General features: G+C 54.2%; 115 protein-coding genes and 1 other RNA gene (1 of these 116 only partly in view). 81 read left to right on the forward strand and 35 right to left on the reverse strand.

Going from position 1 to position 112,206, the window contains the following annotated elements; all coding sequences use genetic code 11:
• Positions 1-659 precede the first annotated feature (659 nt).
• Positions 660-1,406 (forward strand): KilA-N domain-containing protein, encoded by a 747-nt coding sequence (locus tag DFK18_RS11710; RefSeq protein ID WP_218563952.1) that lies wholly within the window; start codon positions 660-662, stop codon positions 1,404-1,406.
• 372 nt (positions 1,407-1,778) lie between these two features.
• On the opposite strand, the gene groL is transcribed toward DFK18_RS11710, so the two are convergent.
• The 3 genes from groL to DFK18_RS11725 form a co-directional block, all read right to left on the reverse strand.
• Positions 1,779-3,428: a chaperonin GroEL gene (gene groL, locus DFK18_RS11715; protein ID WP_114418454.1), complete on the reverse strand. Its 1,650-nt coding sequence runs from the start codon at positions 3,426-3,428 to the stop codon at positions 1,779-1,781.
• 73 nt (positions 3,429-3,501) lie between these two features.
• The gene (locus tag DFK18_RS11720; RefSeq protein WP_114418455.1) at positions 3,502-3,789 is read right to left on the reverse strand and encodes a co-chaperone GroES; all 288 of its coding nucleotides are present in this window, start codon (positions 3,787-3,789) and stop codon (positions 3,502-3,504) included.
• A gap of 107 nt (positions 3,790-3,896) precedes the next feature.
• The gene (locus DFK18_RS11725; protein WP_114418456.1) at positions 3,897-4,376 is read right to left on the reverse strand and encodes an FxsA family protein; all 480 of its coding nucleotides are present in this window, start codon (positions 4,374-4,376) and stop codon (positions 3,897-3,899) included.
• A 293-nt stretch (positions 4,377-4,669) separates the two neighbouring features.
• On the opposite strand from DFK18_RS11725, the gene DFK18_RS11730 reads away from it, so the two are divergent.
• The gene (locus DFK18_RS11730; RefSeq protein ID WP_114418457.1) at positions 4,670-5,431 is read left to right on the forward strand and encodes an SDR family oxidoreductase; all 762 of its coding nucleotides are present in this window, start codon (positions 4,670-4,672) and stop codon (positions 5,429-5,431) included.
• A 64-nt stretch (positions 5,432-5,495) separates the two neighbouring features.
• Here DFK18_RS11730 and DFK18_RS11735 read toward each other — a convergent pair whose 3' ends face one another.
• On the reverse strand, positions 5,496-5,807 hold the full coding sequence (locus DFK18_RS11735; RefSeq protein WP_114418458.1) for a ComEA family DNA-binding protein: 312 nt from the start codon (positions 5,805-5,807) through the stop codon (positions 5,496-5,498).
• A 177-nt stretch (positions 5,808-5,984) separates the two neighbouring features.
• Here DFK18_RS11735 and pyrF point away from each other — a divergent pair, with 177 nt between their 5' ends.
• Entirely contained in the window at positions 5,985-6,683 is a 699-nt protein-coding gene (gene pyrF / locus DFK18_RS11740; RefSeq protein ID WP_114418459.1) for an orotidine-5'-phosphate decarboxylase, read from the forward strand.
• On the opposite strand, the gene lapB is transcribed toward pyrF, so the two are convergent.
• The 3 genes from lapB to ihfB form a co-directional block, all read right to left on the reverse strand.
• Positions 6,652-7,833 (reverse strand): lipopolysaccharide assembly protein LapB, encoded by a 1,182-nt coding sequence (lapB, locus tag DFK18_RS11745; RefSeq protein WP_342769765.1) that lies wholly within the window; start codon positions 7,831-7,833, stop codon positions 6,652-6,654. The genes pyrF and lapB overlap by 32 nt on opposite strands.
• A gap of 25 nt (positions 7,834-7,858) precedes the next feature.
• Entirely contained in the window at positions 7,859-8,164 is a 306-nt protein-coding gene (locus DFK18_RS11750) for a lipopolysaccharide assembly protein LapA domain-containing protein (RefSeq protein WP_114418460.1), read from the reverse strand.
• A gap of 62 nt (positions 8,165-8,226) precedes the next feature.
• A complete protein-coding gene (gene ihfB, locus DFK18_RS11755) occupies positions 8,227-8,517 on the reverse strand; it encodes an integration host factor subunit beta (protein WP_114418461.1) in 291 nt (96 codons plus the stop codon).
• 211 nt (positions 8,518-8,728) lie between these two features.
• On the opposite strand from ihfB, the gene DFK18_RS11760 reads away from it, so the two are divergent.
• Both DFK18_RS11760 and DFK18_RS11765 read left to right on the forward strand, forming a co-directional pair.
• Positions 8,729-9,040 (forward strand): FAD assembly factor SdhE, encoded by a 312-nt coding sequence (locus DFK18_RS11760; protein ID WP_114418462.1) that lies wholly within the window; start codon positions 8,729-8,731, stop codon positions 9,038-9,040.
• Positions 9,000-9,401, forward strand: coding sequence for a hypothetical protein (locus DFK18_RS11765; RefSeq protein WP_162299773.1), 402 nt, complete (start codon positions 9,000-9,002; stop codon positions 9,399-9,401). The genes DFK18_RS11760 and DFK18_RS11765 overlap by 41 nt, the downstream gene beginning before the upstream one ends.
• Positions 9,402-9,412: 11 nt before the next feature.
• Here DFK18_RS11765 and nadB read toward each other — a convergent pair whose 3' ends face one another.
• Positions 9,413-11,008: an L-aspartate oxidase gene (gene nadB / locus DFK18_RS11770; protein WP_114418464.1), complete on the reverse strand. Its 1,596-nt coding sequence runs from the start codon at positions 11,006-11,008 to the stop codon at positions 9,413-9,415.
• 182 nt (positions 11,009-11,190) lie between these two features.
• On the opposite strand from nadB, the gene rpoE reads away from it, so the two are divergent.
• The 13 genes from rpoE (at position 11,191) to DFK18_RS11835 (ending at position 24,866) form a co-directional block, all read left to right on the forward strand.
• Positions 11,191-11,769, forward strand: coding sequence for an RNA polymerase sigma factor RpoE (gene rpoE / locus DFK18_RS11775; protein WP_114418465.1), 579 nt, complete (start codon positions 11,191-11,193; stop codon positions 11,767-11,769).
• Positions 11,770-11,946: 177 nt separating this feature from the next.
• The gene (locus DFK18_RS11780; RefSeq protein ID WP_114418466.1) at positions 11,947-12,675 is read left to right on the forward strand and encodes a sigma-E factor negative regulatory protein; all 729 of its coding nucleotides are present in this window, start codon (positions 11,947-11,949) and stop codon (positions 12,673-12,675) included.
• A 14-nt stretch (positions 12,676-12,689) separates the two neighbouring features.
• Positions 12,690-13,151 (forward strand): SoxR reducing system RseC family protein, encoded by a 462-nt coding sequence (locus tag DFK18_RS11785; RefSeq protein ID WP_114418467.1) that lies wholly within the window; start codon positions 12,690-12,692, stop codon positions 13,149-13,151.
• Between the two features lie 34 nt (positions 13,152-13,185).
• Positions 13,186-14,613, forward strand: a complete 1,428-nt coding sequence (locus DFK18_RS11790; protein WP_114418468.1) for a DegQ family serine endoprotease — start codon at positions 13,186-13,188, stop codon at positions 14,611-14,613.
• Between the two features lie 223 nt (positions 14,614-14,836).
• Positions 14,837-16,678, forward strand: a complete 1,842-nt coding sequence (gene lepA, locus DFK18_RS11795; protein WP_218563953.1) for a translation elongation factor 4 — start codon at positions 14,837-14,839, stop codon at positions 16,676-16,678.
• Positions 16,679-16,696: 18 nt separating this feature from the next.
• A complete protein-coding gene (lepB, locus tag DFK18_RS11800; protein ID WP_114418573.1) occupies positions 16,697-17,533 on the forward strand; it encodes a signal peptidase I in 837 nt (278 codons plus the stop codon).
• A gap of 19 nt (positions 17,534-17,552) precedes the next feature.
• A complete protein-coding gene (gene rnc / locus DFK18_RS11805) occupies positions 17,553-18,230 on the forward strand; it encodes a ribonuclease III (protein ID WP_114418469.1) in 678 nt (225 codons plus the stop codon).
• Positions 18,227-19,144 carry a GTPase Era gene (gene era / locus DFK18_RS11810; protein ID WP_114418470.1) on the forward strand — a complete coding sequence of 306 codons (918 nt, stop codon included), beginning with the start codon at positions 18,227-18,229 and terminating at the stop codon, positions 19,142-19,144. The genes rnc and era overlap by 4 nt, the downstream gene beginning before the upstream one ends.
• Positions 19,145-19,162: 18 nt before the next feature.
• Positions 19,163-19,891, forward strand: a complete 729-nt coding sequence (gene recO / locus DFK18_RS11815) for a DNA repair protein RecO (protein WP_114418471.1) — start codon at positions 19,163-19,165, stop codon at positions 19,889-19,891.
• A 3-nt stretch (positions 19,892-19,894) separates the two neighbouring features.
• Positions 19,895-20,635: a pyridoxine 5'-phosphate synthase gene (gene pdxJ, locus DFK18_RS11820; RefSeq protein WP_114418472.1), complete on the forward strand. Its 741-nt coding sequence runs from the start codon at positions 19,895-19,897 to the stop codon at positions 20,633-20,635.
• A complete protein-coding gene (locus tag DFK18_RS11825; RefSeq protein WP_114418473.1) occupies positions 20,635-22,050 on the forward strand; it encodes an AmpG family muropeptide MFS transporter in 1,416 nt (471 codons plus the stop codon). The genes pdxJ and DFK18_RS11825 overlap by 1 nt, the downstream gene beginning before the upstream one ends.
• Positions 22,047-23,945: a hypothetical protein gene (locus DFK18_RS11830; RefSeq protein ID WP_114418474.1), complete on the forward strand. Its 1,899-nt coding sequence runs from the start codon at positions 22,047-22,049 to the stop codon at positions 23,943-23,945. Before DFK18_RS11825 ends, DFK18_RS11830 begins: the two co-directional genes overlap by 4 nt.
• A gap of 3 nt (positions 23,946-23,948) precedes the next feature.
• The gene (locus DFK18_RS11835; protein ID WP_114418475.1) at positions 23,949-24,866 is read left to right on the forward strand and encodes a ketopantoate reductase family protein; all 918 of its coding nucleotides are present in this window, start codon (positions 23,949-23,951) and stop codon (positions 24,864-24,866) included.
• A 13-nt stretch (positions 24,867-24,879) separates the two neighbouring features.
• On the opposite strand, the gene rfaH is transcribed toward DFK18_RS11835, so the two are convergent.
• Positions 24,880-25,371, reverse strand: a complete 492-nt coding sequence (rfaH, locus tag DFK18_RS11840; RefSeq protein ID WP_114418476.1) for a transcription/translation regulatory transformer protein RfaH — start codon at positions 25,369-25,371, stop codon at positions 24,880-24,882.
• 224 nt (positions 25,372-25,595) lie between these two features.
• Here rfaH and DFK18_RS11845 point away from each other — a divergent pair, with 224 nt between their 5' ends.
• Positions 25,596-26,081: a YajQ family cyclic di-GMP-binding protein gene (locus DFK18_RS11845; RefSeq protein WP_114418477.1), complete on the forward strand. Its 486-nt coding sequence runs from the start codon at positions 25,596-25,598 to the stop codon at positions 26,079-26,081.
• Entirely contained in the window at positions 26,081-26,461 is a 381-nt protein-coding gene (gene acpS, locus DFK18_RS11850) for a holo-ACP synthase (RefSeq protein WP_178006188.1), read from the forward strand. Before DFK18_RS11845 ends, acpS begins: the two co-directional genes overlap by 1 nt.
• Here acpS and DFK18_RS11855 read toward each other — a convergent pair whose 3' ends face one another.
• Both DFK18_RS11855 and DFK18_RS11860 read right to left on the reverse strand, forming a co-directional pair.
• Positions 26,462-26,902 (reverse strand): VOC family protein, encoded by a 441-nt coding sequence (locus DFK18_RS11855; RefSeq protein WP_114418479.1) that lies wholly within the window; start codon positions 26,900-26,902, stop codon positions 26,462-26,464. It lies immediately after the preceding gene.
• 113 nt (positions 26,903-27,015) lie between these two features.
• Entirely contained in the window at positions 27,016-28,275 is a 1,260-nt protein-coding gene (locus DFK18_RS11860; RefSeq protein WP_114418480.1) for a 6-phosphofructokinase, read from the reverse strand.
• Positions 28,276-28,457: 182 nt separating this feature from the next.
• Here DFK18_RS11860 and mpl point away from each other — a divergent pair, with 182 nt between their 5' ends.
• Together mpl and DFK18_RS11870 are read left to right on the forward strand one after the other, a co-directional pair.
• Positions 28,458-29,822 carry a UDP-N-acetylmuramate:L-alanyl-gamma-D-glutamyl-meso-diaminopimelate ligase gene (gene mpl / locus DFK18_RS11865; protein WP_114418481.1) on the forward strand — a complete coding sequence of 455 codons (1,365 nt, stop codon included), beginning with the start codon at positions 28,458-28,460 and terminating at the stop codon, positions 29,820-29,822.
• The gene (locus tag DFK18_RS11870; RefSeq protein ID WP_114418482.1) at positions 29,819-30,451 is read left to right on the forward strand and encodes a flavin prenyltransferase UbiX; all 633 of its coding nucleotides are present in this window, start codon (positions 29,819-29,821) and stop codon (positions 30,449-30,451) included. The genes mpl and DFK18_RS11870 overlap by 4 nt, the downstream gene beginning before the upstream one ends.
• Here DFK18_RS11870 and DFK18_RS11875 read toward each other — a convergent pair.
• The gene (locus DFK18_RS11875; protein ID WP_114418483.1) at positions 30,415-31,419 is read right to left on the reverse strand and encodes a GGDEF domain-containing protein; all 1,005 of its coding nucleotides are present in this window, start codon (positions 31,417-31,419) and stop codon (positions 30,415-30,417) included. The two genes, DFK18_RS11870 and DFK18_RS11875, sit on opposite strands and share 37 nt — an antisense overlap.
• Positions 31,416-32,255, reverse strand: coding sequence for a GGDEF domain-containing protein (locus tag DFK18_RS11880; protein ID WP_114418484.1), 840 nt, complete (start codon positions 32,253-32,255; stop codon positions 31,416-31,418). The genes DFK18_RS11875 and DFK18_RS11880 overlap by 4 nt, the downstream gene beginning before the upstream one ends.
• A gap of 322 nt (positions 32,256-32,577) precedes the next feature.
• Here DFK18_RS11880 and DFK18_RS11885 point away from each other — a divergent pair, with 322 nt between their 5' ends.
• The 12 genes from DFK18_RS11885 to lipA are packed head-to-tail and all read left to right on the forward strand — an operon-like array spanning position 32,578 to position 43,469.
• Positions 32,578-33,834, forward strand: coding sequence for a glutamate-5-semialdehyde dehydrogenase (locus DFK18_RS11885; RefSeq protein ID WP_114418485.1), 1,257 nt, complete (start codon positions 32,578-32,580; stop codon positions 33,832-33,834).
• 4 nt (positions 33,835-33,838) lie between these two features.
• On the forward strand, positions 33,839-34,537 hold the full coding sequence (gene nadD / locus DFK18_RS11890) for a nicotinate-nucleotide adenylyltransferase (protein WP_114418486.1): 699 nt from the start codon (positions 33,839-33,841) through the stop codon (positions 34,535-34,537).
• Complete coding sequence (gene rsfS / locus DFK18_RS11895; protein WP_114418487.1) at positions 34,519-34,863, forward strand: ribosome silencing factor; 345 nt, start codon at positions 34,519-34,521, stop codon at positions 34,861-34,863. Before nadD ends, rsfS begins: the two co-directional genes overlap by 19 nt.
• 2 nt (positions 34,864-34,865) lie before the next feature.
• Positions 34,866-35,333 carry a 23S rRNA (pseudouridine(1915)-N(3))-methyltransferase RlmH gene (gene rlmH / locus DFK18_RS11900; protein ID WP_114418488.1) on the forward strand — a complete coding sequence of 156 codons (468 nt, stop codon included), beginning with the start codon at positions 34,866-34,868 and terminating at the stop codon, positions 35,331-35,333.
• A gap of 6 nt (positions 35,334-35,339) precedes the next feature.
• A complete protein-coding gene (mrdA, locus tag DFK18_RS11905; RefSeq protein ID WP_114418489.1) occupies positions 35,340-37,220 on the forward strand; it encodes a penicillin-binding protein 2 in 1,881 nt (626 codons plus the stop codon).
• A complete protein-coding gene (gene rodA / locus DFK18_RS11910; RefSeq protein WP_114418490.1) occupies positions 37,210-38,349 on the forward strand; it encodes a rod shape-determining protein RodA in 1,140 nt (379 codons plus the stop codon). Before mrdA ends, rodA begins: the two co-directional genes overlap by 11 nt.
• Positions 38,350-38,369: 20 nt before the next feature.
• A complete protein-coding gene (mltB, locus tag DFK18_RS11915; RefSeq protein WP_218563954.1) occupies positions 38,370-39,383 on the forward strand; it encodes a lytic murein transglycosylase B in 1,014 nt (337 codons plus the stop codon).
• 22 nt (positions 39,384-39,405) lie between these two features.
• On the forward strand, positions 39,406-40,263 hold the full coding sequence (locus tag DFK18_RS11920) for a septal ring lytic transglycosylase RlpA family protein (protein ID WP_114418491.1): 858 nt from the start codon (positions 39,406-39,408) through the stop codon (positions 40,261-40,263).
• A gap of 59 nt (positions 40,264-40,322) precedes the next feature.
• Complete coding sequence (locus tag DFK18_RS11925; RefSeq protein ID WP_114418575.1) at positions 40,323-41,510, forward strand: D-alanyl-D-alanine carboxypeptidase family protein; 1,188 nt, start codon at positions 40,323-40,325, stop codon at positions 41,508-41,510.
• A 50-nt stretch (positions 41,511-41,560) separates the two neighbouring features.
• Positions 41,561-41,848: an HP0495 family protein gene (locus tag DFK18_RS11930; RefSeq protein WP_114418492.1), complete on the forward strand. Its 288-nt coding sequence runs from the start codon at positions 41,561-41,563 to the stop codon at positions 41,846-41,848.
• Positions 41,848-42,507 carry a lipoyl(octanoyl) transferase LipB gene (gene lipB / locus DFK18_RS11935; protein ID WP_114418493.1) on the forward strand — a complete coding sequence of 220 codons (660 nt, stop codon included), beginning with the start codon at positions 41,848-41,850 and terminating at the stop codon, positions 42,505-42,507. The genes DFK18_RS11930 and lipB overlap by 1 nt, the downstream gene beginning before the upstream one ends.
• Positions 42,504-43,469 carry a lipoyl synthase gene (lipA, locus tag DFK18_RS11940; RefSeq protein WP_114418494.1) on the forward strand — a complete coding sequence of 322 codons (966 nt, stop codon included), beginning with the start codon at positions 42,504-42,506 and terminating at the stop codon, positions 43,467-43,469. The genes lipB and lipA overlap by 4 nt, the downstream gene beginning before the upstream one ends.
• On the opposite strand, the gene ispE is transcribed toward lipA, so the two are convergent.
• The 3 genes from ispE to DFK18_RS11955 are packed head-to-tail and all read right to left on the reverse strand — an operon-like array spanning position 43,466 to position 46,736.
• Positions 43,466-44,332 (reverse strand): 4-(cytidine 5'-diphospho)-2-C-methyl-D-erythritol kinase, encoded by an 867-nt coding sequence (gene ispE, locus DFK18_RS11945; protein WP_114418495.1) that lies wholly within the window; start codon positions 44,330-44,332, stop codon positions 43,466-43,468. The two genes, lipA and ispE, sit on opposite strands and share 4 nt — an antisense overlap.
• Positions 44,329-44,931, reverse strand: a complete 603-nt coding sequence (gene lolB, locus DFK18_RS11950; protein WP_114418496.1) for a lipoprotein insertase outer membrane protein LolB — start codon at positions 44,929-44,931, stop codon at positions 44,329-44,331. The genes ispE and lolB overlap by 4 nt, the downstream gene beginning before the upstream one ends.
• A complete protein-coding gene (locus DFK18_RS11955; protein WP_162299774.1) occupies positions 44,931-46,736 on the reverse strand; it encodes a tetratricopeptide repeat protein in 1,806 nt (601 codons plus the stop codon). The genes lolB and DFK18_RS11955 overlap by 1 nt, the downstream gene beginning before the upstream one ends.
• A gap of 168 nt (positions 46,737-46,904) precedes the next feature.
• On the opposite strand from DFK18_RS11955, the gene hemA reads away from it, so the two are divergent.
• The 9 genes from hemA to DFK18_RS12000 all read left to right on the forward strand — a co-directional run bounded on the left by hemA (position 46,905) and on the right by DFK18_RS12000 (position 58,417).
• A complete protein-coding gene (gene hemA / locus DFK18_RS11960; protein ID WP_114418498.1) occupies positions 46,905-48,197 on the forward strand; it encodes a glutamyl-tRNA reductase in 1,293 nt (430 codons plus the stop codon).
• A gap of 60 nt (positions 48,198-48,257) precedes the next feature.
• Positions 48,258-49,340, forward strand: coding sequence for a peptide chain release factor 1 (prfA, locus tag DFK18_RS11965; RefSeq protein WP_114418499.1), 1,083 nt, complete (start codon positions 48,258-48,260; stop codon positions 49,338-49,340).
• A gap of 5 nt (positions 49,341-49,345) precedes the next feature.
• Positions 49,346-50,185, forward strand: coding sequence for a peptide chain release factor N(5)-glutamine methyltransferase (gene prmC / locus DFK18_RS11970; RefSeq protein WP_218563955.1), 840 nt, complete (start codon positions 49,346-49,348; stop codon positions 50,183-50,185).
• 312 nt (positions 50,186-50,497) lie between these two features.
• The gene (gene lrp / locus DFK18_RS11975) at positions 50,498-51,010 is read left to right on the forward strand and encodes a leucine-responsive transcriptional regulator Lrp (RefSeq protein WP_114418500.1); all 513 of its coding nucleotides are present in this window, start codon (positions 50,498-50,500) and stop codon (positions 51,008-51,010) included.
• The gene (locus tag DFK18_RS11980) at positions 51,007-51,771 is read left to right on the forward strand and encodes a HesA/MoeB/ThiF family protein (protein WP_114418501.1); all 765 of its coding nucleotides are present in this window, start codon (positions 51,007-51,009) and stop codon (positions 51,769-51,771) included. The genes lrp and DFK18_RS11980 overlap by 4 nt, the downstream gene beginning before the upstream one ends.
• A 76-nt stretch (positions 51,772-51,847) precedes the next feature.
• Positions 51,848-52,759, forward strand: a complete 912-nt coding sequence (locus tag DFK18_RS11985; RefSeq protein WP_114418502.1) for a DMT family transporter — start codon at positions 51,848-51,850, stop codon at positions 52,757-52,759.
• 122 nt (positions 52,760-52,881) lie between these two features.
• Complete coding sequence (locus DFK18_RS11990; protein WP_114418503.1) at positions 52,882-56,562, forward strand: ATP-binding protein; 3,681 nt, start codon at positions 52,882-52,884, stop codon at positions 56,560-56,562.
• Positions 56,559-57,182 carry a condensin complex protein MksE gene (locus DFK18_RS11995; RefSeq protein ID WP_114418504.1) on the forward strand — a complete coding sequence of 208 codons (624 nt, stop codon included), beginning with the start codon at positions 56,559-56,561 and terminating at the stop codon, positions 57,180-57,182. Before DFK18_RS11990 ends, DFK18_RS11995 begins: the two co-directional genes overlap by 4 nt.
• Entirely contained in the window at positions 57,182-58,417 is a 1,236-nt protein-coding gene (locus DFK18_RS12000) for a hypothetical protein (RefSeq protein WP_114418505.1), read from the forward strand. The genes DFK18_RS11995 and DFK18_RS12000 overlap by 1 nt, the downstream gene beginning before the upstream one ends.
• A gap of 54 nt (positions 58,418-58,471) precedes the next feature.
• On the opposite strand, the gene gatB is transcribed toward DFK18_RS12000, so the two are convergent.
• The 3 genes from gatB to gatC form a co-directional block, all read right to left on the reverse strand.
• Complete coding sequence (gene gatB / locus DFK18_RS12005; protein WP_114418506.1) at positions 58,472-59,923, reverse strand: Asp-tRNA(Asn)/Glu-tRNA(Gln) amidotransferase subunit GatB; 1,452 nt, start codon at positions 59,921-59,923, stop codon at positions 58,472-58,474.
• A 132-nt stretch (positions 59,924-60,055) separates the two neighbouring features.
• Entirely contained in the window at positions 60,056-61,510 is a 1,455-nt protein-coding gene (gatA, locus tag DFK18_RS12010; RefSeq protein WP_114418507.1) for an Asp-tRNA(Asn)/Glu-tRNA(Gln) amidotransferase subunit GatA, read from the reverse strand.
• Positions 61,511-61,543: 33 nt separating this feature from the next.
• Positions 61,544-61,831 (reverse strand): Asp-tRNA(Asn)/Glu-tRNA(Gln) amidotransferase subunit GatC, encoded by a 288-nt coding sequence (gatC, locus tag DFK18_RS12015; protein WP_114418508.1) that lies wholly within the window; start codon positions 61,829-61,831, stop codon positions 61,544-61,546.
• A gap of 171 nt (positions 61,832-62,002) precedes the next feature.
• Here gatC and DFK18_RS12020 point away from each other — a divergent pair, with 171 nt between their 5' ends.
• From DFK18_RS12020 to DFK18_RS12040, 5 genes are all read left to right on the forward strand, one after another.
• The gene (locus DFK18_RS12020) at positions 62,003-63,040 is read left to right on the forward strand and encodes a rod shape-determining protein (RefSeq protein WP_114418509.1); all 1,038 of its coding nucleotides are present in this window, start codon (positions 62,003-62,005) and stop codon (positions 63,038-63,040) included.
• 100 nt (positions 63,041-63,140) lie between these two features.
• Complete coding sequence (mreC, locus tag DFK18_RS12025; protein WP_114418510.1) at positions 63,141-64,028, forward strand: rod shape-determining protein MreC; 888 nt, start codon at positions 63,141-63,143, stop codon at positions 64,026-64,028.
• On the forward strand, positions 64,021-64,509 hold the full coding sequence (mreD, locus tag DFK18_RS12030; RefSeq protein WP_114418511.1) for a rod shape-determining protein MreD: 489 nt from the start codon (positions 64,021-64,023) through the stop codon (positions 64,507-64,509). Before mreC ends, mreD begins: the two co-directional genes overlap by 8 nt.
• A gap of 27 nt (positions 64,510-64,536) precedes the next feature.
• Positions 64,537-65,997: a ribonuclease G gene (gene rng / locus DFK18_RS12035; protein ID WP_114418512.1), complete on the forward strand. Its 1,461-nt coding sequence runs from the start codon at positions 64,537-64,539 to the stop codon at positions 65,995-65,997.
• 3 nt (positions 65,998-66,000) lie between these two features.
• Positions 66,001-69,909 (forward strand): YhdP family phospholipid transporter, encoded by a 3,909-nt coding sequence (locus DFK18_RS12040; protein WP_114418513.1) that lies wholly within the window; start codon positions 66,001-66,003, stop codon positions 69,907-69,909.
• A gap of 36 nt (positions 69,910-69,945) precedes the next feature.
• Here DFK18_RS12040 and yjgA read toward each other — a convergent pair whose 3' ends face one another.
• The 11 genes from yjgA to DFK18_RS12095 form a co-directional block, all read right to left on the reverse strand.
• The gene (gene yjgA, locus DFK18_RS12045; protein WP_114418514.1) at positions 69,946-70,467 is read right to left on the reverse strand and encodes a ribosome biogenesis factor YjgA; all 522 of its coding nucleotides are present in this window, start codon (positions 70,465-70,467) and stop codon (positions 69,946-69,948) included.
• Entirely contained in the window at positions 70,460-70,729 is a 270-nt protein-coding gene (locus DFK18_RS12050; RefSeq protein ID WP_114418515.1) for an HPr family phosphocarrier protein, read from the reverse strand. The genes yjgA and DFK18_RS12050 overlap by 8 nt, the downstream gene beginning before the upstream one ends.
• Before the next feature lie 3 nt (positions 70,730-70,732).
• A complete protein-coding gene (gene rapZ, locus DFK18_RS12055) occupies positions 70,733-71,605 on the reverse strand; it encodes an RNase adapter RapZ (RefSeq protein ID WP_114418516.1) in 873 nt (290 codons plus the stop codon).
• Positions 71,606-71,646: 41 nt separating this feature from the next.
• On the reverse strand, positions 71,647-72,102 hold the full coding sequence (gene ptsN / locus DFK18_RS12060; RefSeq protein WP_114418517.1) for a PTS IIA-like nitrogen regulatory protein PtsN: 456 nt from the start codon (positions 72,100-72,102) through the stop codon (positions 71,647-71,649).
• A 27-nt stretch (positions 72,103-72,129) separates the two neighbouring features.
• Positions 72,130-72,435: a ribosome hibernation promoting factor gene (gene hpf / locus DFK18_RS12065; protein WP_114418518.1), complete on the reverse strand. Its 306-nt coding sequence runs from the start codon at positions 72,433-72,435 to the stop codon at positions 72,130-72,132.
• Positions 72,436-72,546: 111 nt separating this feature from the next.
• The gene (locus DFK18_RS12070; protein ID WP_114418519.1) at positions 72,547-74,040 is read right to left on the reverse strand and encodes an RNA polymerase factor sigma-54; all 1,494 of its coding nucleotides are present in this window, start codon (positions 74,038-74,040) and stop codon (positions 72,547-72,549) included.
• A gap of 94 nt (positions 74,041-74,134) precedes the next feature.
• Positions 74,135-74,863, reverse strand: coding sequence for an LPS export ABC transporter ATP-binding protein (gene lptB, locus DFK18_RS12075; protein ID WP_114418520.1), 729 nt, complete (start codon positions 74,861-74,863; stop codon positions 74,135-74,137).
• A 2-nt stretch (positions 74,864-74,865) separates the two neighbouring features.
• Entirely contained in the window at positions 74,866-75,408 is a 543-nt protein-coding gene (lptA, locus tag DFK18_RS12080) for a lipopolysaccharide transport periplasmic protein LptA (protein WP_114418521.1), read from the reverse strand.
• Positions 75,405-76,040, reverse strand: a complete 636-nt coding sequence (gene lptC / locus DFK18_RS12085; RefSeq protein WP_114418522.1) for an LPS export ABC transporter periplasmic protein LptC — start codon at positions 76,038-76,040, stop codon at positions 75,405-75,407. Before lptC ends, lptA begins: the two co-directional genes overlap by 4 nt.
• Before the next feature lie 5 nt (positions 76,041-76,045).
• Entirely contained in the window at positions 76,046-76,585 is a 540-nt protein-coding gene (locus tag DFK18_RS12090) for a KdsC family phosphatase (protein WP_114418523.1), read from the reverse strand.
• A gap of 22 nt (positions 76,586-76,607) precedes the next feature.
• Positions 76,608-77,579 carry a KpsF/GutQ family sugar-phosphate isomerase gene (locus DFK18_RS12095; protein ID WP_114418524.1) on the reverse strand — a complete coding sequence of 324 codons (972 nt, stop codon included), beginning with the start codon at positions 77,577-77,579 and terminating at the stop codon, positions 76,608-76,610.
• 121 nt (positions 77,580-77,700) lie between these two features.
• Here DFK18_RS12095 and DFK18_RS12100 point away from each other — a divergent pair, with 121 nt between their 5' ends.
• From DFK18_RS12100 to hisD, 9 genes are all read left to right on the forward strand, one after another.
• Positions 77,701-78,507 carry an ABC transporter ATP-binding protein gene (locus DFK18_RS12100; protein ID WP_114418525.1) on the forward strand — a complete coding sequence of 269 codons (807 nt, stop codon included), beginning with the start codon at positions 77,701-77,703 and terminating at the stop codon, positions 78,505-78,507.
• Positions 78,500-79,282 carry a lipid asymmetry maintenance ABC transporter permease subunit MlaE gene (gene mlaE / locus DFK18_RS12105; protein ID WP_114418526.1) on the forward strand — a complete coding sequence of 261 codons (783 nt, stop codon included), beginning with the start codon at positions 78,500-78,502 and terminating at the stop codon, positions 79,280-79,282. Before DFK18_RS12100 ends, mlaE begins: the two co-directional genes overlap by 8 nt.
• Before the next feature lie 15 nt (positions 79,283-79,297).
• Entirely contained in the window at positions 79,298-79,762 is a 465-nt protein-coding gene (mlaD, locus tag DFK18_RS12110; RefSeq protein WP_114418527.1) for an outer membrane lipid asymmetry maintenance protein MlaD, read from the forward strand.
• Between the two features lie 2 nt (positions 79,763-79,764).
• Positions 79,765-80,403, forward strand: a complete 639-nt coding sequence (locus tag DFK18_RS12115; RefSeq protein WP_114418528.1) for an MlaC/ttg2D family ABC transporter substrate-binding protein — start codon at positions 79,765-79,767, stop codon at positions 80,401-80,403.
• Complete coding sequence (locus DFK18_RS12120) at positions 80,400-80,690, forward strand: STAS domain-containing protein (protein ID WP_114418529.1); 291 nt, start codon at positions 80,400-80,402, stop codon at positions 80,688-80,690. The genes DFK18_RS12115 and DFK18_RS12120 overlap by 4 nt, the downstream gene beginning before the upstream one ends.
• Positions 80,691-80,800: 110 nt before the next feature.
• Positions 80,801-81,061, forward strand: coding sequence for a BolA family protein (locus tag DFK18_RS12125; RefSeq protein ID WP_114418530.1), 261 nt, complete (start codon positions 80,801-80,803; stop codon positions 81,059-81,061).
• 8 nt (positions 81,062-81,069) lie between these two features.
• Entirely contained in the window at positions 81,070-82,332 is a 1,263-nt protein-coding gene (gene murA, locus DFK18_RS12130) for a UDP-N-acetylglucosamine 1-carboxyvinyltransferase (protein ID WP_114418531.1), read from the forward strand.
• A gap of 22 nt (positions 82,333-82,354) precedes the next feature.
• Complete coding sequence (gene hisG / locus DFK18_RS12135) at positions 82,355-82,999, forward strand: ATP phosphoribosyltransferase (protein WP_114418532.1); 645 nt, start codon at positions 82,355-82,357, stop codon at positions 82,997-82,999.
• 2 nt (positions 83,000-83,001) lie between these two features.
• On the forward strand, positions 83,002-84,309 hold the full coding sequence (gene hisD, locus DFK18_RS12140) for a histidinol dehydrogenase (protein ID WP_114418533.1): 1,308 nt from the start codon (positions 83,002-83,004) through the stop codon (positions 84,307-84,309).
• 90 nt (positions 84,310-84,399) lie between these two features.
• Here hisD and DFK18_RS12145 read toward each other — a convergent pair whose 3' ends face one another.
• On the reverse strand, positions 84,400-85,569 hold the full coding sequence (locus DFK18_RS12145) for a trypsin-like peptidase domain-containing protein (RefSeq protein WP_114418534.1): 1,170 nt from the start codon (positions 85,567-85,569) through the stop codon (positions 84,400-84,402).
• 108 nt (positions 85,570-85,677) lie between these two features.
• On the opposite strand from DFK18_RS12145, the gene DFK18_RS12150 reads away from it, so the two are divergent.
• Positions 85,678-86,436, forward strand: a complete 759-nt coding sequence (locus DFK18_RS12150; protein WP_114418535.1) for a Nif3-like dinuclear metal center hexameric protein — start codon at positions 85,678-85,680, stop codon at positions 86,434-86,436.
• Positions 86,437-86,462: 26 nt separating this feature from the next.
• On the opposite strand, the gene DFK18_RS12155 is transcribed toward DFK18_RS12150, so the two are convergent.
• Positions 86,463-86,936, reverse strand: coding sequence for a Z-ring associated ZapG family protein (locus tag DFK18_RS12155; protein ID WP_162299775.1), 474 nt, complete (start codon positions 86,934-86,936; stop codon positions 86,463-86,465).
• A 195-nt stretch (positions 86,937-87,131) separates the two neighbouring features.
• On the opposite strand from DFK18_RS12155, the gene zapE reads away from it, so the two are divergent.
• The 8 genes from zapE (at position 87,132) to DFK18_RS12195 (ending at position 93,328) form a co-directional block, all read left to right on the forward strand.
• Positions 87,132-88,220, forward strand: coding sequence for a cell division protein ZapE (gene zapE, locus DFK18_RS12160; RefSeq protein WP_114418537.1), 1,089 nt, complete (start codon positions 87,132-87,134; stop codon positions 88,218-88,220).
• A 226-nt stretch (positions 88,221-88,446) separates the two neighbouring features.
• On the forward strand, positions 88,447-88,875 hold the full coding sequence (gene rplM / locus DFK18_RS12165) for a 50S ribosomal protein L13 (RefSeq protein WP_114418538.1): 429 nt from the start codon (positions 88,447-88,449) through the stop codon (positions 88,873-88,875).
• 13 nt (positions 88,876-88,888) lie between these two features.
• A complete protein-coding gene (rpsI, locus tag DFK18_RS12170) occupies positions 88,889-89,281 on the forward strand; it encodes a 30S ribosomal protein S9 (RefSeq protein ID WP_114418539.1) in 393 nt (130 codons plus the stop codon).
• Positions 89,282-89,503: 222 nt separating this feature from the next.
• A complete protein-coding gene (gene petA, locus DFK18_RS12175) occupies positions 89,504-90,106 on the forward strand; it encodes a ubiquinol-cytochrome c reductase iron-sulfur subunit (RefSeq protein ID WP_114418540.1) in 603 nt (200 codons plus the stop codon).
• The gene (locus tag DFK18_RS12180) at positions 90,106-91,365 is read left to right on the forward strand and encodes a cytochrome b (RefSeq protein WP_114418541.1); all 1,260 of its coding nucleotides are present in this window, start codon (positions 90,106-90,108) and stop codon (positions 91,363-91,365) included. Before petA ends, DFK18_RS12180 begins: the two co-directional genes overlap by 1 nt.
• Entirely contained in the window at positions 91,365-92,135 is a 771-nt protein-coding gene (locus DFK18_RS12185; protein WP_114418542.1) for a cytochrome c1, read from the forward strand. The genes DFK18_RS12180 and DFK18_RS12185 overlap by 1 nt, the downstream gene beginning before the upstream one ends.
• A gap of 131 nt (positions 92,136-92,266) precedes the next feature.
• Positions 92,267-92,893 (forward strand): glutathione S-transferase N-terminal domain-containing protein, encoded by a 627-nt coding sequence (locus tag DFK18_RS12190; RefSeq protein ID WP_114418543.1) that lies wholly within the window; start codon positions 92,267-92,269, stop codon positions 92,891-92,893.
• A gap of 12 nt (positions 92,894-92,905) precedes the next feature.
• Complete coding sequence (locus DFK18_RS12195) at positions 92,906-93,328, forward strand: ClpXP protease specificity-enhancing factor (protein WP_178006189.1); 423 nt, start codon at positions 92,906-92,908, stop codon at positions 93,326-93,328.
• Here the strand turns inward: DFK18_RS12195 and DFK18_RS12200 are convergent, their stop codons facing one another.
• From DFK18_RS12200 to DFK18_RS12210, 3 genes are read right to left on the reverse strand one after another with little or no spacing between them, the layout of a single operon-like run.
• A complete protein-coding gene (locus tag DFK18_RS12200) occupies positions 93,329-93,919 on the reverse strand; it encodes a phosphoheptose isomerase (protein WP_114418545.1) in 591 nt (196 codons plus the stop codon).
• A gap of 15 nt (positions 93,920-93,934) precedes the next feature.
• Positions 93,935-94,300 carry a YraN family protein gene (locus DFK18_RS12205; protein ID WP_114418546.1) on the reverse strand — a complete coding sequence of 122 codons (366 nt, stop codon included), beginning with the start codon at positions 94,298-94,300 and terminating at the stop codon, positions 93,935-93,937.
• A 1-nt stretch (position 94,301) separates the two neighbouring features.
• A complete protein-coding gene (locus tag DFK18_RS12210; RefSeq protein ID WP_114418547.1) occupies positions 94,302-95,990 on the reverse strand; it encodes a penicillin-binding protein activator in 1,689 nt (562 codons plus the stop codon).
• 205 nt (positions 95,991-96,195) lie between these two features.
• Here DFK18_RS12210 and rsmI point away from each other — a divergent pair, with 205 nt between their 5' ends.
• The 15 genes from rsmI to ftsA all read left to right on the forward strand — a co-directional run.
• Entirely contained in the window at positions 96,196-97,110 is a 915-nt protein-coding gene (gene rsmI, locus DFK18_RS12215; RefSeq protein ID WP_114418548.1) for a 16S rRNA (cytidine(1402)-2'-O)-methyltransferase, read from the forward strand.
• A 34-nt stretch (positions 97,111-97,144) separates the two neighbouring features.
• Positions 97,145-97,497: RNase P RNA component class A (gene rnpB, locus DFK18_RS12220), an RNA gene on the forward strand.
• A gap of 25 nt (positions 97,498-97,522) precedes the next feature.
• Positions 97,523-98,503, forward strand: coding sequence for a 16S rRNA (cytosine(1402)-N(4))-methyltransferase RsmH (rsmH, locus tag DFK18_RS12225; protein WP_114418549.1), 981 nt, complete (start codon positions 97,523-97,525; stop codon positions 98,501-98,503).
• Between the two features lies 1 nt (position 98,504).
• Positions 98,505-98,837 (forward strand): cell division protein FtsL, encoded by a 333-nt coding sequence (gene ftsL / locus DFK18_RS12230; protein WP_162299776.1) that lies wholly within the window; start codon positions 98,505-98,507, stop codon positions 98,835-98,837.
• Positions 98,838-98,842: 5 nt separating this feature from the next.
• Positions 98,843-100,519, forward strand: a complete 1,677-nt coding sequence (locus DFK18_RS12235; protein WP_114418577.1) for a peptidoglycan D,D-transpeptidase FtsI family protein — start codon at positions 98,843-98,845, stop codon at positions 100,517-100,519.
• Between the two features lie 20 nt (positions 100,520-100,539).
• Positions 100,540-102,045 (forward strand): UDP-N-acetylmuramoyl-L-alanyl-D-glutamate--2,6-diaminopimelate ligase, encoded by a 1,506-nt coding sequence (locus DFK18_RS12240; protein WP_114418551.1) that lies wholly within the window; start codon positions 100,540-100,542, stop codon positions 102,043-102,045.
• A gap of 2 nt (positions 102,046-102,047) precedes the next feature.
• Positions 102,048-103,412 (forward strand): UDP-N-acetylmuramoyl-tripeptide--D-alanyl-D-alanine ligase, encoded by a 1,365-nt coding sequence (locus tag DFK18_RS12245; protein WP_114418552.1) that lies wholly within the window; start codon positions 102,048-102,050, stop codon positions 103,410-103,412.
• A 68-nt stretch (positions 103,413-103,480) separates the two neighbouring features.
• Positions 103,481-104,563, forward strand: a complete 1,083-nt coding sequence (gene mraY, locus DFK18_RS12250; protein WP_114418553.1) for a phospho-N-acetylmuramoyl-pentapeptide-transferase — start codon at positions 103,481-103,483, stop codon at positions 104,561-104,563.
• Positions 104,564-104,584: 21 nt separating this feature from the next.
• Positions 104,585-105,940: a UDP-N-acetylmuramoyl-L-alanine--D-glutamate ligase gene (murD, locus tag DFK18_RS12255; RefSeq protein ID WP_114418554.1), complete on the forward strand. Its 1,356-nt coding sequence runs from the start codon at positions 104,585-104,587 to the stop codon at positions 105,938-105,940.
• On the forward strand, positions 105,916-107,136 hold the full coding sequence (ftsW, locus tag DFK18_RS12260; protein WP_245944382.1) for a putative lipid II flippase FtsW: 1,221 nt from the start codon (positions 105,916-105,918) through the stop codon (positions 107,134-107,136). Before murD ends, ftsW begins: the two co-directional genes overlap by 25 nt.
• Positions 107,117-108,211: an undecaprenyldiphospho-muramoylpentapeptide beta-N-acetylglucosaminyltransferase gene (gene murG, locus DFK18_RS12265; RefSeq protein WP_114418555.1), complete on the forward strand. Its 1,095-nt coding sequence runs from the start codon at positions 107,117-107,119 to the stop codon at positions 108,209-108,211. Before ftsW ends, murG begins: the two co-directional genes overlap by 20 nt.
• A complete protein-coding gene (gene murC / locus DFK18_RS12270) occupies positions 108,212-109,648 on the forward strand; it encodes a UDP-N-acetylmuramate--L-alanine ligase (protein WP_114418556.1) in 1,437 nt (478 codons plus the stop codon).
• Between the two features lie 16 nt (positions 109,649-109,664).
• Positions 109,665-110,618 (forward strand): D-alanine--D-alanine ligase, encoded by a 954-nt coding sequence (locus tag DFK18_RS12275; protein WP_114418557.1) that lies wholly within the window; start codon positions 109,665-109,667, stop codon positions 110,616-110,618.
• Positions 110,619-110,720: 102 nt separating this feature from the next.
• Entirely contained in the window at positions 110,721-111,320 is a 600-nt protein-coding gene (locus DFK18_RS12280) for a cell division protein FtsQ/DivIB (RefSeq protein ID WP_162299777.1), read from the forward strand.
• A 57-nt stretch (positions 111,321-111,377) separates the two neighbouring features.
• Positions 111,378-112,206: the 5' portion of a cell division protein FtsA gene (ftsA, locus tag DFK18_RS12285; RefSeq protein ID WP_114418559.1), read on the forward strand. It continues 434 nt past the right edge of the window; 829 of the gene's 1,263 nt are visible here — the first part of the coding sequence; its start codon is at positions 111,378-111,380; the stop codon falls past the right edge of the window.

Below are 112,206 nucleotides of genomic sequence, written 5' to 3' on the forward strand. Positions count from 1 at the left end.
CTCCTTCAAAACCCTTCCCCTTGAGAAAAATGATTCAGGGAAGGTACTGGTTCTGGTGGCCAAAGCCACCCTGGAGGTGGGTCAAAATTAATGGCCAGAAGCGGGTCAGTTTAGTTGGCCATTAACAGAAGGGTGAGGAGTTGACTTCAATAATGGTTGATTCGGTGCGCTAGTCGTTAACGTGCACACAACTTCTGTCGAATCCTTAATGTTATCTGCTGACCAAAAAATGCTTTGTATGCTTGCCTCTAGCCTTGTGGATGCGCTTCGGTTGTATCTACCTAGAGGCAGCCACATGGGGTATTACTCATTTCGTTGTTCGCTGGTTCTTTCCGTATTTTTTCTGGTGTTCATTTAGCATCGATATTCCGACATCGCCTTCATGCTATTTGGCGACTCTAGCCAGTACTTTACTCTACTCAAAAAGCCTACAAAGTTGTTTTTTTCGATCAGTTTCACCTGGCTGTAGGCCGCGTCGTTTCTAGTTTTCAGATTAGGGGGCAGTATTGGAGAAAAAAATTCCTGATAGTGACCAGGAGACTCTCCATTTGATCCATGAAATCTGATTGGAGTGATCCAGTGAGTATGAATGAAATCATTTATTTCACTGCAGCCAATCTACCAAGTAAAGCTAATTCGAAAATAAGGAGCTGATCATAATGAGCAATCTGATCGTAGCTGATGTTGCTGTTCGCCAAGATGACCAAGGGCGTTTTTGCCTTAATGATTTGCACAGAGCAGCTGGCGGTGAGCGTCGCCACGAACCAAACCGTTTTCTTCGCTTGGATACTTCTTCTCAATTGATAGAAGAGCTTTTTAATTCCCCAGATGTGGGTAATGAGATCCCGCTTGCATCCAAGGCTGGACGTTACGGTGGCACCTTTGTAGTCAAGGAGCTCGTCTACGCCTATGCCATGTGGATCTCTCCTGCCTTCCACCTGAAGGTGATCCGCGCCTATGATGAGTTGCAAACTCAGGGCGTTGCCTTCTCTGAGAGAACCGTCGAAAAAGTTGAGTCCGGTGAGCTGGAAGAAGATGAGGTTGTGATGAAAGCTCTGTCAATTTTGCAAAGTAAGGTGGAACGACTGGAACACGAACGCGATGGGATGGCTAAAACCATCGGCCAATCCTCGCAAAGTCTTACTCGTGTAGCCCGTCTGTTGCCCGGTGTGAACTCCACAAAGATCAAATCAGACCTGAAACGTCTGGGATACCTATGGCGCACTGCTGGCTTCAAAGGCACCTACCGTGTGTACACAGAGTACCGCGACATATATTTCACCGAGAAGCACACCGAAGATGGTCGTCAGGTAGACATCCACGTTACCCCCGAAGGTAAAGCCCTGCTGGGTCGTTTGTATGAAGAAGGCAAACTGACCATGAAGGTGAGCTACATGGCGGCTTAGTTAGAAAGGTGCAGAGCCCTTTGCTTATTGCGCGTTAAGGGCTAACCCAACAAACCTGCCTCTGATACTCATTTATGGATAACCGTAGCTAAGGAGAGTGCTTTAGCTGCGGTTTTTTCATATCGAGTTGAGAGAAGGGGTTGTTAAAAGAAGGTGAGCAATAAAAAAACCCTCGGTGGTGGGAGTAGGCTTCCTACATTTCCATCATCCGAGGGTTTCTTATGGCGGCAGGAAGACTGTTATTCGGGGATTTGAGTGGCCTTGCAGACCACTTCGAACCTTCCTACAATCTTCCTACATTCCTTCCTACATTGATGCCTACATCGGTTTGTAAGGCATTGATTTTAAAGGAAGGCGAAGCAGGTCGGCGGATTACATCATGCCGCCCATGCCTCCCATTCCACCCATGCCACCCATGTCGCCCATGCCACCGGCAGCACCCTTCTCTTCTGGGTGATCGGCAACCATGCACTCGGTGGTAATCATCAGGCCAGCTACGGAACCGGCAGACTGCAGCGCAGAACGGGTTACCTTGGCAGGGTCAAGTACACCCATTTCTACCAGGTCGCCGTACTCGCCAGTCTGGGCGTTGTAACCGTAGTTGCCGGTACCTTCCTTAACGTTAGCCACGATAACGGAGGCTTCAGCACCTGCGTTGGTAACGATTTGACGCAGAGGAGCTTCCATGGCACGCAGGGCCATAGTAATACCGTGGTTCTGGTCTTCGTTGTCACCCTTGACGCTCAGGGAGCTGAGGACACGAATCAGGGCAGTACCGCCACCGGCAACAACACCTTCTTCAACCGCAGCACGTGTGGAGTGAAGTGCGTCTTCTACGCGAGCCTTCTTCTCTTTCATTTCTACTTCGGTCGCAGCACCGACACGGATAACGGCAACACCGCCAGCCAGCTTGGCCAGACGCTCTTGCAGTTTTTCACGGTCGTAGTCGGAAGAGGTTTCTTCCATCTGCGCACGAATCTGCTTAACACGGGCTTCGATGTCTTCCTGGCTACCGGAACCATCGATGATGGTGGTGGATTCTTTGGTCAGAACCGCACGCTTGGCAGTACCCAGGTGATCGATAGTGGCGTTTTCCAGAGTCAGGCCAACTTCTTCGGAGATCACGGTGCCGTTGGTCAGGATAGCGATGTCCTGCATCATGGCTTTGCGACGATCACCAAAACCAGGTGCCTTGGCTGCTGCTACCTTGACGATACCGCGCATGGAGTTAACCACCAGGGTCGCCATGGCTTCGCCTTCGATATCTTCGGCGATGATCAGCAGAGGCTTGCTGCTCTTGGCAGTAGCTTCCAGGATCGGCAGAAGTTCACGGATGTTGGAAACCTTCTTGTCGATCAGCAGGATGTAGGGGTCTTCCAATTCGGCAGACATGTTGTCCTGGTTGGTGACAAAGTAAGGCGAGATGTAGCCGCGATCGAACTGCATGCCTTCAACCACTTCCAGTTCGTCTTCAAAACCACGGCCTTCATCGACAGTGATTACGCCTTCTTTACCTACCTTGTCCATGGCTTCAGCAATGATCTCACCAATGCGGCTGTCGCCGTTGGCGGAGATGGTGCCTACCTGGGCAATGGATTTGCCATCGGTGCAAGGCTTGGCCAGCTTGTGAATTTCTTCAACCGCTGCAGTTACGGCCTTGTCGATACCGCGCTTCAGGTCCATGGGGTTCATGCCGGCAGTGACGCCTTTGAAACCTTCGTTAACGATGGCCTGGGCCAGAACAGTTGCGGTGGTGGTGCCGTCACCAGCAACGTCGGAAGTCTTGGAAGCTACTTCCTTGACCATCTGGGCGCCCATGTTTTCGAACTTGTCTTCCAGTTCGATTTCTTTGGCAACTGATACACCGTCTTTAGTGACAGTGGGAGCGCCGAAGGATTTTTCCAGAACTACGTTGCGACCCTTGGGACCCAGGGTGGTTTTTACTGCATCGGCCAGAATATTGACACCAGCAATCATGCGTTTGCGAGCGTCATCACCGAAACGTACGTCTTTAGCTGCCATGTTCGTTTCCTGTTCTTTTATCTAACTAAAAATGTTTGTACCTAGAGGATGTTCGCTAGTGGGCAGGCGTGAATTAGCCTTCCAGAACACCAAAGATTTCGCTTTCGTTCAGAATCAGCAGTTCTTCACCGTCGATTTTTACAGTGCTGCCTGCATAGCTGCCGAAGATGACCTTGTCACCTGTCTTGACGGACAGGGGACGCACTTCGCCATCAGCATAACGACCTTCACCTACAGCAATCACTTCGCCTTGGGAGGGTTTTTCTTGTGCACTACCGGGTAGAACGATGCCACCGGGAGTGGTTGTTTCTTCTTCCATACGACGAACGACAACGCGATCGTGCAAAGGACGGATTTTCATTGCTGAATGTCTCCTGATAGTTCAACAGTTACGGGGATGGCCCCCTTGTGCGTTTACAGGGTCAAGCCTGTGTCCCGCTTAGCTAAATGGGGTCTGGGGAGAGGTTTTCAAGGGCGATTATCATCTTTTCTTTGATATTCACCTTCCAGTACCTCGCCTTTACGAAGCTGCTCCCTTCCGTCTTTAGCAGCGGACTTATCAGGCTCTTCCCGATAAGAAGTCTCTCGATACTGGAAAGTGGTGGTGCCACGTTTTTTTTTCAAGGGTTCGAGTAAAATTTTTCTGCTGAAAGGCAAGAGAAAGAGCACCCCGAAAAAGTCGGAGATAAAACCGGGGATAAATAGCAGTACGCCGGCTAGACCCACGGCCGCGGTTTCCAGCAGGATGCCCAGCGCATCCTTGCCTTCCTTGATCTGATTACGCAGGGACTCACCCAGTCGCCGCCATTCCAGTTGTACCAGCAGCAGGCCCAGGGCTGCAGTGGCAACAATAAGTAGCAGGGTGTTCATGGCTCCAGCCTGTTGACCGACTCGAATCATCAGCCAGATTTCAGCCAGGGGCCAAAGAAGTAGTAAAAGCAGCGGCATAGGTTGTTTACCTTGTAAAGCGTGAAGGTTGGCCTGGAGTCAGGCGGTCTAAAGAAACAATGGCGGTTAATCTGGGGGAGTTCAAGTCCGGCCAGTAGATTTTACTGAAAATGACTGGCAAGTCGCTTTTTTATTCCAAGTTTGCGCAAACCTATTTCGCAAGTGCGAGATGATGCGTTATATTGCTAAAGAGCAGGAGACAAAATCTGCATAAAAGCTGTCAGCCCGCCAGCCAAAAGAATACCTATATAAGAAGGGTTGGCACACTCTTTCAAGCAATTCGAGGTGAAAACATGCAAGTAAAAGACGCAGTCGTCGTTGTTACTGGTGGTGGTCAGGGTCTGGGCCGCGCTATGGCTGTTGAACTGGCTGCCCAGGGTGCCAAGCTGGCCTTGCTGGACCTGAATGAAGAAAAGCTTCAGGAAACAGTGGAAATGGTCAAGAAGGCTGGCAGTGAAGCGCATTACTACCTGGTCAATGTGGCTGAAGAAGAAGCAGTCGAATCCACTTTTGAACAAATCGTCAAGGACTTTGGTGGTTTGGATGTCCTGGTCAACAATGCTGGCATCACCCGTGACGGTCTGCTGGTTAAGGTCAAGGACGGTGAAGTCACCAAGAAGATGTCCCTGTCCAATTGGCAGCAGGTCATGGATGTCAACCTGACCGGTGTTTTCCTCTGTGGTCGCGAAGCTGCCGCTCAGATGATCAAGCTGGGTAAGCCGGGTGTGCTGATTAATATTTCATCTATTTCGCGTGCCGGTAACATGGGACAGACCAACTATGCTGCTGCCAAGGCCGGTGTTGTGGCTATGACGGTGACCTGGTCCAAGGAACTGTCCCGTTACGGCATCCGTACCGGTGCGGTAGCCCCCGGCTTTATTGCTACCGATATGGTGGCGGCCATGCCTGAAGACGTGCTCAACAAGATCACAGCGGGTGTTCCTCTCAAGCGTTTGGGCCAACCCGAAGAGATCGCTCATTCCGTTCGCTATATCATCGAGAATGACTACTTCTCGGGTAGCGTCGTGGAATGTAATGGTGCCCTGCGCATCTAGATACTGTCGCTTTGGCAGCAAGAAGCCCGCTTGTTCGCAAGCGGGCTTTTTTTATGGTCGGGGATTAGAAACTGACCAGGGGTTGGAGTTTTTCAGCGGTGGCCGGGCCGATGCCTCGCACTTCCTGAAGGTCTTGCAGATTGTTGAAAGTGCCTTGGGAAGAGCGGTAGTCGACAATGGCACTGGCTTTGGCCGGACCGATACCCGGCAGACTGGTGAGTTGCTCCTGGTTGGCCTGGTTGATATTCAGGCGCTGACTGGCTTGTTCGGCAACCTGGGCATCGGTATCAGTGGCTGCCAGCGAGACCTGGGCACAGCCAAAGCTGAGCAGCAAGGCCAGCAAAAAAGCCAAGCGTGAGGGGAGTTTTCCGTGCATCCTTAAATCCTCCTTTCATCATGGTGGGAACCAGCGTGGCTGGTTACTGGAAACTAGTGCACTGGCTCTGCGACCTGGGCAGTAAAGAAAGAAATCGCAGGGTTTTATTGATGTCACGCAAAAGAGCAGGAGTTGTTATAATTTCGGCTGCAAAAATTCACATCTGCGGAGAAGCTAGTGACCCCGATTATTGTTGCCCTGGATTACCCCTCTCAGGATCTGGCATTGGCCATGGCCGACCAGTTGGACCCCAAGCTTTGCCGGGTCAAGGTGGGCAAGGAATTATTTACCCGCTGTGGGCCCGCTATTCTGGAAGCTCTGCATCAGCGGGGTTTTGAGGTTTTTCTGGATCTCAAGTTTCACGATATTCCCAACACCTGTGCGCAGGCTGTTCGTGCTGCAGCCGAACAGGGCGTGTGGATGGTGAATGTTCATGCCAGTGGTGGTCTGAAGATGATGCAGGCAGCACGTCAGGTGCTGGAAGATAATCATTTGGATACACGTTTGATTGCCGTGACGGTTCTGACCAGCATGTCATCAGATGATCTGGCGGGTATCGGGGTGAGTCGCAGTCTGGAAGATCAGGTCGAGCACCTGGCCAGCCTTGCTCAGCAAGCGGGGATGGATGGCGTTGTCTGCTCGGCCCGTGAAGCGACCCGTCTGACGCAGCGGCTGGGATCCGATTTTCTCAAGGTGACGCCCGGTATTCGCTTGCCGGACAGTGCCAGCGATGATCAGGAAAGAATCATGACGCCCCAGGCAGCCATGGCGGCCGGAAGTACCCATCTGGTTATCGGGCGCCCCATTACACGAGCTGCAAAACCCGGTGAAGCCCTGATGGAAATTACTCGCCTTCTAGACCCACAATCGGTTTGATACTGCCCCATTCGCGACACTTGGGACACTGCCAGTAGAGCTGGACACTCTGAAAGCCGCAGCTGGTGCATTGATGCTCCGGCTTGTGCTCCAGCAACTGGCGGGTCAGGTTACGCAGGGTAATCAGGTGAGCCCGCTCTCCGCCAGACGCTTGGTCCAGATAGAGGTCGATCAGGTAATCCACGCCCTTGAGCGATACCTGATGGCGCATGTAATGACTGACTTTTTCCAGGGCTTCCTGATGGTGTCCAAGGCTGCGCAGGGTTTCAGCCAGATGCAAAAGGATGGAGGTGTACTTGTGCTCCTGCAGGAGTTTTTCCAGAGTGCTGGCCAGCTCCCTGGGCTGATCCAGCAGCAGGTAAGCATCCACCAGTGTTTGTAGCATGGCGGGCACATAGCTGGAATCCTGGCCGGGTAGCCGCAGTAGCAGGCGTATGGCCGACTTGGCACTACCGCTTTGCAGTTCCAGCTGGGCCATTAGCAGCGTTGCCCGGATGCAGGCAGCGTCCAGGGCCTGGGCCTGTTTGAGTTGTTTTCTGGCTGCAGCAAAACTGTTTTTGGCCAGGAGTTCCGTCGCCAGTTCGCAGGCATAGTGAGCCGCAGCCTTCTGCAGGCGGGGATTTTCCTTGAGCAGGCTGGAAGAAAGGGTATGCATGGCTTTTTGCCATTCTTTCTCGCGCTCGTAAAGATCGACCAGCAATACCTGACTGGTTCGCCCCACTTCCGAGTTGTTGTTCACCAGCTCCTTGAGCAGGCGCTCAGCTCGGTCCAGCAGTCCTGCTGCCATGAAATCCTTGCCCAGCTCCAGTTGGACTCTTTCCGACTGTTCGCGGTTGAGGCTGGGTCGGGCAAAGAGGTTCTGATGAACCCTAACCGCCCGGTCGGATTCACCCCGTGAGCGAAACAGGTTGCCCAGAGCAATATGGGTTTCGATGGTGTCGGAATTGACTTCCAGAGCGCGAACAAAGGTGTCGATGGCTTCATCCGGCTGTTCATTGAGCAGGTAATTGAGGCCGACAAAATAATCTTTGCTCAAGTCCGGCAGGGTGCCGGGCGGGGGTTGGCGGCGCGATTTGTCACGGCGTCCCAGCCACCAGCCGGTTGCCAGGGCCAGAAGGAGCAGGAAAAGTAGGAGAAAATCCGTCAGCATCTTGGCAAGCCGCTAGTCACAAGAATCACTCGGGCGATTTGAGGTTGAGCGTGCGCAGTTGGTGGAGTTCTTTTTTCTGATTATTAAGCTGCCGCTCCAGTTGCAGATTCTTTGCCTTGCAGGCTGTCAACCAGGGGAGCAACAAAAACAGGCCCAGCAGGGCACCGCAAATCAGGCTGAGAACCAGCCACAGGGCCAGACTGTTTTCCGGCAATTGGATAAAAAGAAGATCCAGAGGCACCTGGGCCTGATTGCGCAGAGTGAACCAGATACCCAGCAGAAGCAGTGCCAGGACTACCAGAGCGGTAAAAATGGATTTGATCAATCGCATACTAAACCTCAAGGTGCTGCTAACACCCGATAAAAGAGCTGAGGTCCGAATCAGGTCTGGTGTCAGAACTGGGCGGCAGCATTAACCTGGTCGCGCAATTCCTTACCAGGTTTAAAGTGGGGAACATACTTGCCATCCAGCTGGACGCTGTCACCTGTTTTCGGGTTGCGACCCTGACGAGGCTCACGATAGTGCAGAGAAAAGCTGCCGAAACCGCGAACTTCCACTCGACCGCCGGTGGCCAGGGTGTCGGTAATCTGATCCAGCAGCAATTTAACGGCTGTTTCCACTTGCTTGATGCTCAGCTCCGGTTTTCGGATGGCTAGCTGTTCGATAAGTTCAGACTTGGTCATGCCCTTCACTCCATACTGAAAGGGTAGTCGTACTTGGCCGATACAAATTGTTAACTCTGCAAGCATAGTGGTCTTTTATCTAATAAACAATAATTGGCATGTAAACAGATGCTTAGCTATTAGTGGCATGGCAGTTAAATGACAGCTTGGTTTCACCTGCGTTTGGCCTTAGACTTCTAGCTTTTAATTCTCAAGTCAGCTAGAGACCAAAATGACGACTCAAGCCTCCTCAACACCTTCTTCAGAAGACGCCAGCGCAGAGCGTAAACGCCTTTACTGGCACAGCCGTCGCGGTATGTGGGAATTGGATCTGCTTTTGATTCCTTTTCTGGATGCCTGCTATGACCAGCTGGATGCGGGCCTGCAAAGTGATTACCGCCGTTTGATCACCCTGGAAGATCAGGATTTGTTTACCTGGTTGATGCGGCGTGAAAAAGCTCAGGATCCCAGCCTGCAGCCAATCGTTGATCGGATTATCGAGCATGCCGAAAACGGCGATCGGAGTCAGTTTAAGGGTCTCTAACTGGGGCCGATTAACGACTCTGGCTCTGGTGGGGCTGGGGTTGTTTGCCCTGGTCAGTCATCCTGACGCTTGGCTAGCGATCGCCGGTTTGCCGCTGATCTTGGTAGCAGCCTGGCGCTGGTATCTGGATTTCGGTCCGGCTGCACCCGCTTATCTGTTGTTTGAAGACAGTGAATGTCGGGTCTTGGATCGCAGCGGGCGAGAACTGGCCCGCCAGCCCCGTGTGCTCTGGTGGAGCTATCTCTGGCTGGCTTTGGAGTTGCCGGGGCGTCCGCCTGGTTTTAAAGCCTGGTTAATTTGGCCCGATATGGTGAGTGCCGAGGAGCGCAGGCAGCTACGCCGCCTGCTGAAAAGATCCTGAGGTTGCTTCTCCTACCAGCGGGGCGGCGTGAGCAGGGTGTCCCTGGCTTCGGGGGCCATCTTGGGATAGTCCAGAGTGAAATGCAGGCCTCGGCTTTCCTTGCGCAGTTGCGCAGACTGGATAATCAGCTCGGCAACCGTAGCCAGGTTGCGTAGCTCCAGCAGATCACCACTGATACGGTAGTTGGAATAGTAGTCATGGATCTCTGTCTGCAGGAGGCGAATCCGGTGACTGGCTCTTTCCAGACGTTTGTCCGTCCTGACGATCCCCACATAATCCCACATGAAACGGCGTATTTCGTCCCAGTTGTGGCTGATCACCACGTCTTCATCCGAGTCCGTTACCTGGCTTTCATCCCAGGCCGGGGGTTCGGGTAGCGACTCCTGGGTGAGTGAGCGGTTGAGCAGATCCTCGGCAGCCAGGCGTCCATAGACGACACATTCAAGCAGCGAGTTGCTGGCCATACGATTGGCCCCATGCAGGCCGGTAAAAGCACACTCACCGATGGCATAGAGGCCGGGAATATCCGTCTCGCCGCGATGATTGGTCACGATCCCCCCGCAGGTGTAGTGAGCCGCAGGCACAACAGGCAGGGGGTCACGGGTGATGTCGATGCCAAATTCCAGGCAGCGCTTGTAGATGGTAGGGAAGTGCGACTGGATAAAATCAGCCGGTTTGTGGCTGATGTCCAGGTAAACATGATCCAGCCCCAGGCGTTTCATCTCATGGTCAATGGCACGGGCAACAATGTCCCTGGGCGCCAGTTCGGCTCTTTCATCAAATTGCTGCATAAAGGGCTGGCCATTGGGTAGCAGCAAGCGGGCACCTTCTCCCCGCAGGGCCTCACTGATCAGAAAGCTTTTGGCCTGAGGGTGGTAGAGGCAGGTGGGATGAAACTGGTTGAATTCCATGTTGGCCACCCGGCAGCCAGCTCGCCAGGCCATGGCAATACCATCGCCGGAGCTGCCATCAGGGTTGGAGGTATAGAGGTAGACCTTGCTGGCGCCACCGGTGGCCAGAATTACCGCAGGTGCCGTGAAGGGCTGGACCTGCCCGGATTGGCTGTCCAGCGCATAAACCCCTACACAGGCCTGGCCGGCCAGGCCCAGTTTATGGCGAGTGATGAGATCGATGGCCAGATACTGATCAAAGACCTCGATCTGTTCATGAGCTGCCACTCGGGCAGCCAGAGTATCAATAATGGCTTGGCCGGTAGCATCTTCTGCATGCAGAATGCGGCGGTTGCGATGGCCGCCTTCGCGCGTGAGGTGGTAGGTGTCCTTGGACCCGCTGTCCTGGGTAAAGGGAACACCCTGATGGATCAGCCAGTCGATGGCATCGCGGCTTTCGCCGACCACCTGTTCAACGGTATCCCTGTGACAAAGACCCGCACCGGCAATCAGGGTGTCTTCGACATGGGCTTCCTGGGTATCTTCAGGATCATAAACGGCGGCGATGCCGCCTTGGGCCCAGCGGCTCGAGCCTTGGCCGAGATTGCTTTTACTTAGCAGGGCGACCCGGTAGTGGTCAGCCAGGTGCAGGGCGGCCGTCATACCGGCAGCACCACTGCCCAGGACCAGGACATCAAATTTTCGAGTAGGCAGCATTTTCGGCTCCAGAGGGATAAACCCTGTTATTATACAGCAGCTTCCTGGCTTCTTGAGCAGGGCGGATCATGCTAAGGTATAAGCATTTTTATTCAGCTGACAAGCCCTGACGATGGGCAGATCAACATCGAGCCGGACAGCACAGGGAGAGGCTGGCCGGTCAATATTTTTTGGAGTGCCTGATGACAAGCGCAAGGGAAACGGATCAGCGTCTGGTTGAACGTGTCCAGAAAGGCGATAAACGTGCCTTCGACCTGCTGGTTAAAAAATACCAGCACAAGATCATTGCCCTGGTGGGACGCTATATTCAGGATCAGCACGAAATGCAGGATGTGGCTCAGGAAGCTTTTATCAAGGCCTACCGGGCATTGGGTAATTTTCGTGCTGAAAGTGCTTTCTATACCTGGATGTACCGTATTGCCATCAATACCGCCAAAAACCATCTGGTCGCCCGCAGTCGCCGGCCACCGGGGACGGATGTGGATATCGGTGATGCTGAAATCTATTCACCTTCACCGCAGATGAAAGAGGCAGATACCCCGGAAGCCAACCTGATGAGGGATCAACTGGAAGAACGTATTTTTGCTGCGATTAAGGCGCTTCCGGATGATTTGAAAACAGCGATCAGCCTGCGTGAATTCGATGGCATGAGCTATGAGGAAATAGCCGAAGTCATGCAATGCCCGGTGGGCACGGTTCGCTCGCGTATCTTTCGGGCGCGAGAGGCGATCGACAAGGTGATAGAGGATTCCGGGCGCTGATTTTCTTGTACCGGAATCGAGTTGAAAATATGCAAAAGCTGTACTTTTTGCGCCGCAAATAAAAGCAGTAAAAAAATGTGGTTTTTTTTGCTTATTTTGGAAAACCAAACGCAACCCCTGCTGTCTAGAAGACAGGTTCCACAAACTGCTTTTCAGTGAATTAAGAGGTAAGTTGGCATGACAGAAAAACTGCACCAGTCCCTATCTTCGATAATGGATGCTGCTGGTGATGATTTGGAATTGCCGCGTCTGCTCAATGCCATGCAGGCGTCACCCGAGCTGGAAGAGCAGCTGGGGGAAAAGTGGCGACGCTATCATCTCGCCCAGGGGATTATGCAGGGGGACTTGAGAGGTATGACTCAACCCCAGTTTGCTCAGGTGGATATTTCTGCACGCGTGATGCAGGAACTGGAAGCCGAAGCAAGCGAAGACACTCCTGCAGAATCTCTTGCGGCCGGCCCCCAGCTGACTTTGGCCAAGACGGATCCTGCAACTGCAGCCGCCAGCTCTGATGAAGACAGCAAGCGCACCAGTGAAAAAATGCAGTGGTTCCGTGGTGGGGCTTTAGCAGCTTCCGTCGCACTACTGGTAGTTACTGGTGTCCAGGTGTTTAACGCCAGCAAGGAGGTTGTGCAGCCGGGAGGTGCGCCGGCCATGGCCACTCAGCCAGCGGCGCATCCAGCTCAGGAGCTGCAGACGGTTCGTCAGGAGTTGGCACCTGCACAGCCCGCACCCTGGATACAGGTTTCAGTGTCTCCCTTTGAACCCCAGGCCTTTACCGGTCGCTCTCTGGTGGGCTATTCCCAGGGTCAGGAGCCCTTGCAGTCCTCTTCGGATGTGACCCGGGAAGCCTTTTCCCCGGTCAAACCGGAAGGTGATCTTCAGCAAGCGGCCAGTGCACGCTAAGCGGGCGAGTCATCATGAGTCGTATCACTCAGGAAGCGGAAGTCATCGCCTGCCAGCCGGGTCTTGCCTGGGTTAGACCCTGTGCTCGTGAAGGCTGTTCCAGTTGTAGTCTCTCAGGTGCCTGTGGCCAGGGTTTGATCAGTCGTTGGCTGCTTAAACGCCAGCCCTTGTTGCAAGTGAGTACTTGTGAACAGCTGGTAGTGGGTGATCGGGTGCAAGTGGGTGTCTCCACGGCAACCCTCAATCGCGCGGCCTGGTTGCAGTTTGCATTACCTCTGCTGACGCTGCTGGTGGCTGCAATTCTGGCTGAATACTTGGCTTTTTCCGCAAGCTGGCAGCAACTCATCTTTGCCGCCCTGGGTTTGCTGGGCGGGCTGGCTGTAGCACGTTTTTTAGCTGGTAATTCCCGACCTGAATTCGTTCGAAAATTGACATCCCGGGAAGTCTCTTTGCAAGGCAGTGAAGACCCGTCTTGAATCAAGGCTTCCCAACCGGAACTGGAGCTTGTAGATGTTTACAAAAAAATTATTCCTGCCAGGCCTGTTACTGGTTCTGGTTTCTCTTTGGTGTTCGACCCAGGCGCTGGCAGCGCGTGGCCTGCCGGATTTTACTGAACTGGTCACGGAAGCTTCCCCGTCAGTCGTCAATATCAGTACCACCCAGACAGTTCAGCCTGCCAGTCGGATTCCGGGGCTGCCCCACGGACAACAGGTGCCGGAAATTTTTCGGCATTTCTTTGAAGAGTTTCAGGGTCAGCTGCCCCAGCAGCGCAAACCCCAGCAAGAGCAGCGCCAATCCCTGGGTTCGGGCTTTATCATTTCCGAAGATGGTTACATCCTCACCAACAATCATGTGGTGGAAAATTCCGACGAGATCATTGTACGCCTGAGTGACCGCCGCGAGCTGGTGGCTGAAGTGATCGGCAGTGATCCTTCCAGTGATCTGGCTCTGCTCAAAGTTGAGGCAGAGGGTTTGCCCGTGGCTCGTCTGGGCGATTCTGATGATCTTCAGGTGGGTGAGTGGGTACTGGCTATCGGTTCGCCATTTGGCTTCGATCATTCGGTTACAGCCGGTATTGTCAGTGCCAAGGGGCGAGCGCTACCCAATGAAACCTATGTGCCCTTTATCCAGACCGACGTGGCCATCAATCCGGGCAATTCCGGTGGTCCTCTGTTCAATCTGGAAGGAGAGGTCGTTGGTATTAATTCCCAGATTTATACCCGCTCGGGTGGTTTTATGGGACTCTCCTTTGCCATCCCCATGCAGGTTGCCATGGATGTAGCGGATCAGCTGCGCGAAAATGGCCGGGTTAGCCGCGGCTGGTTGGGCGTTGTGATTCAGGAAGTCAATCGTGATCTGGCCGAATCCTTCGGACTGGATCGACCCCAGGGGGCCTTGATCGCCAATGTTGATCCCGAAGGGCCAGCGGCCGAAGGGGGCCTGCGTACCGGCGATATCATTCTGCGTGTGGATGCTGTGGATATCGAAACCTCCTCCGATCTGCCGCCTGCTGTTGGTCAGATCCAACCCGGTAGCAGTGGCCGCTTTGTGGTGCTGCGTGAAGGTGAGCGAGTGGTTCTGAATATTTCTGTCGGTGAGCGTCCCGATAACCCTCAATTGGGTGGTCGTCAGGGAGGAAAGCAGGAACCGGCCATGGCGGATCGTCTGGGTCTGCAGGTGGCGCCGCTGGATGCAGAATTGCGTCAACGCTGGTCCGTCCCCAATGGTGTTCTGGTGGAAGCGGTTACACCCCAGGGGGCAGCAGCCCAGGCGGGCATCCGCGAGGGTGATGTAATCGTTTCTCTGGCTGGCCAGGCCATTACCTCACCCGGTGAACTGGCTGCCTTGGTTGACGACCTGCCAGCCAATAAATCCCTGGCCGTGCGCCTGGTGCGTCAGGGGTCGCCCTTGTTTGTTGCCTTGCGCATCGTGGAATAGCCATCCCGAACCGCCCAAGTTTCCCTTGGGCGGCGAATCAGGTAGACTTTCCCCGTTTTCAGAATGAGTGTTCAGGGTGTCAGGCTTGTTTTCAGGCTGCTGGCACCCTCCTTGTTTATCGACCCTAGAAGCCCTGGATTGACGTAGTGAGCGCCGGCTGGGTGCAGTTTCATTGCTGATGAGCTGCTTTCCTGTCCGGATCCTGGTGAGGGACACCAGTGCCATGCCGAATCAGGGGTTTCATAATTATCCAGTGCAGGTGAACGTGAGTCGTCTCCAACATATTCGTAACTTTTCCATCATTGCCCATATTGACCATGGCAAATCAACCCTGGCTGACCGCTTTATCCAGTTTTGTGAAGGCCTGACCGATCGTGAAATGAAGGAGCAGGTTCTCGATTCCATGGACCTGGAGCGTGAACGGGGTATTACCATCAAGGCCCAGAGCGTCACTCTGGACTACAAGTCCAAATCCGGTGAGGTTTACCAGCTTAATTTTATCGATACACCGGGCCACGTGGACTTCTCTTATGAGGTTTCCCGCTCCTTGGAGGCCTGTGAAGGGGCCTTGCTGGTCGTGGATGCCGGTCAGGGTGTTGAAGCCCAGTCCGTCGCCAACTGTTATACCGCCATCGAACAGGGCCTGGAAGTGGTCCCCGTTCTTAACAAAATGGATTTGCCCCAGGCTGATCCGGATCGGGTGGCTCAGGAGATCGAGGAAGTCATCGGAATCGAGGCCACCGATGCGGTGCGCTGTTCGGCCAAAAGCGGCCTGGGTATCGAAGACGTGCTGGAGCGCTTGGTAGCCCAGATTCCACCTCCTGAGGGTGATCCTGATGGTGAGCTGCAGGTATTGATTGCCGATTCCTGGTTTGATAACTACCTGGGCGTGGTTTCCCTGATCCGGGTGAAAAACGGCACTCTGAAAAAGGGTGACAAGATTCTGATCAAATCCACCGGCAAGCAGTGGGATGCCAACAGTGTCGGGATCTTTACCCCTAAACGGGTCGAGAAGACCGAGCTGAAGGCCGGTGAAGTCGGCTTTCTGGTTTCCGGCATCAAGGAGATTCACGGTGCGCCCGTGGGGGATACCATCACTCATGCCAAAACCCCCCAGGTTCCCAGTCTGCCCGGTTTCAAAAAGGTAAAACCCCAGGTTTATGCTGGTCTCTTTCCTGTTTCCGCCGATGATTTCGAAGACTTCCGCGAGGCTCTGGAAAAACTCTCCCTGAATGATGCCTCCCTCTTCTTCGAGCCGGATAGTTCCGATGCCCTGGGCTTTGGTTTTCGTTGCGGCTTCCTGGGCATGCTGCACATGGAGATCGTCCAGGAGCGCCTGGAAAGGGAATACAACCTGGATCTGCTCACCACAGCGCCCACGGTGGTCTACGAAATCCTGCTTAAAAGCGGCGAAATTGTGTATGTGGATAACCCGACACGCCTGCCTGACCCGGCCACCATTCAGGAAATGCGCGAACCCATCGCCCGCTGTACCATTCTGACCCCTCAGGATATGGTCGGGCCGGTTATTACCCTGTGTACGGAAAAACGCGGTATGCAGAAAGACATGGTCTACCTGGGCAACCAGGTGCAACTGACCTACGACATACCCATGGCCGAGGTGGTGCTGGACTTCTTTGATCGCTTGAAATCGGCATCGCGGGGCTTTGCTTCCCTGGAATACTCCTTTGATCGTTTCGAGGCAGCCAAGCTGGCGCGTCTGGATGTACTCATCAACGGTGATAAAGTGGATGCGCTGGCGCTGATCGTGCACCGGGATCTGGCCCATGGCAAGGGGCGTTCACTGGTCGAGAAGATGAAGGAATTGATTCCGCGTCAGATGTTTGATGTGGCGATTCAGGCTGCCCTGGGCGGACAGATCGTGGCTCGTTCCACCGTCAAGGCCATGCGCAAGAACGTACTGGCCAAGTGCTATGGTGGTGACGCCAGCCGTAAAAAGAAACTCTTGGAAAAACAAAAAGCCGGTAAAAAGCGCATGAAACAGGTCGGTCGTGTGGAAATTCCACAGGATGCCTTCCTCGCGGTTTTGCAGGTTGATAGCTAGGAAGGAAAATAAATGCACCTGGATTTTGCCCTGGTATTGGTGGTTGCCACCCTGGTGACCGGTAGCGTTTGGCTACTGGATAAACTTATCTTGCGAAAAAAACGCCAGCAAAAAATCGGTGCTGACAAGCCCGGCCTGCTGGTGGAGTATTCCAACTCCTTTTTTCCGGTTCTGGCCCTGGTGCTGGTGTTGCGCTCGTTTGTGTTCGAGCCCTTCCAGATTCCTTCAGGGTCCATGCTACCCACCTTGAAAATCGGTGATTTTATTCTGGTGAATAAGTTCACCTATGGCATCCGCCTGCCGGTCACCAATACCGAGGTCATCGATCTGGGTGAACCCGAGGTGGGTGATGTGCTGGTCTTTCGCTATCCTTTGGATGAAAGGCTTAATTACATCAAGCGCGTGGTGGGAACGCCGGGTGATACTGTGGCCTACCGCAACAAGACGCTGGTTGTGAATGGCACGCCGATCACGCGTGAGCTGGTGGAAAAGAATCCTGCAGATGCTCCCAGTGAGTGGCTCTGGCAGGAGCAGCTGGGCGAGGCACAGCACCAGGTGTACAACTATCCAGCGCGGCGCTTTGATTTCCCCCAGATTCAGGTGCCCGAAGGCTACTATCTGGTCATGGGCGATAATCGTGACCACAGTAATGACAGCCGTTTCTGGTGTCAGGGGCAGGTCAGTGAAGACCGTGGCTGCCTGGCTATTCCCGGTTATCAGAATCAGCTGGGTGAGCCGCTGGTGCTGGGTTTTGTACCCGAAGCCAACCTGGTCGGCGAGGCAGTGGCTGTCTGGATGCACTGGCCGGAGCTATTCAGTTTGCCCGACCTGACTGCTGTTCGCAGTATTGATTAATGATCAAGTGAAGAGACTCGTGAAGAAACAACTCGATCCCTTAATAAGAGTCCTGGGCCACCCTTTTCAGGATACCCAACTACTGGAATTGGCACTGACCCATCGCAGCCATGGCAACCAGAATAACGAACGCCTGGAATTTCTGGGTGACTCTATCGTCAATTTTCTGATTGCCGAGGATCTTTACCAGCGCTTTCCCCAGGCTAGAGAAGGGCAGTTGTCACGCCTGAGAGCCCGCCTGGTCAAGGGAGCGACCCTGGCTGAAGTGGCCCGAGAATTCAGCCTGGGCGATTATCTGCGCCTAGGTTCGGGTGAGCTTAAAAGTGGTGGCTTTCGCCGCGATTCCATTCTCGCAGACTCGCTGGAAGCGGTGATTGGTGCTATCTATCTGGATGCAGGCATGTCTGCGGTACGCAAGCGTGTACTGGACTGGTTTTCCGAGCGTCTGGAAAAGCTGACCCTGAATGACACCCAGAAGGACCCTAAAACCCGTCTGCAGGAATTTTTGCAGTCACGCCAGTATGCCCTGCCCCGCTACGAGGTGGTGCAGGTGGAAGGTGAAGCCCATTCCCAGTTGTTTACCGTGGAGTGTGTTATCGATCAATTGGATTATCGCCCTCTGGGCATAGGTTCCAGCCGTCGCCATGCTGAACAGCAGGCGGCTGAAAAAACGCTGCAGGCGTTGGAGGTAAAATGACCGCATCATCCGCTGTTTCCCGCTGTGGTTACATTGCCCTGGTCGGCCGCCCCAATGTGGGCAAATCGACCCTGCTGAACCGAATTCTGGGCCAGAAGATCAGTATTACCTGCAAGAAACCCCAGACGACCCGCCACCAGATCCTGGGGATACATACCGAAGGTCAGATCCAGACCATCTATGTGGACACCCCCGGCATGCACCAGGCTACCGGCCAGAAGGACAAGGCCATCAATCATTATATGAATGATGCCGCCACTCGGGCTCTGCGTGACGTGGATGTGGTGATTTTCCTGATTGACCGGACCAAATGGACGGATGAAGATGAGCTGGTCCTCAAGCGCCTTCAATATCTGGAATGCCCGGTAATTCTGGCAATCAACAAGGTGGATTGGCTGGAAGACAAGGCTTCTCTGCTACCGTTCATTGAAGAAGTCAGCCAGAAATACAAGTTTGAGCAGATCATTCCCATCTCGGCCAAGCAGGGCAAGCAGGTGGAGGAACTGGTGGCCGAGGCCACGCGCCGTCTTCCCGAAGGGCCGCACTTCTTCCCTGAAGATCAGGTGACCGATCGCAGTTCCCGCTTCCTGGCCTCCGAGCTGGTGCGTGAAAAAATCATGCGTCAGCTAGGCGAGGAACTGCCTTATGCCACCACCGTGGAAATTGAAAAATTCCAGACCAAGGGCGAGGTGATCCATATTCATGCCTTGATCCTGGTGGAGCGTGAAGGGCAAAAGAAAATCATCATTGGTGACAAGGGTCAGCAGATCAAACAGATCGGTCGGGATGCCCGACTGGATATGGAAAAAGCCTTTGAAAGCAAGGTGATGCTGAACCTTTGGGTCAAGGTGAAAAGCAACTGGTCGGATAACGCCCGCGCCCTGAAAAGCCTGGGCTATACCGGTCAGGACTGATCCGGAAGCCGGGTGGCCATGAATGGAAACAGCTACCAGCCCGCCTGGCTGCTGCATTCCCGGCCCTACCGGGAAACCAGCGCCCTGGCCTGGTTGCTGACTCTGGAAGAGGGGCGCGTTGACGCGGTGGTGCGTGGTGTTCGCAGCCGTAAAAGCCGCTACCGCGCCCTCTTGCAACCCTTTACGCCCTTGCAGGTGGATCTTAAGGGACAGCAGAACCTGCGTACCCTGGTGGGTCTCGAATCCACTGCAGCGCCCCACTGGTTCCAGGGGGAGGCGCTGGTTTGCGGTCTTTATGCCAATGAGCTTTTGAGTCGTCTGCTGTTGGCGGGTCAACCCTGTCCGGCCGTGTTTCGTGACTATTCCCTGCTACTCAATCTTCTTTCCTCAACGGATCAGCGCGAACCAGCCCTGCGTCGCCTGGAGCTGACACTGCTGGAGCATCTGGGCTATGCACCCGCCTGGCAGCTGACGACAGGTGAGACTCTGGATGAGGACTGGTATTATGCCTACCTGGCGCAGCAGGGGTTTGTGGCCCGTTCCGGCGAACCCCGTCCGGACTGGTTTTCCGGAAGGGATCTGGTGGCGATTGCCCGGGATGACTGGCAGTCCGCGTCAACCCGCCAGACCGCCAAGCGGCTGACACGCCAGCTCTTGGCTCCCCTGTTGGGTTCGCGGCCCCTGCAAAGCCGACAACTTTTTAAACAACTGGTGGCCAAGGCCCCACCCAAGCAATCATCGGAGTAAGACATGCATCAGCGGGTATTATTAGGCGTCAATATTGATCATGTAGCCACCCTGCGCCAGGCCCGGGGAACCCTCTATCCGGACCCTGTCCAGGCTGCTCTGGCGGCTGAACAGGCTGGTGCTGACGGCATTACCCTGCATTTGCGAGAAGACCGTCGGCACATTCAGGAAAGAGACGTGGAGCTGATTCGCCAAGTGCTGCAAACGCGGATGAATTTTGAAATGGCGGTGACCGATTTCATGCTGGATTTTGCCGAAAAAATCCGCCCTGAGCATGTCTGCCTAGTGCCGGAAAAACGTGAAGAACTGACCACGGAAGGTGGCCTGGATGTCGCCAGCCAGAAACCCCGCATGCAAGAAGTCTGTCAGCGCCTGGCTGCAGCCGACATAGATGTTTCCTTGTTTATCGACCCGGAAATCGAGCAAATTGATGCGGCTGCGGCCGTAGGTGCACCCACCATCGAGTTGCATACCGGTGCCTATGCCGAGGCCTCTAGTCCTGAACAAGCCCGCAGTGAACTGGCGCGTCTGGAAAAGGGACTCGAGCACGCCCTGAGTAAAGGACTGGTCGTTAATGCCGGTCATGGCCTGCATTATCATAATGTCGAGCCAGTCGCTGCGCTGCCGGGCATCCATGAGTTGAATATCGGTCATGCCCTGATTGCCCATTCACTCTTTGTGGGTCTGGATGCTGCGGTGAAGGAAATGCAGCAGCTAATCCAGCGCGCCCAAACCAGCCGCTGATGGCGGCCACCTGGATAACAAGGCTGGCCGACTGGTCAGCCACCTATCGTGAACGGCGGCTGCTGACTCTTCTGGCGCTGGGCTTTTCCAGCGGTCTGCCTGCGCCTCTGGTTTTTTCCAATCTATCCATTTGGTTGAGTGACCTGGGGGTGAGCCGCACGGATATCGGCCTTTTTGCCCTGGCAGCCACGCCCTACGCCATCAATTTCCTCTGGGCCCCCTTGGTGGACCGTTTGCAATTGCCCTTCTTTACCGCACGTCTGGGGCGTCGACGTGGTTGGGCTCTGTTTACCCAGTTGCTACTGATGCTGGCAATTATCTGCCTGTCGCTGACCCGGCCGGATGAAAACCTTCTACTGGTCGCCGTGGCAGTGTTGTTTGTCACCCTGGTATCAGCTACCCAGGATATAGTTATTGATGCCTATCGCATTGAAATCCTTGAGCCCCATCAATACGGGAGTGGTTCTGCCGTGGCCATCTGGGGCTGGCACCTGGGGGGAACTCTGGTCGGGGCCGCAGGCGGTCTTTATCTGGCTGATCTGCTGGGCTGGCAGGGCTCCTACTTCTTCCTGGCACTGGGTATCCTGGTGGGGATACTGGCTATTTTGAGCAGCCCCGAGCCCCAGCAGCCCCCACCGGCAGAAACCCTGGAGGAGGAATCCCGCGCTCTGGCTTATCTGGAGCGTTGGCGTGAGCTGCCCACCAGGATCCGGCATCTACTGGGCTGGATCTATGTCAGCCTGATTGCTCCCTTTGCCGAATTTACCCGGCGCCGCGGTTGGATCTGGATTCTTGTCTTTATTTTCGTATTCAAGCTGGGTGATGCTCTGCTGGGGCGGATGTCGGGTGTTTTCTACCGGGAAATGGGATTCAGCCTGACGGAAATTGCAGAAGTAGCCAAAATCTATGGCTTTACTGCCAATATTCTCGGCATCCTGCTGGGTGGGGTGCTGGTAGCCCGGGTCGGTCTGCTCAAGGCACTGCTGTATTCAGGTCTGGCGACTGCCGTGACCAACCTGACCTATTCCTGGCTGGCCGTTTCCGGTCAATCCTGGCTCGTTTTTATCACTGCTCTGGCCACGGATAATTTTACCACGGGGCTGGTAACCGTGGCTTTTGTCGCCTATCTCTCCAGTCTGTGCAATTCTGCCTATACTGCAACCCAGTACGCTCTGCTGGCTTCTCTGGGGAATCTTGCCCGCATCTGGCTGTCTGCTACCAGTGGCTGGATGGTCGACGAACTGGGTGGCGATTGGGCGCTTTTCTTCATTCTGACCGCCATCATCGCTCTGGTAGGCTTGCCGCTGCTCTGGGTGCTGATGCGCTATTTTCCGGCCCCGATACAAGTGCGTCAGGCTGAAGCCAGAGAGGGTGATCCTGAGACTCAAGTAGATGAAGGTGAGAGCAAGCAGTGAAGTGGCTCAGACGCAAAAGCCGTGATCCTCATGAACCGGCTAGGGTTTCCCTGGATCGTGAGGGGAACGAACAGATTGAGCGTATCAGTCGGGTGGTGCACCGTATCCACTGGACTCGCAATCTGCTGAGTATTATCTGGACGGCCGGCCCGGTGACGCTGCTGGGGCTGTATGGCGGGTTTTATGCCGCCTACGGAAAAACCCCGCCTGGTCAAACCCTCCTCTACTTTTTTCTGTTCACCCTTTTTTCCGGTCTGGTGGCGTTTAGTGCCAAGGTCATCTACGACATGACGCGTGGTCATGTTCAAGAGCAGGCCCAGCAGGATGTCAGTGAAGCCATCGACAAGCTGGCGGATCTGATACTGGCTGTGCGCGACCTGATGGTGGAAAGCTTCGAAGAAGGTGAGGCCCGTCAGCGGGAAGCGGCTCTGCAACTGCTCAAGCGAATTGAATTGACCCCTGATGGTGTCGCCTTTGCTGCCCAGGAGCTGACGGGTGACAGTGAGCTGGCCAAGATCCTGGGGCGGATTGAAACCTATCGCCGGGCTGGTCTCTATTCCCGGGTGCGAGATTTGAATCGTCAACATGGCGAACGCATCGATATGGCTCTGGAATGGTTGCAGGAGGTTTCACCTGAGGCCGCTAATGTGCTCCGTGACCGCTTTAATGGCGAATCCCAGCAGTTGGAAAAGGGGGTGCCCAGAGACGAATTTTTTATCGAAAGGGTTCTGGCCGCCATCGAAGAAGACAATCTGCTATTGATGACCCTTCAGGATGTCGAGGAGATGCTGATCCTGGCGTTCGAATTGATCAATGGCCGGGAAATTCCGTTGCTGATCTTCAACTATTCCGGGCAGTGGAAGCTGGCGCGGGCGCTGGATGACCTGGAGCAGAAACGCAGTCAGTACCGCATTGCTCAGGCCAGTGGCAGTAACCGTCTGCGTGCCCTGGCCAGTTTTCTGGTGGAAACCGACGAGGCCAATCACGAAACCCTGCCCAATGGTCTTTCGGCACAGGAGCTGGTGGTACGTATTGAAGAGATTCTCGACCGTCTGGCCCGCGAGGTTAGCGAACTGGCACGTCTGGCGCGCTTCCAACCCCACAAGAGCAAGGCAGAACTGCGTGAAAAAGCCGATATCCTGGGCAAGAGCCTGAATCTCTATAAAGCTGCCCGCCAGGGTTACCAGCACCTGGGCAAGGCCCATGCGGGGTTGCTGGAAGCTTCGGAAGACTGGAACCAGCTGGCGGAAAAATTTGGCGATCAGGCCAGCAAGCTGCGCTTGGGACCGGGTCGCATGGGTTTACGGATCCTGGAAAAAATCACCTGGCTGACCGATGAAGAAAAGGTGGCCGTCTGCCAGCATCTGGTACGCTACCTGGAAGGTGAGCAGCTGGAAAAACGCGGACGGCGCTTTTTTACCCGTCACAATGGTCGCTCCCGCCCCTTGACGCTGGAAGGCGCACGGCAGCTGGCGGTGGAAGTGGCTCTGGCTCTGGAGCCGCATATCCATCTGTCCCGGCCTTCGGTGCAGCGAGGACTCAATGCCACCAATGCTACCTACCTGGGCGGATTGGAGCCGGACATGAGTGCGGCGGAAAAAGCGGCTTTGGGTGCATCCATGGCCAAGGAAGTACAGCAGGATATGAGCCACGCAGCAGAAAGACTGGCTGTGGCCCTGGTCAAACACTACCGGGTGGAGTTGACCGAAGAAGCCATGAATTTCCTGATCGAAGCCTATGGAGCGCGCCCGCAGATGCTGGAGATGCTGTCCAATTATGAAGCCAGTAGCGGCAATGGTCCGGTCAGCTTCCTGAGTTTGCGTCCACCCCGGGTGATTGCCCTCAAACGAGAATGGTACCGGGCCCTGATCAAAGCAAGACAGCAAATAGGTTAATGCATGAGTGAACAAGGCATCTGTATTCTGGGCGCGGGCTCACTGGGTCTGCTGTATGCCACACGCCTGGCACGAATGGGGCGTTCGGTGACTCTTTTGGTACGGCCGCAGAGGGCTGCGGCCTTGAGTCTGGGCGTTACCCTCAGGGAAAGCCCGGCGGGTCTGGCCAAACGCCAGTTCATGCGGGTAGTCAGCTCACCGGCATCCCTGTCCGATGTTCATCACCTGATTATTGCCACCAAAGCCGGCCAGGCGGCCACCGCCTTCCAACAATGGCAAGACTGCCTGAGTGAGGATGCAGAAATTCTGATGCTGCAAAATGGTATGGGTAGCCAGGCTGAACTGGCCGCCTGTCTGCAGCCAGGGCAAACCCTCCTGGCAGCCAGTGTGACCGAAGGTGCTTATCTGGAAAGCCCAGCTGCTGTGATGCACGCTGGTAAAGGCAAGACCCTCTTGGGACACTGGTCAGGCCCCAATAAGAAGGCAGCCGCTGCCTGGGTTACCCGCTTGACCATTGCTGGTTTGGATGCCGAGGAAGCCGAACCCATACGCCCGGTGCTCTGGCACAAGCTGGCAATCAATGCCGTGATCAATCCGGTGACGGCTGTTTACCGAGTAGAAAATGGAGCCCTGGCCGGTCGCGACTTTAAACCCCTGGTGGAGCGACTGGTCAAGGAAGTGCTGGCAGTCTTTAAACGCTTGGGAATTCCTGAGCCGGAAGGTGGCTTGGCTTATCGAGTGGAGCAGGTGATCCTGGCAACGGCCAGTAATCGTTCCTCCATGCTGCAGGATGTTGAGGCCGGTCGCAAAACCGAGATTGACTATATTACTGGCGCACTGCTCAAGGCAGCCAAACCCCTGGGGCTAAAGCTGACGCAAAGCCAGAAGCTCTATCAGCGTCTCAAGGCAGAGACTGAATAAAAAAGTGAAGTAATTATTTAAGTGGTTTGACCGATTTGACGGGTACTTCCAAGCGCTGCTGTTTTTGTAGCAGATTCAATAACAGGATGACCCTTTCTTCACCCTTCTTGGACTGGAAGATGGCATTCAGCCCTTTGAAAGGCCCTTCTTCAATCAAGACCTGATCGCCCGCTTTCAGATAGTCTTGCGGTTCGGGGTTGATCCGTTCCTGTAACTGACTAATCAGCTCATCTTCAACCTTTACGGGTGTCTGGCCAAAACTCACCAGCTTGAGTACACCACGGGTTGAGCGCAGAGGCCGCCAGTTGTCGGCAACATCACTCAGGTGAATAAACAGGTAATAGGGAAACAGGGGTTCATCCACCAGACGTATTTTACCCTGGCGCATTTTTTCGACTTGGATGTAGGGGTGAAAGACCCGGTAGCCCTGATTTTCCAGATTCTCGGCGGCACGGAAGGATTCTTTTGCCTTGCACTGAATAACATACCAACTACGTTCTTGCATTTTTGTCTCCTAGCCGAAGGCGGGCACAATACCGCCACTCATGCAGGAGTGCAAGCACTAACCCGAGATACCCTTGGTAGTAGCCTGTTGGGATTCCTTGTCCTGAGAAGCCATCAGTCGTCGCTGCACAAAAAGGCTAGTTTGATGAAATTTGGTTTCCTTTCCTGCCATCCGATAAGCCGGGTATAATCATCCCAGCTATTTTATTTGTTGATGGAGCCTTTATGCCTTCTTTTGATGTGGTTTCGGAGCTGGATAAGCACCAGTTGACTAATGCTGTGGATCAGGCCAATCGCCTGGTGGGTAACCGTTTTGATTTCAAGGGAGTGGATGCCCGCTTTGAGTTTCAGGGTGATCATGATGTCATCATCCATGCCGAAGCCGAATTCCAGGTCCAACAACTGCTGGATATTCTGCGTAACGAATTGGTGCGCAAGGGAATCGATCTGGCTTGTCTGGAAGAAGGTGAGGTGGTTGAGGCCAACAAAACGGCACGCATGCCGGTGAAGCTGCGCGAAGGCATTGATAGTGATCTGGCCAAGAAGATCGTTAAGAAAATCAAGGATGCCAAGATCAAGGTGCAGGCCCAGATTCAGGGTGACCAGGTACGAGTAACGGGTAAGAAGCGTGATGACCTCCAGCAAGTGATTGCCCTTCTCAAGGGTGCTGAGCTGGATATGCCGCTGCAGTTCAACAATTTCCGCGACTGATGCTGGTAGGTATCGGAACCGATCTGGCTCGTATTGAGCGCTTTGCTGCGCTCTTGGAGCGACGCGGTGAATCCATTGCCCGGCGTTTACTCACTCCGGCTGAACAGCAAGGCTTGCAAGAGGCCGCTAATCCAGCGGCTTTTCTGGCCAAGCGTTTTGCTGCCAAGGAGGCTTTCCTCAAGGCGCTAGGTACCGGGCTGCGCTGGGGCTTAAGCTGGCAACAGCTGGAAGTGAGTAATGATGAGCTGGGCAAGCCTTGCCTGAAGATTTCCGGCAAGGCAGCCGAGCTGGCCAGCAACAAACAGGTGGATGCGATTCACCTGTCCATAACTGATGAAAAGGATATGGCGCTGGCCTTTGTAGTATTGGAGAAAAACTGATTACCAGCTGCCGGTATTTTCCATACTCGCCCAGGGTTCCTTGGGGGGCAGGGCATCACCCTTTTGCAGTAATTCAATGGAAATTCCATCCGGGGTGGCAACAAAAGCCATGTGGCCATCTCTGGGCGGGCGTTTGATGGTTACACCTGCATTTTGCAGCTTTTCGCAGAGTGCGTAGATATCCTCAACCCGATAAGCCAGGTGGCCGAAGTTGCGCCCACCGGTATATTCTTCCGGGTCCCAGTTATAGGTGAGCTCGACCATCGGGGCCTTGTCTTCCAGGGCGCGGGCTTCATCCTCGGGTGCGGCCAGAAAAACCAGAGTAAAGCGCCCCTTGTCGTTATCCTTGCGGCTGATTTCCTTCAGCCCTAGAAGATCACAGAAGAAGTGCAGGGTGGCATCCAGGTTGCTGACGCGCAGCATGGTGTGCAGGTATTGCATTCGAGTCTCCCCTGTCAAAGAATTTGGCTTTCAGGCTAGTTGTTCGCTGATCTTTCGTCAAAACAGCCGCTTATAAAAAAGGCCGCCTGCTGGCGGCCTGATCGATTTCTGCTTCAGGGCTGGAAATCGGGCAGTTTCTTTTCTGCCAACTGATGCTTCAGCTCGACATAACGAGGCATACCACCTTCATAAGGAGGATAGTCCTCGCCCTGGATCAGGGGTTCCAGATAGTCGCGTCCTGCCTGGGAAATACCAAAGCCATCGGGAGTGATGTAGTCGCGTGGCATGAATTTCTCGACATTGGCAATATCGGACAGGCAGGCTTCACCGATTTCCCATTTGTAGGGGGTTTCGCTGGCACGAACAATGGTGGGCATGACGGAATTCTTGCCTTCCAGAGCCAGACGAACACCGGCTTCACCCACAGCATAAGCCTGGGCAACATCAGTGGCAGAAGCCAGGTGGCGGGCGGAGCGCTGCAGATAGTCAGCAACGGCCCAGTGGTACTTGTAGCCCAGATCCTGTTTGACCATACCGGCCAGGGTAGGTGCAACACCGCCCAGTTGCTTGTGGCCAAAGGCATCGGTGGTACCGGCATCGGCCAGGAAGGTGCCATCGGCATAGCGGGCACCTTCGGAAATCACGATCACGCAGTAGCCGTATTTCTTGACGCAATCATCCACGCGCGCCATGACGGTGGCACGATCAAAGGGAATTTCCGGGAAGATGATCAGGTGAGGAGCTTCGCCTTCCTTCTGGCCAGCCAGACCACCGGCTCCGGCAATCCAGCCAGCGTGACGACCCATGACTTCCAGAATAAATACCTTGGTGGAGGTTGCCGACATGGAGGCAATGTCCATGGCTGCTTCACGGGTGGACACGGCAATATACTTGGCTACAGAACCAAAACCGGGGCAGTTGTCGGTCACGGGCAGGTCATTGTCCACAGTTTTGGGGATATGCACGGCCTTGAGCGGGTAGTTCATGGATTCAGCGAGCTGGGCTACCTTCAGACAGGTGTCAGCAGAATCATTACCGCCATTGTAGAAAAAGTAGCCGATATCGTGAGCTTTGAAGACTTCGATCAAGCGCTCGTACTGAGTACGGTGAGTTTCTATGTCCTTGAGCTTGTAGCGGCAGGAGCCAAAAGCACCACCGGGAGTATGGCGTAACTGCTGGACTTCTTCGTCACTGATAGACGAGGTGTCGATCAATTCTTCGGTCAGGGCACCAAGGATACCATTGCGACCTGCGTAGACAGTGCCGATCTGGTCGTTGTTCTTGCGGGCCGTTTCGATCACGCCACAGGCGCTGGCATTGATGACTGCGGTTACACCGCCGGATTGGGCGTAGAAGGCGTTTTGCTTCGCCATAGGGAAGAGAGCTCCTGCTGGTTGATTTTGTCGCTGTCGGACAGCAATTGCGGAAAAATTCTGCGCATTTTAACGGATTCTCTCAGCGCCTGCATGACCTCTTTGTGACTCCAGCCACGCTTTTTATTTTGGCATGCTAAACTGCGTCTTTTTAATGCCTGTCAGGGAGGCGCAAGTCTTTTATGCACCTGCATTTTCTGGGAATCTGCGGCACTTTTATGGGATCTCTAGCCATCCTCGCCCGGGAAATGGGGCATGAGGTCAGTGGTTCGGATCGTCAGGTTTATCCACCCATGAGCGATCAGCTGGCTGCAGCCGGAATCGAGCTTCACCAGGGATTTGATTATGACCCGGCCACTTTTTCACCGGATCTGGTGATCGTTGGCAATGTCATGCGCCGCGGGCTGCCCTGTGTTGAAGCCCTGCTGAATTCGGCCTTGCCTTATACCTCCGGCCCCGAGTGGTTACATACCGCCCTGCTTCGCGGACAGGAGCAGGAAGCGCGCTGGGTACTGGCTGTGGCTGGCACCCACGGCAAAACAACAACCGCTTCAATGCTGGCCTGGATTCTGGAAGCGGCTGGTCTCAATCCCGGTTTTCTGATTGGTGGAGTGCCAGGGAATTTTCCTGTATCGGCCCGCCTGGGAGGGAGCTCTTTCTTTGTCATAGAAGCGGATGAATACGACACCGCCTTTTTTGACAAGCGCTCCAAGTTTGTTCACTACTCGCCACGCACCCTGGTCATGAATAATCTTGAGTTTGATCATGCCGATATCTTTGCCGATCTGGCAGCGATTCAAACCCAGTTTCATCATCTGGTACGTTTGTTGCCCGAACAGGGGCAGATTATTTATCCAGCCGCTTCCCAAGCCCTGACAGAGGTTCTGGATCGTGGTTGCTGGACGCCCACCCAAACGCTGGGTCTGCAGACAGGTGACTGGCAGGCACAAAAACTCAGCGAGGATGCCTCGCATTTCAGCGTTAGTTATCAGGGACAAATCCTGGGAGAGGTCCAATGGTCCCTTTCCGGTGAGCATAATATCCACAACGCCTTGGCTGCAGTGGCCGCTGCCCGTCATGTTGGCATCCTGCCTGAACAGGCTCTGGAATCCCTGGCTGACTTCCAGGGAGTCAAGCGACGCATGGAAAAACTGGGTGAAGTAAAGGGCATCCAGCTTTTTGATGACTTTGCTCATCATCCCACGGCGATTGCCACCAGCCTTGAAGGCATGAAGCCGCGCTGTCAGGGACGTCTCTTGGCGGTGATCGAGCCAAGATCCAACACCATGCAACTAGGTACTCTGCGCTCTCGTCTGGCTGATTCGGTCGCGGCTGCCGATCAGGTGTTTTGGTACCAGAATGAGCAGATGAGCTGGTCACCCGCTGATCTGGAAATCGGTAAGAATTTTACCGATCTGGCTGAACTCAAAGCTGCGCTGGTCAGGGAAGCGCAGCCCGGCGATTGTCTGGTGTTGATGAGTAATGGCAGTTTTGGTGGTCTGCACCAACAGCTTTTGGCTGCTTTGGATGAGGAGGGGCAAGCATGATTGAGACAGCGACAAAGCGAGTCACCCTGGCTCTGACCGGGGCTTCAGGTGTTCAATATGGTTTGCGCTTGCTGGAGTGCCTGTTGGCCGCAGGCTGTCAGGTGGATCTGATGATCTCCAAGGCGGCGCATTTGGTGATTGCCACAGAAACATCCGAAGAATTACCGGCCAACCCCGATAAGCTCACCCAAGTTCTGGCGGAGCGTTTTTCCCAGCTGCCTGGTCAAGTTAAAGCCTATGGTCGTGAAGATTGGTTTGCCCCGGCAGCTTCCGGTTCTGGTGCTGCTTCCAGCATGGTGATCTGTCCCTGTTCAGGGGGAACCCTGTCAGCTTTGGCAACCGGGGCGAGTAATAATCTGATTGAACGGGCAGGAGATGTAGCGCTCAAGGAGAGACGCCAGCTGTTAATCGTAACTCGCGAGATGCCCCTGCATCAGGTACATCTGGAGCAGATGCTTAAGTTGACCCAGATGGGGGCGGTGGTGATGCCAGCCAGTCCGGGTTTTTATCATCAACCTCAGCAGGTAGATGACCTGGTCGATTTTGTGGTGGCACGTGTGCTGGATCAGTTGGGTCTGCCCCAGCAGTTGATTCAACGTTGGGGAGAAGCTTCTTCTGAGTCTAATTGATCACTGACCCGCTCACTCAGGGTGTGATAACAGCTGTTGCCAATGCGCTGCCAGAGTTGCTGCCAGTTTTCACCCGGCTGTAAGACCAGCGGAGTGATGGAGGTGTCCAGAGGTCCCAGATCACAAATCACTTCCTGCAACAGGTGGTGATAAAGCCTTTCTCTCAAGACTAGGGCACCATTGATGGTGGTGTTGGGTAGCAGCAGCAGGAGGGTCAGGTCATCCAGGCGGTAGGCTTCATCACCGGTACGGCAGGTATGCAGGGTTAGTTCGCTGGCTTCACGCAGAAAACGATCCGCACTGGTGGAGCCCAATTCTTCTTTTACCTGAGGGTATTGGTGCAGTTCGATCAGCAGCAGGGCCAAAGGGCGCTGGGTAGAACGTGAGCGGGCCACTTCAGCTAAAAGCCGGGATTGTAGATGTTCGACATTGAGCAGGCCGGTGACTTGGTCCTGACCGGTCATCTTCTCCAGCTTGAGAGTTTTCAGGTTAATGTTGAGTTCGTAGAACCAGGCCAGACTCAAGAGCAGCAGGTATTCAAAAGCAAAAATCAGCTGACTTTCCAGACTCAGGTTTTTTAGACGCAGCCCCAAAAGGCCTGCCAGCAGAAGCAGGCTGACGGCCAGAGATGCTCCATTAGGGAGCAGATAAAAGGCCAGTAGTGGGTAGATCAGGCCGACAAAATGCCAGTGACTGAAACTGGACAGAGTGTTGGGCTGAAGGAGCAGAAACACCCCGAGGCTGATCAAGGCAGTAATGGCAGCAGGATCATGACGGAAGCGGCTGTCCAGTTGCCAGCGCAGAAGGCCTAGCCCAAGCAGTATGGGGGTTAGCAGGGCAGGAAGCAGAATGGCTTCATAGTAGCCGGCCAGATAGACCTGGGTGGCGAGCAGGCCCATGCCGCTGCCCAGTATCAGATAAAGGCCTGCTGTTACCCGTCGTTGTTGATGGCTGAAAACCTGATTCATCCTTCTCCTTCCCTGGCCTGTTCGGCATCCGGATAAACAAGGCTGGCAGGTAGGGCATCCAGAGCACAAAGGCTGCCATCGACGCGGATATCAGGACAAACCTCGATTAATTCTTGGGTTCTTTTATCCAGTTGGGTGTCTGTAGCCAGTGGTAATAAAACGGCCAGACGTTGACTGGAGAAATAGTAAAGGCGCTCGAAGGGTGCAAAAGCCTGACTGACATCTTGGATTTGTTTGTTGGTCCAGGGTTCGTTGTTTGGTGTGGTCAGCTTAAGTAAACCCAGGGATGTTGCTTCCCTTTGGGCGCGCTGTTGTTCTTTTTTTACATCATTGATGAGTTGTTTGCGATTAAACAGGCCGGTGACTGGATCGCGACTCAAAAGCTCTTTTAGGTTTTGCTGGCGCAGGTGATGAGTAAAACTATGGATCGAGGTCAAAAGCGTCATTAGCCAGATGGCAGCCAGGAAGGTCAAGCGTAGGCTGCCTTCCAGGTGAAGCATGACCAGCAGGTTGGCCAGTAGTGCAAAACCCAAAACAAAAAAGAGGGCTGTATGAAAGGTTAAGAGGCCAAAGGCGATAAAAGGAAAAGCCAGATGCAAGCTGAGAAAAGTCAGCGAAGTGTAATGTTCTGGCGTTAGCAAAAGTGCCAAGGAGACCAGCGTATAAACGCAAAAAACCCAGAGCGTCAGGCGATAGCGGTGGGCTGGTTTAATAAGACTTGTCGGTAGACTGGCGACCAGGAATAGCAGAGTACCGGAAAGATAGATCAGTGAGAGGGTGTGCTTGTCAGCGTATACGCACCAGCCAGCCAGGAGGGCGAAAAAACACCCTGCCATGAATTGGCACCAGGTAGATGTGCGTATGGACTCTGCTAGTCCCATAGCTGGAAAAACCCTAAGTTATAACACTACTACTTTGTTGTAGAGTGATGAATTAATTAAGTCGCTATGCCTTCATGGCTGACCTGAACCTTCCCCTGGCAAGCATATTGTAACTCAATGTTATCCTGCAAGGAAATACCCTATAAAATTTAGCTTCAAATTTACCAGTCAAGGTCGTGGTTAAAAGTACAAGGCTAGGGTAAAGTCTTCTACTTGCGTATAATGGAACGCAGCTCACCTTCTCTACAAAAAATATCGATTCGAAAAGAGATGCATGATGAATATTGCAGATTATATGCAGAAGCTGGGACGTCAGGCGCGTCAAGCTTCTCGTCAGATGGCCGCAACCACCACCGCTACCAAGAATGCTGCTCTTCTGGCCATGGCTAAAAGGCTGGATGCCCGCCGTCAATCCCTGCTTGAAGCCAATGCCCAGGATATGCGCGCCGGGGCTGCCAAACAGTTGGATTCTGCCCTGATGGACCGCCTGGAACTCACTCCTGCGCGCATTGATGCCATGATCGAGGGCCTAGAACAAGTAGCAGGACTGCCCGATCCGGTAGGTGCTATGACCGAGATGAATTACCGCCCCAGTGGTATTCAGGTGGGCAAGATGCGCGTTCCTCTGGGGGTGATTGGCATTATTTACGAATCGCGTCCCAATGTGACGGTGGAAGCTGCCAGCCTTTGCTTGAAGTCCGGCAATGCCGCGATCCTGCGGGGCGGATCGGAAGCTATCCAGTCCAACCAGGCTATTGCTGAATGCATCATGGAAGGCCTGGAAGAGGCTGGCTTGCCTGCAGCAGCCGTTCAGGTTGTAGAAACCACAGATCGTGAAGCCGTCGGTCAACTGCTGGGTATGACCGAGTATGTCGATGTGCTGGTGCCGCGTGGCGGCAAGAGTCTGATTCAGCGCATTTCTGAGGATGCTCGTATTCCCGTGATCAAACACCTGGATGGCGTCTGTCATGTTTATATTGATCAGCAGGCTGATCCAGAAAAAGCCCGAGCCATTGCCATCAATGCCAAGACGCATCGCTACGGCACCTGCAATACCATGGAAACCCTTTTGATCCACGAGGGACAGGCGGCCAGCCTTCTTCCTCTTTTGGCGGAAGCCTATACGGAAAAGGGGGTCGAGCTGCGTGGCTGTTCGCGTTCACGTTTGCTGGTGCCCAGCATGCAGGCCGCTATCGATTCGGACTGGAGCAGTGAGTACCTGGCACCCGTGCTGGCCGTTAAAATTGTGGATAGCTTGGATGCCGCCATTGAGCATATCAACCAGTATGGCTCCCATCACACCGATGCCATAGTAACCGAGAATTTTACCCTGGCCCGGCGTTTTCTTAACGAAGTGGATTCCAGCTCGGTTATGGTTAATGCTTCGACCCGTTTTGCAGATGGCTTTGAATATGGTCTGGGTGCCGAAATCGGTATATCCACAGACAAGATTCATGCCCGCGGCCCGGTAGGGCTGGAGGGACTGACCTCTCAGAAGTATGTTGTTCTGGGTGATGGCCATATCCGCGAGTGATTGCATGTCTGTTGTCCAGCCACTGGTGATGATGTACGGGGGTACTTTTGACCCGGTGCATCACGGTCACCTGCGTACAGCCGTGGAGTTGACCCAGGCGCTGCCGGTTAAACGCTTGCACATGATTCCCTGTCAGCTGCCTCCCCACCGGGGGCAGCCCGGAGCAACCCCCGAGGATCGCATGAACCTGCTGCAGCTGGCTGTAGCCCGGGAACCGCAGCTTTTTGCCGATGACCGCGAACTTAGGCGTTCGGGGCCTTCCTGGTCGGTGGATACGCTGATCAGCCTGCGCGAAGACTACGGCAGCAAGCAGCCTTTGGCGCTGGTGTTGGGCTGGGATGCCTTTCTGGGTTTACCCTCCTGGTCACGTTTTTCCGAATTATTGGAGTTGGCTCATCTGGTGGTCATCGACCGCCCTGGTGAAGAAGACTCGCCCGGGCAAGTTCTGCAAAAACTGCTGGATGCCAAGCAAACCCGGGAGCCGGAAGACTTGACCCTGGCGCCCGCTGGCAAGCTGCTGCGTCTGAAACTGCCTGCCAGCATGGAAATTTCTGCGACCCGTATTCGTCAACTGCTCAGTGAAGGCCGCTCTGTGCGTTACCTTCTGCCGGATGCAGTGATAGACTATCTGTTTGCCCGCAAGCTGTATTCCTGCAGCCTCTCTAGCCCAACCCAAGAGACACTATGCAAGTCGAAAAATTGAAAAGCCTGGTGCTGAATGCACTGGAAGATTTGAAAGCCAAAGACGTTTGTGAACTGGATGTTCGTGAAGCCAGTAGCGTCACGGACTTTATGCTGATCGCTTCGGGGACTTCCTCGCGCCAGGTGAGCGCTCTGGCCACCAATCTGGTGACGCAACTGAAAGAAGCCGGGGTCACGCCACTGAGTTTGGAAGGCCTGGATGCCGGAGACTGGGTGCTGGTGGATCTGGGCGATCTGCTGGTGCATATCATGCAGCCGGAAACCCGCTCCTTCTATGATCTGGAAAAACTCTGGGGTGACTTCTCCCTGGCTGAAAAACAGGCTTGAGTGTGAAAATTCGTGTGTTGGCTGTAGGCCAGAAAATGCCAGCCTGGGTTTATCAGGGTGTCGAAGACTATACCCGCCGGCTGCCGGCGGATTTCCGGGTGGAATTCGAAGAAGTACCACTCGGCCAGGGGCGCAGTGGTGGTGATATCAAAAAAGCCCTTGCCAAGGAGACTCAGGCATTGCTGGGCCGGATCAAGGACCGGGAAAAAGTGATCGCGCTGGATGTGCAGGGCAAATCCTGGAGTAGCGAGAAGCTGGCTGACAAGGCCGAAAACTGGCGCATGGAAGGTCGCGATCTGGTACTTTTGATTGGCGGGCCGGATGGTCTTTCCAAAGAATGCCTGTCACGTGCCGAAGAGCGCTGGTCGCTATCCGACCTGACCCTGCCCCACCCACTGGTGAGGGTGCTCCTGGCTGAGCAACTTTACCGTGCCTGGACCCTCCTGGCTGGCCACCCTTACCATCGTTGAAGAACCATGACTGAATTTCGCAGACAGATCAAAGATCCGGAAAAGGAAAACCAGATTTTCCAGTTTCGTGCGCGCCTGCTGCTTTTGATCGTTGTGGTTTTCATGGCTGTACTTTTTTTCCGCATGGCCTATCTGCAGGTCTTTCAGTATGACCAGCATGTTTCCCGATCCGAACGTAATCGGACCAATGTAGAGGCAATTCCACCAACCCGTGGTCTGATTTACGACCGTAACGGTCGCCTGCTGGCGGATAATCTGCCCAGTCACAGTCTGACGCTGACACGTGAGTTGGCGGGGGATGTTGAAGAAGTGGTGGGGCGGATCTGCAGTTTTCTGGAAATGCAGGCTGATTGTCAGGCCACCCTGATGGAGCGAAGCCGCCATCGTCGCAGACCTTTCGAACCGGCCTTATTGCTGGATCAGCTGACCGAAAAACAGATTGCTATTCTGGCCGTTAATCGCCACCTGCTCCCCGGTGTGGAGATATCTGCCCAGTTGTTACGCCACTATCCGGCTGGTGAAGCTGTGGCGCATGCTCTGGGTTATGTCGGCCGTATCAGTGCCGAAGATCTGGAAGAGCTGGATCGACGGGCCTATTCGGGTACCCACTATATTGGCAAAACAGGTGTTGAAAGCCACTATGAAAATCTCTTGCATGGCGAAGTAGGTTATCGTCGCGTCGAAACCAATGCGCGCGGACGGGTGCTGAGGGTGGTGGAGTCTGAACCTCCGCGTCCGGGCGTGGATTTGACGCTGCATCTGGATAGCCAACTACAAGAGGTCGCTTATGCCAGCTTGCGGGGTCGTAAAGCCAGTCTGGTTGCTATTGAGCCTTCAACAGGTGGGATACTGGCGTTGGTCAGTTCACCTAGTTTTGACCCCAATGTCTTTGTCGGTAGCCTGGATGATCAGGCCTTTACTGACTTGCGCAACGACGGCAATCTGCCCCTGTTTAACCGCGCAAGCCGGGGGCAGTATGCGCCCGGTTCAGTGGTAAAACCCTTCATGGGCTTGGCCGGTTTGGAAATGGGAGTCATTGAACCTGATATGACCATGGAAGATCCGGGTTATTTCCAATTACCCAATGATGACCGCCTTTACCGCAACTGGAAGCGAAACGGGCACGGTGAAGTGGATATCCGTCGTTCAATCGAGGTATCCAATAACACCTTCTTTTACAGCCTGGCCTATGCGCTGGGCATCGATCGCATTGCGCCCTATATGCGCGAGTTTGGTTTTGGTCAGCAAACCTCCCTGGATGTCCTGGGGGCACGTGAAGGGCTGGTGCCCAGTCGTGAATGGAAGCGTGAAAATCTGGAAGAGCTCTGGTATCCCGGCCAAACCCTGAGTACCGGGATTGGCCAGGGTTATTGGTTGACGACCCCCTTACAGCTGGCTACTGCTACAGCTGTTCTAGCCAACAAGGGCGAATGGGTCCGGCCGCGTTTGCTGCAAAGTGCAGAAGGAGAAGCCGCTGAATTTCCTGATGCACAAGCGCGCGATCCTGTTCCGGTGATGGACCCGCAAAACTGGAATATTATTCATGAAGCCATGCAGGAGGTCTTGCATGGACACGAGGGGACGGCTCGCTTTTCGGGCGAAGGGGCGGCTTATCGCATAGCGGGTAAAACCGGGACTTCTCAGGTGGTGAGCCTGAGTCGTGAGTTCGAGCAGCTACCCCCGGAAGAGCGTCCCGAATTTATGCGCAATCACGCCGTGTTTATGGGCTTTGCACCGGCTGATAACCCCCAGATCGCCCTGGCAATAATCGTGGAAAATGCCAAGGGTGGTGGAAGTAAAATCGCTGCTCCTATTGCCCGCGAAGTGTTTGATGCCTATTTAACTCCTGAACGCCTGGCTGAACTGGAGGCGAGTGATGCCCCGTGATTTTCAATGGAAGTTGCCAGGTGCCCACCTGCACCTGAAAAAAAAGGAAGGGCTGCTAACCCGAATCCACTTGGATGGTTGGCTGTTGGTTGCTTTGCTAGGCCTGATGGGCTGCGGACTATTAATTCTTTATAGTGCCAGTGGCAGCAGTATGCAGGTCACTCTGGCCCAAATCTATCGTTTTGGCCTAGCCTTGGTGGTGATGCTGGTCGTAGCCCAGGTACCACCACGTTATATGCGCCGCTGGGCCATCTGGGTCTACCTGGCGACCCTTTTGGCACTGGTGGCTGTTCTGATTATAGGGATTGATGCCAAGGGGGCGCAGCGCTGGCTGGTGATGGCGGGTTTCCGTTTTCAGCCCTCGGAGATGATGAAGTTAGCCTTGCCCTTGATGCTGGCGGCCTACCTGTCACAAAGACATCTTCCCCCCAGTTGGAAACACTTGGGAGCTGCTGCCTGTATTCTGGCTTTGCCGGTTTTATTGATTGCCCGCCAACCTGATCTGGGGACTTCCCTGCTGGTGGCGGCAGCCGGACTGGTGGTGCTATTTATGGCGGGGTTGAGCTGGCGCATCATCTTTTCGTTTATGGTCCTGGCGCTTTCTGCTTTGCCAGCTCTCTGGTGGGTAATGCACGATTACCAGCGCAATCGCGTACTGACTTTTCTTAATCCGGAAAGAGATCCTCTGGGGACCGGCTGGAATATTATCCAGTCGACTACAGCGATCGGCTCTGGCGGGCTGCAGGGCAAGGGCTGGCTGGAAGGCACCCAGTCACGCCTGGAATTTCTTCCCGAAAGGCATACCGATTTTATTATTGCAGTGCTTGCCGAAGAAACCGGACTGATCGGGGTAACCCTTCTGCTGGCACTCTATCTGGTTATTATCTGGCGGGGCCTGCTGATCGCCATGTCAGCCGTGGGAACCTTCAGTCGACTCCTGGCTTCTGCGGTGGTTTTTACCTTTTTCGTGTATGTTTTTGTTAACATAGGCATGGTCAGTGGCCTGCTACCGGTTGTCGGGGTGCCCTTGCCACTGGTCAGTTTCGGGGGGACATCGAGTTTGACGCTCATGGCTGGTTTTGGCGTCCTCATGTCTATCCACACCCATAATAGCTTGCTGAATAAATAGACTGCCCGGGAGCTGTCAGTATGAACTCAAAAAGCCACTTGTTGATTGGTGTTCTGGTGTTATTCTTGGTGGTGATGAGTGGGCAGGTTGCCGCCAGTGTTTATGATCCCAGTCAGCGCCGGGACGTCGAAGCCTTTATTGATGAGCTGGTGACCGAGCGGGATTTTGATCGTCTCCTGCTGGAGGAATTGTTTTCCGAGGCCCAGCAGCGTCAGGACGTTCGTGATCTGATGTCTCGCCCAGCAGAAAGAGTTCTGGCCTGGCATGAATATCGCCAGATCTTTATCACCAATCAACGTATTGCTGCCGGTCGCGAGTTTATGCAGAAGTATGCTGCCACCCTCAACCGGGCTGAAGAAGAATACGGAGTGGAGGCTGAAGTCATAGCGGCCATTATCGGCATTGAAACCTTTTATGGACGCAACAAGGGACGACATCGCGTGATCGATGCCTTGGCAACCCTGAGTTTTGATTATCCGGAAGCCGCTTCACGTGATCGCTCTGCCTTTTTTCGCAGCCAGCTGGTCGAATTCCTGAATCTGACCCGCCAGCAGGGCCTCAATCCTCGCTTGCCACTGGGTTCCTATGCAGGTGCCATGGGCTACCCGCAATTTATTCCCACCAGTTATCGTGATTTTGCCGTGGATTTCAGCGGTGATGGCTTTATTGATATCTGGACTAATCCGGTGGATGCGATCGGTTCGGTAGCCAACTATTTTAAAGCTCATGGCTGGCAAACCGGTCAGCGCATTCTTGTGGAAGCCAATCTCGAGTCCCAGGCAGGCCCTCTGCAAGACTTGCGCCATAACCGTTTTGATCGCCTGCCCCTGGAAGAAGTGATCCAGCAGGGGCTGTTACCCCGCGAGCCCCTTGATCTCGATACGGCCACTCAAGTGCTGCCCATGGCTTTTAAGCTGGAAGAGGGGGAGCGTTTTGTGATAGGTTTGCCCAATTTTTACGTGATTACACGTTATAATCATAGCCGTATGTATGCTTTGGCTGTGTACGAATTGGTTGATGCCTTGCGCCAATAAATTTTGATTGAGATCGCGGAAAATGCCCAGGTACTTGTTTCTTGTCCTTCTGCTCGTGCTGGCCAGTCTGTTGGTGGGCTGCTCGGTGGGCGGTGGTGGTGGTGTTTTCGGTGCTCGCAGCAGTGGTGGCTACAGCCTGCATGACAAGATAGTCAGCTCGGGCAATGGTCGCTATACCCAACGCCGCGACAGCCTGCCAGCCAACCCGCCGGATGTCTCCCGGGTTCCTGATGCGCAACCGATACCCGAGCCGCGTAGCCAAAGAGGCAACAGCCCGACCTATACAGTTTTTGGGCGCACCTACCGGGTTCTCGCTTCCAGTCGTGGATTTACCCAGACGGGGACGGCCTCTTGGTATGGCAGCAAGTTCCATGGTCATGACACCTCCAATGGTGAGGTCTACGACATGTATGCCATGTCTGCCGCCCACACACGCTTGCCTCTACCTACTTATGTTCGGGTGACCAATCTGGGCAACGGCAAGCAGGTTATTGTTCGTGTCAATGATCGCGGCCCTTTTGTGGGCAACCGTATCATTGATCTCTCCTATGCCGCTGCCCATCGGCTGGATATGCTCGAAACCGGTACTGCCAGAGTGCGCCTGGAAGCTTTAGATCCTTTGGAATGGCAGGCCCGTAATGGCTCCGGCAATTCGGCTGGAGGGAGTGTCTTTCTTCAGGTAGCGGCTTTGGGCAATGCCCAGGCTGCCGAGCGCCTGCAAGCCAGGGCTAGAGAATTAACCCAGGCACCCGTTCGTGTTGTATCGGATCAATCTCTTTATCGAGTCCAAGTCGGGCCTTTGGAGGAAGCTTCCGCAGAAGCGGCCATCCGCAAGCTGGAAGCTTCTGAATTAGGTCGTCCCTTTCGTGTACGTCAGTAAACCAGTTGCTTTTTCCTAGCAGCTAAAACTCAATAGTGATCGAGTCGCTCATGATTGTCATGCAATGCAGTAAACAGCTACTAATCCGCTTTGGTCAATCTCTGTCAGGTCTGGGGTTGGCCCTTTTGCTGACAGGGCTGCTGAGTCAACCCTTGCTGGCCCAGGTGATGATACCTGCACCCCCGCAACTGGCAGCCACTGCCTGGGTGCTGATGGATGCCCACAGTGGCCGGGTTCTGGCTTCACATAATGCTGAACAGCGTCTGCCGCCAGCCAGTTTGACCAAGATGATGACCAGTTATCTGGTTGAATATGAAATGAATCGGGGCAATATTACCCCTGACGAGCGGGTACCCGTCAGTGTCAAAGCCTGGCGGATGCCGGGTTCACGCATGTTTATTCAAGAAGGCACTTTGGTCTCTGTAGAAGATCTGATGCAGGGTATCATCGTCCAGTCCGGTAATGATGCTTCAGTGGCTATGGCTGAATACCTGGCGGGCAGTGAAGAAGCCTTTGCTGATCTGATGAATCAGCATGCTCAGCGCCTGGGTATGGATAACACCCAGTTTCGCAACTCCACTGGTCTGCCCGAGGAAGGTCATTACTCTTCGGCCATGGATTTGGCGATCCTGGCACGAGAAAAGATTATCAATTATCCAGGGCATTACTCACTTTATTCGCAAAAAGAATTTACCTACAACAACATCCGCCAGAGTAATCGCAATACCCTCTTGTGGAGCGATTCCAGTGTCGATGGCCTGAAAACCGGGCATACAGATGAAGCTGGCTACTGCCTCGTGGCTTCGGCTGTACGTAACGAAATGCGGCTGATTTCAGTCGTCTTGGGGACCCGTAGCGAAGCTAGCCGTGCCCAGGAAAGTCAGAAGCTTTTGACCTATGGTTTTCGCTATTTTGAAACGCCCAAGCTCTATGAAAAGTTCCAGGTACTGGATCGTGAAGATGTATGGCAGGGTGAGGTTGATCAAGTTGAGCTAGGTTTGCGTAGTGACCTCTATGCCACCATTCCTCGTGGAGAGCAGGGCAACCTGCAAGCCCGCGTAGAGGTGGAAAAAACCATTAAGGCACCCATAACTGCCGGTCAGGTCATGGGGCAGCTGGTCGTAACCCTGGGCGAAGAAGAAGTGGCCCGCGAGCCGTTGGTAGCCTTGCAAAATATTGAAGAGGCGGGCTTTTTCAAACGCATCTGGCACAGCCTGCTGCTGTTCGTGATGGGTTTGTTCAGTTGATGTCCCCTAGGGTATAATGTTTGACTAAATTACTAGGTTTTAAGTGAGCCATGCAAGACAAGACCAGCGGTCCTCAGGATCAACCACCCAAAATCGAGTTTCCCTGCCACTTTCCGATTAAAGTGGTGGGTGAGGCTGCACCCGACTTTAAAGCCTGCGTGCTGGATGTCCTGGCAGGTCTGGAAACCAGCTATCTGAAAGAAACGGTGGAAGTGGTGGATAGCCGTAAGGGACGTTTCCAGTCCATCCGCATCACCATCCACGCTCAAAGTGAGCAGGAACTCACGCGCCTGCATTCGGCCCTGAAAGAAACCGGCCGAGTTCATATGGTGCTCTAATGAGCGATCCCGGCCTCCTGCAGCTTCGCTACCTGGGGCGTCAGCCTTACGAACCCGTGTGGAAGCGGATGCAGGCGTTTACCCAGGAAAGAACCGACGCTGATGCCGACGAACTCTGGATACTGGAACATGATTCCGTGTTTACCCTGGGGCAGGCAGGCAAGGAAATCCATCTGCTGGATCCGGGCGATATCCCTGTAGTGAAGGTGGATCGCGGTGGCCAGGTCACCTGGCACGGTCCCGGACAGCTGGTGATCTACCTGCTACTCAACGTCAAGCGCTTGAGCATGGGGGTCAGGGATCTGGTCAACCTGATCGAAGAAAGCATTATCGATTACCTGGCCAGTCTGGGCATCGAGGCCCAGGCCCGAGCTGATGCGCCCGGTGTTTATGTGGGTGAAGCCAAGATAGCCGCCCTGGGACTCAAAATTCGCCGGGGCTGCAGTTTTCATGGCCTGAGCTTTAACCTCGATTGTGAGCTGGAGGCGTTTCGGCGGATTAACCCCTGTGGCTATGCCGGGATGCCGGTCACTCGTCTGGCCGATTTGCGCCCCGACATTTCTCCCGAGCAGGCCCGTGAAGACCTGCTCCAGATACTTCTGCGTCGCCTCGGGCATCAGCAGATTTCTACAAGCAAGCATTGGCAGGAGCTGGCATGACAGCAAAGACACAAGCAAAGAAGATCGTTCAGGGTGAAAAGCTGCGCGGTGCTGACAAGACCTCCCGTATTCCGGTCAAGGTGATTCCTACCGAGACACTGCCCAAGAAACCGGATTGGCTAAGGGTGCGCATGCCGATTTCTCCGGAAATCAACCGCATCAAGGACACCCTGCGCAAGCACAAGCTGAACACCGTGTGCGAAGAAGCCTCCTGCCCCAATCTCGGTGAGTGTTTTCATGGTGGTACTGCCACCTTCATGATCATGGGGGACATCTGCACCCGTCGCTGTCCTTTCTGTGATGTCGCCCATGGTCGGCCCAATCCGCTGGATGAAGATGAACCCCGGGAAATGGCCGAAGCCATTGCCGAGATGAACCTTAAATACGTGGTGATCACCTCGGTGGACCGGGATGACCTGCGTGATGGTGGGGCGGGTCATTTCGCCCAGTGCATCAGCGAGCTACGCCAACGCATGAGCAAGCTGGAAATCGAGGTTTTGGTTCCCGATTTCCGTGGGCGCATGGATATCGCCGTCGATATATTGCGGGAGACCCCTCCGGATGTCTTTAACCACAATCTGGAAACAGTGCCCGAGCTCTACAAAAAGGTGCGTCCCGGTGCTGATTACCAATGGTCGCTGGATCTGCTCAAGCGCTATAAGGAAGCCTGCCCGGATGTCTTGACCAAATCCGGTCTGATGCTGGGGGTGGGTGAAACCGATGAGCAGGTTTTGCAGGTCATGCGTGATCTGCGCGCGCATCAGGTGGACATGCTGACCCTGGGCCAATACATGCAGCCTTCCAAGGATCACTTGGCAATCGATCGCTGGGTGACGCCCGAACAGTTTGCCTGGTTTGCCGAAGAAGGTTACAAAATGGGCTTTAAGCACATAGCTTCAGGCCCGCTGGTGCGTTCCTCCTACCATGCTGACAAGCAGGCGCACGGTGAAAAGGTGGGCTAGGCCATAACGGCCAGTTGCCGGTGGGCTGGCGAGCGGTTGCAACCCTTAGCCAGCCAGCCGCGCGCACCCTGCATTTGCAGTTCTTTCGGCAGCTCTTCCAGCAGTTGCCGCCCCTGACTTGCTTCATCAATTACTGCGTAGATACAAGCACCGGTTCCCGTGAGGAAAGGCTGGAGGCCAGCGGCTTGCAGCCATTCAAAGCCCTGGTCGACTGCCGGGTAGAGTTCGCGAGCCAAGCTGGTGAAAACATTGTGGCCTAGCTGTGCCTGGGCTTGATGAGGTGTGATGCGCGTGCTCTGACGATTCAGCTCAGGGTGACGGAAAAAGTCGGCGGTGCTGCAAGAGCAGCCGGGATGCAGAATGAGGTAGTCCTTTTCTTCAACAGCCCAGGGCTGCAGCTGCTCACCGATCCCTTCAGCCCAGGCGGTTTCACCGCGCAGGAAGACGGGCACATCTGCACCCAGTTGTAATCCCAACTTGGCCAGCTGATCCAGATCTAATCTTAGATCCCAGAGGTGGTTCAGTGCCAGAAGAGTGGTTGCTGCATCAGAACTGCCTGCACCCAGGCCCCCGCCCATAGGAAGCTGCTTGTCGATGCGAATGCTGACACCCTGGCTTGGATTGGCGCGATAAGTAGCCAAAAGCTGTGCCGCTTTCCAGACCAGATTGTTTTCGCGGGGAACACCGGGGAGGGGTGTTTCCAGCTGGATTTCACCATCCTTGCGCAGGGTAAAATCCAATTCGTCACTAATATCCAGAAAGTGAAACAGGGTTTGCAGCTCATGGTAGCCATCGGGTCGCTGGCCGGTGATCTGTAAAAAGAGGTTGAGCTTGGCTGGAGCCGGAAGACTGAGTTGCTTCATGGTTGTTCAGCGAAATCCTGTTCGTTGGACGAAAAAAGTTGCCAGCTGTGGATCGCCAGGCGAATTTCCAGGTCACCCTGATTAGCTACCAGGAGGGCTGGTAAACGCCGCTCCTCGACCTGGGTAAAGCGTCGCCATTCCAGCTGCCAACCATCCTGAAGGAGGCTGGAAGTATTGAGCTGCTGGTAGGGGCCTGGAGCGGGTAATCCGCGAATCCAGTAGACCATATTGGACAGGGGTAGCTGCAATCCCAGCCCCTGGCGAAGCAGCTGTTCCGGGCTGGCGGCCTGCAACGTCTGGCCATCTGAAGTGACCAGGGTGACATAAAAAGGGCGGCCATCCAGGCGGGCACTGCCCTGGCCCAGAGGGCCAAAAATCTGTAATTGATAAGAGTAGCCGTCCTGCTGCCAATCAAGATTAAGGGTTTGACCGTCATTGGGGGTCTTGATTGCCAGGCGCCCTTGGGCTCGCCAATGCCAGAGTTCGGCATTAGGCAGGAGTTCTTCCTGGGCGGGAGGTGGCAGTGGCTGGCTGGAGCAGGCTGCCAACAGGGAAAGCAGTAATAGCAGGAGCAGCGGTTTTTTGATGCCTGCCAGCATTAGCGAGCCTCCAGTTGGGGTTTTCTTTGCAGGAGCTGGTCGATCAGCGGAGTGGGGTCTTGTTGACGCAATTCATTCAGGAGTTGTCGGGCCTGTTGGTGTTCACCCATTTCCCAGAGGACTTCAACCAGATGCACGCCAATTTCCTCGTCCGGGAGGCGTTCATAGGCGGTTTCCAGGTGTTCCCTGGCTTCCTCCAGGCGATCCAGACGGAACAGGGCCCAGCCCAGGGAATCCAGAATCTCCGGAGCTTCACTGTTGAGGGCGTGAGCTTTACGAATCAGCAGGAGGCCCTCGTTGATACGGTCGTCTGTATGCTTAACCAGGGTATAGCCCAGGGCATTGAGGGCCATGGCATTATTGGGTTCCAACTCCAGCAGCTGCCTCAAGTCAGCTTCCATTTGATCCAGGTGACCGAGTTCGTATTCCAGCAGGGCTCGTGAATATAGCAGGGGTGTGGACTCTTTCCCCCTGGGCAGGAGTTCCCGGCCGCCATCAACCCACTCAAGGGCAGCCGTTAGTTGCTCTTCCTGGCGTAAAAGCTGTTCTCCCATGAGCGTCAAGGGGGTGATCAGCTCCGGAGCCTTTTGCCGATTTCTGTCCAGGAGTTCCAGCGCCGGGCCTGTACCTCTGTGTTGTTCCAGCAGAAGGTTAACACCGGCTCGCGAGGCCTCCAGCAAGGCCTGGCCGGAATCGACAGCGGCATAAAAATCAAGTGCTCTTTGCCTGTTACCCTGTCTCTGGGCTGCTTCACCGAGAAGAAGATAAGCCTGGTCGGCCAGGGCTTCATCTCGGGTCAGGGGTTGCAGGGTCGCCTCAGCAGCCGGGTACTGACGGGTTTCCATTTGAATACGAGCCAGGGCCAGGCGTATTTGCGGATTTTCCGGTTGCAGCCTGAGAATGCGGTCAAAGGTGTTTTCTGCCGCTTGCAGTTGTTGGTTTTCCAGTTGGGTTCGAGCGACCTCCAGCCACAGGCGGATTTCCTCGGGTTTTTCTTTCAGGGCCTGCTGGAGTAGCTCCAGGGCTGCCTGCATTTTATTCTCCGCTCTATACAGACGCGCTTGCAATTGCAGGGCGCGGATACGCAGAGGATCCAGCTCTAACGCCTGATCCAGGTGGGACTGGGTCTGCTGTTTACGTCCCAGTTCCCAGCTGATCAGTGCCAGCGCTGTCTGCAGATCTGCACTGGGTTGGGCTCGATTCTGGCTTTCCTGTAGCATCAATTGATAGAGTTCTTGCAGAAGCGGATGGCCGGTTTCGGAAAGATGCCCGGCCAGGAGGGCAAAATTGCTGTCGCCACTCAGTTGTTCATAACGCAGCAGGTGCTCAAATGCCTGCAGGTAGTCTTCGTTCTGCAACAACAAGCCGGCAGCGGTTCTCTGGGCATCGGGGTTGTCAGGAGCAGCATCGGCCCAGATGATGGCGGCATCCAAGGCAGCCTGTTGTTGTTGGGCGAACTGGGCAATCCAGGTGGCTCTTTCAGCGATTTCGGCCTTGCGGGTTTGTATGGCCAGATCGATGTAGGTGTCCAGGGTGAAATCCAGTAGATTGCGTTGACCGGCCAACTCAGCACTCAGCAGGCGGTAGGTCAGATTTTGATCCAGGCCCTGAACGGGAGGGTAGTCCTGCTCGGAGGCATGGATATAGAGTTGGGGTTGTCTGGCTTCTCCCAGACTCACGCGGCCAGGCGCTTGGGCTTCAGGCTGGGTGGCGCAGCCAGCGAGTAACAACAGCAAACTTGCTGTAGGCACCAGCAGCAAACGGCTCAGGCCAGCAGGAAGGGAAAAATTATAAAGGCTAAACATGCGCGTTGAGTCTGGTTTCGGTTTTGATTGTGCTATCATAACGTCCTTATAGCCAGCTGCCCTGCAATTTATGTAAGCGGTTGTTTTTTATTGCACGTTTTCTGCCCCTGGTTGAAGGGGGGAGCCGACTTCTTGGAGTGACGTTTGACGGTGCCAGCAGTACAGCCAATGCGTTTTCTAGCTCTGGGCATAAATCATAAGACGGCGCCCGTTGCTTTGCGAGAGCGGGTCGCTTTTTCGCCTTCCCAGTTGGAAGCCGCCAGCCAAGAATTGCGCGAACATCAGAGTATCAAAGAAGCGGCTATCGTTTCCACCTGCAACCGTACGGAAGTCTATACCCTGGTGGAGGCTGGCGATGCTGCGCCCTTGTTGGAATGGTTGAGTCATTTTCATGGCCTGCCTCTTGATGAAGTCGCCAAGCACAGCTACATCCATGAAGACCAGTCGGCCATCGGTCATTTGATGCGTGTTGCCAGTGGTCTGGATTCCATGGTGCTGGGTGAGCCTCAGATTCTGGGTCAGATCAAGGATGCTTATGATCTGGCCAAACAGAATAATCTTCTCGGCTCGGGTCTGGAGGGACTTTTTCAGCAGGTTTTTGCCACCGCCAAACGAGTCAGAACCGAAACCGGTATCGGCACCAACCCGGTTTCCGTGGCCTATGCAGCCGTGAGTCTGGCGCAAAAGATTTTCTCGGATCTGCGTGAAAGCAGCGCCCTTTTGATTGGTGCCGGGGAAACCATCGAACTGGTGGCCCGTCATTTGCGTCAGGCTGGTGTCAGCCAGTTAGTGGTGGCTAATCGCACCCTGGATCGTGCCCAGAGCCTGGTTGAAGAGGTCAACGGCCAGGCCGTCACGCTGGATGCCATTCCCAATGAATTGGCCAAGGCCGATATCGTCATCAGCTCCACTGCGGCCCCCTTACCGATTCTGGGCAAGGGCATGGTAGAAAGAGCGCTTAAATTAAGGCGCCACAAGCCCATCTTTATGGTGGATATTGCCGTACCCCGGGATATCGAACCCCAGGTGGATGAGCTGGATGATATCTTTCTGTTTACCGTCGATGATCTCCAGGAGGTCATTGACGAGAACCTGGCCGCGCGTCGAGAAGCCGCCGAACAGGCCGAGCACTTGATTCGTGCCAGTGTTCAGGAATTTCAGCGCAGCCTGCGGGTGCGTGATGCCGGACGCATGATCGGCGAATTCCGCCGCAATGCCCAGCAGCTGGCCGATGCCGAGTTGGCCCAGGCCCTGGCCCAGTTGGAGCAGGGGCAGGATGCCCAGGAGGTCATGCAAAAACTCTGTCGTAGCCTGACCAATAAATGGCTGCATCACCCTACTCTCAAGTTGCGTGAAGCCTCGGCTGAAAATCGCGGTGATTTTCTGGCTTCAGCTGCCGAACTGCTTAATCTGGAAACCAACCAGCCACCTCCTTCCGGAAAAAACACCAAGGAGCCCTAGCTGCTCCCTGCAAGGATTTGCACTGTTTTTTCCATTTTTCAATTTTGGATTTTCCTGTATATGAAAGCCTCTCTACACACCAAACTGGACAACCTTCGCGATCGTTTTGAAGAGTTGTCAGCGCTTCTTTCCGACCCTGAAACCATCAGTCAGCAGGACAAGTTTCGCAGCTATTCCAAAGAGTATGCAGAGCTGGAACCGGTGATTCAGGCGTACAACCGCTATACCCAGCAGCAGGAGGATCTGGCTGCAGCCGAAGCCATGGCTGAAGATGATGATCCCGAGATGCGTGAAATGGGTCGCGAGGAAGCCCAGGAATTGAAAGCAGGTCTGGCGGATTTGGAAGCGGAATTACAACGCCTCCTGCTACCTCGTGATCCCAATGACAGCCGTAATATCTTTCTGGAAGTTCGCGCCGGAACCGGCGGCGATGAAGCCGCGCTTTTTGCCGGGGATCTGTTCAAGATGTACAGCCGCTTTGCCGAAGGCAAGGGGTGGCAGGTGGAAATTCTTAGTTCCAATGACAGTGAAGCCGGTGGCTTCAAGGAAGTCATTGCCCGCATCAGTGGCCGCGATGTCTATTCCTGGCTGAAGTTTGAATCCGGTGTCCACAGGGTTCAGCGGGTGCCCGCTACCGAATCCCAGGGGCGTATCCACACCTCCGCCTGTACGGTAGCGGTCATGCCTGAAGCCGATGAAGTCGGGGAGGTGGACATCAATCCGGCCGATTTGCGTATAGATACCTTCCGCTCTTCCGGTGCCGGTGGTCAGCACGTTAATACCACTGACTCGGCCATTCGCATTACCCACTTGCCCACCGGTCTGGTGGTGGAATGCCAGCAGGAGCGCTCCCAGCACAAGAACAAGGCCAAGGCCCTGTCCTGGCTGGCGACCCGCCTGAAACAGCAGGCTGAAGATGATGCCCACAAGGCCCAGGCCGATGAGCGCCGTTCTCTGGTGGGCAGTGGTGACCGTTCCGAACGAATTCGAACTTATAACTTTCCCCAGGGCCGGGTGACCGATCACCGCATCAACCTGACTCTCTACAAGCTGGATGAAATCCTGGCCGGTAGCCTGGACGAAGTGGTTTCAGCCCTGGCACAGGAGCAGCAAACCGAACTGCTGGCCCAGATGGGAGCCTGATCGCGGTGATCACGATCAAATCCTGGCTGCAGGAGGCCGCGGCTCAACTGCTCAATGCCGGTATCGACAATGCCCGCCAGGAAGCTGAAATCCTGCTTTGCCAATTGCTGCAGAAAAATCCGGCCTATCTGTTTACCTGGCCGGGGCAGGAATTGAGCCAGGAACAGCAAACCAGCCTGGGCCGACAATTGCACCAACGTCTGGAAGGTACACCCTTGGCCTGGATTCTGGGTGAATGGGAATTCTGGGGCCTGCCCCTGCGGGTTTCCCCGGCGACTTTAATTCCCCGCGCGGATACCGAAGTCCTGGTGGAAGCTGCTTTGGATTCCTGTGTCCTGCCCCAGGCGCGAGTCCTGGATTTGGGAACAGGTACCGGCGCCATCGCCCTGGCTTTGAAAAAGGAGCGTCCCCAGTGGAAGGTGGATGCCGTTGATTTTCAGCCGGAAGCCGTTGCTCTGGCCAGGGAAAATGCGCGCCACTTGCAGCTGGACATCAGAGTCTGGCAATCCGACTGGTGGCAGGCAGTGCCTGAAACACCCGGTTATGATCTGGTAGTCAGCAATCCCCCCTATATTCACCCCGAGGATCCGCATTTGCAGCAGGGAGATCTTCGCTACGAGCCTTCTTCTGCCCTGGTTGGTGGGACAGATGGCCTGGAAGCCTACCGCCAGCTATTGGCAGGTCTGCCCAAGCATCTGCGCCCCGGAGGCTGGTTTCTGGTGGAGCAGGGCTATGATCAGGCCGAAGCGCTTCAGGGTCTCTTTGCCCGGGCAGGCTTGCTTGAGCGCCTGACTTATCCGGATTACGCCGGCCAGCCAAGAGTGACCCGGGGAAGACGTCAATAAGGAAACCCCTGATTAACTATTGCGCTTGTTTATACTGCGTTGAAATTGACCTCAAAATACTCATTTACTTGCTGTAAATTCCGCTTTTTCGTTCAATTCCGCCTTGTCTAACCTGCGCTCATCACGTTAATTAGACGCTCCCAAGTCAAAACCTCCAGCAAAGGTGTGGTTTTTGCCAGGCTAACATGATAAAACTCTGAAAGAGAGTAGGCTTTTGGCAAGATCAACTGTTTTGAGGGAGACTTTTTAGCTGCTTGCCATCAATTTTGCCTGCTTTTTTGGATGACTGATAATAATAAAAGGCAGCTTTCCATGAAAAACAATAAAAGCAAAACCCTGGATAAAATTGATCTTAAAATTCTCCAGGCACTGCAGGATAATGCCCGCATTTCCTATGTGGATCTGGCCAACAAGGTGGGTCTTTCCACGACTCCTTGCCTGGAAAGGGTCAAACGCCTGGAACGCAAGGGTGTGATCAAGGGTTACAAGGCCATACTCAATCCCAAATACCTGCGTGCCAATCTGTTGGTGTTTGTGGAGATAAGTCTGGAAACGCAATCCCCGGCTGTTTTTGACGAGTTTCGCCGCGCCGTGGCCCAGTTGCCCCAGATTCAGGAATGCCACCTGGTGTCCGGTCAATTTGATTATATTCTCAAGTGCCGGATTCCCGAGATGAGTGCCTACCGGCAGTTGTTGGGTGATGTGGTTTTAACCTTGCCCGGTGTAAAAGAATCCAAGAGCTATGTAGTAATGGAAGAAGTGAAAGAAGATACTGCGATCTATGTTCCCTGCCTGGAGGAGTTCGAGCAGGACTCTCTGGTATGACGCACCCGGATCTGACCGACCAGCAGCTTTTGCGCTATAGTCGCCAGCTTTTACTTCCTGAACTGGATGTGGCGGGGCAGCAGAAGCTTCTGGCCAGTCGGGTGCTGATTCTGGGGTTGGGTGGTCTGGGTTCGCCCGTAGCACTCTATCTGGCAGCCGCAGGTGTGGGTGAATTACACCTGGCGGATGATGATGAGGTTGAGTTGTCCAACCTGCAGCGACAGCTACTGCACCAGGAAGCTTCCGTGGGTAAGACCAAGCTGGCTTCAGCGAAGGAAACCCTGAAGGCGACCAACCCGGAGATTGACCTGGTGGGTTACTCCCAGCGGCTGGAAGGAGAGCTCTTGGATCGAGCCGTTCAGCAGGTAGACTTGGTGTGCGATTGCAGTGATAACTTTGCTACCCGTTTTGCCCTCAATCGCAGCTGTTACCGCTGGAAGAAGCCGCTGATTTCCGGTGCAGCGATTGGTTTCTCCGGTCAACTGGCAGTTTTTGATCCCCATGATCCCCATTCCCCCTGCTATGCCTGTCTCTATGATGAAGATGCTGAAGAGGAAGCCTTGAGTTGCTCCGAGGCGGGTGTACTGGCCCCGCTGGTCGGCGTAATCGGCAGTCTTCAGGCCATGGAGGCTTTAAAGCTCCTGGCTCAGTGTAGGGAAACGGCCACTGGCAAACTTCTCACCTATGAGGGTCTGAAAGGAAACCTGCGTACTCGAAAGCTAGTTAAAGACCCTGCTTGCCGTTGTTGTGCTAATATTTAGACTTATCGGTCTGAATTTTCCTTGTTGATTAATCCTGTCAGCGGCTGCTGACGGGATTTATTTATTTTGGTGTAGCATGAATCTATCCCTGGCAGCTTTCTTTTCTTCCTCGCTTCTGGTGCGTCTGGCTCCCTGGCTGTTTGTGCTTCTCTGGAGTACCGGCTTTATCAGCGCCAAGTATGGTCTTCCCTACAGCGAACCCTTCACTTTTCTGGCCTGGCGAATGGCTTTCAATCTGCTGGCCTTTGCTTGTTTACTCAAGCTTTTCAGGGTGAAACTTCCCGGAAATTATCGTCTGTGGGGTCAGCAGCTATTGGCTGGTGCCCTGATTCACGGCGCCTATCTGGGCGGTGTTTTTTCGGCTATCGATGCCGGTATCCCGGCCGGTTTGACGGCGCTTCTGGTGGGTTTGCAGCCTCTTTTGACCGGGCTCTTGGTGTTTGTATTCTGGCAACAAAAATTACGCCTTAGCCAGTGGTTGGGGCTGTTGCTGGGGTTGTTGGGGGTCTTGCTGGTTCTGCAACAGACTTCCGAGATGCAGTTGCAAGGAGTAGCCGTTACCTGGACGGGCCTGGCCTGGGTGCTGCTGGCTCTTTTGGGGATTACGCTGGGCACCCTCTACCAGAAAAATGCCTGTGAATCGCAATCGCCATTGACTGCCTCTTTTATCCAGTATGTTGCCTGTCTGGGACTGATGCTGACTGCGGCCTGGATGGCGGATGAAGGCCCGGTGCACTGGCATCCGGATTTTATTCTGGCGCTGGGCTGGTCAGTGTTGGTGCTCTCCGTCGGGGCACTTTTGCTCTTGTTGTTGATGATTCGCGCGGGTGAATCCACGCGTACGGCCAGCTATTTCTACCTGGTGCCCCCGCTGACCGCCCTGGAGGCCTGGCTGTTGTTTGATGAAAGCATGACGCTTCTGGCCCTGGCAGGCATGCTAATCACACTGATGGGGGTCTACTGGGCAAATCGTCCAGCCAGGTCTTGATGGGCGTTGACCCCAGATCAAACCAGTCGGCTTGAGGCGGCTGGCCGGTTCACAGGGCTGCTTCAGCTGCTTTTCTATGGGATAATTGATCCCTTTCCTGAAGCGGATTTACAGGGTGGTTTATGTCGCATTTACTGCGCATTGTTTTGATTCACAGTCACCTGGATGGGGTGGTTGAGCTGGCTTTGGATGGCCATACCAATATTTGCGGCACCAATGCCTCGGGTAAGACCACGCTGCAACGCCTGGTTCCGGTTTTTTACGGCGAGCTGCCTAACCGGGTGGTTCCCAAAACCCGCAAGAAATTCGACGATTTTTATCTCCCCCATAGTAACTCCTACCTGGTTTATGAATACCGGCGCGAAGATGGCGACCTGTGTCAGGCGGTCTTGACCCGCAAGGCCGATGGCGGGGTGGAATACCGTTTTATCAAGGCGGGATTTGAGCCTCAGGATTATCTGCTGGAAACGCCAGAGGGAGTGAGGGCGCGTAACTACTCAGAATGGGCGTCCCACTTGCGTCAACAGAAACACTCTGTTTCCCCCAAGCTGGCGGCGACTTCTGAATACCGCAGTGTGATCCAGAATGATTTCAGTCTGCTGCGTGGCAATAGCCGCGATACAGTGCGCTTGCGCCAGCTGGCTGCTCAGTACAGCCTGGTGAAACAGACGCATCGTATTCGCCATATCGAAAAACTGGTATCTGCGGTACATGCTAAAGAAGGCAAGCTGGATACCCTGAAAACCATGCTGGCTGCCATTTTTGAAGAGGATGGAGTGGAGCTGCCGGTCACTGGTGTGCGCAATACCAAGGCCCGAGCCTGGATACAGCAGATGCGCCAGTCAATGCAGTTGGATCGTTTGCAGGAAGACTTTTCCCGTCTGCAGCAGTTGGATCAGACCCTGGCCGCTACCGAAGCCGATCTCTGGCAACTGCAACCCCTGCTGGAAAAAAATACCGCGGCCTTGCAGGCTCGTCAGGCTGATGATGAGGCTAGCTTGAATGAATTGAATCACTCCTTTACCCAGCACCAGCAGCACTATGAAGAGGAACGCAACCAGCTTAATGACCGCCTGAGTGAAATTCGCAGTGAAAGACGCCAGCTGGAAAGCGAGCTGGAAGATCTCCAGGCGCGTTACGATCACTACGTGGAAAGAGACATTCCCGGCCTGGAAGCTGATCTGCAAAATCTGCCCCAGTGGCGACAGGATCAGGAAGAACTGAATCGGCATTTGCAGCTGATGCGCAGTGAGTTGGGTGATTCCCGGCAAAAACTGGAAGCACGCAAACTGGAATTATCCCAGGCGCTGGAGCGCCAGAGTCGGGATCTCTATGACCGTATCCAGGCCTTGCAGACGAGTAAGGAAGAGCGCCGTGAAGAGCAGGAGGAAGAACTGCAGCGCCTGCACAAGCAACATGAAGAACAGCTACAGCTCAGCCAGGAAGCCTTTCAGGAAGAGTTGGACCAACTCACTCAGGAGTTGGCCGAGATCAGGGCCAAGGCCAGCGTATCCCAGCTGACGGGATCGGAAAAAGAAGAGCTGGCTTTGGCCCAGGCAAGAATTGAGCAGGCACAGCAGGATCACCAGGCCCGCCTGGTCACCTTGAATAATCTTCGCCAGGAGCTGGAGGCCAGTAAAAAGCAACGCCAGACCCTGAGTGACCGCTTGACCCAGGTGCGTCAGCAACTCGGGCAGGCGGATGCTCACCTGCAGGCGATTCAGCGACAACAGGTACCCGAGGCGGGCAGCCTGCGCCATTTTCTTCGCAGTCATCAACCAGGCTGGGAGCAGACTCTGGGCAAGGTGTTGCGTCCCGAGCTTCTGGAACGCAGTGACCTTGCCCCGCAGCAACTGGATCAGGACACTCGTGCCATCTATAACCTGCAGCTGGATCTGAATGCCATCGAACTGCCGGATTCAGCCCGCGATGAACAAACCCTGGCCAGTGCCCTTCAGGCTGCTGAAGACCAGCGGGCAACCCTAGCCCAGGAACAAGCCGAGCTGGAACAGCAGCTGGCAACCTGCCAGCAGACACTGCAGCAAAGAGAAGCGGACCTGGAAGCCGGTCGCCTGCAGAGCAAAAAAGCCCAAGCGGAAATCGATTATGCCCTGGAGGCTCGTAATCGCTTGCAGGAAGACCAACGGCAAAGAGAAAAGCAGCGTTCCACTGATTTACAGCAGCAGCTACAGGCCTGTGAGCAGCAGCGGCAATCTCTTCTGGAGCGCCGCAATGCCACCCTGAGTGAAGTACGCCATGAGCACCAGGAACAACTGCTGGAATACAAGGCGGACTGGCAGGAGGAGCTGCAAAAACTGGATCGTCAGATCCAGCAGCAGCAACACCAGTTGCAGACCCAGCGCCAGGAGCAAGAGCGTCAACTGGCTGAGCTGGAAGCAGCTTTTAATCGCGAGCTGCAAGATAAACAACTCGACCCGCAAGAAGTGCGCGAAGCTGAAGAGAGATTGCAGGCACTGGATGCACGAATCAGGGCGACGGCCAAGCGCCGCGACGAGCTGGATGATTACCAGCGTTTTCTGCGGGTTGACTGGGAAAAACGCAAACCCCAGCTATTACAGGATGAAGTTCGCCTCAAGCAGGAAGAAAGAGAGGCGGACCAGCGTCTGCAAAAACTCAAGGCGGACTTCAAGCAGCGGCGCAATCAACACCATCAAGATCTGCAAGCGCTTAAACAGCAACTGGAAGAGCAGGAGCGTCAACTCAACCAGCTTAAGCCCCTGTTGAGCCGCCTAGAAAGCCTGCATCCACCCCAGCAGCGCCCCAACCGTGAGGAGTTGCCCGGGGATGTGACCGAGCTGATCGAGAGAACTCACCGGGCTTTTGCCGAAAAAGAGCAGCTGGACAAGCAGTTGCGCAAGGATCAGGAAGCCTTTGAAGCTCTCCTGATTCGTGATGCCAGCAGTGACTTTATCGACTACCTCAACCAGGAGCGTCAAAAACTGGAAAATGATCCTTCCGGTAATAACCCGCCAAGGCAACTGCTACCGCTGCTGGCCGGGATGCTCAAGCTGCTCGAAGACCAGCAGCACCAGTTGCTGGAGCAGGGGCGCAATCTGGGAGCGGATCTGAGCAAGTTCTTTACCGTTTTCCGTGATCTGAATCTGCGCATCCAGGAACAAAGCCGGCGTTTAAGCCGCGAAGTGGCTGATGATCTGGTGTTGGAAGGGATCAGCAAATCCGAAGTAAAAATCCAGTCGACCATCGATGAGCTGGATTTCTGGAAACCCCTGCGCCATTTTGCCAGCCTCTACGAACAATGGCGTCAGTCCGGCAATCCGTTACCCGATGATGCCTACCTGGATGCCCTGGCCGATGTCGTGGATTTACTGCGCAGTGATCAGAGTTACAGCTTTACCAGTCTCTTGCGTTTGGAGCTGCATTTGAATGAAGGCGGTTCTGACCTGATCATTCGTAATGATCGTCAGTTACTGGAATCCTCCAGTCACGGTATGGCCTACTTGATTCTGTGCAAGTTTCTGCTGGCTTTTACACGCTTACTGAGGGGGCAGGCTGATATTGCCATCCACTGGCCGATTGATGAGATTGGCACTCTGGCCTATCACAATGTCGAGAAGCTGTTTAAGGCCTGTGAGAGCAATCGTATTCATATCGTCGGTGCTTTTCCCAATCCCGAATCCGACGTGCTCCTGCTTTTCCAGCACCGCTACCTGATTGATCGCAGCAGTGAAGACCCCAACCGACGCCAGCTGAAACGCATCCAGCCCCAGTTGAGTCGTCTGGCTGAACGTCTGCAGGAACGCCAAGAGGAGGTGGAATCATGACCGAACTGGGCCCCCTGCTGGAACGCCTGTTGGCGGGTGAATTTATTTGCCAGATTAGCGATGCCGAGGCCTACCGTCGCCTGCAGGATGAAAATACCCGGGAAGCCATTAATGATTACCTGCGACCTTTGAACCGGCGCTTGGCCAGTAACCCCGAAGCCAGTGTCTGGTTTCTGGCCTGGCGGGAACTGGATACATCTGCCCGGGATCAGTTATCGAGTCAGTTGGCACTGACCCTTAACAGTCTTCAACCCCTGCTGGAATGGATGCAGCTAGTCCAGGAAGCCCTAGGCAAGGATGCGGTGCTGGCTGCAGGCGATCTGCTCAAACCGGCTGAATTTACCCTCAAATGCGAGGATAACGCCAGTCTCAAGGACCGTTTACAACGCCTGGCCAACGATCGTTTTTTCAACTCCCAGAGTGATGCCCTGGATAATCAGGTTAAATTGATTTTCAGACGCCTGAAAGAACATGGCTACCTGCTGCAGCCTCACGATGATCGTCAGTATTATCTGGTGACCAGCAAGGTCGATTATCTGCTGGATCTGATTCGCTTTATCCGTGACGAGGAAAACCTTCCCATTGAGGAGGAAACCGGTCAGCAGGAGGAGCTCCTCTGATGGCTGAAGAAGCCTTTACCAGCAGTCTGGTGCAAACCGGGGTTGAGCGGCTGGCGCTCTTGGGTAAACATGCCGAAGCCCTGATGCAGGGCTATCTGGGTGAAGAGGTCGACCCTGCCGCCTTTTCCGAGTCAGCACTAAAAAAACTCCTGGCAGCACGTATTCTCTGGCAGAGTGACGACCAGTCCGGATTGAAACTGAGCCACCGGGTCAGGGATCTACTCGCGGAGATGCTGGCCGATGAAAAACGTCGCCATGTTAACGCCGAGGTTGCTGAAACCCTGGAGGTTTTGCGTAACCTGGTCAGCGCTTATCAGGAAGCCTTGGAACGCGGGGATTATCTCCTGGCAGAACAGCAGCAGCTGCGCCTGACCCAGGAGATCGATGATCTCAACAACCGTTTCACCAATGCCATTGATAGTCTCTGGCAGAGATTGAACAGCGATTTTGGTTTTGTCAGCCGACTCAATGACAAGATCCGTGAAAATGAAAGAGCACAAAAACAGATCGCTCGCTTACTGGATGGCTTGGAACTGATCGACTTCGAGGAATGGATTGCCCGGGTCGGTAACCAGGGCGTTCTGCGCAAGCTGCTGGTGAGTCAATTGCAAATCCAGGTGTCCAGCCACTATTCCAGCCTGCGTGAAGTCCAGGCACGTCTGGTTGAGCTGCTGGCCCGTTTCCGCCATCAGCAGGCACGGAGTCTGCTGGTGCAGGGCACCCTGGCTTTCCTGCGTGAACATCCCGGCTTCCAACCGGGTAATTATGCCCGGCGCAGTCAGGTGCCTGATCTGGTGAACCTGGCAGCACCCCTGATTCCGGCTGCCTCGGTGGCCTTGGATCAACCCCAGGACAGTGATCAGCTCGCAGCTCTGGTGCGCCAGTTGCCCAAACCTGCGGCTAGCCGCCAGTCGGTCGCTGAGGCTCAAGCCACCCGCTGGCCTGAGGATGAACGCCTGGTGGCGCGCCAAAGAGCCCTGAAGCAGGAAGTGGAAAATTTCTATCTGGAGGCCATAGATTGCGGTAGCCGCTTGAGTGCCCTGGAATACTGGCAGGAACAAGCCCTGCAATGGGAAGCGGAAATCTGGCTGTTCCAGGTGCTGGCCGAACACCAGGGCTTGCCAGCCACTGAGCAGGCGCAGTTGCACTTGATCAAAAAAGAAAAGCAGGCCAGCGACTGGAATCAGGTCTGGCTGATCGAGGATTTGCAGTTAGAGTGGGTTCAGCCTGACTAGTCGCAGTTTAGGGGTCTGCAGCCTCTCGTTGGAGAGTCCTGCAGACCCTGGGGATCAGGCTTGATCCAGTTTGTCTTTCAATAGTTGGTTCACAGCTTGGGGGTTGGCGGTGCCCTTGGAAGCCTTCATCACCTGACCGACAAAGAAACCGATCATCTTGCCGCGCTTGTCCGGCTCGGCTGCCTTGTACTGGTCGACCTGAGGCTGGTTGTTAGCCAGGACCTCGTCAATGATGGCTTCAATGGCACCAGTATCGGTGACCTGCTTGAGGCCCTTGGCTTCAATGATGTCATCAGCCGTATGGCCTTCTCCGGCCCAGAGGGCAGCAAAGACCTGTTTGGCGGCTTTACCGTTGATAGTTTCGTCCAGCAGGCGTTTGAGCAATCCGGCCAGCTGCTCGGGAGCGAGCGGAGCCTGGGCAATATCCAGGTTTTCACGGTTCAGCTGCGCGGAAAACTCGCCTGTTACCCAGTTGGCTGCCAGCTTGGCATCACCGCTGAGTTCGGCAACCCGGTCAAAATAATCCGCCAGGGGGCGGCTGGCCGAAAGCACCTGGGCATCATATTCGGACAGACCCAGTTGGCTGGTAAAGCGCTCCCGTTTTTGCTCGGGCAGTTCGGGCAGGCCTTCTTTCAGATGCTGGATGTAGGCTTCATCCAACTCCACCGGCAGCAGGTCGGGACAGGGGAAGTAGCGGTAGTCGTTGGCTTCTTCCTTGGTACGCATGGAGCGGGTTTCGTCTTCATCGGGATCATAAAGACGGGTTTCCTGAACCACGCGCCCACCGTCTTCAATCAGTTCGATCTGGCGCTCTATTTCATGATTGATGGCTTTTTCTACAAAACGGAAGGAGTTGACGTTCTTGATTTCACAGCGCGTGCCCAGTTTTTCCTGACCTTTAGGGCGTACGGAAACGTTGGCATCACAGCGCAGGGAGCCTTCTGCCATGTTGCCATCGGAAATACCCAGGTAGGTAACGATGGAATGGATGCCGCGCAGGTAGGCTACAGCCTCCTTGGCGGAATTCATGTCCGGCTCGGATACAATTTCCAGCAGGGGAGTACCGGCACGGTTGAGATCCACCCCGGTCATGCCGTGAAAGTCTTCATGCAGGCTCTTGCCGGCATCTTCTTCCAGGTGGGCATGATGGATACGGATACGCTTGCTTTCCGATTCACCGACAGGGATATCCAGATAGCCGGGACCGACAATGGGTTCTTCCATCTGGCTGGTTTGGTAGCCCTTGGGCAGGTCGGGATAAAAGTAGTTTTTGCGTTCGAAGGTCGAGCGCTGGGGAATTTCTGAGTTAACGGCCAGGCCGAACATAACGGCCATTTCCACAGCCTTTTCATTCAAGACCGGTAAAACACCCGGCATGCCCAGATCGATGACACAGGCCTGGCTATTGGGCTCGGCACCAAAGCGGGTGCTGGCTCCGGAAAAGATTTTCGATTCTGTGGCGAGCTGGACGTGAACTTCCAGCCCGATTACGGCTTCCCATTGCATAGTAAAAACCTTTTAGTATTTTAAAACCTGCGGCTTTTCTGTTGGTTAGAGCTTCAATCACTCGGGCCAGTCGTGCTGCTCTGGTTGCAGACTACTGGCCCTGACCGCTTGTACTTGTTTAGCCACCTGGCTTTAGGCGTCCAACTCGGGTGTCTGCAGGTGGTGGTCGGTCGCCTGCTGGAATTGATGGGCAACATTCAGCAGACGGCCTTCATCAAAGTGGCTGCCGATCAATTGCATACCCAGTGGACGACCGGAAACCTGACCGGCAGGGACGGACATGGCAGGCAGACCAGCCAGGTTGACGCCCAGAGTGTAGATGTCTTCGAGGTACATCTGGACCGGATCATTGGTCTTGCTGCCCAGATCAAAAGCCGGGCTGGGTGTGGTCGGCGCCACCAGCAGATCCACTTCGTTAAAGGTCTTCTGGAAGTCCTCGGTGATCAGGCGACGCAGTTGTTGGGCCTTGCGGTAGTAGGCATCGTAGAAGCCTTCGGAGAGAGCATAGGTGCCGACGAGGATGCGGCGTTTGACTTCGGCACCAAAGCCTTCACTGCGCGAGCGCTTGTAGAGGTCTTCCAGATCGCGGGGATCATCGCAACGGTGACCATAGCGCACCCCGTCAAAGCGTGACAGGTTGGAGCTGGCCTCGGCCGGGGCGATCACATAATAAGCAGGAATGGCCAGACGGGTCAGAGGCAGGCTGACTTCCTTGACCTGGGCGCCCAGTTTTTCCAGCTCCTTGATGGCGTCCTGCAGTCGGGCTGCTATCTCGGGATTGAGATCGTCACCAAAGTATTCCTTGGGCAGGCCCAGTTTGAGTCCCTGGAGGGGTTCATTCAGTTGCGCCGGATAGTCGGGAACGGAGCGCTGCATGCTGGTGGAATCGCGGGTATCAAAACCGGCCATTTCTTTTAATAGCAGTGCACAGTCTTCGGCTGAGCGGGCCATGGGGCCACCCTGATCCAGACTGGAGGCAAAGGCAATCATGCCCCAACGGGAGACGCGACCGTAGGTCGGCTTGATCCCGGTAATGCCACAGAAGGCAGCAGGCTGGCGAATGGAGCCTCCGGTATCTGTGCCTGTGGCTGCAGGCGTCAAACGTGCGGCAACAGCGGCGGCAGAACCACCAGAGGAGCCACCGGGAACAGCCTGGGCATCCCAGGGGTTTTTGACGGCACCATAAAAGGAGCTTTCGTTGGAGGAACCCATGGCAAATTCATCCAGGTTGGTTTTACCCAGGTGAACCATGCCTGCCGCAGCCAGTTTTTCCACAACCGTGGCAGAATAGGGGGCAATAAAGTTGTCCAGCATTTTTGAGGCACAGCTGGTTTTGATGCCCTGGGTGCAGAAGATATCTTTATGGGCCAGGGGAATGCCGGTCAAAGCGCCCGCTTGCTGGCTGGCCAGTAGTTGGTCAGCGGCCTTGGCCTGCTCAAGCGCGGCTTCGGGTGTCACGGTAATAAAGGCATTCAGGTGGGTGTTGTATTTCTGGATGCGGTCCAGGAAGGCCTGGGTGAGCTCGCTACTGGAAAATTCACCAGAGGCCAGGCCTTGGGCCATCTGGGTCAGGCTCAGGTTGATCATGCTGTCTCCTAGAAAATCGGCTAGTTCCGTGGTTTATTCGACGACGCGGGGAACCAGATAAAGACCCTGTTCTGTGGCAGGGGCCTGGTTTTGCAGCTGGTCACGGTCAACTTCTTCGGTCACTTCATCGCTGCGCAGACGCTGGGTGGCATCCATCGGGTGAGCCATGGGCAGAACGCCCTGGGTGTCGATTGCCTGCATTTCATCCACCAGCTCGAGAATGTTGCCGATTGCTTGGGAATAGTCGTCTATAACCTGAGGGTCGAGGGTCAGGCGCGCCAGATGGGCGACCTTGTGTAGATCTTCTGCTTCCAGTGTCATGTGGTAACCTTAAACTGATTGAACAAGCAGTGACTGTTGTATCACGGATCAAAGTCGTAAAGAATAGCACAGATTTAGTAGGGTAACTGTTAAAGTTGCTTGCCCTGACCCCCTCAGGTTGCTAGAGTTTCCGCCCAGAAGAGGGATTCATTAGGATAGGTCACCAAAAGCATGATTAAACGTCTTAGAGGTATGTTCTCCAGCGATTTGTCAATCGATCTGGGAACCGCAAATACATTGATTTATGTCCGCGGACAGGGTGTTGTTCTCAACGAACCTTCGGTCGTGGCTGTTCGCCATCATGGCAACCAGCGCAGTGTTGCGGCGGTGGGTTTTGAAGCCAAGCGTATGCTCGGCCGGACACCCGGTAATATCACGGCCATCCGCCCCATGAAGGATGGTGTGATTGCCGATTTCCATGTGACCGAAAAGATGCTCCAGCACTTTATCTCCAAGGTGCATGACAACAACTTCTTTACACCCAGTCCCCGGGTTCTGGTTTGTGTGCCCTGCATGTCCACCCAGGTGGAAAGACGTGCAATCAAGGAATCTGCACTGGGCGCCGGTGCCCGCGATGTCTTCCTGATTGAAGAGCCCATGGCTGCTGCCATTGGTGCCGGTCTGCCCGTCGAAGAAGCCCAGGGTTCCATGGTGGTGGATATCGGTGGGGGTACCACCGAGATAGCTATCATCTCCCTGAATGGTGTGGTTTATTCCGAATCCGTACGTATTGCCGGTGACCGCTTTGATGAAGCCATCGTTGCCTATGTACGTCGCCATTACGGCAGCCTGATCGGTGATGCCACGGCTGAGCGGATCAAGCAGGAAATCGGCTGCGCCTACCCCGGCAGTGACATCAAGGAAATCGACGTACGTGGTCGTAACCTGGCTGAGGGGATTCCCCGCAGCTTTACCCTGAATTCCAACGAGATTCTGGAAGCACTGCAAGAGCCTCTGGCAGCCATTGTTCAGGCCATCAAAAGTGCTCTGGAACAATCTCCACCCGAATTGGCTTCGGATATCGCTGAACGCGGCCTGGTACTGACTGGTGGTGGTGCCCTGTTGCGGGATATCGACAAACTGATTGCCGAGGAAACCGGTTTGCCAGTCATTATCGCCGAGAATCCTCTGACCTGTGTGGCTCTGGGAGGTGGTAAGGCGCTGGAACTGATCGATCAGCAGACCTTTGATCTGCTGGCCATCGAATAAGCTTTTTTTCTCTAGTGCCGGAAACGCCTCCCCTCAAGGGGTGGCGTTTCTTCGCGTTCTGGTCAGGTGTTTTTATAAAGAGGGTTGAGCCATTAAGCAGCTGTTTGCCAAAGGGCCCTTTCTGGGGTACCGCTTCCTGATTGCCCTGGTTCTGGGGATAGCCTTGATGGCTGCTGAACACCGCTTTTCAGAAGTGGCTTATGCTCGCTCCTGGCTGGCGCTTTTGGTAACCCCGATCCAGTGGGCCGCGGATTTGCCCGGTCGTAGCTGGGGCTGGGCAGTGGATAGTCTGGCCAATCGTAACCTGCTTTTGGAAGAAAATCGCGAACTCAAATCCCAGGCACTGATTCTGGCTGAACGCAGTCAAACGATGTCGGCTGTGGTGGCTGAAAATGTACGCCTCAGGGAACTGCTCAATGCTTCCCAGAGAACCCAGGTCGACTTTATTACCGGTGAACTGATCGGGGTGAACTATGACCCCTTCTCTCAGCAGGTGGTAATCAACCAGGGACGCCAGAAGGGGGCTTATATCGGCATGCCGGTGATGGATGCTTCTGGAGTCATGGGCCAGCTAGTTTCGGTTAGCCCCTACACCAGCCGCCTGCTGTTGATCTCGGACACCAATCACGCGCTCCCGGTGCAGGTTAATCGCAACGGCTTAAGGTTTATTGCCCAGGGCAGTGGCCAGGCCAATCAGTTGCGCCTGGATCATGTACCCGAAACCGCCGATCTTCGTGAGGGTGACCTCTTGATTACTTCAGGACTGGGTGAGCGTTTTCCCTTTGGTTATCCGGTAGCACGTATCTCCAGTATTACCCACCAGAGTGGTGAACCCTTTCTCAATGTAAAAGCGACCCCCCTGGCCCAGCTGGATCGTAGTCGCTATGTGCTGCTGCTTTTCTATCAACAACCCAAGCCTGAAGCCAGTGAATCCGAGCAGCCCGAAGAGAAGGGTGAAGCTAATCCCGTGGAGGCTGACAATGGCTGAAAAGAAACCCCAGGGCTTTTGGCTGATTCAACTGACTCTTTTGGCAGCGCTTTATCTTCAAGCACTGCCCATGCCGGATATCCTTCTCTATTGGCGCCCCGAGTGGTTGAGCCTGGTGCTGATTTTCTGGTCTTTGACCCTGCCGCAGCGGGTAGGTATTTTCCATGGTTTTGGCTGGGGTCTGTTGCTGGATCTAATCGAAGGTACGCTGCTGGGGCATAATGCCATTGCCTTGGCTCTATTGGGCTTTTTGTGCAATCGTTTTTACCAGCGTATACGCATGTATTCGGCGCTTAAACAATCGGCTCTGGTGTTTCTGCTGGTGGGTATCAGCCAGTTGGTCTTCCAGTGGGTGCAGGGTGTTTTTGGTGCCATGTCGGGGCTGGGCTTTTTGCTCCTGCCTGCTTTGGTATCCGGGCTGCTCTGGACCTGGGTGTTTACTCTCTTGCAGGGGTTCAAACGGCGCTTTGCCCTCAACTGAAGCTCTTGCCTGTATTAAGGAAAGTCGATGAGTGAAGAGATACTGATCAACCTCACTCCCATGGAGACACGGGTTGCCCTGGTAGAAAACGGGGTGCTTCAGGAAGTCTATATCGAACGCACTCGTCGACGCGGCATTGTAGGCAATATTTACAAGGGCAAGGTGGTTCGGGTACTCCCCGGTATGCAAGCAGCCTTTGTCGATATTGGCCTGGAAAAGGCGGCTTTTATCCATGTGGCCGAGGTGGCCAAGCCAGCTATAGAAGGTGAAGTACCCAACATCAGCCAATTGCTTCGTGAAGGCCAGCATCTGGTGGTGCAGGTGACCAAAGACCCGATTGGCAGCAAGGGCGCTCGCCTGACAACCCATCTATCCATCCCTTCTCGCTACCTGGTTTATATGCCCCAGACTCCCCATGTGGGTGTGTCTCAACGCATCGAGCTGGAACAGGAGCGCGAGCGTCTGAAAACGCTGGTGGGACAGGGGCTGGCCGATATTGCTGTCGAAGAAAGGGGTGGCTTTATCCTGCGCACAGCGGCCGAAGGCGGCGGCAGTGAAGAAATTCTGGCTGATATTCAGTTTCTGCACCGGGTCTGGCAGGCCGTACAAAGACGGATCAAGCGCGAACGCCATGTCTGTTGTGTTTACGAGGATCTGCCTCTCTTCATGCGCTCCATGCGCGATTTTGTGCGCCCGGAAATCGAGAAGATCCGTATCGACTCACGGGAAAACTTTCATAAGCTCAAAGAATTTGTTCAGGAGTTTGTGCCCCAACTGGATAACAAGCTGGAATACTATCCCGGCGAGCGCCCCATCTTTGATCTCTACAGTGTTGAGGATGAAATCCAGAAAGCACTGATGCGCAAGGTGCAGCTGAAAAGTGGCGGCTATCTGGTGATCGACCAGACCGAGGCCATGACCACCATCGATATCAATACCGGTGGTTTTGTCGGGCATCGTAACCTCGAAGAAACCATCTTTAAGACCAACCTGGAAGCTGCTTCAGCCATCGTCAGACAGCTGCGTCTGCGTAATCTGGGCGGTATTATCATTATCGATTTTATCGATATGGATGATGTTGAGCACCAGCGTCAGGTCTTGAGATTGCTGGAAAAGAATTTGGAAAGGGATCACGCCAAGACCAAGTTGTCGGGTGTCACCGAACTGGGTCTGGTGCAGATGACCCGTAAACGCACGCGTGAAAGCCTGGAACAGATTATCTGTGAACCCTGCCACCTCTGCCAGGCCCGGGGTACATTGAAAACCCCTGAATCCGTCTGCTATGAAATCCTCAGGGATCTTTTGCGCATGGATCGGGCCTATGGCGGGGAAGCCTATCTGGTGATGGCAGGTCAGGCGGTAGTGGATCGCTTTCTGGATGAGGAATCAGCCGCTGTTGCTGATCTTGAGGCCTTTATTAACAAGCCCATACGCTTCCAGGTGGAGACCCTCTATTCCCAAGAGCAGTTCGACATCGTTCTGCAGTAAGCCATGAGCCGTTCTTTGCGTCCAGATTCGGCCCTGAGACTCTACCTGCTGCAACTACCTCTCTGGTCCCTTCTGATTGTTCTGATACTGGTTGCGCTGAGTGCACTGACTCTGCGTAGTCTCTTGCCGCAGATTGATGAGTTGCGACCAGACATTCAGAACTGGCTCAATCAGCACTTACCCTATCGGATTGAGAGCCAAAGCCTTCAGGCTTCCCTCTATCAGTTGGACCCCCAGATAGAGGTGCAGGGCTTAAGCCTTAGTCGCGAAGGTCGCGAGTTTTTGCGTGTCCAGTCTTTGAATGCCGAACTGGATACCCTGTCGAGTCTGCTTGCCTGGGCACCCAGAATGCAAAGAGCCCAGCTTGAAGGCCTGGACCTTTGGCTGAAAGAAACGCCGAATGGCTGGGTCTTACCCGGTTGGGAAACGTTGGTTTCGGCAGGCAATCAAAACAGCGGCAGGGAAGCAGAAGAAGAACTGAGCCAACTACTGGACTGGGTGGAGTTACTACTGGTTCAGGGCCAGCTGGATTTTTCCGATCTTACTCTGCATCTAACCCCCCTGGAGGGCCCCGGCCTGGAGTTGCAAGCTCCTCATCTGAACTATAGGCGTTGGTCGGGCGGGCGACAGCTGGATTTTGTCCTCGGGGTTACTGATCAAACTAGCCGGTCACGGCTGGTCATCACGCTGGAAGGTGAAAACTTTGATCCGCGCGAGTCACGCCTGCAGGCCTGGTTGCAGCTTCAAGAACTGGAAGCCAACGGCCTGAATTCCTTTCTTCCTCCTGCTTGGCGCCAACACCTGACTTCAACTCAGGGGCAGCTTTCCCTGGATGCCTGGCTGGAGTTGGAAAAGGGGCGTTGCCGTTTGGAAGTGCGGGGCAAACCCCTGGAGTTATCCCTGGATGGAAATGATCTGCAAACAGGTGCCTGGGCTGGCAGTTTTTCTGGCGATGCGGATAGCTGGTCTGGCCAATGGCAGCTGCAAGGCTTGCAATGGAAGTCTGCTCAGTTGAGCCCTCTGGCCGGAGAAGTCAGCTTTACACCTGAACGCTGGTCGCTGGCCATCGAACAGATGGAGCTGCAAGAAGCTCAGGCAGTCATGGCAGCAATACCTCGTTTGCCACAAACCTTGAAGGAAACGCTAGCCAGCCTGCAACCCCGCGGCCAACTACGTCAGCTTTTCTGGGAGCAAGGCAACGAGCAAGGCTGGCAGCTGACCTCCCTGTTGCAGGCCGTTGCGGTCGAAGCCTGGCAGGGGGCTCCTGCAGTTGAAGGCTTGAATGCCTGGCTAGAAGCGAATGCCCAAGGGGGACAGGTGGTTTTTTCACAAAGAGATCTGCAAATCGGTTTTACCGATCTCTATAGCCAGCCCTTTTACTTGGATGCAGCCCAGGGGCGCGTTGCCTGGTCTCACCAACCCGAGAATATCTGGGTTGAAGGTAGGGATTTGCAAGCCAGCCTGCCTTTGCCCGAGACAACTGCTTCCTCGACGCTTACCCCCACCCGGGTGAGCGGTGATTTTCGTCTGGCACTGCTACCGGGTAAACCGGACCGCTTTTATTTGAATCTTGGACTCTTGCCGACTCAGGTGGCGGCGCATCAGCAGTTAGTTCCCGACCGGGTTCTGGATGCTGAAGTGAATCGCTGGTTAAAAGCGGCCTTATCACAAGGGCTGGTGGAAAAAGGGGGCTTTGTCTACTCGGGCGATCTCAGTCAAGCAGGTGGCCACTTCCAGTTGCATTTGGATTTCAAGGATACGCAACTGGCATTTGCACCGGACTGGCCTCTGCTGCAGGAAGCCGAGGGCTGGGTCAGAATTGAACCTGACCAGCTTCAGGGAGAGGTAAGCGCAGCGCGTTATCTGGATGCCCAGTTGAGTCGGGCCCATTTTACCGCTGATCTGATGGGTGACCAGCAGCAGCTACACCTGGCTAGCGATCTGACCACCCCACTGGATGTTTTTCCCCAACTGATCTCCTTGAGTCCACTGGGTGAGGTCATTCCAGAGGTTTTGCACACTTGGCAATATCAAGGGCAAGGGCAGGGCCATCTGCAACTAACCCTGCCCCTGGACAGTCTGGAGGTGGATCAATTGGATCTGAATCTGGCGATTGATCAAGGTCAGCTCTATATCGACCAGGCCCAACTGCCCCTTGATGACCTCCAGGGTCAGTTGCTGTTTTCCCTGGAGCAGGGGTTGGCGGGTTCACGCATGACCGCTAGCCTCTGGGACCAGCCGCTGGAAGCTCGTATCGACGGTGAGGAAAACCGTTTGCTGGTGACGGGCCAACAACAGGCTGCAGACTGGATTCAATGGCTGGAGTGGCCTGCTTTGCCCTGGATGCGGGGGCAGGCAGAGGTGGAGTTGGCCTTGCAATTGAATCCCTTGACCCCCTTGGTGGTCAGCAGTGATTTGCAGGGGGTGTTGCTGGATTTACCTGCACCCTTTGGCAAGGAAATCAGTGCTTCCTGGCCCTTAGCGGTGAAACTGGACTTGGAGGAGGATGAAGGCTTGCCCTTGAGCCTGCAACTGGATGACCGCTTGCATCTGGTCACCAGGGTGGAGCAACCCGACAAAGGCATAGGTGTTCACCTGGCTAATCAGGCGGTTCAACCTGCCCAACTGCCGGGGGAAAGAAAACTGCATTTGCGTGCCGATTTGCACTGGCTGGATCTAGAAACAGGTTGGGTCTGGTGGCAGCAACAGCTAAAAGAGCTTGCTGGGAGCGAACGTTTTTCTTCGGCCGATCAGGACGAGACTTTTGATTTTCCCATGGATCAACAATTGGAGCTTCATCTGGGCGAGGTTTTCTGGGGAGAAACCTCCTGGGGGCCTGTCTATGCCAACTTGATTTTGGAGAAGGATACCGGGCTGCAATCTTCCTGGGTTTCCAATCCCCTGATCGGGCAGATAGATTGGGCGGGCCCCCAGGCACCCTTGGCCATCGACCTGCAACGCCTGAAATGGCCGCTGCAAGAAGCGGAAGCCTCCCTGGCAGAGGAAGAAGAAACATCCTCAGAAAACCCGGACCCTCGCCAGGAAGCACTGCTGCAGCCTTTAATCGACCCCCTTGCTGATCTGGACCCGCGCTTCTGGCCAGCCAGTCGCTGGTCGATCGAGAGTGTTGAAATCGGACAACGCTACCTGGGGCGGATGCAGGGCGAAACTCGCGCGGATGACCAACAATGGCAGTTATTGCTAACGCAAGGGGATTCACTGCAAACGCGTTTTAGTGGACAGCTTAACTGGCAGTTGGAGCCTGCAAATCGAACCCAGGTTGAGCTGAAGCTAGAGGGCCGTAATCCGGCCCCGGCTCTGGCAGCCATGACGCTGGCCCCCAGCCCTGTGGTGGCTGAGGATCATCAACTTCAGGCAAGTGTTCATTGGCCGGCTTCTCCAGCCGCTTTTTCTCTTGCACGTGCACAAGGGCAGGTGGATTTAAGTCTGGCCAGCGGATACTTTCCGGAAACTCAGGGAGCTCCTTTGGGAGCCAGTCGTGTTTTTGGCCTGATGAATCTGGATAATTTGGTTCGACGTCTGAGTCTGGACTTCTCTGACGTGACTTCCGACGGGGTGAGCTTTGATCGGGTAGATGCCCATTACAGTTTGGAAGATGGCTACCTGCGCACCCGTGAACCCACGGTTATGCAAAGCTCGGCAGCCAGAGTTACGCTGGAAGGTGAGCTGGACTTGCTGAGAGAGACTCAGGATCAGGAGCTAAGAGTTACTTTGCCTTTTGGACAAACCCTGCCGCTGGCCGCAGTTGTTCTGGGTGCCCCGCAAGTGGGGGCTGCCATCTGGCTGGCCCAGAAATTTGTTGGGCTCTTTGTTGATACCAGTCGCGAAGCCCTTTATGAAATCAAGGGGCCCTTGAAGGATCCTGAAGTTAATCTCAAGCGTCTACTCTAGGCAATCTCAAGTGGCTCCCTAGCTGCCCGCCGGGAATCACTCTCCCTGAGGCGCCTCACAGATTTCTCTTAAATAGCGGAACAGCTTGCGCGCCTGGGCTGGTGGTTTCTCCGCTTGACGTTCCTTGCGGGTATTGCGGATCAGTTGACGCAATTTTTGTACATCACATCCGGGCCATTGCTCGATAAACTCAGCCAGGGCGGCCTCTTCGTTGATCAAGCGCTCGCGCCAGAGTTCCAACTGCTGGAAATGCTGGGCATAGGCTTCGGAACTGGCATCAAAAAGAGCAACCGCCTGATTGATGGCTTCATGATCTGCGGAGCGCATCAATTTACCGATTCGTTGCAGCTGGCGTCTACGTGCCTCGTGAGATTTGATGCGATGGTATTCTTTGAGTGCATCAGCCAGCTCTTCGGTCAGGGGGACACTCTGCAGCTGTTTGTTATTGAGGTCCAGCAGCTTTTTGCCCAATGCCTGGAGTTCCAGCATTTGTCGTTTTAATTCGCTTTTGCTGGGGGGAACTTCCTGGAAATCATCTTCTTGGTGGTGGTTATTCATCTTCATCAAACCTGGCTTGAATCAGTTCATCCAGGGCTTGGAGGGCCGCTTCGGCATCCTCACCCTCGGCTTTAAGGGTCATCTGGGTTCCACAGGGAGCAGCCAGCATCAGCAGTTGCATGATATTGCGGGTATTGGCTGAACGGTCATCCAGGCACAAGTGGGTATCGGCCTGGAATTGCTGGCTCACCTGAACCAGACGGGTTGCAGCTCGGGCATGAAGGCCCTTTTTGTTGATCAGAGTGATAGTCTTTTCGGGCATGATTCAGAGAGGTTTTGGCTGGCTGGAGAGTTCACGGTGGCGGGTTTGTACATCCGGGTGTAGCGATTGGAAGTGCTCACCCAGTTTTTCGGCTAGATATACGGAACGGTGCTGGCCACCGGTACAGCCAATGCTGACGGAGACATAACTGCGGTTGCTGTCGACAAAGCGTGGGAGCCAGTGCTCAACAAACTGGCGAATGTCGTTGAACATTTCCTCGGGCGCTGTGTATTGATTAAAAAAGCTTGCCACTTCAGGGTCCAGGCCGGTTTTGCCACGCAGGGAAATCTCCCAGAAGGGGTTGGGCAGGCAGCGCACATCAAAGACCAGATCGGCATCCAGGGGAACCCCCTTTTTGAATCCGAAAGACTGGAACAATAGGGTGGTGGGCTGGTTGGGTGCCTTGGCTACTTCTCGAGCGATGGTACTACGCAGTTCATGCACTGAAAGGCGGGTAGTATCCAGAGTCAGCTGGGCCAGACTGGCAACCGGATCGAGTAGCTGCTGTTCTTCATTAATGGCCTCGCTCAGCGACAGCTTGCCCTCCCGGGTCAGGGGGTGGCGCCGGCGGGTGGCGGAAAAACGCTCCAGCAGAGTCTTGTCGCTGGCATTCAGGTAGACAACGGTCAGCTCCACACCTTCGGCGGTGAGTTCACGCATGATGGTGGGAAAATGATCCAGGTCACGTGAAAGGTTACGTGCATCCACACTGACCGCTACCCGATTGAGATTGGATTGCACTCTGGCTTGTTCAGCCAGGGGGATCAGCAGCCCGGCGGGAAGATTGTCTATGGCATAGTAGCCCAGATCTTCCAGGGCATGAAGAGCTGCACTTTTGCCTGATCCTGAGCGTCCGCTAATAATGACGAGTTGCATGGGCGCCTCCTTGGTGGTGATCAGGCCGGTAACCGGATGGGTCAGGCGTCTTGACCGGTCAGCAGTCGATAAAGCTGCTCTGGCTGATCCGTTTTGCGCAGAGCCTTGCGCAGGTCATCCTGGGCAAAGGTTTCGGCAAGGTTGGCAAGGGTTTGCAGATGGGCCTCATTGGCATCTTCAGGAACCAATAGCAGGAAAATCAAATCCACCGGTTGGCCATCGATAGCATCAAAATCGATCTTGTCCCTCAGGCGGATAAAGGTGCCTATCGCATCCTTGCAGTGACTGATACGACAATGGGGAAGGGCGACCCCTTCCCCAATGCCGGTACTACCCAGCTTTTCCCTGGCAATCAGTCTGGAAAAAACTTCTTCACTATCCAGTGCCGGTATCTGTTGGGCGATGAATTTGCTGAAGTACTCCAGAACTCTTTTTTTGCTGCCCCCGGGAACCCCAAAAAGGGTGCGCTCGAGGGTCAGGATTTCATTTATCTGCATGTCAGTGGCTGGGCAGTGGTTGTTGGATTAGTGGGTTGCGCCTTGCTGGCGTGCCTGGTTTTTTTCCTTGTGCTTGATCAGTTGGCGATCCAGTTTGTCGATCAGCTGGTCAATGGCTGAATACATGTCCTCGGTTTCGCCACTGGCATGGATTTCACCGCCGGCTACCTTGAGAGTCGCTTCAGCAATCTGGCGCAGCTTGTCGACGGTAAGGGTTACCTGAACATTGGTGATTTGATCGAAATGGCGCTCCAGTTTGGCAAATTTGGTATCCACATACTCACGCAACGCATCTGTGAGTTCTACGTGATGGCCAGTAATGTTCAGTTGCATAGTGGACTCCTGTTGTCTTTTGTGTGCACTTTCATTGTAACGCTTTTTATCGCAAAGCAAAGCCCTTATGCAGACGCTGCAAGCATATAAATACCTTGACAAAAATGCCTTTTAACGCAGTCGCTTGCGTTCGCTGGAAGGGGGGATTCCCATGGCTTCACGATACTTGGCGACCGTGCGTCTTGCAATGCGGATGCCCGAATCCGCAAGGAGGCTGGCCAGTTTGCTATCGGACAAGGGTTTTTTAGGTGGCTCGGCTGAAATGAGTTTCTTGAGCATGGCGCGAATGGCCGTGGAAGAGGCTTCACCTCCTTCAGCAGTGGACACATGACTGGAGAAGAAATATTTCAGCTCGAATATCCCTCGGGGGGTATGGATATATTTTTGCGTCGTGGCACGCGAGACCGTGGATTCATGCATGTCGATGGCATTGGCGATATCGGCCAGCACCATGGGCTTCATGAACTCTTCGCCTTTTTCCAGGAAATCCTGCTGCACCTCGACGATTTTGCTGCCTACCTTGAGCAGGGTTTCGCTGCGACTCTGCAGGCTTTTGATCAGCCATTGGGCTTCACGGAAATGGTCCTTGAGGTACTGGTTGGTTTCGCTGGTGTCGGCACGGCGAATCAGATCGGCATAGTGAGGCTGAACCCTGAGTTTGGGCAGGGTTTCCGGATTGAGCTCAACCCGCCAGCCCTGTTGGGTACGGGTCACCAGCAGGTCGGGGATGACGTAGCTGGCAGCTTCGCTTTCAATTGTGTTGCCAGGACGCGGATTGAGTTGCTGGATCAGGGTGATGACTTCATGCAGTTCATCTTCCTGCTTGAGCTTGAGGCGGCGCATCAGAAAACGGTAATCACGCCCGGCCAGCATTTCCAGATACTGGTCCACCAGGCGTCTGGCAGCAGTCAGGTAGGGCGTCGCTGCAGGCAGTTGCTCCAGTTGCAGGAGCAGGCATTCACGCAGATCACGTGCGCCAACACCGGCTGGATCAAAACGCTGGATCAGCTTGAGAAGAGCCAGCACTTCTTCGGGAGTCAGGTCGGCAAACTGCTCATCCTGTGCCTGCAGTGCCTCGCAGATAACCTCTGGTTCTTCGGTCAGATAGCCTTCGGCATTGATGCTGTCAATCAGGGTTTCGCCGATGATTCGGTCTCTTTCATTATGCAGGCTCAAATTAAGCTGCCAGAGCAGATGGTCAACCAGGCTGGTACTGCTGGTGTCGCGCTCGTAGGAATCCTGTGCGGCTTCCTGGTAACCGCTGGGCGGAGTGTAGTCGTGGTTATAGACATCATCCCAGGCCGTATCCACGGCCAATTCATCGGGGAGTCGCTGTTCTTCCCACTGGTTCATTTCCTTGCTGGCTTCATCCTGCTGGGATTCGGCCTTGTTGGCTTCGCGGGTGGAGGTGTCAAAAGGATCGGCTTCAGCGGGAGCAGCCTGTTCTTCTGCTTCCTCCATTTCCAGCAGGGGGTTGGATTCCAGGGCCTGCTGAATTTCCTGTTGCAAATCCAGCGTGGAAAGCTGGAGCAGGTAGATCGCTTGTTGTAGCTGGGGGGTAATAACCAGGTTTTGGGAAAGATTAAGCCCAAGGCTGGGTTTCATTGACATACACTAACGACCACTGTTTAAAACTGGTTAATGGATGGCAAGAGGTTTTTGCTTATCAGCAAATACTGTGCCATTACCTGTCCTCTCTTTATATCTTAAATTGCTCGCCGAGGTAAACCCTTCTGACATCCGGATGCGATAAAATGGTTTGATCATCGCCCTGGGCAATGATGCTGCCTTCGCTGACGATATAGGCTCTTTCGCAAATTTCCAGGGTTTCGCGAACGTTATGGTCAGTAATCAGGACACCGATGTTGCGTTGTTGCAGCTGGCGCACGATCCCCATGATTTCGGCCACGGAGATGGGATCAACCCCGGCGAAGGGTTCATCGAGAAGGATGAAATCGGGTTCTGTGGCCAGGGCGCGGGCGATTTCCACCCGGCGTCTTTCCCCGCCGGACAGGCTCATGCCCTTGTTTTTGCGAATATGGGTGATGGAAAATTCTTCCAGCAGTTCTTCCAGCAGTTCCTGGCGTCGCCGGGAGGTGAGTTCCTTGCGTAACTCGAGAATGGCGCGAATATTGTCTTCCACACTGAGCTTGCGGAAAACCGAGGCCTCCTGGGGCAGGTAACCCAGACCGGCCTGGGCCCGGCCATGCATGGGCAGGCGGGTGATATCTTCCTCATCCAGCAGGATCTGGCCCCCATCAGCCTTGACCAGCCCCACAATCATGTAGAAGGAGGTGGTCTTGCCGGCACCATTGGGGCCAAGCAGACCAACGATTTCACCCTGTTTTACTTCCAGGGAAATGTCCTTGACGACCTGACGTTTCTTGTAACTCTTTTGCAGATGGCGGGCAGCCAGGGTTTTGGCCATGGTTATTCCTCTTCCGCATTGGTTTTGGGGGTGAGTATGACTTCAACCCGCGGAGGGTTTTCGCTCTCTGACTCTGCTTGCTCGGCGACCAGATCCTGGGTCGTCAGGTAGTAGGTTAAACGGTGCCCCTGGAAGATATCTTCACCCTGCTGGAGACGAGCCTGGCCTGTGAGCACCACCTTTTCTTCGCCGGGATGATAATCTACCTGTCTGGCCCAGGCTTCAACCTGGGGTTTATTGGGGTCAGGCAGATCGCGCATGTAAGCACGGCCATCCGGGGTTTCGGCAATGGCCTGACTCAGGCTGCCGTCTTCACTGCGGTAGAGCGTCACCCGCTCGGCGGTGAGCAGCAACTCACCCTGGCTGGCTTCCACGCCACCCTGATAAACCCCTTGCTGGCTCTGGTTGTCCCATTCCATTCTGGCTGCAGTAACCTTGATGGGGAGGTTTCTGTCTTCAGGCAGGGCGAGAAGGCCGCTGCTGAAAAGTCCGAGGCTGGCCAGCAAAAACAAGTTTCGAGCCTGGGTAAATAACGGGGTTTTCATGGTGAATCCTGTGGTTGGCGAAGGCTGGTACGCGGGTAGTACAGGGTTTGCACGTCTTCCAGTAGCTGGATGCGGCCGCTGTCGAGTTCAGCCAGCAGCCCCTGGCCGCGGGTGGTGTTGTTGCTGCCCTGCATCAGGACTTCATCCTGGGTATGGGCCAGGTCTTCCTGGCTGTTGAGCCAGAGCCGTTGGGTCAGAAATTCCGGGGTTGCCGGATTCTCCGGTTCCTGAGGTTGCAAACGAACCTCTTGCCGCAAGAGCAGTTGTTGATTCTGCATGAGTTCGCCGACTTGGGCAGTTAAGCGCCAGTGATCGCCCTGAGCTGTCCAGTGGTCAACCTGCAGGTTTTCCGCTTCTGCCAGTTCTTCTTCCGGATAGTGAGTTACCACTTCGGCATGCAGGGTCTGGTAATGGCGGCCTTGTTCGTCAAAGCGTTGGACGCGGGCCTTTTCCAGGTAGTAGTCCGGTTCTCCATGGGTTTGCGGCAGTGGAGTGATCGGGCTGGGCTGGGAAGTGTCTCCCAACCAGGCCAGCCAACCACCGAGAGCCACCAGAGCCAGCAGTGCAAAAAATTTGCGGCTGCTGGATTGCCGCAGAAAAACACCTGTGGACTGCAAGGGAGTCTTTAGCATCGGCGTTACTGGTTGTAGAGATAATGGTTGATGCAAGCCTGCCAGTTGCCCTGGGCGGTCATGATCAGATCGGTTAGTTCTCTGACAGCGCCCTGACCACCACTTCTCAGGGTGGTGTAATCACTGTGTTGTTGAATATAGTCGGGCGCATTGGCAACTGTGGCACCCAGGCCGGATTTGCGGATCGCGGCCAGGTCGGGGAGATCATCCCCGCAGTAGCTCACCTGTTCCCAGCTGTAACCACCTTCTTCAACCAGTTGGGTCAGGGCCGCCAATTTGTCATCCCGTCCTTGAAAGACGCGTTCAATTTTCAGTGCCTTGGCTCTTTGGCTGACCTGGGCTGAGGTGCGCCCGGTAATAATGGCCACTTCTACACCACTGGCCTGGAGCAATTTGATGCCCAGCCCGTCTTGGGTGTTAAAGGTTTTGGTTTCACTGCCATCAACATGAAAATAGAGGCTGCCGTCGGTAAGAACGCCATCAACATCCAAGGCCAGCAGGCGTAGAGGGCGTAGTTTTTCTAGTAGGGCGTTGGATAAATCCATAACATCTCGCTAATAATCGGGTTTAAATCACACCGGCTTTCAAAAGGTCGTGCATATTCAGAGCACCAACGACCTGTTGTTTTGTATCCGTAACCGGCAGAGCATTGATCTGGTTTTCTTCCATCAGATGCACAGCTTCTGCAGCCAGAAGTTCGGGGCTGATAGTTTTGCCACCCCGGGTCATGACTTGGGTCACCTGGAGGTCGTGAAAGTTCACCTCCTGATCCAGGGTGCGTCTCAGGTCGCCGTCAGTATAAACGCCCAAAAGCTTTTGGTGTTCATCCAGGATACAGGTAAAACCCAGTCCCTTGCGGGTCATTTCCAGCAAAGCCTCGCGGAGGCTGGCTGAGGCCTGAACCCTGGGGATGGCCTCACCCTTGTGCATGATATCGGCTACTCTCAACAGCAGGCGGCGACCCAGGCTGCCACCCGGATGCGAGCGGGCGAAATCATCCGGCCCGAAGCCGCGTGCTTCCAGCAGGGCAATGGCCAGAGCATCACCCAAGACCAGCGCCGCGGTAGTGCTGGAGGTGGGGGCCAGGTTCAGGGGGCAGGCCTCACGCGTGATGCTGGCATTCAGATGTAGATCCGCTTCTTTGGCCAGAGTTGAATCCGGCGCCCCCGTGATACTGATGACCGGGATGGCCAGACGTTTTAATTGGGGCAGGAGTGAAGTGACTTCCTGGGTTTCGCCAGAATTAGAAAGGGCGACCACCAGATCGTTACGGGTCACCATGCCCAGGTCGCCATGGCTGGCTTCACCAGGATGCATGAAAAAGGAAGGGGTGCCCGTGCTGGCAAGGGTAGCAGCGATCTTGTTACCGATATGGCCGGATTTGCCCATCCCGGTCACGATAACACGCCCGTTGCAGTTTAAAATCAGCTCGCAAGCTTTACTGAATTCTGTGTTCAGATGCTGGCTCACTTCCTCCAGGGCTTCCATTTCCAGTTGCAGGGTTCGCTGGGCACTGGCCAGGTAATCAGTTGCTGTCATAAGTCGGCTTAAAAACTCCACAAAAGGATCGAGAGGCGCAGGATAAAGGCGGACTTGTATTAGCGCCAGGTTATCTTTAGATTATACCTTCTTTTAATCTGGGTTCGTAGTTGAGTGGCCTATGTCCGAAGACGTGGCGGTAGTAGATAACCTGCATTTTTCCCGTGGTGACAAGGTGATTTTTTCCGGCGTCAATCTGCGTTTGCAGCCTGGCCGGATTACTGCCGTGCTGGGCCCCAGTGGCACCGGGAAAACCACGCTCTTGCGATTGCTGGGCGGCCAGCTACAACCCGATCAAGGTAGTGTGCGGGTTTTTGGGCAGGAAGTGAGTCGTCTGGATCGCAAAAAGCTCTTTGCCCTGAGGCGAAGAATGGGAATGCTGTTTCAATCCGGTGCTCTATTCACTGACATGAACGTTTATGACAACGTTGCCTTCCCCTTGCGTGAGCATACCCATCTGCCTGAATCCCTGTTGAGGGATCTGGTTCTGTTGAAACTGGAAGCGGTGGGTCTGCGAGGTGCCCGCGATCTGATGCCTGCCCAGCTTTCCGGCGGCATGACCCGTCGGGTTGCTCTGGCCAGAGCGATAGCCCTCGATCCCGAGCTGCTAATGTATGATGAGCCCTTTGTCGGTCAGGACCCAATTTCCATGGGGGTTTTGGTGCAGTTGATCAAACGCTTGAACCAGGCTTTGGGGCTGACCTCCGTGATCGTTTCCCACGATATTGCCGAAACCCTTTCCATTGCTGATTATGCTTACATCCTTTCGGGCGGGCAGGTGATAGCCGAAGGCACTCCCCAACAACTCGAAGCCAGTGAACAAGCCGAAGTGCACCAGTTTGTTGCTGGTCTTCCCGATGGTCCCGTGCCCTTTCATTATCCGGCAAAAGGTCTGGAACAGGATCTTCTGGGAGGGGGCGATGCTTGACTGGCTAGCTCGCCTGGGACGTCCGGTTATTCACTTGCTGGCGGCCCTGGGTCGCTCTGTAATTTTTCTTTTCCAATCCCTGGCCGGGTGGCCCAGATCCTATAAGGCAGTGCAACTCTGGATGCGCCAGGTTTATTCCGTGGGTGTCCTGTCGCTGATTATTATTCTGGTTTCCGGTCTTTTTATCGGTATGGTGTTGGCGCTCCAAGGCTACACCATCCTGGTGGACTTTGGTGCCGAGCAGGCATTGGGACAGATGGTAGCCTTGAGTCTGACCCGTGAGTTGGCCCCCGTGGTGGCGGCACTTCTATTTGCCGGACGGGCTGGTTCGGCCCTCACTGCTGAAATTGGTTTGATGAAAGCCACCGAGCAGCTTTCCAGTATGGAGATGATCGGGGTCGACCCCTTGAAGCGAATTGTCGCGCCGCGCCTTTTGGCCGGTTTTTTTGCCCTGCCGCTGTTATCGATTATTTTTACCATGATCGGTATTGGCGGTGGCTGGCTGGTGGGGGTTGACTGGCTGGGTGTGGATGCCGGTGCCTTCTGGAGCAATATGCAAGCCTCTGTGGATTTTCAGGCCGACGTCTTGAATGGTTTTATCAAAAGTCTGGTCTTTGCCTGGGTGGTGACCTGGATCGCCGTGTTTCAGGGATATGATCTGGTGCCGACTTCAGAAGGCATCAGTCGTGCCACTACCAAAACGGTAGTCTATTCATCGCTGGCGGTTCTGGGTCTGGATTTTATTCTGACCGCTTTGATGTTCAGTAATCTTTAACCAAGGAGTCGAGGCATGCAAAATCAGCGCAGGATGGAGGTGGCCGTGGGAGCCTTTATGCTCCTGGGTGTTCTGGCACTGGTATTTATGGCGTTGAAAGTCAGTGGCCTGGCCTGGGAAACCTCTAACAAAACCTTTCAGGTTGAAGCCTATTTTGGGGATATCGGCGGGCTAAAGGAAAGATCCAAGGTGACTCTGGCCGGGGTCACCGTGGGTCGGGTTGCCCGTATCGAACTGGACCAGCAGTGGTTTGAAGCCCGCGTGCTTCTGGAGTTGGATGAATCCCTGCAGGGCAAACTGAGCAAGGATACCGCTGCCGCCATTCAGACGGCTGGTCTGCTGGGTGATAACTACATCAGTCTGACACCGGGGATCGAGGAAGCCACTCTGGCTGCAGGCGACACCCTGAGGGATACCCAGTCGGCACTGATTCTGGAAGATTTGATTAATCAATTTATAACCCGCTCGACTCAGGATTAACCATGTACCGATTGCTTGTTGTTTTTCTGCTGTTTCTACTCCTGCCTTTCAATCTTCATGCTGAAGAAGAATCGCCTGCCTATCAGTTGGTTGCACGTGGCCTGGACGAGGTCACCGAGGTTTTTGAAAACAATCGGGACACCTACGCCACCGATCCTGAAGCTTTTTATCAGCGGCTTGCTGCCAGTTTGGAGCCCTATGTCGATTTTCGCTATATCTCGGCAAGGGTTATGGGTGGGCGCTACTTTCGCGCGGCCAGCCCTCAGCAGCGCTCTGACTTTGCCAGGGTGTTTCAAAAGACGCTGGTGGAAACCTTTGGTCAGGGCTTGATGAATTTCGATTACCAGGAATTTGATCTGGTATACCGGCCCACTCCGGATCGTCATGAGAACCAGGATACTGTGGAACTGGAGGTGGTGGCGGAGGATGGTACCCGCTATCCACTGGTATTCACTTTGAGAAACAAGGATGATCAGTGGCAGATTATTAATCTGATCGTTAACGGCATTAATCTGGGGTTGACCTTCAATAGTCAGTTCGATCAGGCCATGCGCGACCAGCAGCGGGATTTTGATCAGGTAATTGCCAACTGGTCGCCGGATCAAGCCCTGGATGATATTGATGAAGGGGAGGCTGAGTGAGTGCGCAGCTGGTTTCCCGAACCAGTCAGACCTGGTCAGTGACGGGGGAAGTCGATTTTGATCAGGCCCAGGAGTGGGTGGAAGGTTTTCAACCCCAGACTGGAGAGGAATATCGTCTTGAGTTGAGCAAAGCGAAAGCTAATGCCGCTTTACTCCTGGTTCTCCTGGGCTGGCTGCGCAAGGCGCGGCGGACCCGTGCACACCTGCTTCTCCAGCAGCCCGAAGAGGCACTGCTGCGGTTAATCTCTCTCAGTGGTTTGGACGCATTTTTCGATCTGGAAGAATAGCATTCGGATACGAATTGAAGGTGTGCCTCCACCGCTGATTTCGGTTATCATGCCGATCAAAATTCTTTTGTCAGCATCCACTGACGGGTGCCTACCCACGAGGAAAGTCCATGCAAGCACAAGAGCTGAAAGAGCTTCTCGAAAGCCGTTTACCCCAGTGTGAATTTATTGTTAATGGTGATGACGGCCAGCATTTTCAGGTGATTGCCATCAGTGAAGTCTTCGCTGACATTAAAATGCCGGTTAAAAAGCAACAATTGGTCATGTCTGAACTTAGCGAAGAAATTGCCAGCAATCAGGTGCATGCCGTTGCCCTGAAAACCTATACCCCGGATGAATGGGCCCAGGTTAAAGATCTGCAGGTAGGATAAGTTCTGACATGGATAAACTGATTATTCAGGGGGGCAAACCCCTTGATGGTGAGGTATGGATTTCCGGTGCCAAAAACTCGGCGCTTCCCATTCTGGCAGCCAGTCTGCTGGTCAAGGGCCCGGTGTCGATTGGCAATCTGCCTCATCTGCATGATATTACCACCATGATAGAGCTTCTCGGTGGTATGGGCGTTCGGGCTGTCGTCGATGAAAAGATGTCGCTTGAGCTGGATGCCGGTCATTTGAACAATTGTGTTGCCCCCTATGAGCTGGTGAAAACCATGCGTGCCTCCATTCTGGTTTTGGGGCCGCTGATGGCTTGTTATGGCAAGGCAGAAGTCTCTCTGCCCGGTGGCTGCGCCATCGGTAGCCGCCCTGTCAATCTGCATATCAATGGTTTGCGTCAAATGGGCGCCGATATTCGTGTCGAGGAAGGCTATATCCGCGGTGAGCTCAAGGGTCGCCTTCAGGGTGCACGTATTGTCTTTGATACCGTGACAGTGACGGGCACTGAAAACCTGATGATGGCCGCCACCCTGGCTGAAGGCACTACGGTACTGGAAAATGCTGCCAGAGAGCCGGAAGTTGTTGATTTGGCTGAGTTCCTCAATGCTATGGGGGCCAAGATTACTGGTCAGGGCACTGATACCATCACTATCGAAGGGGTGGAAAAGCTTCAGGGTTGTCATTTTGACGTTATTTCTGACCGTATTGAAGCAGGTAGCTTTTTGGTGGCTGCCGCTGCTACCCGAGGACGAGTAAGAGTTAAGCGTACGCGCCCCGATATTCTTGATGCTGTTCTGGCCAAGCTGGAAGAAGCCGGTGGCAAGGTCACCACGGGTCCTGATTGGATTGAGCTGGACATGCAGGGTCAACGGCCCAAGGCTGTCAGCATCAAAACTTCACCCTATCCTGGTTTTCCAACCGATATGCAGGCTCAATTCATGGCCATGAATGCCGTGGCCGAGGGCACGGGAACAGTGATAGAAACCATCTTCGAAAACCGCTTTATGCACGTCCAGGAAATGCATCGCATGGGTGCCGATATTCAGGTTGAAGGCAATACGGCAATCATCAAGGGATGCGAGCGTTTGACCGGTGCCCCGGTGATGGCCACTGATTTGCGAGCTTCGGCCAGCCTGGTGATAGCAGCCCTGGTAGCCGAAGGCGAAACCCTGGTGGACCGCATTTACCATATTGATCGGGGTTATGAGTGCATTGAAGAAAAGCTGATGCTTTTGGGTGCCAAGATCCGGCGCGTCGCCCACTAGAAGAACTGATTTGAGAGATACCATGCCGCAAAGTTTAACCCTGGCTCTTTCCAAGGGTCGTATTCTGGACGATACCCTGCCCCTGCTGGCCGCAGCAGGCATCGAGCCTGCCGAAGACATCAAGAAGAGCCGCAAACTGGTTTTTGATACCAATCTGCCCGGAGTCCGCCTCTTGGTGATCCGGGCAACGGATGTTCCCACCTATGTCGAACTGGGTGCTGCTGATCTGGGTGTATCCGGCAAGGATGTCCTCATGGAGCATGGCGAGGATGGCATGTATGAGCCTCTGGACCTGGAAATTGCTGCCTGCCGCCTGATGACTGCCCGTATCAAGGGTGCCAAGGTGCCGGAAGGGCGTCGCCGAGTGGCTACCAAGTTTGTCGGCATTGCCAAGAAATGGTACGCCGAACAGGGCATTCAGGTCGATTTGATCAAGCTCTATGGCGGTATGGAACTGGCTCCCCTGATGGGGCTGGCGGATGAGATCGTCGATATCGTTGATACCGGTAATACCCTGAGAGCCAATGGTCTGGAGCCTTGCGAAGCCATTGCTGATATTTCCTCGCGTCTGGTGGTCAACCAGGCTTCCATGAAAATGAAATACCGGCAAATCCAACCGTTGCTGGAGCGTCTCCAGGCGGCTGTTCAATCCAAGCAGGAGGCCTGAAGATGTCTCAAGCAATCAAGCTGCGTCAGTTGAATGCGCAAGCTGAAGGTTTTGATCGGGAGCTGGATCAACTACTGGCCTGGGAAGGGGTTTCCAGCCAGGAAGTACAAAGCTCGGTGGATTCGATTATTGCTCAAGTGCGTAGCGGTGGTGATGCTGCTGTACTCGAGCTGACCCAGAAATTTGATCGCCACCCGGCTAGCCATTTTGAAGAGCTGGAAGTGTCTCAGGAGCAGTTGCGGGAAGCTTTCGAGAGCCTGCCTGCTGCACGTAGACAGGCTTTGGAGGCGGCGGCCAAGCGGGTCACTGCTTACCATGAAAAACAGAAGCAGGGTTCCTGGGAATACACTGAAGCGGACGGAACGCGTCTGGGCCAGCAGGTTAAACCCTTGGATCGTGTTGGCGTTTACGTACCGGGTGGTAAGGCAGCCTATCCTTCATCCGTGCTGATGAATGCCTTGCCGGCCAAGGTGGCCGGTGTTGAAGAGATTATCATGGTTGCGCCTGCTCCAGGTGGTGAACTGAACCCCCTGGTTCTGGGAGCTGCTTGGCTGGCTGGCGTTACCCGGGTGTTTGCCCTGGGTGGTGCCCAGGCGGTGGCTGCCCTGGCTTACGGCACGGAAACCGTTCCTGCAGTCGATAAGATCGTGGGGCCGGGTAACATTTTTGTGGCTACCGCCAAGCGGGCTGTTTTTGGCAAGGTGGGTATCGACATGATTGCCGGGCCTTCGGAAATCCTGGTGGTCAGTGATGGTCAAACCGATCCCGACTGGATTGCCATGGATCTCTTTTCCCAGGCCGAGCATGATGAGGATGCGCAATCCTTGCTGGTCAGTTGGGATGAGAAGCACCTGCAAGCGGTTGAAGCCAGTATCCGCAAGCTGCTGCCAGAAATGGATCGGGCCGAGATTATTCGCACTTCCCTGCAAGAAAGAGGGGCTTTAATCCAGGTGGAGGATGAAAAACAGGCGCTGGAGCTGATTAACCGTATTGCTCCCGAGCACCTGGAATTGTCGGTGGCTGATCCTGATGCCTGGCTTCCCGGGATTCGCCATGCCGGTGCCATCTTTATGGGGCGCTATACTGCCGAAGCGGTAGGTGATTACTGTGCTGGCCCCAATCACGTCTTACCGACATCGGGCACCGCACGCTTCTCTTCACCGCTGGGTGTTTACGACTTCCAGAAGCGTTCTTCCCTGATTTTCTGTTCGCCCGAAGGGGCCAGTGAATTGGGGCAGATTGCTGGCGAGCTGGCTGATGGTGAAGCCCTGACGGCTCATGCTCAATCAGCTCGCTATCGAGTGCGTTAAGCCAGCTTTTTTTACCAAGCCTAGAGAGCTCCAGTCTGCTACCCATCCGGGGAGCAGCTGGTGTCCCAGCTTTTCTCTGAATACTGCTTCTTAGCGCCCTGGGTTCTGTGGCGGACGCTGCTCGATAACGGCGCGGACGCGTAGGCTCTCACCCTCACGTAACAGCTGCAGACTCACTTCAGAGCCGGGTTCCAGTTCAGCAATTCGGTTGAGGGCCTGGCGAGTCGAATCCAGGGGCTCGCCATTAATGCGTTGCAGCAGGTCTGCAGGCTGGACGCCAGCCTGGTGAGCCGGACCATTACGCAGGATGCCCGCGACAATAACCCCCTGCTCATTACCCAGTTGCAAAGAATCGGACAAGCCCGGGGTCAGATCCTGCAGATCCACACCCAGCCAACCGCGTACGACATAGCCGTGGTTAATCAGATCCAGCATGATTTCCCGGGCAAGATTGGAGGGGATGGCAAAGCCGATGCCCTGAGAGCCGCCGGAACGACTGAAAATGGCGGTATTGATGCCCAGAAGCTGGCCATAGGGATTGATCAAAGCGCCACCTGAGTTGCCCGGGTTAATGGCGGCATCCGTCTGGATGAAATCTTCATAGATGTTGATGCCCAGACTGTTACGACCCAGAGCACTCACAATCCCCTGGGTAACGGTCTGCCCGACTCCAAAAGGGTTGCCAATGGCCAGAACCACGTCACCGACTTCCAGAGTATCAGACGAGGCCAGTCCGATAGCAGGCAGGTTGTCCAGTTCGATTTTGAGGACGGCCAGGTCGGATTCAGCATCGCTGCCGATAATCTTGGCAAAGGCCTCGCGACCATCACGCAAGGCAACGCGGATTTCATCGGCATCACGCACCACATGGTGATTGGTCAGCAGGTAGCCTTCGCTGTTGACGATAACACCCGAACCCAGACTGGATTGCATGCGCTCCTGCCGCGGGCGTGCCTGCTGACCAAAAAAGCGACGGAAAAAGGGGTCGTCCAGCAGGGGGTGAGTCTGGTGCTCAATGATTTTAGTGGTATAGATGTTAACCACTGATGGAGCTGCTTGACGCACTGCGGCGGCATAGGAAACCGGCCCCTGCTGGCGAGCAACTAGCAGCGGCTCGCCCGCTTTGACTTCAGCCTGGGTGCCAGCCTGAGGGTCGGAGCTACCCTGACCGGTAAGTTGCGGGAAGAGCTGCAGGAGTAGCAAGCCAAGGACCAGTCCGGTCAGTAGGGGCCAGATAAGTGAAGGCTTCAGAAAACGCATGCCAAAGAATTCTCCAGTGAATGAGCTTGCCAAGGTTACTATAATTTTGCCTGGCTAGCTTGTATCTTAAAGCTGGATTTTTACAGGATATATTTGCAAGAGGTGATGATGAGCGTAAACCGCGATCAATTGATCAGGCTGCTGGATGAGCTGCTGAAAGTGGTAGATTTCAAGGATTATGCGCCCAATGGTTTACAAGTTGAGGGTCGATCCGAAATTACGCGGGTCATGACCGGAGTGACTGCCAGTCAGGCATTAGTCGATCGTGCTGTCGAATGGGGAGCTGATCTCCTGCTGGTTCACCATGGTTACTTCTGGAAAGGTGAGCCCTTGCCTCTAACCGGTATGAAAGGGCGAAGGGTGAAAACCCTGATGCAAAACGATATCAATCTGGTGGCCTATCACCTGCCACTGGATGCCCATCCGCAACTGGGCAATAACCAAAAACTGGCAGAAGTTTTGGGGTTGGAGGTAACGGGCGTCATGGACTCCCCTTCCTGGCCTCTGGGTTTGACGGGCCGCTTGCCCGAACCTCTTTCGGCTCAGGCCTTATCGGAGCTGGTGACAGAAAAACTCAAGCGTCCCCCCCTGCATCTGGCCGGTCACGAAAAGCCTATTCAAACACTGGCCTGGTGTACTGGATCAGCCGAAGGTGGCATTTATCGTGCCGCTGAGCTGGGTGTGGATGCCTACATCAGTGGTGAGGTTAGTGAGAAAACCCTGCACGAAGCCAGAGAGTTAGGCGTGGATTATTTCGCCTGTGGTCATCACGCTACCGAGCGTTATGGTGTGAAAGCTTTGGGCGAATGGATTGCCGAGCAGGAAGGGGTTGAGCAGGTGTTTGTTGATCTGGATAACCCGGTATAAACCGGGCTTCCAGGTATATAGCAGTATCAGCTGCGGGGTGGTTCAAAGACTTCCGGCTTGAGGCCGTAGTCTTCGGAGAGGGTGCCCCGGGCTGAGCCGGCCGCATAATCTCTAGGTGGTTCTACAGGTTGGTGGCTTGGCTGGGTCGCTGCTTCATGCAAGGCTTCCTCGGGTTGCAGGTCTTCGCTATCCCGTGAGCTGGTGAGGCGTTTGACGACCCCTTCGTCATCACACAAATGGCCCGCTTCACGACGAACCTGGTCTTCCAGTTCCTGCAGTTGCTTGTTAAGGCCTGAAAGGCCGTCACCCAGGCGTGAAAAGTGATCATTGACCCCTTCGCGTAACTGATTGACTTCCAGTTCGCGTTCAGTCAATTGATGGCGGATTTTAATGCTGTTGGCAACATTAGCATTCATCAGGTGGTAGGCCAGTGCGCCCAAGCCTGCCCCTAGAATGAAAGCGGTAATGATTAGAACCCATTGGGTGTCGGCAAAGTTCACAGGGTGCTCCTTATATTCCTCAAGGCTGGTTACCTTGGTCTTAACCTGCATTATATCGGTCGTGCCTGTTGGTTGGTCAAGGTTTACTAATCTACAACTTAAGCAGGAAGAGGGCGCTGGACATTTGGGAGAAGACGGTTGGGTGGCGTATAATCGCCGGATTTTCCGTCAGTAAACAGAATAAGGTGACCTCCTATGACTCCCATGGAGCGCTATGAGCAAGATCTGAAGCGGGATGACTTTAAGTCGGATCCGGCCCAGAGGCAGGCCGTTGAACACCTGCAGCGATTGCACGATGAGCTGGTTGCCCAGCAGCCAGCCAAGGAAGGTTTCCTGTCCCGCTTGCTAGGTTCCAAAAAGAAGGAGCCGGTTCGCGGTCTCTATTTCTGGGGGGGTGTGGGCCGAGGCAAGACCTATCTGGTGGACACCTTTTATGACACTCTGCCTTTTGAAGAAAAGTTGCGGACCCACTTTCACCGGTTTATGCAGCGGGTTCATGCCGAGCTGAAGAAGTTTGACGGCCAATCCGATCCCTTGAAACTGATTGCCCGTCAGTTGGCTGGTGAATTCCGTGTTCTTTGTCTGGATGAATTCTTCGTTAAGGATATTACCGATGCCATGCTGCTGGGTAATCTTATGGATGCGCTGTTCAGTGAAGGGGTAACTCTGGTCACGACCTCCAACATCGAACCGGATGGGCTCTACAAGGATGGCCTGCAGAGAGCGCGCTTCCTGCCAGCCATCGACCTGCTGAAGAAGTATACCCTGGTGGTTAATGTCGATAGTGGTGTGGATTATCGTCTGAGGGCCTTGAGTCAGGCTGAGATTTATCACTGGCCACTGGATGAGCAGGCTGATGCCAGTCTGACCCGCAGTTTTGAAAGTGTCGTCATGGTTGAAGGTGAAAGGGATCAGCCTATTGAAATCAATGGTCGTAATATCACTGCCAGACGTTGTCATGACAATGTCGCCTGGTTTGATTTCTATGAGTTGTGCGACGGGCCGCGTAGCCAATACGACTATATAGAGCTATCCAAGATTTTTCACACGGTTCTTCTGTCCAATGTGCCTCAGTTGGGTCGTGAAAAAGATGATCAAACGCGCCGCTTTATTAATCTGATCGACGAGTTTTATGATCGTAACGTCAAGGTGATCGTGTCGGCCGAAGTCTCCATTGATGATCTTTACACGGGTGGCAACCTGAGTTTCGAGATAGAACGAACCAAGAGCCGACTGCTGGAAATGCAGTCGCATGAATATTTGGGTCGGGAGCATAAACCCTAGCAGTCACGCTGAGATTAAAAGTATTCCCAGTTACTCGGCGGCTTGTCAGTTGGGGAAAGAATAGGTTAGAATCCGCGCTCCTGAATTTCAGAAGAAGTTCAGATGACGCCGTTACGCTCAGTCAATTGAGTGTAACCCAATAAAAATAGGTAATGATCAGTGCGATCTGGTGCCGGCTGGTAAGTCGGTAATCAAGTCGAGAAGATCCTACTGAGGCAGTAGTTCAATGAAAACATTTTCAGCAAAACCGGAAAGCGTAAAGCGCGACTGGTATGTGGTTGATGCCACAGACAAAACCCTCGGTCGTCTGGCAACCGAGTTGGCTCGTCGCCTGCGCGGTAAGCACAAGCCAGAATACACTCCCCACGTTGACACCGGCGATTACCTGGTTGTCATCAACGCCGAAAAGGTACAGGTGACCGGCAAGAAAGCTAAGAACAAGCTTTACTACCGTCACTCAGGCTTCCCTGGCGGCATCAAGCAGATGTCCTTCGAGAAGCTGATTGACCATGCGCCTGAGCGTGTCATTCAGGGTGCGGTCAAGGGCATGCTGCCCAAGGGTCCTTTGGGTCGTGCCATGCTGGCAAAACTCAAGGTCTATGCCGGTGCGGAGCATCCTCATGCCGCCCAGCAACCGCAATCTCTGAACATCTAACGGAAGGGTCGTCATGTCTGCTAACCAAAACTACGGCACCGGCCGTCGTAAAACTTCAACTGCCCGCGTTTTTCTGAAGCCTGGCAGCGGTAAAATTTCAATCAATGGTTCCAGTCTGCAGGATTACTTTGGTCGCGAAACCTCGCGCATGGTAGTTATGCAGCCACTTGAACTGACCGACAATGTCGAAAAATTCGATCTGCACATTACTGTTAGCGGTGGTGGTGCCAGTGGTCAGGCTGGGGCAATTCGTCACGGGATTACCCGTGCGCTGATGGATTACGATGAGAACCTGCGTTCAGATCTGCGCGCTGCGGGCTATGTTACCCGTGATGCACGTATGGTTGAGCGTAAGAAAGTGGGTCTGCGTAAAGCACGTAAGCGTCCACAGTACTCCAAGCGTTAATTTCTGGGCTGGCTCTGGCCAACCACAAAAAACGCCTGGCCACTGTTGGTTAGGCGTTTTTTTTTGCTGCGACATTAAGTCCTACCACTAATTCACTACTGTTTATAAGGTTGGCTTTCTTGTTTTGCGCAGCTGTTTTTTTTAACATTAGAGCTATTTAGAAATGGTTCAGGCTGCATTTCGTTGCCTGGATAGACTGTTTGTAGATGGGGAGAACCTTCAATGAGTAATGATGGCGTGAACAAGGGGCGGCGACGCTTCCTCGTGGGTGCGACATCCGTCGTCGGGGCGGTTGGCGCAGTCGGGGTGGCAGTACCTTTCGTTGCCTCCTGGAAACCCAGTGCAAGGGCTCGCGCTGCGGGCGCACCGGCCACTGCGGATATTTCCAAACTGGAGCCAGGTCAACAGATGACTGTTGAGTGGCGTGGCAAGCCAGTGTGGATTGTCCACCGCACGGAAGAAATGCTGGCTAATCTGTCTCAGGTAGAAGATCGTGTTAGCGATCCAACCTCGACAGGTCGTAGCGCACTTCAGCAACCAGCCTATGCACAAAATGAGCACCGCTCAAGAGATCCCAAGTATCTGGTCGTAATCGGTATTTGTACTCACCTGGGCTGCTCGCCAACCTACCGTCCGGAAGTGGCTCCCAGCGATTTGGGTGAAAACTGGATGGGTGGTTTCTTCTGTCCTTGTCACGGTTCGCGCTTTGACCTGGCTGGACGGGTTTATAGTGGTGTGCCGGCACCGACCAACTTGGAAGTGCCTCCATACAGCTACGAAAACGAAACTACAATAATTGTTGGTGTCGATGAGGAGAACGCCTGATGGGTAACCCGAATCGCGCAAAGGCTGAAAAGGGATTGATGCGGTGGATTGATGACCGCTTCCCCGCAACCCAGATGTGGGAAGATCATCTCAGTAAGTATTATGCGCCAAAAAACTTCAACTTCTGGTATTTCTTTGGTTCTCTTGCCCTGTTGGTCCTGGTGAATCAGATCCTGACCGGTATCTGGCTGACCATGAGCTTCAACCCTTCTGCTGAAGGTGCTTTCCGTTCTGTTGAATACATCATGCGTGATGTGGAACTGGGCTGGCTGATCCGCTATATGCACACCACGGGTGCTTCTGCCTTCTTCGTGGTGGTCTACCTGCATATGCTGCGTGGCATGATGTATGGCTCCTACCAAAAACCCCGTGAGCTGATCTGGATTTTTGGTATGACCATCTACCTGGCGCTGATGGCAGAAGCCTTCATGGGTTACCTGCTGCCTTGGGGTCAAATGTCCTATTGGGGTGCCCAGGTTATTATCTCCTTGTTCGGTGCCATTCCCTTTATTGGTCCTGATCTGGCCGAGTGGGTCCGTGGTGACTACCTGATTTCCGGTATTACCCTGAACCGCTTCTTCGCCCTGCACGTGGTAGCCCTGCCCATCGTTATTCTGGGTCTGGTTGTCCTGCATATTCTTGCTCTGCACGAAGTGGGTTCCAACAACCCTGATGGTGTGGAAATCAAGAAGAATCTGGACGAGAACGGTATTCCCAAAGACGGCATTCCTTTCCACCCTTACTACACTGTCAAAGACATTGTGGGCGTGGCGGTCTTCCTGTTTGTTTTCTGTATCGTTCTTTTCTACTTCCCAGAAATGGGCGGTTACTTTATCGAAGCACCCAACTTTGAGCCTGCGAATCCGCTGAAAACACCGGATCACATTGCTCCTGTTTGGTACTTCACGCCTTTCTACGCCATTCTGCGTGCGATTAACTTCTCGCTCTTCGGTCTGGATGCCAAGTTCCTGGGTGTTGTGGCCATGGGTGCAGCGATTGCTATCCTCTTTGTCCTGCCCTGGCTGGATCGCAGTCCTGTGAAGTCTATCCGTTACAAGGGCTGGATGAGTAAGGTTGCTCTGATTCTGTTCTGCATCAGCTTTGTTGTTCTGGGTGTGCTGGGTGTATTGCCTGCTACTGATGGTCGTACCATCGTTGCTCAGATCGCAACAGCAATCTACTTCCTCTACTTCCTTCTGATGCCTTTCTACACCAGAATCGAGAAGTGTAAACCAGTTCCAGAAAGGGTGACCGGCTAATGAAAAAGCAACTCGCAGCATTTTTGATTGCACTCATGCCTACCCTGTCGATGGCAGCGGGGGGCGCTAACGTTCACCTGGACTCTATGGAGCCTGATCTCTATAACTACGAGTCCCTGCAAAAGGGTGCACGTCTGTTCGTAAACTACTGCATGGGCTGTCACACGGCAGAGCATCAGCGTTTTGCTCGCACTGCGGAAGACCTGGGGATTCCCCAGGACGTGATCGAGGAAAACCTGATCCTGAGCCCTCAGCTGGCCTACAATGATCTGATGATCAATGGTATGACGGCTGAAGATGGTGAATCCTGGTTTGGTACTGCACCACCCGACCTGAGTCTGATGGCGCGTCTGAGAAGCCCTGAGTATATCTATACTTTCCTGCGCAGCTTCTACCTGGATGATGCCAAGGCCTGGGGCGTGAACAACACCGTGTTTGCTGATGTGGGGATGCCGCACGTGCTGTCCGATCTGCAGGGTGAATACGAGCTGGTTTGCGATCCTAACCACCTGGAGGTTCGTGTTGAAGATCCTCTGCGTGGTAAGGTAACCAATCCACGTGACTGCTTCCGTCAGGTTGAGACAGGTAGCCTGTCACCTGCAGAGTATGATCAGGCCATCTACGACCTGACCAACTTCATGGTCTATGTGGCTGAACCCAGCAAGTATCAGAGCAATAGCCTGGCACCCAAAGTACTGCTGTTCATCTTCGTCTTCTTTATCTTTGCGTATCTGCTGAAGAAAGAATACTGGCGTGATGTTAAGCACTAAGCCAAGCGGTTTGCTTGAGTGTAATAATAATTAAAACTTGCCAAAAAGCGTGCGGTTAACCGTACGCTTTTTGCTATTTCTGGCCCTGAAGCGTTATAGTAATGGGCTACTTGTAGAGCGAGGAATTATAAATGGGCGTTGTTAGCAAGCGTTCTTCCATGACTTACTTCTCAGATGGCACTGATCATTACAGTCATCGTGTACGTATAGTTCTTGCGGAGAAGGGTGTAACTGTTGATTTGCTGGATATCAACCCCAATAACAAACCGGAAGAATTGGCTGATTTGAATCCTTACAACAGTCTGCCGACTCTTTTGGACAGGGATCTGGTCTTGTATGAATCCAAGGTAATGATGGAATACCTGGATGAGCGTTTTCCTCACCCGCCTCTTCTGCCTGTTTATCCAGTTGCCAGGGCGCAAAGCCGTCTCTGGGTTCACCGTATCGAGCGTGAATGGTGTCCCTTGGTGGATACCCTGGTTAATGAAGAAGGCAGCAAGAAAGCAGATAAAGCCCGCAAGGAACTGCGTGAAAGTATTATAGGTGTAGCCCCTATTTTTGTTGACCTGCCTTTTTTCATGAGTGATGAATTCAGTCTGGTTGACTGCTGTGTTTTACCGATTCTGTGGCGTCTGCCCCACTTTGGCATAGAATTACCCGAAAAACAGGTTCAGCCTTTGATGGACTACATGGAAAAATGCTTCTCCCGGGATGGTTTTCTAGCCAGTCTTTCTGAAGCTGAACGTGAAATGCGTTAAGCAGAGGTGTATATGACAACTTCCAGTCGACCCTATTTGTTACGTGGTCTTTATGAATGGCTGCTGGATAACCAGTTGACACCTCACATTATCATTGCGGCCGATCTGCCTGGTGTGGATGTGCCCAGTGAGCAGGTTCAGGATGGTCAGTTGGTCTTGAATATCTCGGATACCGCGACGCGTGATCTCGTGATGACCAATGATGCAGTCAGCTTCAGTGCACGCTTTGGCGGCGTACCACGTCAGATTTATGTGCCCATGGAAGCGGTGGTAGCGATCTATGCGCGTGAAGATGGTGCCGGTATGGTGTTTGGTCAAGAGCCGGGTGCCGAAGCGATAAGTCCAAGCGGTGAAGAAGCGGTCACTGAAGATGAAGGTCAGGAAGCTTCTGAGGAGCCGAAGCGATCAGCTCCCCATCTGACTGTAGTGAAGTAGTCAAACGCCACCAAATAGCTGCTCGTCTATCAGGTCACAGAGGCAGTGGATCACCAGCAGGTGAACCTCCTGAATCCTGGCTGTGACCTGACTGGGCACCCGGATTTCACAGTCATCGGGTGTCAAAAGAGCAGCCATATTCCCTCCTTCCTTGCCCGTCAGGGCAACAACCCGCATTTCTCTTTCATGTGCGGCCTGAATGGCCTGAATAACATTGCCTGAGTTGCCACTGGTGGAGATAGCCAGCAGCAGGTCACCTGGCTGTCCCAGAGCACGAATCTGCTTGGAAAAGACTTCGTTGTAGGTGTAGTCATTGGCAATTGAAGTCAGGGTAGAGGTGTCGGTTGTCAGTGCCAGAGCCGGTAAACTGGGCCTTTCTCTTTCAAAGCGGTTAAGCAGTTCGGAAGAAAAATGCTGGGAATCACCAGCAGAACCGCCATTGCCGCAGGCCAGAATTTTACCTTCATTGAGAAGTGTTTCTACCATCATTTGACTGGCGAAGGCGATTTGGGGCGGCAGCAGTTGGCTGGCTTCGGCCTTGGTATCAATACTGGCATGAAAGTGCTGGGTGATGCGGGCATTTAAATCCATAGTTAAGACCTTGTTCTAGAAAGCATTTTTAATCCAGTTTTGGCACAGGATGTGTCCGTCTGAATCCTCGCTCATGGCTAGGACATCAAATCGGCAGGGAGGCTGAGTTTTCAGCCGCTGCAGAAAAACTTCGGCGGTACGTTGAATCCGTCGTTGCTTGGCGGGAGTAATACTGGCCACAGCACCGCCAAAAGCATTGGTTTTGCGAAAGCGAACCTCGGTAAATACCAGCGTGTCTCCATCCCAGAGGATGAGATCTATTTCACCCAGTGGGCAGTGAAAATTCTCGGCCACCAGTTGTAAGCCCTGGTCGAGCAAACTTTTCTTGGCAGTAATTTCTGCTTGCTTGCCACGGTGAAGATGCTGGGGCCGCGTAACCATTTTAATCGGCGATCAGTTGATCAACCAGAGGCTCTTGTACGAAGGCACCTTCCGGCAAGGGTTGCGGGCGGCCGTTGATAAACTGGGCCCAGAGGAGTTCGCGCTGAATGCGTCCCTCGCTTTGGTTAAGCCGTCCGGTTGCACCTTCAAGACGGGTGCTGGGTAAAACTTCGAGTAATTCCAGGCGTTGAGCCAGCAGGTAGGCATCGACTCCCATGGCGTAGAGGCGTCCATAGCGATTCATGCTGGCAGGCCAGGCTGACCTGATTTCTTCCTGTAATGGGGCGCCCGGATCGAGATACCAGGTGATATCGGTGAAGGCGATGCCATTCATGTCATCATCCTGGGTTGGATTGGGACTGCCGGTATAAATAAAAGAGGTCGCCATAACCGGTAGTTCGCTGGCCATCAGGAAGCTGAGGGCTGGCTTGACCTGACGCGCTGTCGAGGTGTCTGCATGAAGAAACAGGAAATCACTGTCTTCACGGGGACGGGCAACAAAGTGGGGTCTTTGACCCAGTAAGCGGGTTAAGCGCTGGTGGCGCTCTTGGCTTAAGTTGACTTCCAAAAGCTCACGCAGTGCCGAGTCCAGGCTTTTGTCGTCTCCGAACTGACGGGTGTGGGTGATTTCCCCGCCAAGTTCTCTCCAGGCTTCCACAAAGCCTCTTTCTACCCGGGTTCCCCAGTTGCCTTCAGGCGTTAATGCCAGGGCGTGACGAAAGCCGGTTTGCCAGGCTTTTCGGGCAACCTGGGCTGCTTCATTTTCAGCAGAAAGTCCGAACTGAAAGAGTTGCTGATTAGCTGTTGTTTCCAGATTGCTGTAGTTAAGTGCCAGTGTTGGAAGAGGCAGGCTGGAGCGACGAGCCAACAGATCAACGCGGGACTTGGCCAGGGGCCCAATAACTACCTCGACACCAGCTTCCTGGGCGCGTTCATAGAGTTCATCCAGGCTCTCTCCCTGGGTGTCAAAAAAAGTAAGGCGAGGGTGGTGCTTGCCTTCATGTAGGCTATGGAAATGTCGGGCTACCAGGGCATTGCGAATGGCCTTGGCCGCATCAGCCAGGGGACCTGAAGTGGGGAGAAAAATCCCCAGATGCTCAACCTGGTGTTGACTGAGCTCTGCTAGTCGCTGGATATCTTCAGGTGGTTGCTGATGTGCTGGGTGGCCTGCCCATTGACTGCGCCAAGCTGCGATCAGTGAGTTAAAGGCGGCAAAGTCCTCACTGGTCTGTTGGCGAACTTCTGCCAGGGCTACCCAGCCTTTGAGGAGGGGTTGGCTAGTGCTGGCTTTAAGTAGTTCCAGTTCTTCGCCACTCACTTGGCTCAGCAAACGCCAGAGGCGTTCTTCGGCGCGGGTGCGCTCTGCATTGGAGCCTGCCAGCAAGGTTTGCCGGAAGCTTTGGTTTACGGCAGCGGTATAATGACCGGTCAGTTCGAAGGCCTGGGATTTATAGCCAGCCAACTGGTAGCCTTGCTGACGCGTCAGACTATTCAGGGCGTCAGTGACTCTTTGCAGATACTGCAAGGTCAGACGGCCTTCTTCAAGAGCCAGGCTGGTTTCGGCACTTAAAACCAGAAGTCGCCACAGGGAGTCTTGGGGCAACTGCTGGAGGCGGATGCTCTGAATCATGTCCAGACTCTGCTGGTACTCGCCTTCCTGTGCTAGAATTTCAGCGGCTTCAAGACGCATGAGCTGAGATTCAACTTCAGGGTTGGGGTGGGGGCTTCGGGTCGTGTTTCCTACCTCAGTGGGGGTACTGGGGCCCGTTGCACAAGCAGTTATCAAGAGGCTGATCAGTAATAGAGGCAGCAGTCGGCAAGCTGATATTTTCTCTAACACCCTGAGTGATCCTTTATTTGGTTAAGGGTCATGGATTTTGAAATAAAGGTAAAAAATGACCCGGAATACATCTGCATCTATCCAAGAAAAAAAGCTGGATTCCAATTCTGTTGAGCATACCAAAAAACAGGCCTGTTTGTACGTAGTCGCAACGCCGATTGGTAATCTTGAAGATATCACCGCCAGAGCCGAGCGTATCCTCAAAGAGGTGAGCGTCATTGCCGCCGAGGATACCCGGCATACGCAAAAGCTCCTGCACAACCTGGGCATCAAAAACCAGTTGATCTCCCTGCACGATCACAATGAAGAAGCGCGCAGCGAACAACTGGTGGCCCGTCTGCGCCAAGGGGAAAATCTGGCTCTGGTTTCGGATGCAGGCACACCGCTGATTTCCGATCCTGGTTATACGCTGGTCAACCAGGTTAGAGCAGCTGGTTTTGAAGTGGTTCCCGTTCCCGGTGTCAGTGCCCTGACTGCTGCCCTGAGTGTTGCGGGTCTGCCCACGGATCGTTTTTATTTTGGCGGTTTTCTGCCGGCCAAAGCCCAGGCCCGAACAAGTGTTCTGGAAGCTTTGCGTCAACAGCAGGGAACTCTAGTCTTTTATGAATCACCCCACCGGCTCCTGGCTTCCCTGGAAGCATTGAAAGAAGTGTTGGGCGCGGATCGTGAAGCCTGCCTGGCCCGTGAAATCAGCAAGCGTTTTGAAACCTTTCTGCAAGCCCCTCTAGTGGAGTTGCTGGAAAGAGTAAAAGCGGATGCCAATCAGCAAAAAGGCGAGTTTGTGCTGCTGGTGGCTGGATATCAGGGGGAAGCGGCCAGTTCGGCCTGGTCCGAGGCCTGTCGGTGGCTGCTGGAGCTGAAGGAACACTTGCCTCCTTCTCAGGCCTGTGCGCTGGTTGCCAAGATGACGGGCGTCAAGAAGAAACAGCTCTATCAGTGGATGCTGGAGCAGGATGCAGGCAAAGGTTGAGCCTTTTACGGTTTGTCTATATCCTTTCGCAGCGGAAGTCGGCCGGACAGTCGCTGCCACTGCTTGCAGTGGGGGAGGAAAGTCCGGGCTCCAAAGGGCAGGGTGCCAGGTAACGCCTGGGGGGCGCAAGCCCACGGAAAGTGCCGCAGAAAATATACCGCCGATGGCCTTCGGGCACAGGTAAGGGTGAAAAGGTGCGGTAAGAGCGCACCGCACGGGTGGTAACACACCGTGGCAGGGTAAACCCCACCTGGAGCAAGACCAAATAGGAACCCTCAAGGCGTGGCCCGCGCTGGGTTCGGGTAGGTTGCTTGAGCAGAAGAGCGATCTTCTGCCTAGAGGAATGGCTGTCCTCGACAGAACCCGGCTTACAGGCCGGCTTCCGCACTCATTACTAACACCTGAGTTCACTATGTCTAATAATCCGGCCCGGAATTCGCAAGATCCCCCTGTTGCCGATCAACACCTGACGGTGCTTTTGCAGGAAGCTGTGGCTGCCTGGCATCAGGACCCAGGTGGTGTCTATGTTGATGGTACTTTCGGTCGAGGCGGACACAGTCGCTTGCTGCTTCAGCACCTGAATGAGCAGGGGCGACTCCTGGGAATCGATAAGGACCCTAGAGCCTTACAAGTGGGCCATCAACTGGCTGCTGAAGACTCACGTTTTTCCATCCACCATGCTTCCTTTGCCGATCTGCCCAGCTGCCTCGAAGAGGCGGGTATCAGAGGTGGTGTTCAGGGGATTCTGCTGGATTTGGGTGTTTCTTCCCCTCAACTGGATGACCCGGAAAGGGGATTCAGTTTTATGCAGGATGGCCCCCTGGATATGCGCATGAATACCGCTGCTGGTCCCAGTGCGGCTGACTGGCTGGCCACCGCCAGTGAAGCAGAGATCAGCGATGTGCTCTTCCACTATGGCGAGGAAAGACACGCCAGAAGAATGGCCCGTGCTCTGGTCAAGGCGCGCCAGGAAGAGGCGATTACGCGGACCGGTCAGTTAGCGGAAATTATCAAGGCGGCTAACCCTAGCTGGGAAAAACATAAGCATCCAGCAACTCGGGCTTTTCAAGGTATTCGCATTCATATTAACCAGGAACTGGATGACCTGAGACGCCTCCTGGATCAGGCACTGGACCTCCTGGCTCCTGGTGGTCGTCTGGTTGTGATCAGCTTTCACTCGCTGGAAGATCGTATGGTCAAGCGTTTTATGCGCGATGCCGCCAAGGGGGATAGCCATTTGCCTCCCGGAGTGCCCTTCCGCGAGAGCGAGCTGAAGCGGCGTCTTAAATTGCTGGGGAAGGCTGTCAAAGCCAGTGCTGAAGAGGTTAAACTCAATCCTCGGGCACGTAGTGCCGTGATGCGAACAGCGGAAAAGTTGCCGGAGGTCAATTGAGGTGGACAAGGGGTTGGTAGAACGCCTGCGGAAAATTTCGACCCTGGTGGGTTGGCAGCATTGGCGGTCATCTCATTGGCTCCTGCTTGGCGTGACCCTGGCCGTTTTGATCAGCGCCCAATTTTTGGTTCAGATTACCCATCAAGCCCGCTCTCAGCAGGTACGCCTGCAAACTCTGGAAGGGGAGCGGGATGCTCTCCAGGTGGAGTGGGGGCGCTTATTGCTGGAAGAAAGCGCCCTGGTTAACCCGGTTCGTTTGGAACAGCTGGCTGACGGGCAACTGGATTTGCGCTTGCCTGAATCTGCGGATATTGAAATCAGGGTGATCCGGTGAAATCCATGCAAGCTGCGCCTTCCTGGCGTCTCTATCTGGTCTGGATCGGTCTGACAGTTTTGATGCTGATCGTGGTGGGTCGCCTGGTCCAGTTGCACCTGTTTGATAGTGCTTTTCTCCAGCATCAGGGGGATGTGCGCACTTTACGTACCGAACCCCTGCCTGCCTATCGAGGCATGATCACGGATCGCCATGGCGAGCCTCTGGCGATCAGCTCACCCGTTGTCACCCTCTGGATTCATCCCGGACAGTTCCCTCGAGAAGAAGCAGCCGTGCGCGAACTGGCTGCTCTGGTGGACCGTTCACCCGAAGACTTGGCGCGTTTAATCGATCGTTATGCAGATGCAGGGCGGGAATTTCTTTATTTGAAGCGCCAGGTGACGCCTGATTTGGCGACTGAAGTCATGGCCCTGGAATTGCCGGGGGTTTATACACGCGATGAATATAAACGCTATTACCCCAATGGTGAAGTTGCTGCTCACTTGGTTGGCTTTACCAATATCGATGAAGAGGGGCAGGAGGGCATGGAGCTGGCCTGGGACCACTGGTTGGAAGCTACGCCCGGCAGCAAACGAGTACTTAAAGATTTACGCGGTCGCCGAGTACGTAACCTGGCCACGCTGCAGCCAGCAGAGCCGGGGCAGGAATTGGTCCTGAGCTTAGACTTACGCCTCCAATACCTAGCTTATCGTGAGCTTAAAGCTGCAGTAGAACAGCACCAAGCCGATTCAGGAAGTTTGATACTTCTCGATGCCCGCAGCGGAGAAGTTTTGGCGATGGTCAACCAGCCGTCTTTTAATCCCAATAATCGCACGGCCATGAATGCTGAAGCCATGCGTAACCGGGCCTTGATCGATCTGATAGAGCCCGGCTCGGTGATCAAGCCCTTTAGTGTGGCCATTGCTCTGCAATCGGGTGAATTTTCACCAGAAGACGAGATAGACACTTCACCCGGTGTTATGCGTTTGGCTGGGCAAACCATCCGCGATTTCAGGGATTATGGTGAGCTCACTCTGGCTGGAATTCTGACTCATTCCAGTAATGTCGGCGTTTCCCGGATGATCCTACAATTACCACAGCAGATGCTGGTGAATTACTTTGATGCTCTGGGTTTTGGCAAGGCAACAGGCAGTGGCTTCCCCGGTGAGGCTTCCGGAGTACTGCCGGGTACCTTTAATATCAGTCGTATCAAGCGAGCGACCCTTTCTTATGGCTACGGCCTATCCGTTACCCTGGGGCAACTGGCTCAGGCCTACATGGCGCTGGCCAATGGCGGGGTGATGCACCCCTTGACACTATTACGGCAGGAAACACCCGAGCAGGGGCGACAGGTTTTTGACCCTGAGGTGACTGCCGAGGTGTTGGCCATGATGGAAAGAGCAACTCAGCCCGGAGGGACAGGTACTCAGGCGGCTATTCCCGGCTATCGCGTTGCGGGTAAAACCGGTACGGTCCACAAGTTGGGTTCTGAAGGCTACCAGTCTGGCGATTATCTGGCTACTTTTGCCGGGATAGCACCAGCTAGTGATCCTCGCCTTGTTGCTGTGGTGCTCCTGGATAGTCCCAAGGGGCAGGAGTACTTCGGTGGCGAAGTGGCCGCTCCCGTCTTCCGGCGGGTGATGGGGCATGCATTAAGGATTCTGGATATTCCTCCCGATGCTCCCCAGCAGGTGGAAAACTAATTGTTCAGGTTAAGTAAAACATGAGTTCTTTGCAGCTAAAACGGGCCATCAATCCACTGGAATGCTGGGCGGCTATTTGGCCACAGCTTCAGGACTTCTCAGCACCTCTGCCCCCTAGCAAGCGACTGGTTAAAGATAGCCGCTGCGTAGAGCCAGGTGATGTTTTTTTTGCCTTGCCAGGCGTCAAGCAATCGGGCCAGCAATTTTTGGATGAGGCTCGAAAAAAGGGGGCTTCACTACTGGTCAGTGAGGGCTCGCTTCAGTTGGAGTCTTTGGGTGATCAAGTCTGGCATTTGCAGCTGCCTGAATTGGCAAATCATTTGGGCCAGCTGTTGGCTCTTTCTACCGGCCTGGATCTTGGCCGAATAAAAACCACGGCCGTGACCGGAACCAATGGCAAGTCCTCGGTGGCTCATTACCTCTGTCAGCTGCGCAGCCAGCTGGGTGAAAAAAGTGTATTAGTGGGAACTCTTGGATACGGTGAGCTGCATCAGCTGCAGCCAGCCAGTCATACCACCCCGGATCTGTTCAGGCTGCATGGTTTTTATCAAGATTGGGTGGCCCAGAAGGTGGATGCGGTCTGCCTGGAGGCTTCCTCACACGCCCTGCATCAAGGACGTCTGGATGGTCTGCCTATCACGACAGCTGTGCTTACCAATCTGACCCGCGATCATCTGGATTACCATCAGACCCTGGAAGCCTATGGCGAAGCCAAGGCCCTGTTGTTTTCCCGCCCGGAAGTCGAGCACCAGATTATCAATCTCGATACTTCGCTGGGACGTGAGCTCTTAACCCGCCAGTTGCCGGGCCAAACCCTGACTTATAGTTTGGAGGAGGCTAGCGCCGATCTGCTGCTGACCCGCAGTGACTTTACCGCCCGAGGGGTCAAGGCTCAGCTGCGCTGGCAGGGACAGCATTATGATTTTACCCTGCCCTTGTTAGGACGCTTTAATCTTGCCAATTGCCTGGCTGCGCTGGGTGTCCTCCTCGCCGAAGACCGTACCCCGCAAGAGCTGCTGCCACTGGTCGAGTGCCTACAACCAGTCGAGGGGCGAATGCAGCTGCTCCAGCCCAGCAGCGAAGAAGCAGATCGCCTGCCTCAGGTGGTGGTGGATTATGCCCACACGCCGGATGCTTTGGAGCAAGCCCTGGCTGCCGTGGCGCAACACGCCCAGGGTAAAATCTGGTGCCTGCTGGGATGTGGTGGCAATCGTGATCAGGGTAAACGTGCCCTGATGGGGAAGGTGGCTGCTGAAAGGGCGGATCAGGTGGTAGTGACTGATGATAACCCGCGCGATGAAGAGGCGTCGAAGATCCGTGCAGAGATTCTTCAGGCTGCAGGTAGTCGAGCCCAAGAGATTGCCGATCGCAGATTGGCTATAGACGCAGCCATTCAGCAGGCTGGACCCGACGACTGGGTGCTTCTGGCAGGCAAGGGTCATGAGGATTATCAGGAAATCCGTGGTCAGCGTTATCCTTTTATGGATAGTCAGGTGGCCCTTGAGGCCTTATCAAGGAGGAATTAACCATGATGCACCCCCTCTCCGCTGAAGACTTGATCGAGTTGGTCGAGGGCGAGCTGCGCGGAAACACGAAGCTTCCCTTTGCACAAGTCATTACTGATACCCGGCAGCTACAAGCGGGCTGTCTTTTTGTTGCTCTCAAGGGGCCGCGTTTTGATGGCCACGACTTTATCCAGGAAGCGCGCTCCCGGGGAGCTGTCTTGGCCTTGGTGGAAGACTGGGTCGATGACCCTTTGCCGCAGGTTAAGGTCGCTTCCTGTCTGGATGCCCTGGGCCAATTGGGGGCCTGGAATCGTGATCTTTTCCAGGGGCCTGTCGTTGCAGTGACCGGTAACAGTGGCAAAACCACGGTTAAAGAAATGCTGGCGGCCATTTTTTCCCGCCATTGGGATCAGGTTCTGGCAACCCGGGGTAATCTCAATAACGCTATCGGCGTTCCCCTGACCCTCCTGGAATTAGGGCCGGAACATCAGGCAGCAGTGATCGAGCTGGGGGCCAACCATCTGGGAGAAATTGCCTATCTGTCTGAACTGGTTCAGCCAGATATTGGCTTGATCACCAATGTGACGGGGGCCCACCTGGGCGAGTTTGGCAGCCTGGAAGCAATTGCCGAAGCCAAGGGTGAGCTGATTTCAGCGCTAGGTAAGGAGCAGTTGCTGGTTCTCAATGCCGAGGATCGTTTTTTCTCTTACTGGCAGCAAAAGGCTCGCTGCAGGGTTCTAAGTTTCGGGTTGGCGCAGGGTGAGGTTTGTGTCCAGAGTGACCTGTCTTCGGTCTGGGGGCTTTCCCGTTTTGAGGTGACCACTCCTTGGGGGGTCCAAGCTTGCGAGTTGCAACTGCCTGGTCGTCATAATCAGGCCAATGCACTGGCCAGCATCGCCGTCGCTGGTAGCCTGGGCATCGATCTGGCAGTCCAGGCGCGGGTACTGGCTGATTTGCAGCCGGTTAAAGGGCGGTTACACAGAGTCAACGCTTATGGTGGTGCCCTCCTGCTGGATGACAGTTACAATGCCAGTCCAGGTGCAGTAAAGTTAGCAGTTGATCTGCTGGCGGAATTTCCCGGTAAACGTTTTTTGGCCCTGGGGCATCTGGCCGAGCTGGGCGAGGCCACTGAGGCGATTCATCAGGAGCTGGGTGAATACGCACGGCAAAAAGGGCTGGATGCTTTATATACCCTGGCTGGTCCGGCTGAAGCTGCCGCGCGGGGTTTTGGCGACAAGGCCCAGGTGTTTGCCGATTTGTCCGGCCTGGCGACTGCTCTCAAGCCTCACCTCGACGAGCAGACCTGTGTACTGGTCAAGGGATCTCGCAGTGCTGGCATGGATCAGTTGGTCAAGCTCTTACAGCCTGGATCGACGGATCAAGTTTAAAGATTGCAGAGTTTTTAAACGCCGGATCACTTTTTTTATTCAAGAAAAAATTAAATAAGACGACTCACATGTTGCTTTGGCTAACCCAATACTTAACTCAATACTTTACTGCCTTTGAAGTTTTCAATTACCTGACCTTCAGAAGTATTCTCGGTGTTCTTACCTCCCTGGCATTTTCCCTGCTGGTGGGCCCCTGGGTCATTCGTCGCTTAACCAGTCGTCAGATCGGTCAGGCTATACGCGATGACGGCCCCCAGACCCACCTTTCCAAAGCCGGAACACCTACCATGGGTGGAGCACTGATCCTGCTTTCCATTACCTTGAGTAGCTTGCTTTGGTCCGATCTTAGCAACCGTTTTGTTTGGGTGGTTGTTGGTGTGACTCTGAGTTTTGGTGCTATCGGTTGGGTCGATGACTGGCGCAAGGTGGTGGAAAAAAATCCGCGTGGCCTGCCAGCCCGCTGGAAATACTTTTGGCAATCAGTGGTGGGCTTAGGTGCGGCTGTTCTGCTTTATATGACGGCTGAAGTGCCTGCCGAAACCCAACTCATCTTTCCTTTCTTCAAGGAATATGCACTGGAATTGGGTAGCTTTTTCATTGTCCTGACTTACCTGGTTATTGTCGGCTCAAGTAATGCGGTGAATTTAACCGATGGCCTCGATGGTCTGGCTATTCTCCCCACAGTCATGGTGGCTGGAGCGCTGGGCATTTTTTCCTATGCGTCCGGTAATGTGAACTTTGCCGAATACCTGCTAATTCCTTTTGTACCTGGCTCCGGTGAACTGGTGGTCTTTTGTGCGGCTATTATCGGTGCGGGTCTAGGATTTCTCTGGTTTAACACCTATCCGGCCCAAGTCTTTATGGGTGACGTGGGAGCTCTGGCTCTAGGTGCTGCTCTGGGGGTAGTCGCTGTGATCGTACGTCAGGAAATCGTGCTTTTTATCATGGGCGGGATTTTTGTGATGGAAACCCTCTCGGTCATTATTCAGGTGGCTTCTTTTAAGCTCACCGGACGTCGGGTTTTTCGCATGGCTCCGTTGCATCATCACTTTGAACTCAAGGGTTGGCCCGAACCTCGTGTGATAGTGCGTTTCTGGATTATTACCGTGGTTCTGGTGCTCGTGGGGCTATCGACCCTGAAATTGCGTTAATCCAGTCTGCAAGGAGGAAAAATGTCTGGTGAAACTTCGGTTGGCAATTACGATTTGATTATAGGTCTGGGAGCGACCGGTCTGTCGATGGCTCGCTATCTGGACAGTCAACAACAAGCCTTTGCAATTGCCGATACTCGTTACCAGCCTCCGGGATTGGCCGCCTTTGAAGAAGAGTTTCCTGATGCCGACATCTGGTTGGGCCCCCTGGATGCTGAGCTGCTGCGTAAAGCTAAACGTCTGTTGGTAAGTCCTGGTGTCAGTTTGGCTGAACCCGCTTTACAAAAAGCTCGAGAGGCCGGTCAGGAAATCATCGGCGATATCGAGCTGTTCTGCCGGGCGACCAGCCGCCCTATATTGGCGATCACCGGCTCCAATGCCAAAAGCACCGTGACCAGTCTGGTTGGCGATATGGCTGCTTCAATAGGCAAAAAAGTGGGGGTGGGCGGTAATATCGGCCTGCCTGCACTGGATCTTCTGGCCGAGGGCGCCAAGGATCTTTATGTATTGGAGCTTTCTTCCTTTCAGCTGGAAACAACCCTGTCGCTCCAGGCCCAAGGAGCGGCCTTGCTGAATATCAGTGAGGATCATCTGGATCGTTATGCCAGTATGCAGGATTATATTTTTGCCAAGCAGCGCATTTTCCACCATGCCCAGCATGTGATTTTCAGTCGTGAAGATGATCAGACCCAACCTATTCACGGTCAGCTGGCACCAAGAATCAGCTTTGGCCTGGATGCACCACCTTCAGACCGGGATTTAGGGCTGAAGGAAATAGACGGTAAAACCTGGCTGGTGCGTGGCGAAGAAGCCTTAATCTCGGCCAAGGAAGTGCCCTTGGCCGGGGAGCATGGCCTTTTGAATGTGTTGGCGGCTTACGCCTTGGCAGCTGCCGCTGATTTGCCGCTGCAACAACTGGCCGCTGCTGTGAAAAGCTTTTCTAATCTACCTCATCGGTGCCAGCAGGTTGCAGTTAAACAGGGCGTTACTTATATCAATGATTCCAAGGCGACCAATCTGGGTGCTTCACTGGCGGCAATCCGGGGTTTGCAAAAGGATTTTCCCCGCCTTTGGTTGATTATGGGGGGGGAAGGTAAAGGACAAGATTTTTCTCCCCTTAAGCAGGCATTGGGCGCTAGTGTTGCTGGTGTGGCCCTGATAGGACGAGATGCCAGTCTGTTGGCAGAGCAGCTTCCCGAAAAAATTGAACATTGGAATGCCGGGGACCTGCAAACAGCTATTCGGGATTTAGCGGCCAAGGCTGCTGCTGGTGACGCCGTGCTCTTGTCCCCTGCCTGCGCCAGTTTCGATCAATTTACCAGCTATTCTAAGCGTGGTGAGGTATTTGCAACGTGCGTTCAGCAATTACCCGCTTGACCGATCGGGGTGGGCAACTGGTCCGTTTTTTCCGGCCTTCAGAAGGTCAGGATAATGGCTGGACATTAAGACTGGATGGCTGGTTATTGTTCAGTTGCCTTTGTCTGGTCTTGCTGGGTTGGTTGATGGTGAGCTCGGCTTCTGTAGCCCAAGCAGAAGTCTGGACCGGCTCAGCCCATTATTTTGCTGTGCGCCAGGGGTTTTTTATACTGCTGGCAATTGCTGTTGCTTTATTGGTGAGTCGCTTTCCTCTGTCCTGGATACGTTTTCAGGGACACTGGTTTTTGATGCTGGCTTTCTTGCTCTTACTGGCCGTCTTGCTGGTGGGTCGCGAAGTTAACGGCAGTACCCGTTGGCTGAGCCTAGGGCCCCTGAACCTGCAAACCTCGGAAATGGCCAAGATTTGTCTGTTGATTTATCTGGCTGGTTATCTGGTTCGTCACCTGCAAAGCGTGCGGGAAACCTTTGGTGGTTTCTTTAAGCCCTTGTTTCTCGTGGTGCTTTATGGCGGGCTCTTGATTGCCCAGCCGGATTACGGCGCTCTGGTGGTGGTCATGGCTGCGGTGATGGGCATGGTTTTTTTAGCCGGGGTGCGTTTTTCCCACTTCCTGTTGGTCTTGGTGCTGGCTGTCGGCGCACTGGCTTTGATTGCTATCAGTGAGCCCTACCGGATGCAGCGCCTGGTCAGTTTTACCGACCCCTGGGCTCGCCAGTTTGATTCCGGCTATCAGCTGACTCAAGCTTTGATTGCCTACGGGCGTGGTGAGTGGACCGGTCTGGGGCTGGGGAATAGTGTACAAAAACTCTTTTACCTGCCCGAAGCTCACACTGACTTTATTTTTTCCATCCTGGCTGAAGAGTTGGGGCTTCTGGGAGCTCTGGTGACTCTGGGGTTGTTTGCCTTGATGATTGTGCGTGTCTTTTTGATTGGACGTCGCAGCGAAAGGGTTCAGCATTTTTATGCTGCCTATCTTTGCTATGGGTTGGGCGTTATTTTTGCTGTGCAGGTACTGATCAATCTGGGCGTTAATACCGGCTTGCTACCGACTAAAGGGCTGACATTGCCGCTGATGAGCTATGGCGGCAGTAGTCTTTTGGCCAATGGTATCATCTTGGGTTTGATTTTCAGGGCTGACCAGGAAACCCGCATTCTGGAAGCTGTTAAGGCTAGAGCAAATGGCAAAGAAGCAAATTGATACCTTGATCATGGCCGGTGGTACCGGTGGGCATATTTTTCCGGCATTGGCTGTGGCGGATGAACTCCAGCAGCGAGGTCAAAGCCTGGCTTGGCTGGGTTCAGCCAAGAGCATGGAAGCCCAACGTATTCCACCTACGGGTATAGAGTTTCATGCTCTAGCGATCAGCGGCCTTCGGGGTAAGGGTAAGTTAACGCTTCTTTTGGCACCTCTGCGTCTCTTGGCTGCAGTTTGGCAGGCGTGGAAGTTGTTAAGGCGGCTGCGACCGCGTCGAGTAATCGGTTTTGGTGGTTTTGCCAGTGGTCCGGGTGGCCTGGCAGCGATACTTCTGCGTATTCCCCTGTATATTCATGAGCAGAACGCCCGGCCCGGAATGACCAATCGTTATTTGGCTCCTTTTGCACATCGGGTATTTGCGGCCTTTCCCACGCCCTTTAAGAGCAAAAAACCGGTGATCTGCCTGGGCAATCCGGTGCGCGCTGAAGTATCCAGGATTCCACCACCTCAGCAACGCTTTGCTTCACGCCAGGGGCCAAGGCGTCTGCTAGTGGTAGGCGGTAGTCTGGGCGCACAGATTTTTAACCAGACACTGCCTTCAGCTTTGGCCCTTTTACCGGCAGAGGTCGATGTTGAAGTGCGCCATCAAGCAGGAGGGGGAAAAGAAGAAATGACCCGTGCTGCCTATCAAGCCAACTGGAACCACCAGGAACGCCTGCAGCTCAGTGCTTTTATCGAGGACATGGCCGAAGCGCTGGCCTGGGCTGACCTGGTGGTTTGCCGGGCTGGTGCGCTGACGGTTTCCGAAGTGGCGGCTGCTGGAGTGGCTGCCATCTTTGTTCCCTATCCCTTTGCGGTTGATGACCATCAGACGCATAATGCCCGCTTTCTTTCGGATGCGGGTGCTGCACTGCTGGTGCCCCAACCTGAGCTGACCCCAGAGCATCTGGCCGAACTGCTCCAACAAGAATTGCAGCAGCCACAACAATTACTGGAAAGGGCGGTCAAGGCAAGAAGCCTTGCTCAGCCTGAAGCAACTGTAAACCTGACTGACTACCTGATGAAGGATGAAGCTTAAATGACTGAACTCCCCTATCGCGTGCCCACCATGCGCCGTATCCGCCACCTGCATTTTGTTGGTATTGGGGGTGCTGGCATGTGTGGTATTGCCGAAGTCCTGTTAACTCAGGGTTATCAGGTCAGTGGTTCGGATGTGAAGTCATCACCAGCTGTGGAACGCTTGCTGGAAAGAGGCGCTCAGGTGGCTTTGGGGCATCATGAGGACAATATCAAAGGCGCCGATGTGGTCGTGGTTTCTACCGCGATTAACGAGGCCAATCCCGAAGTGGCGGCCGCTTTGGCTGCTCGCTTGCCCGTAGTGCGCCGTGCCGAAATGCTGGCGGAATTGATGCGTTTTCGCCATGGTATCGCCGTGGCCGGAACCCATGGTAAAACCACAACAACCAGCCTTATGGCTTCTATCCTGGCTCAGGCCGGATTGGACCCGACTTTTGTTATCGGGGGTAAGTTGACTCAGGCAGGAACCAACGCACGCCTGGGTGAGTCCCGCTATCTGGTGGCCGAAGCCGATGAATCGGATGCATCCTTCCTGCATCTGCAGCCCATGGTGTCTATCGTTACGAATATCGATGCTGATCACATGTCTACCTATGGGGGTGACTTTGACCGCCTGAAGACTACTTTCATCGAATTCCTCCACAATCTGCCCTTTTATGGACTGGCAGTGGTCTGTATTGACGATGATAATGTCAAAGAAATCCTGCCCCGGATCGGTCGTCCTATTCTTACCTATGGTTTCAGTTCTGATGCCGATTTTGTTGCTACGGATTTCGAACAACAGCAGCGGAGTATCCGTTTTCGGGTTAAACGTCCCCACGATCTGCCGGATCTGCAATTGGAGGTCAACACTCCGGGACGCCATAACGTTCTCAATACCCTGGCGGCTGTTGCCGTAGCCACCGATGAAGGCATCTCTGATGAAGATATCGTTCAGGGGCTCAAGAATTTTCAGGGTGTGGGGCGGCGTTTTCAGCATCTAGGCGATTTTCCTGTGCCTGGTGGTGAAGTCATGCTGGTGGATGACTATGGCCACCACCCCCGTGAAGTGGAAGCAGTTATTCGAGCCGTACGTGAAGGCTGGCCGGATCGCCGTCTGGTCATGCTTTACCAGCCACATCGTTTTTCCCGAACCCGTGACCTCTACGAGGATTTCGTCAAGGTTCTGTCCGGTGTAGATACCCTGGTGCTGCTGGATGTCTATGCTGCTGGTGAGGCGGCAATCCCCGGTGCCGATGGTCGCACCCTCAGTGGTTCTATCCGCCAGCGAGGTAAGATAGATCCCTTGTTTGTGGATGATCCTGAAGAGTTGGAGAACCTGCTGGCTGACGTTTTACGTCCCGGCGATATTCTCCTGACCCAGGGGGCTGGTGATATAGGCGGTATCGCCCAGCGGCTGGCCAAAAGCCACCTGAATTTTGTCAAAGAATCTCAGTAAATAAGTGGAGTCCTGGATGCAGGCAAGCCAAGAAGAAATCAAACAACTGGGTCGCGTTGCCGTTCTGATGGGAGGTTGCTCAGCAGAAAGGGAGGTATCCCTGAAAAGCGGGCAGGCCGTATTGACGGCTTTGTTGGAAAGCGGTGTTGATGCCTTTGGGCTGGATTTGGGAAAAAATGCCCTGGCACAATTGCTATCTGAACCCATGGATCGTGCTTTTATAGCCCTGCATGGCCGTGGTGGTGAAGATGGCTGTATACAGGGTGTCCTGGAGTGGCTGGGGGTTCCCTACACCGGCAGTGATGTGATGGCGTCAGCTCTGGCCATGGACAAATTCAAGTGTAAACAAGTGTGGATGGGGCAGGGCTTGCCCACACCAGCTTCCTGTCTTTTGACCGAAGCAAGTGATCCTGAAGCGGTGGTTGCAAAATTGGGCTTACCCTTGATGGTTAAACCGGCTCATGAAGGTTCCAGTCTGGGAATGAGTAAGGTGAATTCGGCTAATGAGCTGCGACAGGCCTGGAAAGAAGCCAGTCAATATGATGGCCGTGTTCTGGCAGAGCGCTATATTCAGGGCGCTGAATTTACCGTTAGTATCCTGGATAAACAGGCGTTGCCGGTTATTGGCTTGCAAACCAGTCATGATTTTTATGATTTCAGTGCCAAGTATGTCACAGGAGACACCCATTACCTCTTGCCTTGCGGCCTGCCTGAAGAGGAACAGCAATCACTGCAGCAGCTGGCTTTGGATGCTTATCTGGCTGTGGGGTGTGAAGGCTGGGGACGCGTTGACATCATGGTGGATGCCGAAAACCAGCCCTGGCTACTGGAGGTAAACACCAGTCCGGGGATGACCAATCTCAGCCTGGTGCCTCAGGCAGCCGCCTATCAAGGCATCGGCTTTCAAGAACTGGTATTGATGCTGATCAAGCTGGCTCGACTCAAAGTCTATACCGAGGCGGTCGAATAAAAAATGGCGGGTGGCCTGAGTACCTGGGTAAAAACCCTGGCTCCCCTAATGCTGCTACTGTTTTTGTTGGCAGCGGGTCTTCACTGGATGCTAGCCAGGCCGGTGGGGCAGGTCGCTATTTATGGCGAGGTGGCTCACCTTGATCAGGAAGACATTCGCCAGCGAGCCTTGCCCTGGCTGGCAGAACCTTTTTGGAAAGTGGATCTTGAAGGGTTGCGTAGGGCATTGGAAGAAGCTCCCTGGTTAAAGGAAGTGCGCATCAGCCGCAATTGGCCGGACAGGATCAAGATGGAACTGGTTGAGCGCAAACCCTGGGCATTCTGGAATGAAGGCGCTTTGATCGATGAGCAGGGCGAAGTTTTTTATCCTCACAATCGTGATGATTTAAATCTGAATGTGCAGCTGGTCAGTGCAACTGATCAGTTGCAGGAAGTCTTAAGTCTGTATGAGCTTATGTCACCGGAATTGAACACTTTGGGCGTAAAAGTTAGCTTAATTGACCTCAAACCGCGAGGTGCTTGGCAAATTGAGCTTGACACCGGCGTTACACTTTTACTTGGGCGTGATAATATAGAAAGACGATTGAACCGTTTTTTCTGGATCTGGAAAAACTGGACAGAACAAAAACGACAAGAGGTCGACACAATAGATATGCGTTATCCCAATGGTCTTGCTGTAGAATGGAGACAGTCCAGGGGGTAACCTGACCGGCTTCGGCCTGCTGGCACTGAAGCAAGACGCTAGGAGTTTTCCTTTATTATGGCACAAGAGTCTAACCCGGGAAGTTTGGTTGTCGGACTGGATATCGGCACTTCAAAAGTCGTTGCCATAGTTGGCCAGCGAACGCCCGAAGGTAATCTGGAAATTATTGGCCTGGGGTCGCACCCTTCACGCGGACTGAAAAAAGGGGTGGTCATCAATATTGATTCCACGGTTCAGTCGATTCGCCGAGCCGTTGAAGAAGCTGAACTCATGGCAGGCTGTGAAATACACTCGGTTTATGTGGGTATTGCCGGCAGCCATGTGCACAGCATGAATTCTCACGGTATCGTGGCTATTCGAGATCGTGAAGTCGGTGAAGCTGATCTGGAGCGAGTCATTGACGCGGCAAGGGCTGTGGCAATACCGGCCGACCAAAAAATTATCCATATATTGCCGCAAGAGTATGCTATAGATAACCAAGAAGGCATTCGTGAGCCTTTAGGAATGTCTGGTGTTCGCCTGGAAGCCAAGGTGCATCTGGTGACCTGTGCAGTGAATGCCGTTCAGAATATTGAAAAATGTGTGCGTCGCTGTGGCCTGGAAGTAGAAGACATTATTCTTGAGCAGTTGGCTTCCAGTTACTCGGTACTGACTGAAGATGAAAAAGAGCTAGGTGTCTGCCTGGTGGATATTGGTGGCGGCACCACGGATATTGCCATCTTTACCGAAGGAGCCATTCGCCATACTGCAGTGATACCGATTGCCGGTGATCAGGTGACCAATGATATTGCCATGGCTCTGCGTACGCCGACGCTGAACGCAGAAGAGATCAAAATCAAGTATGCTTGCGCCCTAACCCAGTTGGCAGGGCCGGATGAATTGATTA

The organism is Marinospirillum perlucidum, from assembly GCF_003336805.1.
Taxonomy (GTDB): domain Bacteria; phylum Pseudomonadota; class Gammaproteobacteria; order Pseudomonadales; family Halomonadaceae; genus Marinospirillum; species Marinospirillum perlucidum.

Bases quoted from the DNA above. Each gene is read 5' to 3' on its own strand.
- DFK18_RS11735 (WP_114418458.1), bottom strand. From the start codon at position 5,807: ATGCACGGAAAACTCCCCTCACGCTTGGCTTTTTTGCTGGCCTTGCTG.
- rsmI (WP_114418548.1), top strand. From the start codon at position 96,196: ATGACCCGGAATACATCTGCATCTATCCAAGAAAAAAAGCTGGATTCC.
- lptB (WP_114418520.1), bottom strand. From the start codon at position 74,863: ATGGCCAAAACCCTGGCTGCCCGCCATCTGCAAAAGAGTTACAAGAAA.
- gatC (WP_114418508.1), bottom strand. From the start codon at position 61,831: ATGACACTGGAAGCAGAAGATCTACACAAGGTCGCCCATCTGGCGCGC.
- DFK18_RS12210 (WP_114418547.1), bottom strand. From the start codon at position 95,990: ATGCGTCTTGAAGCCGCTGAAATTCTAGCACAGGAAGGCGAGTACCAG.
- DFK18_RS12115 (WP_114418528.1), top strand. From the start codon at position 79,765: ATGTACCGATTGCTTGTTGTTTTTCTGCTGTTTCTACTCCTGCCTTTC.
- mltB (WP_218563954.1), top strand. From the start codon at position 38,370: ATGAACTCAAAAAGCCACTTGTTGATTGGTGTTCTGGTGTTATTCTTG.
- lipA (WP_114418494.1), top strand. From the start codon at position 42,504: ATGACAGCAAAGACACAAGCAAAGAAGATCGTTCAGGGTGAAAAGCTG.
- mlaE (WP_114418526.1), top strand. From the start codon at position 78,500: ATGCTTGACTGGCTAGCTCGCCTGGGACGTCCGGTTATTCACTTGCTG.
- DFK18_RS12125 (WP_114418530.1), top strand. From the start codon at position 80,801: ATGCAAGCACAAGAGCTGAAAGAGCTTCTCGAAAGCCGTTTACCCCAG.
- hpf (WP_114418518.1), bottom strand. From the start codon at position 72,435: ATGCAACTGAACATTACTGGCCATCACGTAGAACTCACAGATGCGTTG.
- DFK18_RS11930 (WP_114418492.1), top strand. From the start codon at position 41,561: ATGCAAGACAAGACCAGCGGTCCTCAGGATCAACCACCCAAAATCGAG.
- DFK18_RS12050 (WP_114418515.1), bottom strand. From the start codon at position 70,729: ATGCCCGAAAAGACTATCACTCTGATCAACAAAAAGGGCCTTCATGCC.
- petA (WP_114418540.1), top strand. From the start codon at position 89,504: ATGAGTAATGATGGCGTGAACAAGGGGCGGCGACGCTTCCTCGTGGGT.
- DFK18_RS12235 (WP_114418577.1), top strand. From the start codon at position 98,843: ATGCAAGCTGCGCCTTCCTGGCGTCTCTATCTGGTCTGGATCGGTCTG.
- DFK18_RS12245 (WP_114418552.1), top strand. From the start codon at position 102,048: ATGATGCACCCCCTCTCCGCTGAAGACTTGATCGAGTTGGTCGAGGGC.
- mreD (WP_114418511.1), top strand. From the start codon at position 64,021: ATGGCTGAAAAGAAACCCCAGGGCTTTTGGCTGATTCAACTGACTCTT.
- nadD (WP_114418486.1), top strand. From the start codon at position 33,839: ATGTCTGTTGTCCAGCCACTGGTGATGATGTACGGGGGTACTTTTGAC.
- DFK18_RS12185 (WP_114418542.1), top strand. From the start codon at position 91,365: ATGAAAAAGCAACTCGCAGCATTTTTGATTGCACTCATGCCTACCCTG.
- mrdA (WP_114418489.1), top strand. From the start codon at position 35,340: ATGACTGAATTTCGCAGACAGATCAAAGATCCGGAAAAGGAAAACCAG.
- DFK18_RS11835 (WP_114418475.1), top strand. From the start codon at position 23,949: ATGAGTGAACAAGGCATCTGTATTCTGGGCGCGGGCTCACTGGGTCTG.
- rng (WP_114418512.1), top strand. From the start codon at position 64,537: ATGAGTGAAGAGATACTGATCAACCTCACTCCCATGGAGACACGGGTT.
- gatB (WP_114418506.1), bottom strand. From the start codon at position 59,923: ATGCAATGGGAAGCCGTAATCGGGCTGGAAGTTCACGTCCAGCTCGCC.
- lptC (WP_114418522.1), bottom strand. From the start codon at position 76,040: ATGCTAAAGACTCCCTTGCAGTCCACAGGTGTTTTTCTGCGGCAATCC.
- ptsN (WP_114418517.1), bottom strand. From the start codon at position 72,102: ATGCAGATAAATGAAATCCTGACCCTCGAGCGCACCCTTTTTGGGGTT.
- DFK18_RS11845 (WP_114418477.1), top strand. From the start codon at position 25,596: ATGCCTTCTTTTGATGTGGTTTCGGAGCTGGATAAGCACCAGTTGACT.
- zapE (WP_114418537.1), top strand. From the start codon at position 87,132: ATGACTCCCATGGAGCGCTATGAGCAAGATCTGAAGCGGGATGACTTT.
- murG (WP_114418555.1), top strand. From the start codon at position 107,117: ATGGCAAAGAAGCAAATTGATACCTTGATCATGGCCGGTGGTACCGGT.
- era (WP_114418470.1), top strand. From the start codon at position 18,227: ATGACCGCATCATCCGCTGTTTCCCGCTGTGGTTACATTGCCCTGGTC.
- DFK18_RS12150 (WP_114418535.1), top strand. From the start codon at position 85,678: ATGAGCGTAAACCGCGATCAATTGATCAGGCTGCTGGATGAGCTGCTG.
- acpS (WP_178006188.1), top strand. From the start codon at position 26,081: ATGCTGGTAGGTATCGGAACCGATCTGGCTCGTATTGAGCGCTTTGCT.
- DFK18_RS11885 (WP_114418485.1), top strand. From the start codon at position 32,578: ATGAATATTGCAGATTATATGCAGAAGCTGGGACGTCAGGCGCGTCAA.
- DFK18_RS11780 (WP_114418466.1), top strand. From the start codon at position 11,947: ATGACAGAAAAACTGCACCAGTCCCTATCTTCGATAATGGATGCTGCT.
- ispE (WP_114418495.1), bottom strand. From the start codon at position 44,332: ATGAAGCAACTCAGTCTTCCGGCTCCAGCCAAGCTCAACCTCTTTTTA.
- DFK18_RS11825 (WP_114418473.1), top strand. From the start codon at position 20,635: ATGGCGGCCACCTGGATAACAAGGCTGGCCGACTGGTCAGCCACCTAT.
- yjgA (WP_114418514.1), bottom strand. From the start codon at position 70,467: ATGAATAACCACCACCAAGAAGATGATTTCCAGGAAGTTCCCCCCAGC.
- rsmH (WP_114418549.1), top strand. From the start codon at position 97,523: ATGTCTAATAATCCGGCCCGGAATTCGCAAGATCCCCCTGTTGCCGAT.
- DFK18_RS11860 (WP_114418480.1), bottom strand. From the start codon at position 28,275: ATGGCGAAGCAAAACGCCTTCTACGCCCAATCCGGCGGTGTAACCGCA.
- DFK18_RS11980 (WP_114418501.1), top strand. From the start codon at position 51,007: ATGACGCACCCGGATCTGACCGACCAGCAGCTTTTGCGCTATAGTCGC.
- DFK18_RS12190 (WP_114418543.1), top strand. From the start codon at position 92,267: ATGGGCGTTGTTAGCAAGCGTTCTTCCATGACTTACTTCTCAGATGGC.
- rpsI (WP_114418539.1), top strand. From the start codon at position 88,889: ATGTCTGCTAACCAAAACTACGGCACCGGCCGTCGTAAAACTTCAACT.
- DFK18_RS11880 (WP_114418484.1), bottom strand. From the start codon at position 32,255: ATGGCAGGGTGTTTTTTCGCCCTCCTGGCTGGCTGGTGCGTATACGCT.
- rsfS (WP_114418487.1), top strand. From the start codon at position 34,519: ATGCAAGTCGAAAAATTGAAAAGCCTGGTGCTGAATGCACTGGAAGAT.
- murD (WP_114418554.1), top strand. From the start codon at position 104,585: ATGTCTGGTGAAACTTCGGTTGGCAATTACGATTTGATTATAGGTCTG.
- DFK18_RS11985 (WP_114418502.1), top strand. From the start codon at position 51,848: ATGAATCTATCCCTGGCAGCTTTCTTTTCTTCCTCGCTTCTGGTGCGT.
- DFK18_RS12100 (WP_114418525.1), top strand. From the start codon at position 77,701: ATGTCCGAAGACGTGGCGGTAGTAGATAACCTGCATTTTTCCCGTGGT.
- rapZ (WP_114418516.1), bottom strand. From the start codon at position 71,605: ATGCAACTCGTCATTATTAGCGGACGCTCAGGATCAGGCAAAAGTGCA.
- DFK18_RS12070 (WP_114418519.1), bottom strand. From the start codon at position 74,040: ATGAAACCCAGCCTTGGGCTTAATCTTTCCCAAAACCTGGTTATTACC.
- DFK18_RS12145 (WP_114418534.1), bottom strand. From the start codon at position 85,569: ATGCGTTTTCTGAAGCCTTCACTTATCTGGCCCCTACTGACCGGACTG.
- DFK18_RS12275 (WP_114418557.1), top strand. From the start codon at position 109,665: ATGCAGGCAAGCCAAGAAGAAATCAAACAACTGGGTCGCGTTGCCGTT.
- DFK18_RS11855 (WP_114418479.1), bottom strand. From the start codon at position 26,902: ATGCAATACCTGCACACCATGCTGCGCGTCAGCAACCTGGATGCCACC.
- DFK18_RS11785 (WP_114418467.1), top strand. From the start codon at position 12,690: ATGAGTCGTATCACTCAGGAAGCGGAAGTCATCGCCTGCCAGCCGGGT.
- DFK18_RS12180 (WP_114418541.1), top strand. From the start codon at position 90,106: ATGGGTAACCCGAATCGCGCAAAGGCTGAAAAGGGATTGATGCGGTGG.
- mraY (WP_114418553.1), top strand. From the start codon at position 103,481: ATGTTGCTTTGGCTAACCCAATACTTAACTCAATACTTTACTGCCTTT.
- pdxJ (WP_114418472.1), top strand. From the start codon at position 19,895: ATGCATCAGCGGGTATTATTAGGCGTCAATATTGATCATGTAGCCACC.
- gatA (WP_114418507.1), bottom strand. From the start codon at position 61,510: ATGATCAACCTGAGCCTGACCCAGATGGCCCAAGGCCTGGCCTCTGGT.
- DFK18_RS12040 (WP_114418513.1), top strand. From the start codon at position 66,001: ATGAGCCGTTCTTTGCGTCCAGATTCGGCCCTGAGACTCTACCTGCTG.
- hemA (WP_114418498.1), top strand. From the start codon at position 46,905: ATGCGTTTTCTAGCTCTGGGCATAAATCATAAGACGGCGCCCGTTGCT.
- rplM (WP_114418538.1), top strand. From the start codon at position 88,447: ATGAAAACATTTTCAGCAAAACCGGAAAGCGTAAAGCGCGACTGGTAT.
- lipB (WP_114418493.1), top strand. From the start codon at position 41,848: ATGAGCGATCCCGGCCTCCTGCAGCTTCGCTACCTGGGGCGTCAGCCT.
- DFK18_RS11720 (WP_114418455.1), bottom strand. From the start codon at position 3,789: ATGAAAATCCGTCCTTTGCACGATCGCGTTGTCGTTCGTCGTATGGAA.
- DFK18_RS11870 (WP_114418482.1), top strand. From the start codon at position 29,819: ATGATTGAGACAGCGACAAAGCGAGTCACCCTGGCTCTGACCGGGGCT.
- murA (WP_114418531.1), top strand. From the start codon at position 81,070: ATGGATAAACTGATTATTCAGGGGGGCAAACCCCTTGATGGTGAGGTA.
- DFK18_RS11955 (WP_162299774.1), bottom strand. From the start codon at position 46,736: ATGTTTAGCCTTTATAATTTTTCCCTTCCTGCTGGCCTGAGCCGTTTG.
- lepA (WP_218563953.1), top strand. From the start codon at position 14,837: ATGCCGAATCAGGGGTTTCATAATTATCCAGTGCAGGTGAACGTGAGT.
- DFK18_RS12090 (WP_114418523.1), bottom strand. From the start codon at position 76,585: ATGGATTTATCCAACGCCCTACTAGAAAAACTACGCCCTCTACGCCTG.
- groL (WP_114418454.1), bottom strand. From the start codon at position 3,428: ATGGCAGCTAAAGACGTACGTTTCGGTGATGACGCTCGCAAACGCATG.
- mlaD (WP_114418527.1), top strand. From the start codon at position 79,298: ATGCAAAATCAGCGCAGGATGGAGGTGGCCGTGGGAGCCTTTATGCTC.
- lapB (WP_342769765.1), bottom strand. From the start codon at position 7,833: ATGCTGACGGATTTTCTCCTACTTTTCCTGCTCCTTCTGGCCCTGGCA.
- mpl (WP_114418481.1), top strand. From the start codon at position 28,458: ATGCACCTGCATTTTCTGGGAATCTGCGGCACTTTTATGGGATCTCTA.
- hisD (WP_114418533.1), top strand. From the start codon at position 83,002: ATGTCTCAAGCAATCAAGCTGCGTCAGTTGAATGCGCAAGCTGAAGGT.
- rpoE (WP_114418465.1), top strand. From the start codon at position 11,191: ATGACAAGCGCAAGGGAAACGGATCAGCGTCTGGTTGAACGTGTCCAG.
- rodA (WP_114418490.1), top strand. From the start codon at position 37,210: ATGCCCCGTGATTTTCAATGGAAGTTGCCAGGTGCCCACCTGCACCTG.
- nadB (WP_114418464.1), bottom strand. From the start codon at position 11,008: ATGCTGCCTACTCGAAAATTTGATGTCCTGGTCCTGGGCAGTGGTGCT.
- DFK18_RS12095 (WP_114418524.1), bottom strand. From the start codon at position 77,579: ATGACAGCAACTGATTACCTGGCCAGTGCCCAGCGAACCCTGCAACTG.
- DFK18_RS11920 (WP_114418491.1), top strand. From the start codon at position 39,406: ATGCCCAGGTACTTGTTTCTTGTCCTTCTGCTCGTGCTGGCCAGTCTG.
- DFK18_RS11750 (WP_114418460.1), bottom strand. From the start codon at position 8,164: ATGCGATTGATCAAATCCATTTTTACCGCTCTGGTAGTCCTGGCACTG.
- DFK18_RS12200 (WP_114418545.1), bottom strand. From the start codon at position 93,919: ATGGATTTAAATGCCCGCATCACCCAGCACTTTCATGCCAGTATTGAT.
- murC (WP_114418556.1), top strand. From the start codon at position 108,212: ATGACTGAACTCCCCTATCGCGTGCCCACCATGCGCCGTATCCGCCAC.
- DFK18_RS11790 (WP_114418468.1), top strand. From the start codon at position 13,186: ATGTTTACAAAAAAATTATTCCTGCCAGGCCTGTTACTGGTTCTGGTT.
- prfA (WP_114418499.1), top strand. From the start codon at position 48,258: ATGAAAGCCTCTCTACACACCAAACTGGACAACCTTCGCGATCGTTTT.
- DFK18_RS12000 (WP_114418505.1), top strand. From the start codon at position 57,182: ATGGCTGAAGAAGCCTTTACCAGCAGTCTGGTGCAAACCGGGGTTGAG.
- DFK18_RS12195 (WP_178006189.1), top strand. From the start codon at position 92,906: ATGACAACTTCCAGTCGACCCTATTTGTTACGTGGTCTTTATGAATGG.
- ihfB (WP_114418461.1), bottom strand. From the start codon at position 8,517: ATGACCAAGTCTGAACTTATCGAACAGCTAGCCATCCGAAAACCGGAG.
- DFK18_RS12240 (WP_114418551.1), top strand. From the start codon at position 100,540: ATGAGTTCTTTGCAGCTAAAACGGGCCATCAATCCACTGGAATGCTGG.
- DFK18_RS12020 (WP_114418509.1), top strand. From the start codon at position 62,003: ATGATTAAACGTCTTAGAGGTATGTTCTCCAGCGATTTGTCAATCGAT.
- DFK18_RS11710 (WP_218563952.1), top strand. From the start codon at position 660: ATGAGCAATCTGATCGTAGCTGATGTTGCTGTTCGCCAAGATGACCAA.
- DFK18_RS11925 (WP_114418575.1), top strand. From the start codon at position 40,323: ATGCAATGCAGTAAACAGCTACTAATCCGCTTTGGTCAATCTCTGTCA.
- DFK18_RS11760 (WP_114418462.1), top strand. From the start codon at position 8,729: ATGACGACTCAAGCCTCCTCAACACCTTCTTCAGAAGACGCCAGCGCA.
- recO (WP_114418471.1), top strand. From the start codon at position 19,163: ATGAATGGAAACAGCTACCAGCCCGCCTGGCTGCTGCATTCCCGGCCC.
- hisG (WP_114418532.1), top strand. From the start codon at position 82,355: ATGCCGCAAAGTTTAACCCTGGCTCTTTCCAAGGGTCGTATTCTGGAC.
- DFK18_RS11875 (WP_114418483.1), bottom strand. From the start codon at position 31,419: ATGAATCAGGTTTTCAGCCATCAACAACGACGGGTAACAGCAGGCCTT.
- lrp (WP_114418500.1), top strand. From the start codon at position 50,498: ATGAAAAACAATAAAAGCAAAACCCTGGATAAAATTGATCTTAAAATT.
- rfaH (WP_114418476.1), bottom strand. From the start codon at position 25,371: ATGCAAGAACGTAGTTGGTATGTTATTCAGTGCAAGGCAAAAGAATCC.
- DFK18_RS11765 (WP_162299773.1), top strand. From the start codon at position 9,000: ATGCCGAAAACGGCGATCGGAGTCAGTTTAAGGGTCTCTAACTGGGGC.
- DFK18_RS11725 (WP_114418456.1), bottom strand. From the start codon at position 4,376: ATGCCGCTGCTTTTACTACTTCTTTGGCCCCTGGCTGAAATCTGGCTG.
- DFK18_RS11730 (WP_114418457.1), top strand. From the start codon at position 4,670: ATGCAAGTAAAAGACGCAGTCGTCGTTGTTACTGGTGGTGGTCAGGGT.
- DFK18_RS11995 (WP_114418504.1), top strand. From the start codon at position 56,559: ATGACCGAACTGGGCCCCCTGCTGGAACGCCTGTTGGCGGGTGAATTT.
- DFK18_RS11990 (WP_114418503.1), top strand. From the start codon at position 52,882: ATGTCGCATTTACTGCGCATTGTTTTGATTCACAGTCACCTGGATGGG.
- DFK18_RS12205 (WP_114418546.1), bottom strand. From the start codon at position 94,300: ATGGTTACGCGGCCCCAGCATCTTCACCGTGGCAAGCAAGCAGAAATT.
- lptA (WP_114418521.1), bottom strand. From the start codon at position 75,408: ATGAAAACCCCGTTATTTACCCAGGCTCGAAACTTGTTTTTGCTGGCC.
- lolB (WP_114418496.1), bottom strand. From the start codon at position 44,931: ATGCTGGCAGGCATCAAAAAACCGCTGCTCCTGCTATTACTGCTTTCC.